The organism is Bartonella koehlerae C-29, assembly GCF_000706625.1.
Lineage (GTDB): Bacteria > Pseudomonadota > Alphaproteobacteria > Rhizobiales > Rhizobiaceae > Bartonella > Bartonella koehlerae.
Genome location: NZ_KL407334.1, coordinates 1477001 through 1592343 on the forward strand (window position 1 = coordinate 1477001; position 115343 = coordinate 1592343).

86 protein-coding genes, 3 tRNA genes and 7 pseudogenes (2 of these 96 running past the window's edge) are annotated in these 115343 nt (G+C 37.2%); 47 read left to right on the forward strand and 49 right to left on the reverse strand.

Annotation, left to right across the window (positions count from 1 at the left end):
• From carB to O9A_RS06325, 3 genes are all read left to right on the forward strand, one after another.
• A protein-coding gene (gene carB / locus O9A_RS06315; RefSeq protein WP_034459805.1) for a carbamoyl-phosphate synthase large subunit crosses the window boundary here: on the forward strand, nt 1–2941 show its 3' portion. It extends 545 nt beyond the left edge of the window; only the last 2941 of its 3486 coding nucleotides appear in the window; its start codon lies beyond the left edge, outside the window; its stop codon occupies nt 2939–2941.
• 382 nt (nt 2942–3323) lie between these two features.
• Nucleotides 3324–3533: a cold-shock protein gene (locus tag O9A_RS06320; protein WP_034459807.1), complete on the forward strand. Its 210-nt coding sequence runs from the start codon at nt 3324–3326 to the stop codon at nt 3531–3533.
• 293 nt (nt 3534–3826) lie between these two features.
• Nucleotides 3827–5029 carry a pyridoxal phosphate-dependent aminotransferase gene (locus O9A_RS06325; RefSeq protein ID WP_034459809.1) on the forward strand — a complete coding sequence of 401 codons (1203 nt, stop codon included), beginning with the start codon at nt 3827–3829 and terminating at the stop codon, nt 5027–5029.
• Nucleotides 5030–5482: 453 nt separating this feature from the next.
• Here the strand turns inward: O9A_RS06325 and O9A_RS06330 are convergent, their stop codons facing one another.
• Nucleotides 5483–6388 carry a LysR family transcriptional regulator gene (locus O9A_RS06330; protein ID WP_034460276.1) on the reverse strand — a complete coding sequence of 302 codons (906 nt, stop codon included), beginning with the start codon at nt 6386–6388 and terminating at the stop codon, nt 5483–5485.
• Nucleotides 6389–6444: 56 nt separating this feature from the next.
• Nucleotides 6445–7398 carry a thioredoxin-disulfide reductase gene (gene trxB, locus O9A_RS06335; protein ID WP_034459811.1) on the reverse strand — a complete coding sequence of 318 codons (954 nt, stop codon included), beginning with the start codon at nt 7396–7398 and terminating at the stop codon, nt 6445–6447.
• Between the two features lie 315 nt (nt 7399–7713).
• Between trxB and O9A_RS06340 the strand changes: the two genes are divergently transcribed.
• Nucleotides 7714–9108 (forward strand): TrkH family potassium uptake protein, encoded by a 1395-nt coding sequence (locus tag O9A_RS06340; protein WP_034459814.1) that lies wholly within the window; start codon nt 7714–7716, stop codon nt 9106–9108.
• Between the two features lie 1201 nt (nt 9109–10309).
• Here O9A_RS06340 and O9A_RS06345 read toward each other — a convergent pair.
• A complete protein-coding gene (locus tag O9A_RS06345; RefSeq protein ID WP_034459817.1) occupies nt 10310–11389 on the reverse strand; it encodes a glycosyltransferase family 4 protein in 1080 nt (359 codons plus the stop codon).
• 5 nt (nt 11390–11394) lie between these two features.
• Nucleotides 11395–11868, reverse strand: coding sequence for a transcription elongation factor GreA (gene greA / locus O9A_RS06350; protein WP_034459818.1), 474 nt, complete (start codon nt 11866–11868; stop codon nt 11395–11397).
• A gap of 335 nt (nt 11869–12203) precedes the next feature.
• On the opposite strand from greA, the gene O9A_RS06355 reads away from it, so the two are divergent.
• From O9A_RS06355 to O9A_RS06365, 3 genes are all read left to right on the forward strand, one after another.
• Nucleotides 12204–12524 carry an SH3 domain-containing protein gene (locus O9A_RS06355; RefSeq protein ID WP_034459820.1) on the forward strand — a complete coding sequence of 107 codons (321 nt, stop codon included), beginning with the start codon at nt 12204–12206 and terminating at the stop codon, nt 12522–12524.
• A 260-nt stretch (nt 12525–12784) separates the two neighbouring features.
• The gene (uvrB, locus tag O9A_RS06360) at nt 12785–14944 is read left to right on the forward strand and encodes an excinuclease ABC subunit UvrB (protein WP_084790505.1); all 2160 of its coding nucleotides are present in this window, start codon (nt 12785–12787) and stop codon (nt 14942–14944) included.
• Between the two features lie 863 nt (nt 14945–15807).
• Nucleotides 15808–16470 (forward strand): BA14K family protein, encoded by a 663-nt coding sequence (locus O9A_RS06365; protein WP_034459821.1) that lies wholly within the window; start codon nt 15808–15810, stop codon nt 16468–16470.
• Between the two features lie 64 nt (nt 16471–16534).
• Here the strand turns inward: O9A_RS06365 and O9A_RS06370 are convergent, their stop codons facing one another.
• On the reverse strand, nt 16535–17185 hold the full coding sequence (locus O9A_RS06370) for an MBL fold metallo-hydrolase (protein WP_034459823.1): 651 nt from the start codon (nt 17183–17185) through the stop codon (nt 16535–16537).
• Between the two features lie 149 nt (nt 17186–17334).
• On the opposite strand from O9A_RS06370, the gene O9A_RS06375 reads away from it, so the two are divergent.
• Nucleotides 17335–18039, forward strand: a complete 705-nt coding sequence (locus tag O9A_RS06375; RefSeq protein WP_034459826.1) for a response regulator — start codon at nt 17335–17337, stop codon at nt 18037–18039.
• A 7-nt stretch (nt 18040–18046) separates the two neighbouring features.
• The gene (locus O9A_RS06380) at nt 18047–19387 is read left to right on the forward strand and encodes an ATP-binding protein (RefSeq protein WP_034459828.1); all 1341 of its coding nucleotides are present in this window, start codon (nt 18047–18049) and stop codon (nt 19385–19387) included.
• Nucleotides 19388–19438: 51 nt separating this feature from the next.
• On the opposite strand, the gene O9A_RS06385 is transcribed toward O9A_RS06380, so the two are convergent.
• The gene (locus O9A_RS06385; protein WP_034459831.1) at nt 19439–19939 is read right to left on the reverse strand and encodes a type III secretion system chaperone family protein; all 501 of its coding nucleotides are present in this window, start codon (nt 19937–19939) and stop codon (nt 19439–19441) included.
• 385 nt (nt 19940–20324) lie between these two features.
• On the reverse strand, nt 20325–20582 hold the full coding sequence (locus O9A_RS06390; RefSeq protein ID WP_034459833.1) for an accessory factor UbiK family protein: 258 nt from the start codon (nt 20580–20582) through the stop codon (nt 20325–20327).
• A gap of 257 nt (nt 20583–20839) precedes the next feature.
• Here O9A_RS06390 and lgt point away from each other — a divergent pair, with 257 nt between their 5' ends.
• From lgt to O9A_RS06410, 4 genes are all read left to right on the forward strand, one after another.
• Nucleotides 20840–21706 carry a prolipoprotein diacylglyceryl transferase gene (gene lgt / locus O9A_RS06395; RefSeq protein WP_034459835.1) on the forward strand — a complete coding sequence of 289 codons (867 nt, stop codon included), beginning with the start codon at nt 20840–20842 and terminating at the stop codon, nt 21704–21706.
• Complete coding sequence (locus O9A_RS06400) at nt 21693–22772, forward strand: class I SAM-dependent methyltransferase (protein ID WP_034459837.1); 1080 nt, start codon at nt 21693–21695, stop codon at nt 22770–22772. Before lgt ends, O9A_RS06400 begins: the two co-directional genes overlap by 14 nt.
• 79 nt (nt 22773–22851) lie before the next feature.
• A complete protein-coding gene (pgeF, locus tag O9A_RS06405) occupies nt 22852–23622 on the forward strand; it encodes a peptidoglycan editing factor PgeF (RefSeq protein WP_034459839.1) in 771 nt (256 codons plus the stop codon).
• Between the two features lie 477 nt (nt 23623–24099).
• On the forward strand, nt 24100–25032 hold the full coding sequence (locus O9A_RS06410) for a ribose-phosphate pyrophosphokinase (RefSeq protein ID WP_034459841.1): 933 nt from the start codon (nt 24100–24102) through the stop codon (nt 25030–25032).
• Here O9A_RS06410 and O9A_RS08695 read toward each other — a convergent pair.
• Nucleotides 25029–26426: pseudogene (locus O9A_RS08695) on the reverse strand (ATP-binding protein). The gene O9A_RS06410 and the pseudogene O9A_RS08695 overlap by 4 nt on opposite strands.
• A gap of 373 nt (nt 26427–26799) precedes the next feature.
• Here O9A_RS08695 and O9A_RS06425 point away from each other — a divergent pair.
• Nucleotides 26800–27417, forward strand: a complete 618-nt coding sequence (locus O9A_RS06425; RefSeq protein WP_034459843.1) for a 50S ribosomal protein L25/general stress protein Ctc — start codon at nt 26800–26802, stop codon at nt 27415–27417.
• A gap of 81 nt (nt 27418–27498) precedes the next feature.
• Nucleotides 27499–28080 (forward strand): aminoacyl-tRNA hydrolase, encoded by a 582-nt coding sequence (gene pth, locus O9A_RS06430; protein WP_034459845.1) that lies wholly within the window; start codon nt 27499–27501, stop codon nt 28078–28080.
• Nucleotides 28081–29189: 1109 nt separating this feature from the next.
• Here the strand turns inward: pth and O9A_RS06435 are convergent.
• The gene (locus O9A_RS06435; protein ID WP_034460279.1) at nt 29190–29939 is read right to left on the reverse strand and encodes a L,D-transpeptidase; all 750 of its coding nucleotides are present in this window, start codon (nt 29937–29939) and stop codon (nt 29190–29192) included.
• Between the two features lie 262 nt (nt 29940–30201).
• On the opposite strand from O9A_RS06435, the gene ychF reads away from it, so the two are divergent.
• Entirely contained in the window at nt 30202–31305 is a 1104-nt protein-coding gene (ychF, locus tag O9A_RS06440; protein WP_034459847.1) for a redox-regulated ATPase YchF, read from the forward strand.
• A 696-nt stretch (nt 31306–32001) separates the two neighbouring features.
• On the opposite strand, the gene O9A_RS06445 is transcribed toward ychF, so the two are convergent.
• The 5 genes and pseudogenes from O9A_RS06445 to O9A_RS06470 all read right to left on the reverse strand — a co-directional run bounded on the left by O9A_RS06445 (nt 32002) and on the right by O9A_RS06470 (nt 35659).
• Nucleotides 32002–32442, reverse strand: coding sequence for a PRC-barrel domain-containing protein (locus tag O9A_RS06445; RefSeq protein ID WP_034459848.1), 441 nt, complete (start codon nt 32440–32442; stop codon nt 32002–32004).
• 99 nt (nt 32443–32541) lie between these two features.
• Nucleotides 32542–33418 (reverse strand): annotated as a pseudogene (locus O9A_RS06450) (cytochrome c1).
• Nucleotides 33399–34509, reverse strand: a pseudogene (locus O9A_RS06455) (cytochrome b). The pseudogenes O9A_RS06450 and O9A_RS06455 overlap by 20 nt, the downstream one beginning before the upstream one ends.
• Before the next feature lie 4 nt (nt 34510–34513).
• Nucleotides 34514–35047: pseudogene (gene petA / locus O9A_RS08700) on the reverse strand (ubiquinol-cytochrome c reductase iron-sulfur subunit).
• A gap of 405 nt (nt 35048–35452) precedes the next feature.
• Nucleotides 35453–35659 carry a hypothetical protein gene (locus tag O9A_RS06470; RefSeq protein WP_034459852.1) on the reverse strand — a complete coding sequence of 69 codons (207 nt, stop codon included), beginning with the start codon at nt 35657–35659 and terminating at the stop codon, nt 35453–35455.
• A 1187-nt stretch (nt 35660–36846) separates the two neighbouring features.
• Between O9A_RS06470 and O9A_RS06480 the strand changes: the two genes are divergently transcribed.
• Nucleotides 36847–37362 carry a tRNA (cytidine(34)-2'-O)-methyltransferase gene (locus tag O9A_RS06480; RefSeq protein WP_051665599.1) on the forward strand — a complete coding sequence of 172 codons (516 nt, stop codon included), beginning with the start codon at nt 36847–36849 and terminating at the stop codon, nt 37360–37362.
• A gap of 157 nt (nt 37363–37519) precedes the next feature.
• On the opposite strand, the gene O9A_RS06485 is transcribed toward O9A_RS06480, so the two are convergent.
• Nucleotides 37520–38773 carry a CCA tRNA nucleotidyltransferase gene (locus O9A_RS06485; protein ID WP_034459856.1) on the reverse strand — a complete coding sequence of 418 codons (1254 nt, stop codon included), beginning with the start codon at nt 38771–38773 and terminating at the stop codon, nt 37520–37522.
• Nucleotides 38774–39032: 259 nt separating this feature from the next.
• On the opposite strand from O9A_RS06485, the gene O9A_RS06490 reads away from it, so the two are divergent.
• The 5 genes from O9A_RS06490 to O9A_RS06510 all read left to right on the forward strand — a co-directional run bounded on the left by O9A_RS06490 (nt 39033) and on the right by O9A_RS06510 (nt 48507).
• Entirely contained in the window at nt 39033–40064 is a 1032-nt protein-coding gene (locus O9A_RS06490; RefSeq protein WP_034459858.1) for an AAA family ATPase, read from the forward strand.
• Nucleotides 40064–40975 (forward strand): DUF58 domain-containing protein, encoded by a 912-nt coding sequence (locus tag O9A_RS06495; RefSeq protein WP_034459861.1) that lies wholly within the window; start codon nt 40064–40066, stop codon nt 40973–40975. Before O9A_RS06490 ends, O9A_RS06495 begins: the two co-directional genes overlap by 1 nt.
• The gene (locus tag O9A_RS06500) at nt 40972–43776 is read left to right on the forward strand and encodes a DUF4159 domain-containing protein (protein WP_034459864.1); all 2805 of its coding nucleotides are present in this window, start codon (nt 40972–40974) and stop codon (nt 43774–43776) included. Before O9A_RS06495 ends, O9A_RS06500 begins: the two co-directional genes overlap by 4 nt.
• Entirely contained in the window at nt 43773–45869 is a 2097-nt protein-coding gene (locus tag O9A_RS06505) for a membrane protein (RefSeq protein ID WP_034459866.1), read from the forward strand. The genes O9A_RS06500 and O9A_RS06505 overlap by 4 nt, the downstream gene beginning before the upstream one ends.
• Nucleotides 45870–47604: 1735 nt before the next feature.
• Nucleotides 47605–48507 carry a metallophosphoesterase family protein gene (locus O9A_RS06510; protein WP_034459868.1) on the forward strand — a complete coding sequence of 301 codons (903 nt, stop codon included), beginning with the start codon at nt 47605–47607 and terminating at the stop codon, nt 48505–48507.
• A gap of 99 nt (nt 48508–48606) precedes the next feature.
• Here O9A_RS06510 and O9A_RS06515 read toward each other — a convergent pair whose 3' ends face one another.
• A complete protein-coding gene (locus tag O9A_RS06515; protein ID WP_034460284.1) occupies nt 48607–49515 on the reverse strand; it encodes a cation diffusion facilitator family transporter in 909 nt (302 codons plus the stop codon).
• Between the two features lie 778 nt (nt 49516–50293).
• Between O9A_RS06515 and O9A_RS06520 the strand changes: the two are divergent.
• Nucleotides 50294–51111: pseudogene (locus tag O9A_RS06520) on the forward strand (TrmH family RNA methyltransferase).
• A gap of 32 nt (nt 51112–51143) precedes the next feature.
• Here O9A_RS06520 and mnmA read toward each other — a convergent pair.
• Complete coding sequence (gene mnmA / locus O9A_RS06525; protein ID WP_034459870.1) at nt 51144–52373, reverse strand: tRNA 2-thiouridine(34) synthase MnmA; 1230 nt, start codon at nt 52371–52373, stop codon at nt 51144–51146.
• A 301-nt stretch (nt 52374–52674) separates the two neighbouring features.
• On the opposite strand from mnmA, the gene sciP reads away from it, so the two are divergent.
• A complete protein-coding gene (sciP, locus tag O9A_RS06535; protein WP_034460286.1) occupies nt 52675–52950 on the forward strand; it encodes a CtrA inhibitor SciP in 276 nt (91 codons plus the stop codon).
• Nucleotides 52951–53135: 185 nt separating this feature from the next.
• On the opposite strand, the gene O9A_RS06540 is transcribed toward sciP, so the two are convergent.
• A complete protein-coding gene (locus O9A_RS06540; protein ID WP_034459873.1) occupies nt 53136–53522 on the reverse strand; it encodes a hypothetical protein in 387 nt (128 codons plus the stop codon).
• Between the two features lie 570 nt (nt 53523–54092).
• Between O9A_RS06540 and ctrA the strand changes: the two genes are divergently transcribed.
• A complete protein-coding gene (ctrA, locus tag O9A_RS06545; protein ID WP_034460287.1) occupies nt 54093–54794 on the forward strand; it encodes a response regulator transcription factor CtrA in 702 nt (233 codons plus the stop codon).
• Between the two features lie 646 nt (nt 54795–55440).
• Here ctrA and chpT read toward each other — a convergent pair.
• Nucleotides 55441–56079: a histidine phosphotransferase ChpT gene (gene chpT, locus O9A_RS06550; RefSeq protein ID WP_034459874.1), complete on the reverse strand. Its 639-nt coding sequence runs from the start codon at nt 56077–56079 to the stop codon at nt 55441–55443.
• Nucleotides 56080–56297: 218 nt separating this feature from the next.
• On the opposite strand from chpT, the gene O9A_RS06555 reads away from it, so the two are divergent.
• On the forward strand, nt 56298–56888 hold the full coding sequence (locus O9A_RS06555) for a DUF1134 domain-containing protein (protein WP_034459875.1): 591 nt from the start codon (nt 56298–56300) through the stop codon (nt 56886–56888).
• A 27-nt stretch (nt 56889–56915) separates the two neighbouring features.
• Nucleotides 56916–57578 carry a hypothetical protein gene (locus O9A_RS06560; protein WP_034460289.1) on the forward strand — a complete coding sequence of 221 codons (663 nt, stop codon included), beginning with the start codon at nt 56916–56918 and terminating at the stop codon, nt 57576–57578.
• 257 nt (nt 57579–57835) lie between these two features.
• Here the strand turns inward: O9A_RS06560 and O9A_RS06565 are convergent, their stop codons facing one another.
• Together O9A_RS06565 and O9A_RS06570 are read right to left on the reverse strand one after the other, a co-directional pair.
• On the reverse strand, nt 57836–58954 hold the full coding sequence (locus O9A_RS06565; RefSeq protein ID WP_034459876.1) for a DegT/DnrJ/EryC1/StrS family aminotransferase: 1119 nt from the start codon (nt 58952–58954) through the stop codon (nt 57836–57838).
• A gap of 48 nt (nt 58955–59002) precedes the next feature.
• Entirely contained in the window at nt 59003–59959 is a 957-nt protein-coding gene (locus O9A_RS06570) for a Gfo/Idh/MocA family protein (RefSeq protein ID WP_034459878.1), read from the reverse strand.
• 168 nt (nt 59960–60127) lie between these two features.
• Between O9A_RS06570 and O9A_RS06575 the strand changes: the two genes are divergently transcribed.
• Both O9A_RS06575 and O9A_RS06580 read left to right on the forward strand, forming a co-directional pair.
• A tRNA-Met gene (locus tag O9A_RS06575) sits at nt 60128–60201 on the forward strand.
• A 1444-nt stretch (nt 60202–61645) separates the two neighbouring features.
• Nucleotides 61646–63457 (forward strand): autotransporter outer membrane beta-barrel domain-containing protein, encoded by a 1812-nt coding sequence (locus O9A_RS06580; protein ID WP_051665600.1) that lies wholly within the window; start codon nt 61646–61648, stop codon nt 63455–63457.
• A 631-nt stretch (nt 63458–64088) separates the two neighbouring features.
• On the opposite strand, the gene O9A_RS06585 is transcribed toward O9A_RS06580, so the two are convergent.
• From O9A_RS06585 to O9A_RS06625, 9 genes are all read right to left on the reverse strand, one after another.
• On the reverse strand, nt 64089–64871 hold the full coding sequence (locus O9A_RS06585) for an ABC transporter ATP-binding protein (RefSeq protein WP_034459880.1): 783 nt from the start codon (nt 64869–64871) through the stop codon (nt 64089–64091).
• Nucleotides 64868–65743: an ABC transporter ATP-binding protein gene (locus tag O9A_RS06590; RefSeq protein WP_034459882.1), complete on the reverse strand. Its 876-nt coding sequence runs from the start codon at nt 65741–65743 to the stop codon at nt 64868–64870. The genes O9A_RS06585 and O9A_RS06590 overlap by 4 nt, the downstream gene beginning before the upstream one ends.
• The gene (locus tag O9A_RS06595) at nt 65736–66668 is read right to left on the reverse strand and encodes an ABC transporter permease (protein ID WP_034459885.1); all 933 of its coding nucleotides are present in this window, start codon (nt 66666–66668) and stop codon (nt 65736–65738) included. Before O9A_RS06595 ends, O9A_RS06590 begins: the two co-directional genes overlap by 8 nt.
• Nucleotides 66669–66670: 2 nt before the next feature.
• A complete protein-coding gene (locus O9A_RS06600; RefSeq protein ID WP_034460291.1) occupies nt 66671–67744 on the reverse strand; it encodes an ABC transporter permease in 1074 nt (357 codons plus the stop codon).
• Nucleotides 67745–67836: 92 nt separating this feature from the next.
• The gene (locus O9A_RS06605) at nt 67837–69474 is read right to left on the reverse strand and encodes an ABC transporter substrate-binding protein (RefSeq protein ID WP_034459888.1); all 1638 of its coding nucleotides are present in this window, start codon (nt 69472–69474) and stop codon (nt 67837–67839) included.
• Between the two features lie 394 nt (nt 69475–69868).
• Complete coding sequence (locus tag O9A_RS06610) at nt 69869–71494, reverse strand: ABC transporter substrate-binding protein (protein WP_034459890.1); 1626 nt, start codon at nt 71492–71494, stop codon at nt 69869–69871.
• Nucleotides 71495–72850: 1356 nt separating this feature from the next.
• Complete coding sequence (locus tag O9A_RS06615) at nt 72851–73477, reverse strand: DNA-3-methyladenine glycosylase I (RefSeq protein WP_034459892.1); 627 nt, start codon at nt 73475–73477, stop codon at nt 72851–72853.
• Nucleotides 73455–74882 carry an exodeoxyribonuclease VII large subunit gene (gene xseA / locus O9A_RS06620; protein ID WP_195890930.1) on the reverse strand — a complete coding sequence of 476 codons (1428 nt, stop codon included), beginning with the start codon at nt 74880–74882 and terminating at the stop codon, nt 73455–73457. Before xseA ends, O9A_RS06615 begins: the two co-directional genes overlap by 23 nt.
• Nucleotides 74883–75115: 233 nt before the next feature.
• Complete coding sequence (locus O9A_RS06625; RefSeq protein ID WP_034459898.1) at nt 75116–76765, reverse strand: ABC transporter substrate-binding protein; 1650 nt, start codon at nt 76763–76765, stop codon at nt 75116–75118.
• Between the two features lie 1099 nt (nt 76766–77864).
• Between O9A_RS06625 and O9A_RS06630 the strand changes: the two genes are divergently transcribed.
• Nucleotides 77865–78146: a DUF6460 domain-containing protein gene (locus O9A_RS06630; RefSeq protein WP_034459901.1), complete on the forward strand. Its 282-nt coding sequence runs from the start codon at nt 77865–77867 to the stop codon at nt 78144–78146.
• Between the two features lie 22 nt (nt 78147–78168).
• Here O9A_RS06630 and O9A_RS06635 read toward each other — a convergent pair whose 3' ends face one another.
• The 3 genes from O9A_RS06635 to O9A_RS06645 all read right to left on the reverse strand — a co-directional run bounded on the left by O9A_RS06635 (nt 78169) and on the right by O9A_RS06645 (nt 80871).
• Nucleotides 78169–78978: a TIGR02186 family protein gene (locus tag O9A_RS06635; protein ID WP_034459904.1), complete on the reverse strand. Its 810-nt coding sequence runs from the start codon at nt 78976–78978 to the stop codon at nt 78169–78171.
• Between the two features lie 2 nt (nt 78979–78980).
• Nucleotides 78981–79901, reverse strand: a complete 921-nt coding sequence (locus tag O9A_RS06640; protein WP_034459906.1) for a sulfite exporter TauE/SafE family protein — start codon at nt 79899–79901, stop codon at nt 78981–78983.
• 154 nt (nt 79902–80055) lie between these two features.
• Nucleotides 80056–80871: a hypothetical protein gene (locus tag O9A_RS06645; protein ID WP_034460293.1), complete on the reverse strand. Its 816-nt coding sequence runs from the start codon at nt 80869–80871 to the stop codon at nt 80056–80058.
• Nucleotides 80872–81474: 603 nt separating this feature from the next.
• Between O9A_RS06645 and O9A_RS06650 the strand changes: the two genes are divergently transcribed.
• The 3 genes from O9A_RS06650 to O9A_RS06660 are packed head-to-tail and all read left to right on the forward strand — an operon-like array spanning nt 81475 to nt 84856.
• Nucleotides 81475–82221: an electron transfer flavoprotein subunit beta/FixA family protein gene (locus tag O9A_RS06650; RefSeq protein ID WP_034459908.1), complete on the forward strand. Its 747-nt coding sequence runs from the start codon at nt 81475–81477 to the stop codon at nt 82219–82221.
• 52 nt (nt 82222–82273) lie between these two features.
• Nucleotides 82274–83194 carry an electron transfer flavoprotein subunit alpha/FixB family protein gene (locus O9A_RS06655; RefSeq protein ID WP_034459910.1) on the forward strand — a complete coding sequence of 307 codons (921 nt, stop codon included), beginning with the start codon at nt 82274–82276 and terminating at the stop codon, nt 83192–83194.
• Nucleotides 83195–83197: 3 nt separating this feature from the next.
• On the forward strand, nt 83198–84856 hold the full coding sequence (locus O9A_RS06660; protein WP_034459913.1) for an electron transfer flavoprotein-ubiquinone oxidoreductase: 1659 nt from the start codon (nt 83198–83200) through the stop codon (nt 84854–84856).
• A 256-nt stretch (nt 84857–85112) separates the two neighbouring features.
• On the opposite strand, the pseudogene O9A_RS08440 reads toward O9A_RS06660, so the two are convergent.
• The 7 genes and pseudogenes from O9A_RS08440 to O9A_RS06695 all read right to left on the reverse strand — a co-directional run.
• Nucleotides 85113–85651, reverse strand: a pseudogene (locus O9A_RS08440) (integrase arm-type DNA-binding domain-containing protein); the annotation flags it as partial.
• A 1377-nt stretch (nt 85652–87028) separates the two neighbouring features.
• Complete coding sequence (locus O9A_RS06675) at nt 87029–87820, reverse strand: pyrroline-5-carboxylate reductase (protein ID WP_034459922.1); 792 nt, start codon at nt 87818–87820, stop codon at nt 87029–87031.
• A gap of 54 nt (nt 87821–87874) precedes the next feature.
• Nucleotides 87875–88120 (reverse strand): hypothetical protein, encoded by a 246-nt coding sequence (locus O9A_RS06680; protein ID WP_034459923.1) that lies wholly within the window; start codon nt 88118–88120, stop codon nt 87875–87877.
• Between the two features lie 102 nt (nt 88121–88222).
• Nucleotides 88223–88603: a YraN family protein gene (locus tag O9A_RS06685; RefSeq protein WP_034460296.1), complete on the reverse strand. Its 381-nt coding sequence runs from the start codon at nt 88601–88603 to the stop codon at nt 88223–88225.
• A gap of 4 nt (nt 88604–88607) precedes the next feature.
• Nucleotides 88608–89498 carry a 16S rRNA (cytidine(1402)-2'-O)-methyltransferase gene (gene rsmI, locus O9A_RS06690; protein WP_034459926.1) on the reverse strand — a complete coding sequence of 297 codons (891 nt, stop codon included), beginning with the start codon at nt 89496–89498 and terminating at the stop codon, nt 88608–88610.
• 144 nt (nt 89499–89642) lie between these two features.
• A complete protein-coding gene (locus tag O9A_RS08055; RefSeq protein ID WP_154656377.1) occupies nt 89643–89795 on the reverse strand; it encodes a hypothetical protein in 153 nt (50 codons plus the stop codon).
• Nucleotides 89796–90438: 643 nt separating this feature from the next.
• On the reverse strand, nt 90439–91533 hold the full coding sequence (locus O9A_RS06695) for an Mrp/NBP35 family ATP-binding protein (RefSeq protein WP_034459929.1): 1095 nt from the start codon (nt 91531–91533) through the stop codon (nt 90439–90441).
• Between the two features lie 606 nt (nt 91534–92139).
• On the opposite strand from O9A_RS06695, the gene rpmH reads away from it, so the two are divergent.
• The 11 genes and pseudogenes from rpmH to O9A_RS06745 all read left to right on the forward strand — a co-directional run bounded on the left by rpmH (nt 92140) and on the right by O9A_RS06745 (nt 101464).
• On the forward strand, nt 92140–92274 hold the full coding sequence (gene rpmH, locus O9A_RS06700) for a 50S ribosomal protein L34 (RefSeq protein ID WP_011181069.1): 135 nt from the start codon (nt 92140–92142) through the stop codon (nt 92272–92274).
• A gap of 120 nt (nt 92275–92394) precedes the next feature.
• Nucleotides 92395–92787, forward strand: a complete 393-nt coding sequence (rnpA, locus tag O9A_RS06705; RefSeq protein ID WP_034460298.1) for a ribonuclease P protein component — start codon at nt 92395–92397, stop codon at nt 92785–92787.
• Nucleotides 92777–94615: a membrane protein insertase YidC gene (gene yidC, locus O9A_RS06710; RefSeq protein ID WP_034459930.1), complete on the forward strand. Its 1839-nt coding sequence runs from the start codon at nt 92777–92779 to the stop codon at nt 94613–94615. The genes rnpA and yidC overlap by 11 nt, the downstream gene beginning before the upstream one ends.
• Complete coding sequence (yihA, locus tag O9A_RS06715) at nt 94612–95259, forward strand: ribosome biogenesis GTP-binding protein YihA/YsxC (RefSeq protein ID WP_034459932.1); 648 nt, start codon at nt 94612–94614, stop codon at nt 95257–95259. Before yidC ends, yihA begins: the two co-directional genes overlap by 4 nt.
• A 139-nt stretch (nt 95260–95398) precedes the next feature.
• Complete coding sequence (locus tag O9A_RS06720; protein ID WP_034459935.1) at nt 95399–96091, forward strand: glutathione S-transferase family protein; 693 nt, start codon at nt 95399–95401, stop codon at nt 96089–96091.
• 327 nt (nt 96092–96418) lie between these two features.
• Entirely contained in the window at nt 96419–97222 is an 804-nt protein-coding gene (gene dapB, locus O9A_RS06725; RefSeq protein WP_034459938.1) for a 4-hydroxy-tetrahydrodipicolinate reductase, read from the forward strand.
• Nucleotides 97223–97257: 35 nt separating this feature from the next.
• Nucleotides 97258–97878, forward strand: a complete 621-nt coding sequence (locus tag O9A_RS06730; RefSeq protein WP_034459942.1) for a 2,3-bisphosphoglycerate-dependent phosphoglycerate mutase — start codon at nt 97258–97260, stop codon at nt 97876–97878.
• A 396-nt stretch (nt 97879–98274) separates the two neighbouring features.
• Nucleotides 98275–98359 (forward strand) — tRNA-Leu (locus tag O9A_RS06735).
• Between the two features lie 1009 nt (nt 98360–99368).
• A complete protein-coding gene (locus tag O9A_RS08445) occupies nt 99369–99644 on the forward strand; it encodes a ThiF family adenylyltransferase (RefSeq protein ID WP_245262477.1) in 276 nt (91 codons plus the stop codon).
• A gap of 260 nt (nt 99645–99904) precedes the next feature.
• Complete coding sequence (locus O9A_RS08450) at nt 99905–100222, forward strand: hypothetical protein (RefSeq protein WP_245262478.1); 318 nt, start codon at nt 99905–99907, stop codon at nt 100220–100222.
• Nucleotides 100219–101464, forward strand: a pseudogene (locus O9A_RS06745) (MFS transporter). The gene O9A_RS08450 and the pseudogene O9A_RS06745 overlap by 4 nt, the downstream one beginning before the upstream one ends.
• A gap of 1338 nt (nt 101465–102802) precedes the next feature.
• Here the strand turns inward: O9A_RS06745 and O9A_RS06750 are convergent.
• A tRNA-Ser gene (locus O9A_RS06750) sits at nt 102803–102893 on the reverse strand.
• A 318-nt stretch (nt 102894–103211) separates the two neighbouring features.
• Here O9A_RS06750 and O9A_RS06755 point away from each other — a divergent pair.
• A complete protein-coding gene (locus O9A_RS06755) occupies nt 103212–104420 on the forward strand; it encodes a porin (RefSeq protein WP_034459944.1) in 1209 nt (402 codons plus the stop codon).
• 942 nt (nt 104421–105362) lie between these two features.
• On the opposite strand, the gene O9A_RS06760 is transcribed toward O9A_RS06755, so the two are convergent.
• From O9A_RS06760 to O9A_RS06775, 8 genes are all read right to left on the reverse strand, one after another.
• The gene (locus tag O9A_RS06760) at nt 105363–106322 is read right to left on the reverse strand and encodes an N-acetylmuramoyl-L-alanine amidase (protein ID WP_034459946.1); all 960 of its coding nucleotides are present in this window, start codon (nt 106320–106322) and stop codon (nt 105363–105365) included.
• A 1751-nt stretch (nt 106323–108073) separates the two neighbouring features.
• The gene (locus tag O9A_RS08455; protein WP_245262479.1) at nt 108074–108241 is read right to left on the reverse strand and encodes a hypothetical protein; all 168 of its coding nucleotides are present in this window, start codon (nt 108239–108241) and stop codon (nt 108074–108076) included.
• Between the two features lie 304 nt (nt 108242–108545).
• Nucleotides 108546–108776 (reverse strand): hypothetical protein, encoded by a 231-nt coding sequence (locus tag O9A_RS08460; protein WP_245262480.1) that lies wholly within the window; start codon nt 108774–108776, stop codon nt 108546–108548.
• 15 nt (nt 108777–108791) lie between these two features.
• Entirely contained in the window at nt 108792–108896 is a 105-nt protein-coding gene (locus O9A_RS08570) for an isocitrate/isopropylmalate family dehydrogenase (protein WP_280949008.1), read from the reverse strand.
• 8 nt (nt 108897–108904) lie between these two features.
• Nucleotides 108905–109042 carry an isocitrate/isopropylmalate family dehydrogenase gene (locus O9A_RS08575; RefSeq protein ID WP_342543791.1) on the reverse strand — a complete coding sequence of 46 codons (138 nt, stop codon included), beginning with the start codon at nt 109040–109042 and terminating at the stop codon, nt 108905–108907.
• A 12-nt stretch (nt 109043–109054) separates the two neighbouring features.
• The gene (locus tag O9A_RS08470; RefSeq protein WP_245262481.1) at nt 109055–109219 is read right to left on the reverse strand and encodes a hypothetical protein; all 165 of its coding nucleotides are present in this window, start codon (nt 109217–109219) and stop codon (nt 109055–109057) included.
• Between the two features lie 493 nt (nt 109220–109712).
• Nucleotides 109713–110444, reverse strand: a complete 732-nt coding sequence (locus tag O9A_RS06770; RefSeq protein ID WP_034459949.1) for an alpha/beta fold hydrolase — start codon at nt 110442–110444, stop codon at nt 109713–109715.
• 309 nt (nt 110445–110753) lie between these two features.
• On the reverse strand, nt 110754–111950 hold the full coding sequence (locus tag O9A_RS06775) for a multidrug effflux MFS transporter (protein WP_034459950.1): 1197 nt from the start codon (nt 111948–111950) through the stop codon (nt 110754–110756).
• 776 nt (nt 111951–112726) lie between these two features.
• On the opposite strand from O9A_RS06775, the gene O9A_RS06780 reads away from it, so the two are divergent.
• Both O9A_RS06780 and O9A_RS06790 read left to right on the forward strand, forming a co-directional pair.
• A complete protein-coding gene (locus O9A_RS06780) occupies nt 112727–112939 on the forward strand; it encodes a phage tail assembly protein (RefSeq protein ID WP_084790506.1) in 213 nt (70 codons plus the stop codon).
• A 1463-nt stretch (nt 112940–114402) separates the two neighbouring features.
• Nucleotides 114403–115343 carry the 5' portion of a YrzE family protein gene (locus tag O9A_RS06790; RefSeq protein WP_034459955.1) on the forward strand. It continues 148 nt past the right edge of the window, so the window shows 941 of its 1089 coding nt (coding positions 1–941); it begins with the start codon at nt 114403–114405; the stop codon falls past the right edge of the window.

The following is a 115343-nucleotide window of genomic DNA, read 5'->3' on the forward strand; positions in this document are numbered from 1 at the left end:
GGAGAAGCTCGAGCGTGGTTGGCGTCACACAGAAGCCGACCGGAAACAACATTATATAGCACATGCTACTGCGAAAGCTGTTCAAGCTCTTGATATTATTGGTCTTCCAGCTATTATTCGCCCTTCATTCACGCTTGGTGGCACAGGCGGTGGAATTGCTTACAACCGCTCTGAATTTTATGAAATCATAGAACGCGGTCTTGAAGCTTCACCCACAACAGAAGTTTTGATTGAAGAAAGTGTTTCGGGATGGAAAGAATATGAAATGGAAGTTGTCCGCGATAAAAACGATAACTGTATCATTGTTTGTTCCATTGAAAATATTGATCCTATGGGTATCCATACTGGTGATTCGATTACCGTAGCTCCTGCTCTCACCTTAACTGACAAAGAATATCAATGTATGCGTAACGCTTCGATAGCTGTATTGCGTGAAATTGGCGTTGAAACTGGAGGATCCAACGTACAGTTTGCCGTTAATCCCGAAAATGGTCGCTTAATTGTTATTGAAATGAACCCGCGTGTTTCCCGTTCTTCAGCGCTTGCCTCAAAAGCAACAGGTTTCCCAATTGCCAAGGTAGCGGCTAAACTAGCAGTTGGCTACACACTTGATGAATTAAAAAATGATATTACAGGTGGTACAACACCAGCGTCATTTGAACCTTCTATTGACTATATTGTTACCAAGATACCTCGTTTTGCTTTTGAAAAATTTCCCGGTTCATCACCTGTCTTAACGACTGCGATGAAATCTGTGGGAGAAGTCATGGCAATCGGAAGGACTTTTCAAGAATCGTTGCAAAAAGCACTCCGTGGACTTGAAACAGGTCTTACCGGCCTTGATGAAATTGTTATTCCTGAACATGCTGAGGGTGATGAAAAGAGTTCTATACGCTCTGCCATTGCAATACCAAGCCCTGATCGCCTGCGCTACATAGCCCAAGCAATGCGGACAGGCTTGCCTTTAAATGAAATTCATCAAATTAGTAAAATTGATCCATGGTTTTTAGCGCAATTAGCCTCCATCATTGAAATGGAACAGCGCATCCGCACCCATGGCTTGCCTCAAGACGCAGACAATCTACGCATGCTGAAAGCTATGGGGTTTTCGGATGCGCGATTAGCCACCCTTACGGGACAAGAACCAGATGATATCGCTGCTTTGCGCAAATCGCTCAATGTTAAACATGTTTTCAAACGAATTGACAGTTGTGCAGCTGAGTTTTCTTCACCTACAGCGTACATGTATTCAACGTATGAAGCCCCCTTTGCAGGTGTACAACATTCAGAAGCACAAGTTTCTGAACGTAAAAAAATTGCTATTTTAGGTGGGGGACCAAACCGCATCGGACAAGGAATTGAATTTGACTATTGTTGCTGCCACGCTGCCTTTGCATTGCGTGATGCAGGCTTTGAAGCCATTATGATTAACTGTAATCCTGAAACAGTTTCAACCGATTACGATACTTCTGATCGTCTTTATTTTGAATCTTTAACAACAGAAGATGTTATTGCTATTTTAGAAACAGAACAGCAAAAAGGTGAATTGCTTGGAGTCATCGTTCAATTTGGTGGACAAACACCACTGAAATTGGCAAAAGCACTAGAACAACATAATATCCCCATCTTAGGCACTTCACCTGACGCTATCGATTTAGCAGAAGACAGAAACCGCTTTCAAAAATTGTTGTTCAAGCTTAATTTAACACAACCCAAAAATGGCATTGCTCATTCGGTTGAACAAGCACATTTTATTGCTCATGAACTAGGTTTTCCATTGGTTGTACGCCCTTCATACGTTTTAGGAGGACGTGCTATGGAAATTATCCGTGATGAGCGTAGTTTGCAAAATTATTTGCTTGAGAGTGTACCTGAATTGGTACCAGAAAATATTAAAGCCCGTTATCCCAATGACAAAACAAGCCAACTCAATACATTGCTTGGTAAAAATCCACTTTTATTCGATACTTACCTAACAGAAGCGATTGAAGTTGATATTGACTGTCTATGTGATGGAAAAGAAACGTTGATCGTAGGCATTATGGAACATATCGAAGAAGCGGGAATCCACTCTGGTGATTCAGCATGTTCTTTGCCAGTCCATACGATTCCATCTAAAATAGTAGCTGAATTAGAGCGTCAAACCAAAGCGTTAGCACAAGCACTTCATGTTCGTGGTTTGATGAATGTCCAATATGCCATTAAAGATAACACAATCTATGTCTTAGAAATTAACCCCCGTGCTTCGCGTACTGTTCCATTTGTTGCAAAAACAATTGGCCGCCCTATTGCGAAAATGGCTACACGTATTATGATAGGAGAACCCCTCCACGATGCCCTTCAAGCTTACGGTGGATTATCCTCTCCAAAACATAAACAACATATTGCTATCAAAGAAGCTGTTTTTCCTTTTGCTCGTTTTCCAGGTGTCGATACACTTCTTGGTCCGGAAATGCGCTCAACCGGTGAAGTTATGGGAATTGATTATGAATTTGCTCTTGCTTTTGCTAAAGCCCAACTTGGAGCTGGTGTTGAACTTCCAAAAGAGGGGACTTTGTTCATTTCTGTGAAAGATGAAGACAAAAAACATATCTTAGATCCCGTAAAACGTTTAATTGCGCTTGGCTTTTCTGTGTTAGCAACAAGTGGAACACAAAAATTTCTCACTGACCATAATGTTGAAGCAAAAAAAATCAATAAAGTGCTAGAAGGGCATCCTCATATTGAAGATGCCATTCGTAATCGACAAATTCAATTGATTTTTAATACAACCAGCACTTCTAGTGCTATCTCAGACTCCAAATCATTACGCCAAGCAGCACTTATGCAAAAAGTTCCTTATTATACAACAATAGCTGGAGCTAAATCCGTAGCAGAAGCTATCGAAGCACTCACAAAAAGTAACCTTGAAGTTCGCTCATTGCAAGACTATTTCACTTAAGTTTTTTGCTATACCAGAAAGTGTAAAAATCAAAAAAACTCTAGCAGGGCATTCTCATCTTAGACCATTTGCAATTAACCAATTCAATTGATTTTTAGCACAACCAACAGTGCCATCTCACACTTCAAATCGTGACACCTTGCAGTCTCTCTTTATGATCTCTCTCAATCTGTTCTGTATGTGAAAGATACCGCTTAAGACTTGCTTTTTATTTCAAAGACCTTTATAGGAGTTTCATCGAACTTTCGGTTATGTGACTTTCTTTCCTGTGCAATCTGCACTTTTTACGAGACTTCTCCCACCTGATTTCGATTTACAACCGTATTGAGTGTTTAGAGCTTCAATACATACAATAATTTATATATATTCTAAGGAGTTTCCTATGTCTACAGGAACAGTTAAGTGGTTTAGTACAACTAAAGGTTTCGGATTCATTCAGCCTAGTGATGGCAGTGCGGATATTTTTGTACATATTTCCGCCGTTGAGCGTTCTGGTTTAAGCAATCTCAATGAAGGGCAAAAAATTTCTTATGACGTTCTTCAAGATCGTCGTTCTGGAAAATTTGCTGCTGGCAACCTCGCAGCTCTTTGATTTTTAAATTCTACAATATTTTCTTTAAAAATCTTCGTTTGTAAAAACGAAGATTTTTTTATAAAGTAAAGCTTTGTCTCTTTGCTTTATACAATTATCCAGATGCACCTACCCCTTCCCCTAAAATTGCATCATCACCAAGAACTATTCCCTTGTAAAAGCTTCAAAGTCTGTATTTAAAACAAAATTTGCTAAAAATTTTCCCATAATTTTTATTGCATACAACGTAATCTCTTATAGAATACCGTTAAAATTAAAAATCATTTGCCGCCTACCCTGTGAGGATTGAAATCATGGCTTTGATCGCCAACAAACTCTCTCGTATCAAACCTTCTGCAACAATCGCTGTTTCCCAAAAAGCGCGTAATTTAAAAGCATTAGGTCGTGATGTCATTACTTTAGGCGCTGGAGAACCAGATTTTGATACACCAGAGAATATCAAAAATGCTGCCATTGAAGCTATTCGACGTGGAGAAACAAAATATACCCCCATATCTGGCATTCCAGAATTACGCCAAGCAATTTCTGATAAATTTAAAAGAGAGAATAATCTTATTTATCAACCAGAGCAAATTATTGTTGGCACCGGCGGTAAACAAATCCTTTTTAATGCATTAATGGCAACTTTGAATAAAGGCGATGAAGTCATCATTCCATCCCCTTATTGGGTAAGTTATCCAGAAATGGTTACCCTAAACGGAGGTGTACCTGTCTTTGTAGAAACAAAAGCTGAATTTTCTTATAAACTTCAACCACAAGAGCTAGAAGCTGCCATTACTCATAAAACTAAGTGGTTTATTTTTAACTCTCCTTCAAATCCATCAGGCGCTGCTTATAAACACGAAGAATTAAAAAAACTAACAGATGTTTTAGTAGAATATCCTCATGTCTATATTCTCACCGATGATATATATGAGCATCTCACATATGAAGGTTTTACCTTTGCCACTCCAGCTCAAGTAGAGCCAAATCTTTACAACCGTACACTCACAATGAACGGTGTTTCTAAAGCTTATGCCATGACAGGTTGGCGAATTGGTTATGCGGGCGGTCCACAAGAATTAATTAAAGCCATGGATACTATTCAAGGTCAACAAACATCTGGCACAAGCTCTATTTCACAATGGGCAGCCGTAGAAGCACTCAATGGTCCACAAGATTTTATCGCTAAAAATAAAACTGTTTTCCAAGCGCGTCGTGATCTCGTCGTTTCCATGCTAAACCAGACTCCTGGCATTGAATGTCCAACGCCTGAAGGCGCCTTTTATGTTTATCCTTCCTGTGCCAAACTCATTGGAAAAAAAACACCCGAAGGTAAAGTGATCGCGCATGATGAAGACTTTGTAACAGCTCTTTTGGAAGCAGAATCTATTGCTGTAGTGCATGGATCTGCTTTTGGACTTGGTCCAGCTTTTCGTATTTCTTATGCAACATCAGAAAAGTTTCTTGAAGAAGCTTGTTCCCGTATCAAGCACTTTTGCAATAGCTTACTTTAAAATTCTGCATATCGTCTCTTGCTGTAATTTTGTTGCTAAATTTCAGTATATTTGAAATTGGTATAGGCATAAACAAATGAGTTCTGAAGAAAATCTGTGTTAATGAAACTGCATAACAACATATTATTGCTACAGACAAAATAAAAAAAATCAACTGTCCTCTTCAAACCAATAAGATACAAATAATTTTAGAGATGATATTTCTATAGAGTTAATTTCTATTTTTAAACACTCTTTCAAAAAAAAAAAGCCGGACAAATCATGTCCGGCAAGGTTGGAAAATCTCCAGAGATAAAATCAATCTGATAGATCTTCATAAGGGAACACTCAAGAAAATGCAATGGGAGGCAACATAATCAAGAGATACTATTCTATGTCATTTTATAAAAAGAAGCACAATAAAGACTTAAGCGTATCTGCTATGCATTAAACACATAGCTTAAAAGCACATTATTAAAAAGACCACTGACGGGCTTTTGAAAAAATATAATCTCGAAAAGCTTTCAGCTTTGCCAAATTCTTTAAAGCGTAAGGATAACAAAAAAAAGTATCAAAAGAAGGAATATCAACCATATCAGGAAAAAGACGGACAAGGTGTTCATCATTATCCACGATATAATCAGGAAGCACAGCAATACCAAGATCACGCATAAGCGCATTCTTGATTGAAATAATATTATTGATTCGCAATACTGAAAGGCGCAAAGACCCATCGCTTTTACCAGCCTTTTCCAACCAATTTAAACCAGACAAATAAGGAGGAACAGGTTCACCGAATGAAATAATACGGTGGTCATCTAGTTCAGGCAATTTTTCTGGTTTGCCATAATTTGCAATATAATTTTTTGAAGCATAAACATGCATATGAATTGTAAATAATTTTTTTTGTATAAGATCAGGCTGTTGAGGCTGTTGTAAACGAACAGCACAATCTGCATGACACATCATTAGGTCAAGTTCTTTATCATCAAGCAGGAGCTGAATCCGTATATCCGGATAGAGACTAAGGAATTCGGGCATGCGCTCCACAAGCCATCCTGCTCCCATTCCAAAGGTCGATGTAACACGCAAATTGCCTGCAGGGTTTTCACAGCTTTCACTTAATTGGGAGCGAGCACTTTCAAGTTTCATCAAAACATCATGTGTTGTACGATATAGAATTTCACCCTGCTCTGTTAGAATCAAACCACGTGCATGACGTTGAAACAGGGACACGCCAACTTCCTGTTCTAAAGCTGAAACCTGTCGTGAAATTGCTGATTGAGATAAATGAAGCATTTGAGCAGCATGGGTAAAAGAACCCGCTTCTGCCGCCGCATGAAAAACTCTTAACTTATCCCAATCCAGTGGTGACGACACCATTAATTGTACCTCTTACTTTTTTCACTTTTCCGACAGGTGTCTATTTTTGACGTCTATATTTGTAGACCCAAAAATCGTTCTGCCTCCAGTGCTGCCATACATCCCCTCCCCGCTGCTGTTACTGCTTGGCGAAATACGTTGTCTACGACATCTCCCGCAGCAAAAACACCAGCAATGCTTGTTTTTGTTGAATCCGGCGCTGTCCATAAGTAACCACCTGATTTTTGTTTTAATTGACCTTCAAACAAAGAGACAGCAGGATCATGTCCAATAGCAATAAATATTCCATCCGTATCCACATGAACTTTTTGACCGGTTTTAATATTTTTAAGACGTGCACCTGTCACAACAGCTCCCATTGAAGCATGAGCTGGCACACCAATAATTTCTTCTACCACATGATCCCAAAGAACACGTACATTATCGCAAGAAAACAACCTATCTTGCAGAATTTTTTCCGCCCGAAAATAATCTCGCCGATGAACTACGCTTACCCTCTTCGCCAAATGCGATAAATAAAGAGCTTCCTCAACGGCCGTATTTCCCCCTCCCACAACAATAACATCCTTATCACGATAAAAGAAACCATCACATGTAGCGCAAGCAGAAACACCCCCACCCATAAATGCCTGTTCACTCTCCAAACCAAGCCAGCGTGCCTGTGCTCCGGTTGCAATAATGAGCGCATCACAACAATATTGCATTCCTGAGTTTCCATACAAGATAAAAGGGCGCTTCGATAAATCAGCCTTTGTAATATTATCATAGACAATTTTCGTGCCCATATTTTCGGCTTGTTTTGCCATTTGTTCCATCAACCATGGCCCTTGAATTGGATCAGCAAAACCTGGATAATTTTCGACATCGGTTGTAATCATCAACTGCCCACCTTGCTGTAATCCAGTAATCAAAACCGGTTTGAGCATTCCTCTCGCCGCATAGATCGCCGCTGTATAACCAGCTGGACCAGAACCAATAATAAGCAGGCGAACATGCGACTGCACCATAAAGTCCCTTTCATTTTTTGTTACTTAACTCTTCTATAATTATAACGAAATGCAGCCTTTAAAAAAACATTTTTCAACAGCCTAAATTATGATGTATATATATGTATGTACTTTTTTCGGTTTTGGTGAAAAGGTTGGATTGCCGATTCATCGAGGGGTGTTTAATGTAGGAATTAATCTTTATCCTATAAAAGGAGAAAGGTAAATTCTCATGAGCACAAAACATAATAAAAATAGATACAAAGATAGGGAATAACCATTTTTCAATTTATTATTAATGTCTGTGCACGTTTTGCATTAATCATGGGAGGAGCAATGCTTCTGCCAATTTTTGCTGATCTTCACAATCATAACCGTAATTGGGTAACCTTTGTCTACTCTTGTTCCATAACCACCATGTTAGCAACGCTCATTCTTTTGGCAACAAGAGGTGCTACTTGTCGTTTTTCGGCACGACTTGGTTTTATGCTTACGGTTTGTCTTTGGCTAACAGGAAGTGTTGTAGGCGCCTTACCTCTTTATCTTTCCCCTCTTCCCATCTCTTTAGCAGGCGCAATCTTTGAATCCGTCTCTGGAATTACAACCACAGGCTCCACGGTAATCACAGGTCTTGACAATTTATCGCGAAGTATTCTGTTATGGCGTTCTATCATATGCTGGATTGGAGGTATTGGTTTTATCGGTTTAGCCTTATTGCTTTTGCCTTCACTGCGTGTTGGTGGAGTGCAACTTTTCCATATGGAATCATCAGATAAATCTGAAAAAATATTACCCCGCATCAACCAGATTGCTAATGGAATCATCATAGCTTATGTTGGACTAACACTTAGCTGTATGCTCTCTTATTTTGCTTCTGGTATGAGCTTATTTGATGCCATCAATCACGCAATGAGCACAGTAGCAACAGCTGGATTCTCGACCCACGACGCCTCTTTTGGCTATTTTTCTGATAAACCAGCCATTTTAATCATTTCAACAATTTTCATGTTACTCTCTGCACTACCCTTCGTGCTTTATGTTAAATTAGTGCTCCCTGGCCGCTCCAAACGCTTCATTGATCCGCAAGTAATCGTTTTTCTCTATATTGTTTTCCTTTTCAGCTTTTCTTTAGCAGCGTGGTTAAAATTTCATGATCATCGTGCTTTCCATTTGATTTTTCTTGATGTAATTTTTCACCTTACATCTGTCATTAGCACCACTGGTTATAGCGCCGAAGATTATCAACTTTGGGGATCTTTTGCGCTTGGGATTTTTTTTATTATTTCTTTTACGGGAGGATGTGCTGGTTCTACCTCTGGCGGTATGAAAATCAATCGTCTTATTATCCTTTGGCGTATTACACAAACAAATATCGCACAACTTCTTTCTCCTAATGTAGTGGTAAAAGCACACTATGATCATGCAAACATCTCAAGTGATGTCGCTAAAGCGATTTTGTTTTTTGTCTGTCTTTATATGTTCTGTCTTATTATCGGAACCGCACTTTTGCTTACAACCGGTCTTGATTTTACTTCTGCCTTTACAGGCGTCTTAACCGCCCTTTCAAATATTGGCCCAGGATTTGGTGACATTATTGGTCCTGCTGGCAATTTCTCCACAATCAATGATAATGCTTTATGGATTTTGAGTTTTCTGATGCTAGCTGGACGCCTTGAAATTATAACCATTTTCGTACTTTTTATCCCCGCTTTCTGGCGTGAACAATTTTAAACATGGAATTTGATTTTTGTAATAGTAAGAAATTTATAAAACAAATGAAAAAATAAACTATAAGTTTAAAATTCAATCGTGATTCAAATTAACAAAAAAATTCTCGAAAGCTTTCAAACAAAAAGTTCCATCCGTGTGAGATAAAATCGTATAAAAAATTCTACACACCTTTTCTTGAACATATAAATAGTTAAAATGCATTGCGATTTACCGAAAAAAATCACTCATACAGTGTTCACCCCAGTAAAATATATAATTTTGCTTTACTAATTTACCGTGTCAAATAACAAACTAAGCTAAACAACACTCGAGCATAATTGCTAAATAGCTCTTGATTAGTAAGATATAAAGTATTCATCATAAAGATAAAATCTTTATATTACAGTGCATTAAATATTAATGCGTTATCATTGATAAAATACACTGCTATTTCCAACATGAAGTCAATATCAACAGCCATAATAATCCGTCTCTCATTACAGAAAGAGCGGACTTACATTCTCAACATAAAGCATTATTGGAGTAAAAATAACGAGGCTGTGTTTGCTTGACACATTGCCTTATGCTTTTTGTTGATCGCGTTCTTTAATAGGGTCACGCCCCTCACGCAAAACAGAATACCATTGCGTTACACATTCACACGCTTGTTAAAAAAATATCTCTCAGTGCACAAAAACTCATTTTATCATGACACTAGTGAAGAGTATACTGCAAAATCCATGGTACACTACACTCTTCATGTTTATGAAAGTGAAAGCCGACACCATCATTCTCTTTGCCAATTCAAAAAGTTATAACATCCCTTGCATTTAGGCAGTTTATAAGGAGCATTTTACTCCTTTCTTGAAAAGTTTTCACTCATAAACCAACTTCGCTTACGACATACAAAGGAATGATTTTGATTGTTTCACTATAAAAGCGTTTCAAATGAAAAAATTTACAATATGCGATGCTCTCATTCAACATACAAACAATGAATTATCCTTATAAATCAATATGTTTATTTTATCACTTTAACAATTCCAAAACCATTCTAAGAATATAAACTCACCTTTGCGTTCTCAAAGCTTTAATAACAAGTTGTTTGATTCCATCAATACATACAAGATTTTATAAAACAATATTTGCATTACTTTGCTATTCACCTAAAAACTGATTTGCAAGAACTGTTCTTGTAAAGGAGGTTTATTTTCTACACTCCTCAAAAAGTTTTTTGCATACTCAAAAGTGTTTTTTCTCTAAATACTGTCTCATAAACATTCCCAATTGCAGCTGCCTCCTTTTCCAAAGGGAAATGGGTACGGACATGCGCTAAAGCTTTTTCTCCTGCTTCTATTGTTTTTTCTAAATCAGCAAGATAAGGTTCAATCGCCTCCGTTAAAGCACCTCCATCTCCTGCCTGAACAACTGTCCCTGTTCCTTCCACCACCAACTCTTTATAAACTCCTACATTACTCGCTACAACAGCTGTCTGTGATGCCATTGCCTCCAAGGGGGTCAAACCAAAACCTTCTATACGAGAAGGCGCTACATATAGCGACAGACGGCGATACCAAAGAGGTGTATTGAGAACCTCACCAAGAAAAACAATGCGATCATTCAGACCAGATTCAGCAATCTTTTTGCGTAATTTTTTTTCAAAATAATAATGTTGCTCTATCGTTCGACCAGCAATAAGCGCTGTCCACTCAGGATAGCGGGGCAATAATGCGATCATTGCATCCACAAACAAATCAGTGCCCTTTGAATAGCGCACACGTCCAAAACACCCTACCGCATATTTTCCAGAAAACCCAGATGAAGAAAAACAATCCTCAAGAGTTTTAGGCGGTGAAAAACGCTTAACATCCACCCCATGCATAATAACCTGATAAGGCACCTCTAGATAGGTTCCTGTATGTACACTGGTAGCAATAACCTTATCCATACGCCGAATCAACCATTTAGTAAAAGACTTGTGATGACGTTGAGAAGCCGATGTAAAGAGAAGTTTAAGCTTCATTCGCAAGACATCACGCAAAAAGATCCCACAAAGCATCTCAATATTGCGCCGTGCATGCCAAATACGAAATGGCTTACCAACTGGGATTTTCCAAAGCCCGAAAAGATCCTTAAAGGCAAGAGCCGGCAAATTTTTTGGTAATCCAAATCCAAAAGTCGCTATCCGTATACCTTGCTTTCGCTGTAATGGAATAAGCTGAATAACAGTAGAGGTTATACCCGATAAACGCTTTTTAAAGTGAGGAGCAATAACCTCTATCTCTTCTAAAGACACGTGCATAAAATTCAGATATATTGAACTTTAATAATTTCATAATTATGTGCTCCACCGGGAGCATTCACTTCAATTACATCCCCCTCTTGCTTGCCAATCAATGCACGTGCAATAGGTGAGGAAATAGAGATTTTACCGGTTTTTACATCAGCTTCTTGATCACCAACAATCTGATACACTTTTTTCTCTTCAGTATCCTCGTCCAAAAGCTTGATAGTGGCCCCAAATTTAATTTTATCACCTGAAAGGCGCGAAACATTAATAACTTCCGCTCGCGCAATATAATCTTCAAGCTCATTTATACGCCCTTCATTATGACTTTGTGCTTCTTTAGCAGCGTGATATTCTGCATTTTCTGAAAGATCACCATGGGCACGCGCCTCAGAAATTGCCTCAATGATCCGTGGACGTTCCTCTTGTTGGCGCCAACGCAATTCTTCTTTAAGACTTTCAAAACCAGCTGTAGTCATCGGAACTTTTTTCATAATCCGTCCCTTTCTGTTACACGGAAGGTTCAAATAAAAACACAAAAAACGGCTTCCAAAATTGCTTTTGGAATCCGAAAACCATACTTTTGATTATTATATAGTACAGAGTCCCTATTTTCCATATAAAAATAATAAAGGGATACGAAGCTTTCACTGATTATATTGAAAAAAATCTCATATTTTTAAATTTAAAACGTCCAACTTGCTGCTAATCAACAAAAGCCTAAAGAAGAAACAATTGTCTTTTTTTCTATTTTATCATAACCTAACAGAAGAAATCTTATAGAAAGAGAAAAGGAAAGGAAATCTCGAAAGAAATCCTCTAAGAAAAAATGAAAAAATTAGTAATTTCTTTTGTGTTTATCTCTTTCTTTTTCACCGCAACAGTATCCGGAGCTGCGGATGCCTTTGTCACAAGGAATCTTAATTTCAGAACAGGGCCAAGTATTCAGTGCGAAATTCATGGTTTAATTCCCGCGGGAAAGTTGGTATTTGTCCAAAACTGTAAAGCAAATTGGTGCCAGATTAGATATAATACCCAAACAGGTTGGGTATCATCTCGTTACCTCTCATTTAAAGATGGAAGTGATCTTTATGAAACATACATGATTCTTCCAATAACAAATCACAGTAAATACAGTCATTCTCCATAAGAATTGTGATGCATATCATGATATAATCCTGTTGAATATCATCATGGTACAAACAAAATGGTGAACACAAACAACTACAAATATCACCACACTCAAAACACCCCCAAAATTCTTCTCAAAGAGTAAATGAAATGTCCTATGAAATATCCAGTAAACTGGAATAAAACGACTAATAAACATTTTACCATTATCGTGATCAAGTTATAAAATTTGATATTTCTTTCAAAAACAAGAACACTTTTTTATCAAAGGATGCAGCAATGAAAAACGGTATCACAGCAACAGTGAAAGCTCTTTCTGCATTAATTTCCTCAGGCAATCCTCTTTTTAAGAATGGCGCATTATGGACACCTCACCGCCCTGTTCGTCCTGAAAAATCTGAAGGCGGCATTCCATTTCAACTCGAAACATCTTTTGAAGCTGCAGGAGATCAACCTCAAGCAATTAAAACTTTAATTGAGGGGATTGAAAAGGATGAACGTACACAAGTGCTTTTGGGTGTTACCGGATCAGGCAAAACCTATACAATGGCTAAAATCATTGAAAAAACACAGCGCCCTGCTTTGATTTTAGCACCGAATAAAACTTTAGCTGCACAACTTTACGGAGAATTTAAAAATTTTTTCCCCCACAATGCCGTCGAATATTTTGTTTCTTATTACGACTATTATCAGCCTGAAGCTTATGTTGCACGTTCTGATACTTATATTGAAAAAGAATCCTCTATTAATGAACAAATCGACCGTATGCGCCATGCTGCAACACGTGCTGTGCTTGAACGTGATGACGTCATTATTGTTGCATCCGTGTCTTGTATCTACGGGATTGGCTCGGTAGAAACCTATACCACCATGACCTTGCAAATAAAAAAAGGAGACAAACTCAATCAACGACAATTTTTGGCTGATTTAGTTTCTCAACACTATTATCGACAAGATATTAACTTCATTCGTGGTTCTTTTCGTGTCCGAGGGGATACAATCGAAATTTTTCCTGCCCATCTTGAAGACCGTGCTTGGCGTATTTCGCTCCTTGGCGATGAAGTGGAAATAATTACGGAATTTGATCCCCTCACAGGACAAAAAACAGGCGACCTTCAATCTATTAAAATTTATGCCAATTCACACTATGTAATACCGCGTCCAACATTAAATCAAGCAATGAAAGCCATCAAAATGGAATTGGTTCAACGTCTTGATGAATTGAACGCAGCAGGACGTCTTCTAGAGGCACAACGTTTAGAACAGCGTACAATGTTTGATTTGGAAATGTTGGAAACAACCGGCTCATGCGCCGGAATCGAAAATTACTCACGCTATTTAACAGGACGAAAGCCTGGTGAACCACCACCAACCTTGTTCGAATATATTCCAAACAATGCTCTCGTTTTTATCGATGAAAGCCATGTAACTATTCCTCAAATTGGTGGTATGTACAGAGGCGACTTTCGAAGAAAAGCAACCCTAGCAGAATATGGATTTCGTTTGCCTTCTTGTATGGACAATCGTCCCTTACGCTTTGAAGAATGGGATGCCATGCGCCCACAAACTATTGCTGTTTCCGCAACGCCTGGACGCTGGGAAATAGAACAATCTCACGGCATTTTTGCGGAACAAATTATTCGCCCAACAGGGCTTGTTGACCCACCAACAGAAGTGCGCCCAGCCTCCAGCCAAGTTGATGATGTTGTGAACGAAATTCGTCAAACAATTCAAAAAGGCTATCGTACCTTAATAACCGTGCTTACCAAGCGTATGGCCGAAAATTTGACAGAATATCTCCACGAACAAGGTATCCGGGTACGCTATATGCATTCTGACATTGACACATTAGAGCGTATTGAAATTCTTCGCGATCTCAGACTTGGCGCCTTTGATGTTCTCATCGGCATCAACCTGCTCAGAGAAGGTCTGGATATTCCAGAATGCGGTTTTGTTGCTATTCTAGATGCTGATAAAGAAGGCTTTTTACGCTCTGAAACCTCGCTTGTGCAAACAATTGGACGTGCTGCACGTAACGTAGATGGTCGCGTTATTCTTTATGCTGATACAATCACTGGCTCTATCGAAAGAGCCTTACAAGAAACACAAAGACGTCGACAAAAACAAATAGCTTATAATGAAGAGAATCATATCACACCGACGAGTATCAAAAAAAATATCGACGATATTCTCAATTCAGGAGGAGAAAACGACTATACTCACACTAATATTCCTGATTTTATCACGCAAAATAGTAAAGATAACAATTTAGCAAAGCATATTCAACATCTTGAGAAATCAATGCGTAAAGCGGCGGCTGATCTTCACTTTGAAGAAGCAGCGCGACTTCGTGATGAAATCAAACAACTACAAAAAATAGAACTCGCAATCGCAGATAATCCCTTAAATCATAATGAACAATTCATCCAAGAGCCATAATCAAGTCTTTTCTCCAAACCAGATCTTGATCACATGGAACCAACAATAGACACTGGTATCTTAGAAAAGCAAAAAGAAGACCTCACAAAAATACCCTTAATAAAACGACAAAAAAACAAAGCCCCCTCTAACAAATAACACCAAAAGATCTCAAACCATTAAAAATAAATCTTTTCCCCATAAAATCCTAATAATATAACCAATAAACAGCACCATTCCATAAAATGCACACCCTGAATGTCAATACTGCTCCAATTTAGTAAAAAAGAAACGTAACAAAGAAATGATGCTAGAAAACATTTCTAAGAATTGTCTTTTTGCAAGAAATTCATAAAACCACCTAAAAATGTTTATAAACTTTAAGCCAATAACAATCAAAAAAATGTGTTTTTCATAGATCAAAAATCCCCTCTATATCGTAATACAGAACATAAGCCCAATTTTTATAATCAGCTTCTTACAAAGCCGTCAAATAAAAAAGTACTCTTATGAATCATGCAAGAAAAAGTAAGACTTTATCATGATAATATAGAGAAAGAGTAATATCTCTTGATGATCACACTCATATAGTTTATATTTTACTTATTATGAAATAAGCAAATGTTAAAAACTTATCTTACATCGAATTTTATGACTATAGTGAAAATCGATGACTATTAATACGAAATATAAAATCATCTAAACACAATATACTTTTTAAAATTAATTTTTCCTGATTTTATTCTATGATTTTGTAATGTATTCTCAACTAAATGGCTCTTTATTCGTTTTATCAAAATAAAGTTTAAAACTGTTCAGACTATATTCAGTTTTGCACATATAAAATGTAAACAACATGAATTTATATAAAAGGAGTGTCGTTAATGAAAAAGATTACCAAGTTAGCAGTATTATCAGCAATATCGACTGCAACCATTTCGGTGCCATTAGGCACAACGCTTGCGGATACAAAATTGACTTATAGTGAAGAGATTACGAAAAAAATAGAGGACATGAGAAAGGAAACGAAGACCAATTTTCCTTCTCACAATTTCAGCGCCCGTTCTATTCTTGAGAAGAATCACCCTTATTATCCTTCTGGTAGTCACCGTCATGTTGACCATAAAAGGAGAGAACAGAGTCATTACCATACTGAACGCAAAACACATCGTCATGTCGAGCGCAAAATTACAACGCATCGTAATGTATATGAACGTCATGTAACTCGTAATAACTCAGGAGATGCTTTAGCTTCGGGTATTATTGGCTTTGCTGCAGGTACAATTCTTGGCAATGTTCTAAAAAAACCAGAACAACCAGAGGTTATCTATCAAACTGTACCTCAAAATCAAATAGTGTACCAAGAAGTTCCACAAAATCAGGTGATTTATGAAGTTCAGTCAACAACATATCAACCAGTCCAGCAACCACGGACAGCTGATTGGCTTCAATATTGCAAGAAAAAATACCGTTCATTTAATCCCAAAACGGGTACTTTTCGAGGTTATGACGGCTTGGAGCATTTTTGTTATGCCCCATTAAATTAACTTGCATTACGCCCTGCTAAAGAAGTCTTAAGTAGCAAGAAAAAGCGCTCCAATGTGTTTTCACTTATTCATGAAACCCTTGAAGAAAAGGATTCCACTGGCGCTCATAGCCTAAGTAACTTCCTGGTCCATGTCCACAAATGAAACGGACGTCGTCACCTAAGGGCAAAACTTTCTCTCGAAGTGATTTCATCAATTCTTCATGAGAACAGAAGGGAAAATCTGTACGTCCTATCGAACCACGAAAGAGTACATCACCTAATAAGGCGAAGCGTTCTTTTTCATTGAAATAAATGACATGACCAGGGGAATGTCCCGGTGTATGGTAAACTCTGAACACATGTCCAGCAAAATGAACGCTATCGCCATCTTCTAACCATTGGTCAGGAATACAAATGCGCGCATCAGTGATGCCGTAGCTTTTTGCGATTCCACATACAGCATCCATCACAGGCTTATCATCGCGATGGGAACCAATAATTTTAACATCAAGTGCCTCTTTAGCTTGCATTGCTGCTCCCACATGATCAAAATGACCATGTGTTATCCAAATAGCTTCAACGATCACACCATTCTTCCGGATTACGTCTTGAATCCGAAGCCAATCACCACCCGGATCAACTAGAACACCTACTTTTTGTTCATTATCAAAAAGCAGAGTACAATTTTGCTGAAAAGATGTAACCGGAACAATATGCGTTCTGAAACTAACCATAATAGCCTTTTTAAAAGTATTTTTTTCAAGCTTATAAGTAATACTTTTGTCATCCCTCCTTATAGAATAGAATAGCCTGCTCGACAGCTTTATGCAACTTATGTAAACTTGGATTTTTTAGAAAGTAATTTTTTTCAAGGTGTTGAAGAATGACCGATCACGTTCAAGTTTTGTGTGACGATGCACCCCACCTCCTAGTGATTGATGACGATACCCGTATTCGCAATCTTCTATTTCAATTTCTCATTAAAAATGGATTTCGTGTTTCAGTCTCTGCCAATGCTAACGAAGCAAGACGACAGCTCGCAAACTTAGATTTTGACCTTCTTATAGTTGATGTCATGATGCCCGACGAAAACGGCATCGACCTTACCCATTCACTCCGTCAAACAAAAGATGTTCCCATTCTCATGCTCACAGCTTTGTCAGAGATAGATAATCGTATCAATGGATTAGAAGCAGGAGCAGATGACTATCTCGCTAAACCATTTGATCCTCGTGAGCTTCTCCTTCGCATTCATGCCATTTTACGTCGTGGTTTTCCACATCACCAATCCAAAATCGAGCAGATCGTTTTTGGACCTTATATATTTTCAATTTCACGGCGCGAACTCAAAAAAGGAGGAGAAGTGATTAAATTGACAGATAAAGAACAAAAAATGATGGTTATTTTTGCTGAAAATCCAGGAGATATAATTCCGCGCCATAAATTTGCAATGGAAGATGGCAATATAGGTGAGCGTGCAATTGATGTACAGATCAACCGTCTCCGCCGTAAGATCGAAAAAAATCCATCACTCCCTATATGGCTGCAAACCGTGCGAGGAATAGGATATAAACTTTCAACTGAATAGGCGTACAATGATTAATCGCTCAAGAAAATTTGTTCGCTGGTTAACGAAGAAGATGCCTAAACGGCTGTATGTCCGCTCTTTGATCATTATTATCGCTCCTATGGTACTCTTGCAAACAGTAATCGGCTACGTCTTTATGGAACGCCATTGGCAAATGGTGACAGAGCGCCTCTCAACCGCTGTTGTCCATGATATTTCGGCCATTATTGACATCATTGAAACATATCCACAACAAGATAACTATGAATATATTAAGCGTATTGCACAACAACGCATGGGATTAAACATCTCTATTCTACCACCTGCCACTCTCCCTCCTCCAGGACCTAAGCCCTTTTTTGCAATTCTTGATTATTTTCTCAGTGAAGAAATCACCCGCCAAATTAAGCGCCCTTTCTGGATTGATACAGTGGGAGATTCTAATTTTGTCGAAATTCGTATCCACCTGGGTCATAGTATCTTGCGCGTCTTTGCACTACGCAGCCAAGCCTATGCTTCTAATACTGGTATTTTTTTAAGCTGGATGGTAGGAACAGCTCTGGTTTTATTATTAATAGCGATTTACTTCTTGCGTCACCAAATCAAACCGATTCAACAATTGGCTGAAGCAGCAGAAAGTTTTGGGCGCGGTCGTCCTTTACCAGAAAGCTTTCAACCACAAGGAGCTGATGAAGTCCGTCGTGCTGGCATTGCTTTTTTACGCATGCGTGAACGTATTGAACGCCAAATCGAACAACGCACCATGATGCTTTCAGGTGTAAGCCATGATTTAAGAACAATTCTCACACGTTTCAAACTTCAACTAGCCTTAGCAAATACTGACTTTGATACTAATCCGCTTGAGCAAGATGTAAGTGATATGCAGAATATGTTAGAAGGCTACCTTGCTTTTGCCCGTGGCGAAGGCAATGAAAATTTTACAACTTTTGATTTAAAGGCTCTTATGCAAAAATTTTCCGCCGATGCTCATCTCCAAAAACGACATTTTTCTTACACCATTGAAGGTCCTACAGAGATACAGGCACGCCCACATGCCTTTACCCGTCTAGTCAGCAATCTAGTGTCAAACGCATTTTGTTACGCCAACTCCGTCAAATTGACGGCTATATCCCAACAAGAATCTTTCATCATAACGATTGACGATGATGGGCCTGGCATTCAAAAAAACATGCGCACAGAAGTCTTTAAACCGTTCTTTAGACTTGATAAAGCTCGCAACCAAGATGCAAGTGGAACAGGACTTGGCCTTTCTATTGCCCAAGATATAGCGCGCAGCCATGGAGGCAACATTCAATTAGAGGATAGCCCATTAGGTGGCTTGCGCGCCATCGTCGATATCCCTCTATAAGAAACATTTCACAGATCATCTATAAGAAAAAAATGTTAAACAGATCAATATTTAGGCATTTCCTACAGTTTCAAACAAAGTATATTGGAGTGCCTTGCAGGCACTTTCCCCAGACCAAGCCACCATCTGAAACGCCACATAATGGCTCTCACAAACTTTAAGCGCGTGTATCAATAATGTTTCAACCTGTATATGAGATGGATGTACCCCACCAGCCAGAAGAAGACCCTGCCGATAAATAACCGAATTATTCCCTTGCCAATAATCAAAATGTCCTAGCAATAATTTTTCATTAATTGCTAATAATAGGCGATGCATTTCCGCCGTTCGAACATTTTCAATAAAAAGATCAAATGCACAAGCTAAATGAAGAGCCTCCTGCTCTTCCATCCATGAAAAAGAAAGACGATAATTTGCCCATTTCCCCTCCACACAAACACTAATTTCATCTTCAGCATCCCGTTCAAACGACCAATCATATTTACAGGCAATCTGTTCGATAAAGTCAACAGGATGCTCTTCTCTTTCTGTGGCGCAAAATGCAAGCCTCATCATTAATCCTCAATAATATTAAAATATTGTCAACAGAACACAAGCCACCTAAACTGTAACAACATTTTGCTACAATCAAAGCCTTTACACTCAACAAATACACATTAAAACATCGACAGCACTCAAAGCCCAGAATCCAATAACGCCTCCTGGGGCAACACGCTTGATAATAAAGGGAATCACCAAGCCTTTTCAGTGTATTGATACAATTTCATAGCGCTAGTCCCCTGATTAAAAAAAAATGTTTTTTTTATACGAATCACACTGAAAAAAATGGATAATCTGTTCTAACAGACTCAAGATTAAGCATTTTTCAGTTTTATACATCACATTGAAAAATTGGGGATATTTTTTCTGAGAAACTTATTGTTTTACGAAAACCATTTTATTCTTTGGGTATCTGGTTTTTTTCCAAATCATCAAGGCGTTGTTTCAAATCAACATTATCGGCAGATGCTTTTAGCACCATCTCTTTAAAGGTTTCAAATTCTTCGCGTGAAACAAGATCAAGTTTGTTGGCGATCTTTTCAACCTGCAAACGAAAAGCTGTTCCAGCTTCACGTCGTATACCTTGTGCAACATCAGCTGCATCTGTTGCTAATTTCGCCAATTCATCAAGAATACGGTTTGATCCATTACGCATAATGTTTTTCCTTAAATTTTAATTACTGACACACGCACTATAACTTATTTTCATAACATTTAGATACTGCATTTGTTCCTTGTACCTCTAATTTTTTTACAATAGAGATTCCACTTGTGTCTTTTTTACACTCCTTTTATTGTTACGGATTTTACTCCTATAAACTAGTGGAAACCTATCACTCTCCTGACTTGACCATTGTGTGTTCATCTGTCATTCCTGATCATCATATAACCTTAAATATAAAGTTCCCGCTCATGAATGACTTTTCTTGTCCAGCCATTGCTTTTCCACCTTTTCTCAATCCCGTAATTATCCATTTAGGCCCGATAGCTCTCCATTGGTATGGTCTTGGTTACGTTGTAGGCATTCTTTTTGCTTGGTGGTATGCGCAAAAATTATTAAAAAAGAGATCCCTATGGGATGCAAATCACCCTCCTATGGATAAAGAGAAAATAGGAGATTTTGTTGTCTGGTCTGCCATCAGTGTTGTTGTTGGTGGCCGCTTAGGACAAGTGCTTGTATGGAATCCTATTTATTATTTTAGCTATCCAACTACCATCATCGCGGTATGGGATGGAGGAATGTCCTTTCATGGCGGACTCATTGGCATTATCATTGCAATGATTTGGTTTGCCCGTAAAAATAACATCAACATACGAACAATGTTTGATATCATTGCTACCGGTGCTCCTATTGGTATTGGCATTGTAAGAATATGCAACTTTATTAATCAAGAACTATGGGGCAATGTTACCACACACCCTTGGGCCGTTTGCTTTCCCCTAGATCCTTACTATTTACCGCGCCATCCAAGCCAACTTTACGAAGCGTTCATGGAAGGATTTCTTCTTTTTGCTATCTTATTCATTCTTACTTTTTCTTTTAAAGCATTAAGACGTCCAGGCACTGTATCAGGAACATTTATTATAGGCTATGCAATAGCACGCAGTATTTCAGAAATTTATCGTGCTCCTCAAGAAGATCCAGAATGGTTTTCTACCATTTTTCATTCTACTGGATTCACCTATGGCATGGCTTTATCTCTTCCCATGCTTTTTTTGGGTTTTTATCTCCTTTTTCAAGCCTTCAAACACGAATCTACCCAAAATGACCACCCTTAAAGAAAAAATTAAAGAAATAATTGCGCTTAATGGACCAATCACTGTAAGCCAATATATGATGTTAGCACTTACAGATCCGCAGTTTGGCTATTATCAAACACAAACACCCTTTGGGCACACTGGTGATTTCATAACAGCCCCTGAAATAAGCCAATTATTTGGAGAGATAATTGGTATTTGGGCTCTTGCAAACTGGAAAACCCATGGTTGTCCTCAGCCTTTTATCCTTGCTGAAATAGGTCCAGGCCGCGGAACTTTAATGGATGATATTTTGCGTACCATTCAAAAGTTATCAACAACGGCATTTAATACCGCTGAAATTTTTCTGATTGAAATAAGTAAAAAGCTCACAAAAGAACAAAAAAAACGTCTCGTACCTTATCAAAAAGAGATCCATAGCATTGAAAATTTTGATCAACTCCCCTTAAAACCTCTTTTTTTAATTGCCAATGAATTTTTAGACACACTTCCCATCAACCAATATATTAAAATCAATGGAGAATGGAGAGAACGTCACATTACAGTTAATCAAAATGGAGACTTCGTATTTATTGCTGTCCCAGGTAAATTCTCCTTTCCTTGTTTGCAATTCTACAATTCCGAAATACCTGATGGAACAATTTTTGAACATGCGCCCTCCAGACATCAATTTATGGAACAAATGAGCAACCGCTTAGTACAAGTGAAAGGTTCTGCCTTGCTGATCGATTATGGTGCTTCAAATCTTGCATTTGGTGATACACTGCAAGCACTCTCAAAACACAGAGTCCGTGATATTTTTGATGCTCCTGGTGAGCATGATTTAACAACACATGTTGGTTTTTCCTTTTTAAAAAAAATAGCGCTTGAACAAGGCTGTTTTGCTGAAATTCTAGAACAAAGAGATTTTCTTGTTAAAATGGGTCTACTGGAACGTGCAAAACAGCTTGCAGCCGGCAAAAATGCTGCATTACAAAACAAAATTTATCAAGATATCGAACGATTAGTCGGTCCAGATCAAATGGGCAAATTATTTAAAGTCTTACATGTGAGTGACCAAAACATACCTATACCCCCTAAAATTTGATGATCAGAAATATTGACAAATACAAACATCTCATACACCATTCCCACTTTGAAAATAACCATCCCTCTATGGAACTCTTATGAATTCTGTTCACCCCATCCTTGCAAAAAATCTTTCTGCTTTACACACACATGGAATAAAACATGGTTTTTTTACACGTCAAGACAATGTTTCAAAAAGCCTTGATGTTAGCCAAAGTTCAAATAATCAACCTAAACATGTCGCACAAAATCACATTTTTATCGCCAATTATTTTGGTGTTAATGCACAAAATTTAGTCACTGTTAATCAAATACACTCTTGTGAAGTTGTCGTGGTTGACCAAGATTTTATTGATGAGCCTCCTAAAGCTGATGCTCTGGTTACCACAACACCAGGACTTGTAATCGGTATTCTTACAGCAGATTGTGGTCCAGTTTTATTTGCTGATCCACAATCAGGTGTCATCGCCGCCGCACATGCTGGTTGGCGAGGAAGCTTAAAAGGAATTGTAAAAAAAACAATTGCCGTTATGGAAGAACAAGGGGCAAAAAGACAATCAATAACAGCAGCTCTTGGACCTTGTATCGGACCCTGCCATTATGAAGTAACAGATGAATTTTACAACAAATTTATTGATTGCCATAACGAATTTCAAAAATATTTTTTAAAAACAGAGAAAGCCAATCATTTTCGTTTTAATCTATGGGCATTTATTATGAATCAACTTAAAGAAACAGGCGTTAATGCTTATTGTGTGGAGCTTTGTACCTACCAAGATGAACAGCGTTTTTTCTCTTATCGGCGTGCAACACACCGAAATGAACCTGATTATGGACGACAATTTTCTGCTATTGTCCTGAATAAATAAAAACAATTTTTCCTGACAAAAACACCAAAACTGTAAAACAAACTTTTTGCTCTCAATGAAACAATAAGCCGTCTTAATACGGTGCTTTTTTTAGCACAAAATGCTTTCCTAACACACAGAATATGAAGAGCTTTGCTATTATTGTGTTCAATATTGAATTGTAAGAATTAACACAACAAATCCTTTTAACATGGTTCCTCGTCACTCATTTCATACATAAAACATATTCACATTGAAGCGATTCTTTATATACAAAGGAGAGATAAAATCTTAATCAAAAGGTACTTCTTTGCCTCATAATCAAAAAACTGTGCTCTAAAAGTAATAAAAATTTTGGAAAAAAGAAAACAAAACGCATAGCGCATTTAACAATAAGAAATAAAATTGTAATGCTTTTATAATTGTTTCCTTGCAATTTGGTAACAAGAAGTTAAAAAGCACATTAACATTCTACCGTGACTACTCAGAGGCTCTACCATGAAACTTTTCTGCGGCAATTCTAATCCACGCCTTGCTGAAGAAGTTACAAATTACTTAAGTATTCCCTTAGGCAAAGCAACTGTAAAACGTTTTGCTGATCAAGAGATTTTCGTAGAATTACATGAAAATGTACGCGGACAAGATGTATTTGTTTTGCAATCCACATCCTATCCAGCAAACGATCATTTGATGGAATTACTCATCATGATTGATGCGCTTCGCCGCTCTTCGGCGCGTCGTATCACAGCTGTAATCCCCTATTTCGGGTACGCTCGCCAAGACCGTAAACCTGGACCACGAACCCCTATTTCCGCAAAACTTGTTGCCAACCTGATCACTGAAGCAGGAGCCCATCGCGTTTTAACATTGGACCTTCATGCAGGACAAATCCAAGGTTTTTTTGATATTCCAACGGATAATCTTTATGCTGTTCCGGTCATTGCTCGTGATGTCAAAATGCATTATTCCCTTGAAAATGTTATTGTTGTTTCACCTGATGTTGGTGGTGTAGTACGTGCACGCTCGCTCGCCAAACGTTTGAACAGTTTACTAGCTATTGTTGATAAACGCCGCGAACGTCCCGGTGAATCAGAAGTGATGAATATCATTGGAGATGTATGCGGAAAAGATTGTCTTTTGCTTGATGATATTGTTGATTCAGGTGGAACGCTATGCAATGCAGCAAGTACTCTACTAAAACACGGTGCCAATAGTGTCACGGCTTATATCACACACGGTGTTCTTTCTGGAAATGCTATTGAACGCATTACCAACTCAGAAATGAAAGAATTGGTTATTACAAATTCAATTATGCCGACAGAAGAAATTGAGAAAGCACATAATATCCGTGTTTTGCCAATTACTGACCTCATTGGAGAAGCCATCGCAAGAACAGCAGCAGAGCAATCTGTCTCCAGCTTATTCGGTTAAACTGGTACTTTAGGATCTCCTAGTGCTATTTCTACACCAAGATCAGGAAAAGCTATAATACGTTGACCGCTAAGATGCGTATGGATAACAATGAGTCCACTCTCTTCAAAATAGGTTAAAAGTCGGCGTGCACGACTTAAAGAGTGCGTACCATAAAGACGCGCCAAAAATGCATCTGATGGACACGGTTTTCCATCCAAAGTGGCTTAAACCACATTCAAAAAACACCTTGGACATCATCTTCCAAGCTTTCTGAAATATAAAAAATACGCTTCCAATTTTCACTAACAGCAGTTTCTTCATCAACACGAGCTTGAGCAATAGCCAATTTACGTCGAAATTGCGAAAGATTTAAAAGATCTCCTGAGAGGCCATGAATACGGCAAAGCAGCAAGAAATCTTGATAAAGTACAGCTGTAGAACGATAAAAAGCCTCAGAATCCTTAAAATTTTTCCGAATAATACATTCTGCTTAGAGATCACGATCAACAACAAAAAATTCAAGAAATAAAACATAGTCGTTCTGCCAACAATTCTTGTTTTTTATGCACAGATTCTTCCAATATTTCATGAATTGATTTTTCTTTCACCAGTTCTCGTGATTGTTTTAGAGGGAATTAAAATTTCTTCTTCAGAAGCAGTAAAAACAAGTTCTTTTACATTCACTCGCTCTGTTGGAAGTGGCATTAATTTTAAGCTAGAAGAACGTGCCAAGGTTTCAACATGACCAATGATGATCAATAAGAGTGTCTTGATAAAGCAGACCCTAAAGCAATAAAATGACCTCGCTAAAGATCTCTAAACATTTCAGCCTAGAAAGCTCCATTCCCAAAAGATCAGTAGCTCGCACCATATCAATATCTAAAAACGTTCGTTCTATTAAAAAATTTGACGCCTCAGCAGCGAAGTTTTTGGTAAACTTAACCAAAAGTTGTGTAGCAATGACACCAGTAAAACCACGTTTGCGCCCTCGGCACATAAGATTGGTCATAGCATTATACTTCATCAGAAACTTCTCCTGCCGCAGCTGGAGCAAATAATCGTGTTTCATCAACAACAAAAAGCAAGAAATACCAGTAATCACGTTCCACATCAAACAGTGTACTAAGAAAGGTACTCACAGCGATCACCTGTTGTTCAGTATCCAAACCTTCAAAATTAAACATCACTGAAACCCGATGTTAGCGAATCCCATAAGCAATATACGTTAATTCTTGTTCGCTTCGTTGCTCTTCAACAATGACATGTCCAAATTTATCTGCTAACAGTGACGAAATCACCCTCTAGATCAATCACACAATGTTGTACCCATGAAAAACTTTTTCAAGAAGATGGCGCAATAGCTGTGATGTTCCCGAACCGGAATTACCCTGCACAAGAAGACGTATTGCCAATAATTCTTCCTAGTCAATAAATGCCGGCATTGATTTACGCAAAGCATTACATTCTCCCATTTCACCCAAGACGATCTCAACCTTCATAACATCTCCACTATTTGATTTTGAATATATTGGCTTGTATTAATTTATTGTCCATCTAGACCATGCTTGTAACATTTCCTTCTCTCTTAATGGTAGAAATCATCGATTTTTCCCACAACTCTTGCATCTATGAATACTTTGAATTATAGAACAAGTTTCTGCGTAGACACCCTTGGAGGCAGCGCAGAATGGAGCAAGCGCTGCTTATCAGCGTATATCTTCATATTCATGCAAAAACTGTTGTTGGTTTTTGATGGATCTCCAATCATGTAAAAGGACTTAAATTATGAGCAAAAGCTATACTCTTAAGGCCGAAATACGCGAGCGGGTTGGTAAGGGGTCCTCCCGTGAACTTCGCCGCAACGGTCTCATTCCAGCTATCATTTATGGTGACAAACAGCCTCCTTTGGCAATCGCAGTTTCTTATAAAGACATCTTCTACAAAATTCACTCTGGTGGTTTTCGTAACACTGTTGCTACTCTTGCAATTGACAAACAGAAAATTATGGTTCTCCCCAAAGACTATCAATTGGACCCAGTTCGTGACTTTCCCTTGCATGTAGATTTCCTACGTATTTCAGCGGAATCCATAGTAGAAGTGAATATTCCTGTACACTTCCTCAATGAAGATTCAGCTCCCGGACTTAAAAAAGGAGGGGTCTTAAATATTGTTCGTCACGAAATTGAGTGTACCGCTCCAGCAAATGCTATCCCTGAAGCAATCGAAATTGATCTCTCCAACTACTCTATTGGTGATTCTATTCATATTTCAGCAGTGCAACTGCCAAAAGATGTTAATCCAGTGATCCAAGATCGAGACTTTACCATTGCAACCATTGCAGCCCCTGCTGGCATGGATATCAATGATGAAATTTCCGAACAAGAAAATAACGAAAAATCTTAATAAACTCCATCAGGCGGGAATTTTTTCCGCCTTAACTTATGAGACATTGATTAACTTCTCACATTTTTATTGAAGGTGCGCATGTGGCTCATTGCTGGTCTTGGTAATCCTGGTTTACAATACCAAAATAACCGCCATAATATCGGTTTCATGGCCATTGATGCCATTTATCAGTCTTTCTCTTTTTCTTCATGGTCGAGAAAATTTCAAGCTGAAATCTCCACTGGTTTCATAAATGGGGAAAAAACTTTTCTTCTAAAACCTCAAACCTTCATGAATCTCTCTGGCCAAACCATCGGTGAAGCCTTACGATTTTATAAATTAGACTTGAAGAATTTTATTGTTATTTACGATGAACTGGACTTACCGCCTGGGAAAGTGCGCGTAAAAATCGGTGGAGGAAACAATGGACACAATGGTATAAAGTCTATTGATTCTCACTGTGGTACTAACTACTGTCGTATACGCTTAGGAATCGGACGTCCAAATTCCAAAGAGCTTGTTTACCAGCATGTTCTAGGGAATTTTACGAAATTCGACCAAGCGTGGTTATCTCCTCTCTTAGAGGCAATTGCAAAAAATATTGCTCTGCTCATAAAGGGTGATAAGTGTCTCTTTATGAATGAAATCTCACAAGCAATGAAAAACAAAAACTTGCAATAATAGCACATTTCTCTTAGTTTTGCATCTTAATGCAAATTTGAGCGTAAAGTTAGAGTGGAGGTAAGCTTCCTTTGTAAAGAACAAAAGTATGCCCAAGGACACGGATAACACCAAATAACCAAAGATTGGCAAAGAATTTATCATTTATAGAGAATAAATTTCTCAGATACATTTGGAGACTGGAAATTGTTCCCGTCATTTTATTAAAAATGTTCATGTTATTTTAAAATGGGAGTTCAAACGTAAGAACTTTCCTTTATTCTCAGGAAAGAAGCGCGACATCGATAGACATTTACCAACCCTAATTTCAAAAAGAGATTCGAAATTGGGTTTTGGAAACGCTTTTAAGAACTATGATACTAATTTGTAAGGATCAATCCCTCTTTTATCTCGGCTCATCCCTATATTTGCAAACTATAAAGTTGTGTTGGAAACTCTAGATTGTGCTGCACCCTATCAATAAAGTCGTCACAAAAGAGAAACTGTTGGTAAGAAGAAAACCAAGATTTAACCACGAAAAATCATGCTATAGCCAATGTTTTGGACCAAAAGCTTCAAGTTTTCTTTTCATTCCATAGACTGCAATGTTCTTATCAAAGCACATCAACTTCTTGAAGGGAATAAAAATACATAAGGAACCCTCCCATCTTTTTGCGGAAATGTTATACTGTTTCCCGATGAAAAACAACTTGATCCATAGCAAGGTGCTTCTGATAAAAATAACGCTTTAAAAACACCAAGAGATAAGATGATGAAAAAACACATCTCTGTCTTTTCTTCACACTCAAACAGAACAACCCCGTATAACCATGATCAATAGCTTTACAAAAAACATTCGATTATCAAATACTTTTTTAACAAATGCAATATAACTTTAAACTCATCTCCTCGTAATTTGATCAAAAAAGCTTCCTCTGAGCTCTTGATCTATGTTTCAACCATCCTCTGTGACTTAGATAAATGAAATGCATAAAAAGCTTTTCTACAAAACAAATCAGCACTGATTTGTGCAGTTTTTGTACATGATACTCTTATTTGCGAAAGAGATTATTGAATAACAAACTCCAAATTACCCCAATGATGCTCCCCTAAGAGAATACTTCTTAGAATTAAAATAATTTACTTTCACTTGGATTGATAGTTGATTGTAGTGGATCATAAGTTTTTGATTGTTGACTTAAAATACTAGGTCTACTCTCACTATTCTGCAACACCACCACACGTGATCCAATGGAGACACGATTATAAAGATCAATGATATCTTGATTGAGCAAACGAATACATCCACTTGAAATAGCACGACCAATCGACCACGACTCGTATGAGCCATGAATACGGAAGAGCGTATCCTGTCCATTTTTATAAAGGTAAAGAGCTCTTGCACCCAATGGATTATCGGGTCCTGGTGGCATTCCTTGTCCTAAATGACCATAACGTTCTGGTTCTCGAGCCATCATCGCCGCCGTAGGAGCCCAATTTGGCCACCGTCGCTTACGCTGCACAACCCCCTCACCTTCAAATGCTAATCCTTCCTTACCCACCCCAATACCATAACGCAAAGCTCTTCCATTTTCACCAATAAGGTAAAGAAAACATTCCTGCGTATCTATAACCAATGTTCCAGGTGGATAAGATGTATAATACATTACCTGCTGACGCCAAAATTTTGGATCAATTGTTGAAAGATCAACAGCAGGTAAAAAATAAGCCTCATTCGTTACGGGTCCGTATAAGGCCCGTATTTCTTCTGGAATGTATCGAACCTGTTGAGAAGCAACAAGCGACATATCTGAGTGACGCGTAGCACATCCAAACAAAGCCAGAGGTGCTGCAATTAAAAAAGCACGACGAGATAACACTCTTTTATTTTCTCCGATTAATTCTTCATACAAACCTGCATACTATGAAAAACTTAGCACACTGTTAACGTTAATTAGGAAATTTCTTATGATTAAAATCAAGATTTTTTTAAAAAATGTGGTAAAAAAAGACAGCTTATTTTTTAGTAGAGCTTTTTTCTTCCTTACAACAACAGAAGACTATGACTCTTTTCAAAATATGCTATAGAAATATTAAAAACACTTTATCTTGACTATAAAATAAACAAAAAAGAAGGCGCTCATGGGTTTTAAATGCGGTATCGTTGGACTCCCTAATGTCGGTAAATCAACCCTCTTTAATGCATTAACAAAAACAGCCACAGCACAAGCAGCTAATTATCCTTTTTGCACAATCGAACCTAACACCGGAGAAGTTGCTATTCCAGATTTGCGAATGGAAAAAATTGCATCGATCGCTGGTTCAAAAGAAATCATTCCCACACGCATCAATTTTGTTGATATTGCCGGACTTGTACGAGGCGCGTCAAAAGGTGAAGGTTTAGGCAATAAATTTTTAGCCAATATCCGTGAAGTTGATGCTATTATTCACGTTTTACGCTGTTTTCAAAATGACGATATTACCCACGTAGAAGGACGCATTGATCCTGTTTCTGATGCTACAACTGTTGAAACAGAACTTATGCTGGCTGATCTTGAAAGTCTTGAACGACGTATCGTGCAAATCCGTAAACGTGCAACCGGAAAAGATAAAGAAGCTCTTACAATTCTTCCTGTAATGGAATCTGCATTAAACTTACTGCATAAAGGAAGCCCTGTGCGATTATTACTCAAGGAAATCTCTCCCGATGAACGCCGCATCCTTGATAGTTTAAATCTTTTAACCTCCAAACCCGTACTCTATGTTTGCAATGTAAGCGAAAATGATGCCGCTCATGGCAATAGCTTTACCAAAATGGTTGAGAAAGTGGCAACAGAGCAAAACGCTCAAAGTATTCTCATTTCTGCTTCCATCGAAGCTGAAATCACTCAACTTAATGACGCAGAAGCCATAGAATACCTTAATGCTCTAGAGCTCTTTGAACCAAGTCTCAATCGCCTCATTCGCGCTGGTTATCATTTGCTTGACCTCATTACCTATTTCACCTGTGGACCTAAAGAAACACGAGCGTGGACGATTACCCGTGGAACTAAAGCACCTCAAGCAGCTGGTGTTATCCACTCAGATTTTGAACGCGGCTTCATTCGTGCCCAAACTATCAGCTATGAGGATTATATTGCTCTAGGTGGAGAAAATGGTGCAAAAGAAGCTGGAAAAGCCCGCGATGAAGGCAAAGAATATATTGTGCAAGATGGCGATATCATCTTGTTTAAACATAATACCTAATGCACTCCATTCAAACGCCTATATACCTATCAAAAATCGTAAATATATGATGGACATCTTTCTACCAAGCTTTACAGCGTAGTAACGCTGTTTATATGGAGTAGAAAGTAATGTAGAGAAATAATATCATTTCTTATCTACAAACGAAAACAATAAACTCCAAACAGAGTTCCTTTCCATTTTTTTCTAAACCCACTGCAACATTTGAAATGAAACTCATTAAAATTGCAAGATATAAAGCAAAGAAAAAGCTTTAGACAGATGTTTCATGAAACATGCAATGAAAAAAATATCAAAAATCAGTACACAGCTTAGGAAAATAAGCAGCGATACACGCAGCCAAACGCAAATGCAATGGTATCACAATTAAAAGTACTGTTGGGATAAACAGATGACGCTATGGCGTCTCTTTATACAAAAAGCACAGATCGTAAAAAAATTGCCCTGGAAACGGTAAAAAAGCTTCCTAAAACTAGAGATAAAGACAAAAAACGCAATAAAATTAATAAGAATTCTCCTTAATACTAATATAAGATATTGATCTTACTACTTTTATTTTATTTAAATCAATCGAAACAAGAACAACCTCTTCAATAAAATTGTTCCAAGATCTTCAAAAAAATCTCTTAAAATATAACAGCGCTATCATATTCTATGATAGCGCTGTTATATTTATAAAAGGCAAGAAAGACAAAATTAGCGTGGCCAACGTCCTTCATATTTAAATGTTGGAGCTTCCTTCAACGAATCCTTTGTCGCATTCATAATAAGCTTCCACTTTCCATAATCATTTGTCATTTGCACTGTTTCTGGTGCAACAACCACATAACTTTCCCCTATACCAAGAAAACCACCAACAGCGATAACAAATCCTGTAATATTATTTTCACGCAAAATAATATCTTTTACTTCGCCAATATTTTCGTTTTCTATATTGTATACACTTGAACCAATAAGACTTGACGCAACAAAATCAGTTTCTAAAGGCGTAACATAACGCGCAAGCACATCTGACCCCATATGTACAATCCCCATTGAAGAAATCATCTCTGGTTCAGAGTATCCCACAAAAGACTGAGTGTAAGCACTAGAAGCCATCAAAACTGTCATAAGAGCAGTAAATATAATTTTTTTCATTTTAACATCTCCGTTTTTACTTTAGAAAACCTCAATGCATCGTAAGCGGATTTGTTCCCTGATCTCTTTTAAGACCAATAATCCTAACTTTTTTCTTATTCAGTCTTTCTTCTTCTTCTTAAATTCCTCCTCTAAACCTTTCCAGATCTGAACTTTTAAAATATAAACAAGCCAACCAAAAATGATTCAAAATAAAATAACACGAAAACCAATTTTCTTACGAACTTCCATTTAGGGATCAGCTGCCCACATCAAAAAAGCAAAATATCGCACGCATAATGTTCAATCGTTTCCGGAGTTCCATCCTCATACGAAATAAGACCATCACTTACAGTGAGGTGTCATAGTTAAAGCATTACCTGCAATAAAATAGGAATTATACCAATGACCATCAGCAATCTTTGTATTTTCTGGTGCCTTTTGATATCCTGTAAAAGAACTGTAATATAATCTGTTCCAGCAGTATCATATGATTCAGTATATCAGAAATAAAAGCAGGAAAAGGCAAAGATAGGACACGCGTACGCGCCATCAGTGATAGATCTGAAAGATAAGCACCACTATGAATAAATCTTGCTTCTTTTTTTATTATCAAAGGGTGAAGAGAAAGCGTCTGTTGTAACACCAATGCTTTTAAAAAATTTTCCTTCTCTATTAGAACTATCCTTCATTTCATATTGCCTAGCAAAAGTCTTAATCCGTTTCTGATCATAACCAAAAGCTTTCAAATCACGAAAAGCTACATGTTTTAGCCCATGGCAACCAAAACAAAACTGTTTGTAAACCTTTAACCCACGCTGCAATTGCATCTTATCCTAAAGCCTAAATGGCCTTGAAAAACTCCATTCCTGTTTTTTAGGAGCACACAAGAGAAAAGAAACAAACTCCTTTTCTTTATCAGAAATATTATGAGCAACACTCTGAAAAAAAAACTTATTAATGGTATAATAATCATTCTAATAAAAGTATTTACCATAGTTTGTTTTTTTCTGTTTCATATCTTCAGTTTGAAAAAGGAAGAGAACGACTCTTTTCAAAAGTGGGTATGATTGGCATAACGATCAAGAAAAATATAAAATAATAAGCCGTAGCCAATTGTGTCCATAAAAGAATATTATGACTGATTTCTCTTAATCCAAACCAAGAAAAACAACATCGATAATAAACGCCAAAAAGAAAATGTTATAAACAGGTCTGTATCTTGAAGAGCATATTTTAGAGTGGTCTAACCATGGAATAAAAATTAAAATGAAAACCGAACGCACTAATATAATAACACCCGCAAAAGTTGATGAAAGAACACCAATATCAAAGTTATAGCACGAAGCATAGCGTAAAAAGGTAAAAAATACCACTCAGGAACCTCACAAAGAAGAGCCTTGAAAGGATCGGCAATACTATAATTTTCAGCCTGCCTCATATAATCAGGCATATAAAACACAAACCAAGCAAAAAAGATCAGAAAAACAGTAATGGCAAGAATATCTTTAATAAGCGTATAAGGTGCAAAAGAAACAGTTTCCTCAGCTGATTGTATTGCAAGATCGGTTGGATTAACCTGTCCAACGTGGTGGAGTGACCAAATATGAAGCCTTACAAGAAACAACAAAAGAAATGACAAAAAATAATGGAAAACATCAAAACGGTTAAATGTCGGTTGTCCCACGCTATAACCGCCAAGAAGTGCCTCATGCAACCACGTCCCCACAAAAGGAATAGCTTTTAAAAGACCAACAACCACTGAAGCAGCTAAAACAGGCCTCTTCCCCCAAACCAAAACATAACCAAAAAATGCTATTGCCATTATGATAATATAGATAAAATGCCCGTGACCCAAACAATTTCTCGCATATTTTTATAAGAACCATAATAAAGTCCACGCGCCAAATGAATATCTCGTACATAGTGTATAGCCAACACAATTCTGGTCAAAAGCTATGATAGAAGCATAACGGTCAAAATACCGCCAAATGTATAAAAATAATTAAGATTACGGGGAAGAGGTAAACGCTTATCAAACCAACGAGTAACAGCATTTTTAGGAAAATAGGAAAAAAATCTTGTCATCACTTTATCCTATTTTCAGCAAAGTATCAGAAATAAATCGATAAGGTGAAATGACTAAGTTATAATTGGCAGGTCCTGAACGCACTCTTCCAGCTGTATCATAAACAGATCCATGACACGGACACAGCCAACTTTCCCAATCTACCAGATTGTCTAAGTATTACATAGCCTAGATGCGTACAATAATTAAAGAGAACGAGCCAATTCTCACGCCCCTTGCCTGCCGAATAAGCAAAATCCGTCGCTTCTTGTTCACCTTCAAAATTAGGATTGCGCGCTTGACGATCTTTCAGAACAGGCAATTACGATAGCGCGAGCTTCAACAATCTCTTTATACAGTGAGATTGCGAATAAAAAAAGACTGCCCCCGCCATGCCCTCTTAACAGCAGAAAAATCAACCTCAACAAAAGAATTTGCCAAAACAGCCTTATCTTGGCACAGCCAGCGCATAAAAGGCCACGCAACCGCACCAATACTAAAAGCCCCTATACTACCTGTTACCAAAAACAGGCAATCCCGCCTTATCTGCTCACTCATTAACTGTAAAAAGCTTTCCTTAAAAGCGTTTTTTACCACACTCTTCCTCACTGTACAATCTCTTATCCCTCCATTTTCTCAACCATGATAGACACTCTTAGATTGAGTGCACATGAATCTCTAAGCCAGAGAATAATTGAAGCATAATTAGGAATTTCATAAAAGAAAAAGCTTTTTATCTAATAAAGGAAATACGTTTGAAATATTCGCGTTTATTAAAAATAACCTTCAATAAAGTGGCATTATTTGTAAAGATTTTCACCATCGTCACGCGCTGTTTGCCTGTTTAAGCCAGAAAGGAAAATGACTGGAACACAGTTTCGATTCTTTACTCATTCTCTTTGTGCCTTTGAACACATAACCATTCTCAACAATAACTTATGTATTTTCTCCCCCATTAATAAGCTAAGCTGCTTGAGCATAGTCATTTTCGTTCTCTGAAGTGAGAAGAAAACGTAAAGCTTGACTCAAAATATCTATCATAATATGATTTTTCGTGGTCAAATCTTGGCTTACTTTTTGCCAACCCTTCCCCTCATGCTGATCTTCTCTATAACCTGCAGCACAACCTATAGCTTCCAACACAAGGGTGTGTTTGGGAAGAGGTAACATCGATCTTTATAGCTTCACCGTCATAACCTATAATCAATCCCTGAACAAACGCTTCCAAATCGGATGTGAAGTCCCTTTCTGGTACCAAGATTCGCAACGTTTATGGACGGATGCTATGCCACTTGCTGTGGATGCGTAGATAATACCTCATTTGCCTGAAGAAAAGAGGAATCTCTCGCCATTGAATCCCATTATTAAAATAAAATGAACACGAGACATATCCTCTATAAACGATAAATCCTTTGCCAATCCTTAGCTACTGATCTCATACTTCTTTTTTGTAATACTACTATTCTTTATAAATGAGAAGTTACCATTACTACACCCTTACTTTCATATCTTAACTTAAGTGTACAGAACTTAGAGAAGATTTCCTGCCGTTCGTACAATTTTTCTCTCCTTGAAGAGAGCTCCTTTTAATCTCAACTCCAACAAACAATGACTCAACCTTCCCTATGTTTTACATCTACAACACTCTTTGGTTTGTCGGATATTTGCATCTAGAATTGAAATTTTTCTATTCTAATTCTTAACGTATTTTGAACATTTTCAAGCCATACAAGGTAATGTCGTCAAATATATTAATTGCGCTACTCGTCGCCAAAAACTGAAATCCATTTGTTTCAAACAATATTCCAAACTTCGGTATCTATCCAATTCACTGAACACCACAGTCTCTTTATAGAGAACATGACTTGAACAGAATCGCTGCCACTTCTCAACAATATTGCAGTTTCGCATTCAATCTGCTTCAGCTTCTCGGTAATATCATAAAACTTGCGCAACAAGCGAATACTGATAAAAAAGTGATTAAAATTGATTTCATAACCAACATACTCCTGCTTGCCATCTTTATCGCTAGAAAAAATTCATTCAGTTAGACATCCGGGACATGCGACAGTACTTCATAAATAAATAAAGGTGTCCTAAAAACCCCTCTAAATAGTGCACATTCTTATAATCACGCAAATCTGCATTAGATACAAATGGCCATTGTCATTCTTCATGTCATTTTTTACGAATCACTATTTTTCTTATCTTGTGACAAATTCATGTTCGTAATTTTTTCCTGAAGGTTAGAGTGAATAATAGCTAAATGCAAAAGATAGATGCTTCTCAATCTTATTTTTAGAATAAACCACAAAGCGCCTTTACAAACACAAAGGAAAAACCATACTATAGGGTGCATGACACTTCACATTGCTCTTTTTCAACCTGACATTGCTGGTAATACAGGAACGATTTTGCGCCTGAGCGCTTGTTTTGGTTTACATGTGCACATTATTGAACCTGCAGGCTTTAACCTGTCAGATCGCAACCTTAAGCGAGCGGGCATGGATTATCTCGAATATGCCTCGCTAAAACGACACATTGACTGGCCACATTTTATGCACAGCATGAAGCATTTTAACCGCCGTCTTTTGCTTTTAAGTACAAAAGCAGAAACATGCTATACGCAGATATGCTATCAAGAAAACGACGTTTTACTTTTTGGACGTGAAACGGCAGGAGTTCCAGATTATGTTCACGAAGCTGTCGATGACACATTAAAAATTCCCATGCAACCACATGCACGCTCTCTAAATCTTGCAATGAGTGTGGCTATAACAACAGGAGAAGCGCTTCGCCAAATTAGTTATTGGAAAAAAGAAGAACTTTATAAAAAAGATATAAAAAATTCATTAAAGGACTTAATATATTGATAAAAATAGCAATGCATTGCACATTACCAATGTTTTTTAAAAGAGTAAAATCACTACATGTTTAGAAAATGTCACAACACCACTAAAATCTTATACTCTTTTGCTCTCAAAAACTCTAAAAAGCATCATTAAAAAAAACTCTTCGAAAAGATCAATGTTATAAATTAATTTTTTCTAATAAGCTATTGCGATCTATTAAGAATCCGCTTTCAATCCATAGCATTTCTAGTTCTTTGAGCTTTTGTCCTAAAAGTACACCTTTAGAAAAACCTTTCTTCATCAAATCCTTACCACTAACAGGAAAAGTTGGAATCTGCCATTTTTGAGCAAGCTGATAAAGCCTCATATAATCTTCTGCTTTTTGCGAAGCTTCATTTCCCTTTAAAGCATCAACATAGGCTGTAGCCAATGAGAGAGATAATTGATCTAAAACTGGCTGTCGACCATGAAAATAAATCAATTTTTGCAAAAAATGGTCTGAACAGTTTTGGCGAATAATTTTCAACTCTGCCCATTCCTTTAACCGCTTTGTTTCCTTATGAGATAAAGACAAGCGATGCGCTATTTCATGAAAACGTACGGGATGAGGAGGAAGAAGACTTTCTAGCCGTAACAATGGATCTACTTTCCAACCAAGAGCCTGTTCTGTTTTCACAAGTGAATGAATCGCATCAACGCCCCATTTTTCTGTTTCAGGGAAAATGAGTGTCAAAATTCCGCTTTGGCTCATCCATAAAAGAGCACGTGTAGGATTAGGCGCAGTGAGAAGTTTTTTCATTTCTCCCCAAATACGTTCAGGTGAGAGTTTTTGCAGACCATGTTTCAAACAAATGCATGCTTTCAATCCTTGTACATCAGGGCGTCCAGCCCCATACCAAGCAAAAAAGCGAAAAAACCGCAAAATACGCAGATAATCTTCACGAATACGCTTCTCTGGAATACCAATAAAACGTACTGTTTTGCTGGCAATATCGTCCAAACCTCCGACTGCATCATAAAGATTGCCAGCAGCATCACAATAAAGCGCATTCATAGTAAAATCGCGTCGTTCAGCATCTTTTTGCCAATCACGACCGAAGGCCACTTTTGCACGACGACCATCCGTTTCAATATCAGAGCGAAGAGTTGTAACCTCGTAAGAACATGACTGAAAAACCACGGTGACTGTTCCAAAAGCAATACCAGTAGGAATAGCTTTAAATCCCGCTTCTTCTACACGGGCTATAACCTGTTGTGGCAAACAGGTTGTAGCAATATCAACATCACTAATAGGCCGCTCTAACAGCTGATTACGCACTGCCCCCCCCACAACACGCGCCTCTTCACCGTCTAAAGATAAAATATAAAGAAGTTTTTGGATGTGACTATGCTGCAACCAATCAACCTGTTTGAAATCTTGTCTTATGCTCACCCTTTAACCTTTCACACAAATCGTCACCATTCTCTCAAACTGGTATCTTTATAGGACAATAGTTTTCCATGACATTCCTTTACAAGATTATACACCCCTTCTTAAATAGAGAGCTTTCTCTCTGTATTTGTGCACGAATATTAAAAAAAACAGCGTATTACACTTCTTTTCTCGTCATTTTCTGCTACAAATCATAAAATATTCATTATCATAGAGAGAAAATTACCAATTTTTCGACAAATCGCCTTAAGGAAGAAATATGAGTCAAAGCGATATATTATCCAATTCTATGAAGAAGGCTACTATCAATAAAGAAGCCCACGTAATTATTGATGATATTGATACAGCACACAAAGAATTAGATATTCTACTACAAGAAGTTAACAAAGTTATTTTTGGACAAAGTCATGTGATTGAATACGCTTTAACAAGCATTTTAGCTGGAGGACATGCCCTGCTCGTTGGTGTTCCAGGGCTTTCTAAGACGCGTCTTGTGGAGACATTAGGAATAGTATTGGGGCTTGATGAAAAACGCATTCAATTTACGCCTGACTTGATGCCATCGGATATTATTGGTTCTGAAATTATGGATTCAGATAAAAACGGTAAACGCTTTTTCCGCTATCTTCAAGGCCCTATTTTCACCCAACTTCTCATGGCAGATGAAATTAATCGTGCCTCTCCGCGTACGCAATCAGCACTTTTACAAGCTATGCAAGAATATCATGTTACCGTTGCTGGAACCCGTTACGATTTACCACAACCTTTTCACGTTCTTGCAACCCAAAACCCTCTCGAACAGGAAGGAACTTACCCACTTCCTGAAGCCCAACTGGATCGCTTTTTGATGCAAATCGATATTGATTATCCTGATCTCACCTCAGAAAAGCGTATTATTCTAGAAACAACAGGAGGGAAAAACCAAAACATAAAACCGGTTTTATCGACAAAAACGCTGCAAAAAATTCAAAAAATTGTCCGAAAAATGCCCATCTCTGAAAATGTTGTCGAAGCCATTTTAAAGCTAGTTCGTTCGGCTCGCCCTCATAAAGACAACAGCCTCGCAAACACTTATGTTGCATGGGGACCTGGTCCTCGAGCATCACAAGCCCTTTCCCTTTGTGCCCGTGCTCGCGCTCTTTATTATGGACGTTTAACTCCCTCTCTTGATGATATTGCGGCATTGGCATGCCCCGTATTACAACACCGCATGGCACTCAATTTTTCTGCACGTGCTGAAAATATAACCATCAAAGACATTATTGATAATCTTATGAAAGACGCCCTCTAATGGCCATTGGCAAAAAAGTTTCAAAAAAAACTCCACTGTTACTCGCTGCCAATTTGCATAAAAATGCTGCTAAAATGCCGTATTTTCTTTTACAACCGCACCATATCGCCAATACAGTGATAACAGGATGGCATAGACAACGTAAATGCGGTAATGGTGAAAATTTCTGGCAATTTCGTCCTTATGTTGAAGGAGAATCCATTACACGCATTGACTGGCGCCGTTCAGCACGTGATGAACATACTTACCTACGTGAATACGAATGTGAAAAGACACAAATAGTTTGGATTTGGCCTGATCAAAGCGCTTCTATGCGTTATTGTTCGCGTTTTTCGCAAATTTCTAAAGGCAATCATGCCATCATTCTTGCCCTTACATTGGCAAAACTTCTTGCTCGCAGTGGAGAACATATTGCTATCCCCACTTTAATGCCACCTACAATAGCGTCAAATGTTATAGAACGTATGGCGCTAGCTTTGGCAAATCATCACACAGAAAATCCATTTCCAGATTTTTCAACTATAACACGTTTTTCACACGTGATCATCATAAGTGACTTTCTCGATTCTCCGGAAACAATTATCCAAAATTTAACAGTTTTGTCCGCAAAACAGATCACAGCGCATTTAATTGAAGTTGCTGACCCTGCAGAAGAGCACTTCCCCTATGCAGGCCATACAGAATTTTTTGATCCGGAAACGAAAGAAAAACGCATTTTAGGAAAAGCAGAAAACTTCCGTGAGCATTATTGCAAATTGTATCAAGCACGGCGACAAGAATTGACAAATTTTTGTACACGCCAAGGTTGGACCTATCATGTGAGTAAAACTGATCGTCCCCTAACAGAGGTCATTCTACAACTTGCAAACAAAATAGGGGGCTCTCCATCCCACAGTAGGAGGTCACTTTGAGTTTTGGTGCTCCTCTCCTTTTACTAGGGCTTTTGTCATTACCGATCATTTGGTGGTTGTTGCGGATAACACCTCCATCGCCGCGTAAAGAGCTCTTTCCACCTTTACGCCTTCTGCCAAAATCAAGTAATCAGCAGAAAGCCGCACACCATACACCTTGGTGGTTATTGTTGTTACGATTAACTATAGCAGCACTCATTATTATCGCTTTGGCAAAGCCCACTTGGAATCAAAAGCCAATTGTACTCTCTGGACCTCAACCACTTGCACTTATTATCGATAATGGATGGGCATCTACGAGAGAATGGAAAAAACGTATTACTGTCGCCGAAGACCTCCTCACACAAGCAGAAAAACAGCAAAAAAATGTTTATTTTCTCGCAACAGCCGAAAGTGATATTTCCAATATTGGTCCCTTACCTGCAAAAGTCGTAAAACAACATTTAATGCATTTACAACCACAACCTTGGCCTATAAACCGTATACGTGCACTAAAAAAACTCCTTGAAACAACTAAAGAGAGACCTCTTGATATTGCTTACTTAAGCGATGGATTACAAACAAGCGAAGATGATCAAGCTATCACTCTTATTCAACAGTTAAAACCCAAAACACTGTTGTGGTATTTTGCTGATATTTCCGACCTAATCGGCATAACAGCCGTAGAAAATAACAATGGACGCCTTGCAGCACATGTCATTCGCACGACCACACAAGGAGAAAAAGAGGTCGTACTAAGCCTTTATGATTTAAACAATAAACCCCTTGGCCGTTTTACGTCAAACTTCCATGAGGGAGAAATAACAGCTCTTGTTCCTTTTAACTTACCACTTGAATTACGCAACGATATCGCATGGATAAAAATTGAAAACCATGCCCACGCTGCAGCCACTTTCTTAATTGATAGCCATAATCGAATAAATCGCGTTGCTCTCCTATCACCAAGCGTCAATGAAATGACACAACCGTTGCTTTCCCCGTTTTATTATATTACCAAGGCATTGCAAAACCATGCGCAAGTTATAACAGCAGGAGGAAAAGAGCTTTCCGTTGATATTGATCATTTACTCAAACAAAATCCATCTGTTTTCATCATGGGTGATGTTGTCAATATGTCAGAAGAAGCAGAAAAAAAACTTTCCGATTTCATCGATAAAGGGGGAACACTGATCCGCTTTGCAGGAGAAAATTTAAGTGCTACAGAACACCATGATACCCTCTTGCCAGTTCCACTGCGTCCTGGCAAACGCCTATTTGGGAGTATCATGTCTTGGGTTAAGCCGCAAAAACTTGCACCTTTTACAAAAAATAGCTTTTTCTTTGATCTTCCGTTTCCAGAAGATGTCACTGTCTCACGCCAAATTCTAGCAGAACCGAGCTCAGATCTTTTTGAAAAAACGTGGCTTAGTCTTGCTGATGGAACACCCCTTATTACAGCGGCTAGTCGTGGCAAAGGCACAGTCATTTTTATTCATATTGCACCTGACCCCACATGGTCAAATCTTCCTCTTTCTGGTTTTTTTGCACAAATGTTGCAAAAACTTGTCACGTTAAGTGCCTATGAAAATAAAAACTCAATACAAAGAAAAACGAAAACCGTACAAAACCCTTGGAAAACATTAACGGCTGATGGAAAACTACAACCTCCTCCTTCTTATGTTATTCCGCTGATCATTGATGCACAAAATCTACCTCTTGCCTCCTCTCATACTCCACCTGGATTTTATGGCTTTAAAAATAATCTTTATGCACTCAATCTCTTAAATCCTTCATCGCACTTGATGAAACAATCATCATTGCCATCCTTCTTAAGCGAGAGTCCCTTATCCTACGACACAAAAGAGAAACATCTCACTGCTCCACTTTTAGGATTAGCCGTCTTATTATTTGCCTTGGACCATTTTCTCATTTTATGGATGGGAGGCGTTTTTTTTCTTAAGAGACAGAGCAATATGTTCCTTTTTCTCCCCATGGCAATAAGTCTTATTGTCTTGTTCTCATACAGTCCAATCGTGCATGCACAAGACGCAGAAAATCATGATGAAACCATAGTACAAGCAGCTGGTGCAACACATCTTGCTTATATCATAACTAACAACCATGAAATCGATGCAACAAGTAGAAGCGGACTAGAAACACTCAGTCAATTTATTGCAGAGCGTACAATGCTTTCACCTGGCTCTGTAACAGCAATTGATCTTGAGAAAGATGAGCTCGCTTTCTATCCTCTCATTTATTGGCCAATTGATTCTCATAGTTCTTTACCAACACCAAAAAGTCTTGAAAAAATAAATAGCTTTATGAAATACGGAGGCACAATTTTATTTGACACGCGTGATCAAATACAGACCGGCCTCAATCTTGAAGGCAAAGCCACTCCAGCCACACAAAAATTACGCACCATCTTAAAGGGATTAAATATTCCAGCCATTGAGCCCGCATCCGCTGATCACGTTATTGCGCGTTCTTTTTATATTATGCCAGACTTTCCTGGTCTTTATCGTGGTTCACCTTTATGGGTTGAATCATCATCAGTAAATAAAAAAAACAACAATCCTCTCGGCTCCGGTGACAATGTAAGTTCTCTTCTTATCACCGGGAATAACCTTGCTGGTGCTTGGGCATTAGACGAAAAAGGCATGTGGAAATACCCACTTATTCCTAATGATCCAATGCAACGCCTGTGGGCATTTCGGGCAGGATTGAATATTGTTATCTATGTTCTTACCGGAAACTATAAAGCTGACCAAGTTCATGTCCCAGCACTCTTGGAGCGCTTTAACAGAGAAAGAAGGCAATGATACCATTTTTCACTTTTCAGCCTTTTTTGCCTCTCTCTTGGATTTTGCTATTAGGGGGGATATCGGCACTCCTTGTGGTTATCGGACTCATGACAAAGCGTCAAGGGTCTTTATTGCGTCTTACAGCATTGGCCTCTTTAATCGTTATTTTACTGAATCCAATGATGATAAAAGAGCAACGCGAACCACTTAAAAGCACCGTAGGCATTGTTATTGATCGCAGCAAAAGCCAAACATTTGGTACACGTACAAAAGACGGTGACGAAGCACGTGCACAATTAACCAATGAGTTGGCACACTATCCACAATTTGAACCACGCTTTATTGATGCTGGAAAACGTGCTGATAATCACTATGCTCCCTCGACAAATTTGTTTCATGCTTTAACACAAGCAATATCGGATATCCCACCATCTCGTTATGCAGGCACAATTTTTATCACCGACGGGCAAGTGCATGATATTCCTAACTTTTCAGACCTTCATCATAATGCACCTATCAATGCTCTTATAACTGGGAGATCAGAGGAATTTGATCGTCAAATCAAATTTATTTCTCTCCCCCGCTTTGCCCTTATCAATAAACCACAAAAACTCTCAATCTTAGTAGAAGATAAAGGCCAACCGCAAGAATCTCTCCCAAAGCAAGCAAATATTACTGTAAGCATTAATGGACAAGAAGTTGGCCATTATTCTGTAACCCCTGGCATTATTTTTCAAACTGAAATCTCTCTTCCGCATACTGAAAAAAATATTATTCAAGTTACAACCGATACACACAAAGGTGAGTTAAGCTTTGAAAATAACCGTACCGTAGCTACTATTGAAGGAATCAGAGAAAATTTACGTGTTCTTCTTATTTCCGGTGCACCTTACAATGGTGAACGGACATGGCGTAATCTTTTGAAAAGTGATTCGAATATTGATCTTGTTCATTTTACTATTTTGCGTCCTCCCAATAAAGCAGACAATACGCCATTAAGTCAATTGTCACTCGTAGTCTTTCCTACAAAGAAACTCTTTGTTGAAGAGATTGATAATTTTGATTTGATTATCCTAGACGGCTACCAACACTCTGCTGTTCTTCCCTTAATCTACTATGATTATATCGCCCAATATGTACAAAAGGGTGGTGCATTGTTGATGATAACAGGACCTGAATTTACTCAAAAGAATTCGCTTGCAAAAACACCTTTAATAAGCATCCTGCCCGCATTACCCAATGGTGTTATTATTCAAAAGCCTTTCCGCCCCAAATTAACCAAAGAAGGTGAACGTCATCCTGTCACAAGAGATCTTGCAACACCGGTTTATCCAGCTTCTCAATGGGGGCCGTGGCTACGACAAATTGCAATTGAAAACATAAACAAAGGCATTGCCCTCATGAAAGGAGCTGATGAACAACCACTTTTACTTCTTTCCCATGTTGAAAAAGGACGTGTAGGTATGTTGCTTTCCGACGAAAGTTGGCTTTGGGCACGAGGCTTCGAGGGTGGAGGCCCTTATGCAGCTCTTTATCGCCGAATCGCCCATTGGCTTATGAAAGAACCTGAACTCGAAGAAGAAAAATTAAGTGTCACCAACGATCATCATCGTTTAACCCTTCGTCGCCAAACGCTCAAAGATCATCCAGAACCAGCCGAAATAACCTTTCCCTCTGGGAAAAAAGAAAATATCATTCTCACCAAAGAGCAAGAAGGTGTCTTTACAGCTGCTATTAACACCGATGAAACAGGGATTTTTACCGTACAAAACGGTGGTTTAACAGTTCTTTCTTCTGTGGGAATGCTCGATAATCTCGAATTGTTTGACTTAATTTCAACAGAAGAAAAACTAGCGCCCATCATTAAACACACTGGTGGACACATCATGCGGTTACACCAAGAGAAAACAGGAAGCATTATTCTTCCTCCACTCAAATTGATTCGATCACAAGAAAGCTCCTTATCTTCCCTTTCGCATTCTATTGTTCTGAAAGAAACAACAGAGACCCGCTTAATCAAGAGCTTTTATTTTGCAATATTTTCTGGTTTCTTTGCACTGCTCGCTTGTCTTTTACTGTTAAGCAGTATGTGGTATCGTGAAAGCTATTAAAAAGTTCTAAGAATTTGTCTCATCACTTTTAAATACAATGCATCCTTTTGCAGTGTTCTCCTTGTGCATTATTTCTTTGCCCTTTCTGCTATTAAGCAGCATGTGGTATCATGAAAACGGTTTTTAAAATCCTAAAAAAGTGTACAGCTATTTTAAAATAAAATTTATCTTATAGGAAAACAGGCAAGGCGATACATAACACGCCCATTCGTTTTTCATTAAAATACGATGCTATTCTAAAAAATCTGTACGACAATAAGCCCATTCTACTTTTCCCCACCACATAGACTAAAATGGTTTCTATTACTTCATAAAGAGCATCAGTTATTTCTGCTAACTAATCAACTGAAACGAAAGCATCTTCCCAATGAAAAATCCTTCTAATGGAAACATGCCTTCAAGGACATTTTTTTTTCATGGAGTGTATGCAAGTTTCAGCCAAGAGATCAAGGCCATTAGCAGAAAAAAGAAAACATTGTAAAATAGAAGATGCATCTTCTGAAAAATCTTCATGACTTTTGATGATAAAAACATACGCAATCGTTATCCTGTTATCCACCTCTCTTTCATATTCTCAACAGGAATTACCCATATTTTCCCTTCAACCTGATCTTTACAAATATGAAGCAAAGAATTTATGCGAATATCTATAAAAATAAGCAGACGTATAACCCGATGTATTATTAATGTTATTTTGCAGAATGTCTAATAAAAAGCCAAGAGATTTCCCCTAATCCATTGCTGATTTATTGGGAATTTTATTAGTCTTCTTTACCTCATAAAGCTTGTATTTTAATGTTTTCCTATAAAATAAACATCCAAGCCTAACATAGATGCATTTTTAAGACGCATATTATTAAGATGATTCCGTACAACACAAGCCATTCCAACTTTCCTATACCAGATTAAGGCAAGAGTCTCGCATATCTCTGTTTGGGTAATCGAAAACATGAAAAAAGCCTAATTGAAAAAGAATATAAAACTGTAAAGATAAAAAACAATTCTAATCTTTTCCATCACTCTTGAATTCGACTTTACAACTTTCAACAATCTCCATGACAATATCTTTTCAGGAATGGAAATTACGCAATTGCTTACACTTTATGTTTATTGCGTTTTTAATGGGAACAACCCCTAATCATAAAAAAAGAACACCATTTATTACCATTCATGCACTTACTTTAAAGAAACTCCTCTCATCCCTCTTAAATCCATCTCATAGTGACTGTAAAGAGTATAATACAAAAGTATAAAGCTACTATACGCTCCCATCTTTACTTTGCACTTATGACGGGTTAAGCTAGCACTTTTATTCTCTTTACCAACTCCCAATATTACCGACAACCCTTGCATTAAGACGATTCCATGAAAGGCATTTTTACTCCTTTCTTAAGTAATTTTTACCACATGCCAATCTCACTTATGAGATACATACGAATATTTTTTCTGTTTCTAAATGTGAAGATTTGAAATGAGAAATTCTTATGGTCTTCAGAGAGCTCACTCAACATACAAAACGATAAGTTATCATTATAAATCAATATAGTATTACAAACAATAACGTACCATATCATGCACATTTTGCCATACAAAGACTCGTAAAATGTGAATTCCCCCAAAAGTTTTTTATCACATTTTCGACATACTATTTCTCGGTGCACAATTCTTTCTTGCCTTCCCAAATGCACCAACGTACCTTATATTCTTTTTTATTGTCTAAATCATTTTCAAAGTTATGCCAACGCTCATGTTTTGTCTTGCCCACATATCGGATGTGCATCTTTCACCTCTGCCACAACCTTCCTTCTTCGAGCTTTTTGGGAAGCGCCTTATTGGCTATCTTAATTGGCAAAGAAAACGTAAGAGCCAAATGGCCACAAATACCCTAGAAATTTTAATAGAGGCCTTAAAAAAGAAAAAACCTGACCATCTTATGATCTCCGGTGATCTTGTCAATCTTGCTCTGGATAAAGAATTTGAGCAAGCGCGCAATTGGTTACTTAACCAAGGTAAGCCTCAAAATATTTCTTTAACATTTGGCAATCATGACGCCTATGTCCGTGGAGCATTCCAAAAGGCCTCTACTCTTTTTCAACCTTGGATCACAAGTGATCTTCCCCAAAAGAATACCCTTCCTTTTCCCTACATACGTATTCGCAAAAATATCGCTATTATAGGTGCTTCTTCTGCTATTGCGACACCACCTTTTCAAGCGTCTGGTTATTTTGGAAAAATGCAAGCGCAAACTTTGTCGCAACTTTTAAACAAAGCAGCAACGCGCAATCTTTTTCGTGTCATCATGATACATCATCCCCCTTTTCATCATGCAACCTCTTGGCATAAAAAATTATGGGGCATAGAGCGTTTTCTAGAGGTTATCAAACACCACGGCTGTGAACTTGTTCTTCATGGACACACCCACCTGCCCACATTGAATATTATTAAAGGAAAAATGGGGAAAATTCCTATTGTAGGTGTTGCTTCTGCAGCACAAGCTTTTGGTGATAGAAATCCCCCAGCAGGCTTTAACTTCTTTTCCATTGAAAACTTTAATCAGCAATGGTACTGCCAATTGCAGCGCTATAGTCTTATTAATCAAAACAATGAAGTAGCGTGTACTGAAACAATTGATCTTTAACACTTTGAAAAAAAACAAGATTGTGAAAACACCAAAAAACACAAATATTGTTTGGTTCATATGTCTTTAAATAATAATTATAGGTGGGAAAAGATCTCTTTATATAAAAGGAACAACTGTTGTGCCAGGAGGCAACTTCGCTTCATTCTCAGGCTCTACATGAATAGAAATGCGTACATTGGCGAATTCTGCTTGAAGAATGCTTTCAATTCTATCGCAAATCTGATGTGCTTCCTCTACCGGCATTGCAGCCGGCACAACCAAATGAAACTCTATAAAAGTAACTCTACCAGCAACACGCGTAAGCAAATCATGCACCTCAAGTGCACCATGTGCGTTTGCAGAAATAAGTTCACGAATCCGCATGGTTTCATTCAATTCAACACCAACATCCATTAACCCCTGAACAGCACTGTTAATCACCTTCCATCCTTGCAAAAGAATATTAATAGCAACGATTATTGCTAAAATCGGATCCAAAATCCCCCATCCCCCTATAAAACCGGCAACTAAACCAATTAAAATAGCAAGTGAAGTGAAAACATCTGTTATAAAATGCATTCCATCAGCTTTAAGAGCCGGCGAGCGATGGATTTTCCCCTGCCGAATCAGAATAAAACCCCATAGATAATTTATGACACTTGAAACCAAATGAATAACAAGCCACATTCCCGGTTTTTGCAATAATTTAACGCTCGAAAGAGCAATCCATGCTTCTCTTAAAATTATAATTGCCGCAACAATGATCAGTACTCCTTCAAGAATCGCAGAAAAATATTCTGCTTTATGATGTCCGAAAGGATGATCGTAATCTGCCGGCTTCATACTTATTTTAACAGCCCACCATGCTGCCAAGGTCGCAAAGATATTGACAATTGATTCTAATGCATCAGAATAAAGCGCAACCGAACCAGTGATACAATATACCCAATATTTTAAAATAAACACAATACAAGCAATGAAAATAGAGTATAAGGTTAAGCTCTGTATATTTATTTTTACATCCATAACCATATCCTCTTCTTCACAAAATAAGGAATAATACTTTCAACTATATAGTAATATTTTTGATACGTCGCCAATATTTCTTAATATCACAAAAACTTCACAATATAATAAACAATTATTACAGATTGCCATTGTTATTTCCAAAAACTGTACTGTTACACGCTAAACATGATAACCAGAATAAAACGTATATGACTCAAAAAAAAACAAAAAATCCTCTGACAGAAAAGACAGATTATTTTACTTATCAATAGCTCAATAGCTTTTTAGCTACCTAAGAGTTTTACTGCCTTATAATTGAAAAATCATCTGTTAGCACCATAGTTATACAGTTGTTTTATCAATCTTTATGAACATCAAACCAATCAACAGAATTGAGCACAGCCCAAAAGGCTACTGACCATTCATCAGAAACCTAGTTCTTAGAGTGTCTCAAGAAACCTAGCTCTGCTAAACAACCTGAAAAAACTTACTCAGGAATGAAAAAGAAAAACGATTATCCCTAAAAAGAATCTGGGCATTGGGGACCCAGATTCTTTTCCCTTAGGAATTAAGGGCATACAGAGCTTAGGAAATAGCGGGGACCCAAAACTCTGCACCCGATATGAAAACACTACTGTGCCGCACTCGGTACTTTTACACTATACCTATGGTTGTATTTTGTCAACATAGATTCTACTATAAGTTTTAAAATAATGAAATTTTTTCGTCTCTCGCTTCAAAATAAAACAAATATTCAACCTCTGATAATTGAAAAAAAGAGCGTTAAAAGCCCCGTATGCATTTAAATATCATAACAATTTACGAAACTGATGATCTCCGTCTAAAAGACTATCGCAACATTCATGAAAAAGATTTTGTTAGGCAGCAACATAAATTTATTGCTGAAGGCAAAGTCACCTTATTAGCATTGCTGCACTCAAAAGAATTTTCTACTCTGCCCTTGCTCATGGTGAAAAAACTGCTTCCAGGAATATGCCCCTTTTAGAAGTAACACAGCCAACCCGTCCCATTTACTGCGTTCCACAAAAAATCATAGATGATATTGGAGATTTTCATGTTCATCGTGGAATACTCGGTATCGGTGAACGTAAAACGCCACCATCGCTACAAAAATTTTTACATGATCTTCCAAAGAATCTCTGATTCTGGTTTTATGTAGTATCTCTAATCATGACAATATGGGCGCTATTTTTCGTAACGCAGCCGCCTTTGCTAGTAAATGGCATTATCATTGACAAAACCTCATGCGATCCGCTTTACCGAAAATCAATCAGAGTTTCTGCTGGCGCAGTTCTGAAGGTACCCTATACGCAAGGTGCTAATATAAATGAGATTATAGCAGCTCTCAATGATGCAGATTTTCATCTTTATGCCAGATACACTCTCAAGCAAACAAAAATAACAAAAAGGATAGCACTTATTTTGGGAACAGATGGTGATGGCTTGTCAATTCATATACTAAAAAGATCAGAAACTGCACGGATTCCTACGGTTCACGGCTTCGACAATCTTAATATTGTTACAAAATCAGGTATTATATTTGCCCATTTTAGCGATTTTGATAAGCTCTTTTTAAAGAGGACAACACTTTAAATTGTAAAATAATCCTATGGTGTCTATCATTCTTATGTATAAGAAGCTTTTGTTTTAAATTCAGAAGCCAGAGCAGATTTTGTTTCCAAATTGTACAAAACACGCTTCAACATCATTTCAGTGTCAGCAGCACGTTCTGAATGGGTTACAAACCCACCCCCAAGAATACGTGCTCCATCAGAATTTCCATCATAAAAAACACAAGCTTGCCCTGGTGCCACACTATTTTCGCACTCTAAAAAGTCAACAGAAAAAACACCATCTTGATAATGTAAACGAGCAAGATGTGGAGGACGCGTTGAACGAACCTTTACAGCCATCTCAATACCATCCGGAGGAAAATTATCCAACCGTTCATCACCAAGCCAATTCACATCACGCAAAAAAAGCTTATGTGTTTCTAACATTTCACGCGGACCAACAATGACACGTGCATTTTCTACATCGAGATAAATTACATAAAGCGCTTCACCGGTTGCAACACCAATGCCACGACGCTGTCCAACAGTATAATGAACAATTCCAGAATGTTTGCCTAAAACCTGTCCATCGACATGCACAATAACCCCAGGATTGACAGATTCTGGCCGCAGCTTTGTAATAATATCAGAATATTTTCCTTGCGGAACAAAACAAATATCCTGGCTATCATGCTTATTGGCTACAACAAAGCCCATTTCTGCTGCCATTTCACGAACACGTGCTTTGGGAAGATCACCGAGTGGAAAACGCAAATAATCAATCTGTTCTTGTGTTGTAGCGAAAAGAAAATAGCTCTGATCGCGATTGCTATCAAGAGGACGAAAGAGTGCTCGATGCACACCATGAGGACGCGAACGAATATAATGACCCGTTGCCAAAGCATCTGCATCTAATTCACGCGCAGTTGCTAATAAATCAGCAAATTTAACAGTCTGATTGCAAGCTATACAAGGCACAGGAGTCTCACCATGTGCATAACTTTCTGCAAAAGGATCAATCACAGCTTCACGAAATCGCTTTTCATAATCAAGAACATAATGAGGTATGTCTAACGTCTCTGCTACACGGCGCGCATCTTCAATATCTTGTCCAGCACAGCATGCCCCCACTCGATGTGTTGTAGCACCATGATCATAAAGCTGTAACGTAATCCCAATGACATCGTAGCCTTCCTTTTTCAAAAGACCTGCAACAACCGATGAATCAACTCCCCCCGACATCGCTACAACAATGCGAGAATTCTCAGGTTGTCCTGGCAAATCAAGACTGTTCAAAAACATCTATTTATTCTCTATTTAATGTGCACCATATGCATTCGTATTTTTAGCATGCTGTTTAATTTTCATGCTATCTACTGTCGTTTTATATTGTTTTTTTACTCTTTCCACAACCAATAGCATAAGCTCTTTTAGAGCGATCGAAAACGAAAAAAGCGTAATAAGCTCTTTGCCTCTCTTCACTTTGAGCCATATTTTCATGTTTTGGATTATTTTATTAATTTTTTCTCTCAATGTGTTTAGCTTTTTTTTAAATTTCATGTTTTATAAACGAATCAAGTCTTTGACAACAGTAGACGATATAATGACAAACTTGATAAAAACACAAATGAAATATGTTATTGGGCCAGATGGAAGTCCACTCACAATCGCCGACCTACCGCCAGAAACGACAAGGCGCTGGGTGATCCGTCGCAAAGCTGAAATTGTTGCAGCTGTCAGAGGCGGATTGTTAAGTCTTGATGAGGCGTGTCAACGCTATACTTTGACTGTAGAAGAATTTCTTTCATGGCAAAGTTTGATCGATGAATATGGCTTAGCTGGATTACGGATAACCAGAATCCAACACTACAGGCATTAATTGCCATGAATTTGGATCAAAATACTATTAATAAAAAATAGCCAAACTTGAAAACAGTTTGGCTATTTTTTGCTTTCAGCAGACAAATATCTCAAAGAGTCATCCTTCAAATGACAACTTTTATTTTGGAAAAGAAACAACATACTTATGTAAAGTCTTCCATTTTTCTCCTAAACATTTCGAGGTTATGCAGTCATCGAATGAGATTGAATCACGATACTGTTCTCACCTGCTAAGCTCCCATTTTCCCGTGCTTCCAAAAGCTGTGCACGTTGCAGCTCTGTGGTGACTTCATGGAGAGCAATTTCAGCATTTGTTTTCTGAAGTTGCAAATCACGGATTGAATTTATAAGATTATCGCGCCTTTGCCGCGTCGCACGAGCCAAAGCAGAATAAGCAAAATGATGAACATCACTGTTTCCAGATTTACATTCTTCATGAACAATTTGTGCTTCCAACTCTAACACCATTCGCTCAAATTCTACAATCATCATCTCAAGCTGTGCGATTTCACGGCGTTTTCCACGCACTTGAAACATCTTCAATCGCACCATACTTTCCCGTGGCTTCATACTCACTACTCCTTGTTTGCGCCAACTCAAAATTTGTATTCGCACCCTTAACGTATAATTTTTTAGTTACACTCTTTCTGACGAAAAAAGTCCATTTTAAAAACTTGAAACTCTAATTTCTGCCCTTCCTTAAAGCATTTGCAAACACAACCTGCTTTAAAGAGCAATAACCATTTTTTTACTTTTCACCTCCATTATAAAATGAAGAGATTTAAAGCTCGGTAAATAAATACTAAAATTTAAAAAGTAATTTAAAACCGCCTTTTACTGGACTTTTTTAAAGTTAAATTTAGCAAAAAAAAACATTTCCTTTTTTATTCAGTGAACAAATATACGATTTTCTAAAATAATTTTGTTAACCTCTTTTAAAAATAAAAATATTTTGTTAACCACTATGATAGATAGTGGGAAATTCAGTGGTGATTGTTACGCGTACTACTGAAATATTCATAAACGCTTTTATTGTAAGTGTTTAATTTTATGAATTATTTTATCAGCTGTGATTTTACCAGCTGTTATAAAATAGAGATGTTTCTCTTGATTCGGGAGGAACGAAGTGAGGGATCTGAAATGCGCGTATTATTAATTGAAGATGATAAAGCAATGACTCAAAGTATTGAGTTAATGCTAAAATCAGCAAATTTTAATGTCTATATCACTGATCTAGGTGAAGAAGGTGTCGATTTAGGTAAACTTTATGATTACGATATCATTTTGCTTGATCTGAATCTCCCTGATATGTCAGGCTATGATGTCTTGCGGACCCTAAGATTGGCAAAAATAAAAACCCCTGTTCTCATTCTTTCGGGCATGAGTGCCATTGAAGACAAGGTTCGTGGTTTTGGCTTTGGTGCAGATGATTATATGACGAAGCCATTCCATAAGGATGAGCTCATTGCACGTATTCATGCGGTTGTTCGTCGCTCTAAAGGTCATGCGCAATCGGTTATTGTTACCGGCGACCTTACTGTTAACCTTGACGCCAAAACAGTTGAAGTTGCTGGGCATCCCGTCCATTTAACTGGTAAAGAGTATCAAATGCTAGAGCTTCTCTCTCTGCGCAAAGGGACCACACTAACTAAAGAAATGTTCCTCAATCATCTCTACGGTGGAATGGATGAACCAGAGCTTAAAATTATCGATGTTTTTATCTGTAAACTGCGCAAAAAATTGGAAGCAGTGTCTTCTAGCATAAACTACATTGATACAGTTTGGGGACGTGGTTATGTGTTACGTGATCCAATTGAAGAGAACGTACGTAAAACCGCTTAAGCAATGAAATGTACATTGTAAAATCTCGGAGTGTAGCGGGCCGAGATTTTTTCTCTGTTACAGTAAAAGGCTCGCACACAAAAAATCTTTTATCTTATATAGAGAGAATAATTAAGGTTTTAATGGGGGCATGTCCCTTACACAAAGTAAAAACGCCATTGTGTTGCCAATTCACGCAGTTTTTTAAAAGAGACATCTCTTAAAGTACCCAAACTTATTGCACGACAGCACTCACATGAATGGTATAATGGTAAAGACATTGTACACCATCATCTCTACGTTTAATGAAGCCATAAACCCGCACTCTCCATTCTCTTTGCAGCCTCAAAATGTTGCGACAGCCCTTACATTGAGACAGTTCATAAGAGACATTTTTAACCCTTTCTTGAAGTATTTTATCCACACGGAAACCCCACTTGTGATGTGCAAACAAATGGCTTTGATTAATTCACTATAAGAAGGCTGGAGATGAGAGAATTTTACGATATTCGGAGCTCTCATTCAAGTTGAATAACGATAAATTATTTTTATAAATCAATGCGTTTCCTTTAAAAACCCCCACCCCTGCTGTTTAGGAAAATTTTATCACCCACAAAAACAATTTAAGCTCTCCTTTCCCAGCACATTTTAAGCGCTTCTATCTTATTTAAAGTCTCTTCGCACTTTCCAAAATAACACAACTGTCAGTTTCATTGATATTTATTTCCATATCTGTCATCTGAGCGAGTAAAATTGTGTAATAAAACTGGATAACATGTGCATCGATAAATTCTTCCTGAATTTTCCCATTATATAACGCAATAAAATGAGAAGGAATACAGAGAGTTTTCCCGTAAATCTCAAGTCGGAAAGAACGTTGATTTTCATCCTGCACAATCATAACAACAATTTCTCCTCCACGAGAAACTGTTGCATTTGCAATCAATAACAAATTAAGCAAAAGTTTAACTTCATTTTTGGGTAAAAGCAAAGTAGGAATTTGCCATTTTAAAGTTGCTTTTTCTTCCTTCATATATTGTTGAGCAATCTGTTCAGCCGAACGTGTATCTATTTGTCCCCCACTCGCTCCTGCAAAACCAAAAGCCAATCGAGCAAATTGGAGACGTGCAGAAGCACTTGCAACAGACCAACGCACCAATTGCAAAGCATCCTCTTCAGCTCCTCCTTCATCATAGAGCTCCATAGCATTTTGAATAGCACCAACAGGTGAAATCAAATCATGGCAAATGCGGCTACAAAGCAAAGCAGCCAGATCAGTAGACTCCAAAGAAACAGCTAAGGTCATAATGATTGAGAACTCCTAAATTTTAAAACAAGCTTCTTTTTAAATAAAAACTCTTAACATCCAATGCATACATATAGGAAACTTGAACAATCACGCTATTTTTTTTCAGAAACAAATTCAAGAATTTAAATAACCTTACGGCCTTATTTTTTATTTGAATCGAATAAAAATGCTAATATTATCATTTTTGATTGTAACTAATAAAAAGGAAAAGTTCTATGGTTCTCTCTCTCCTAAAACGCTGGTACAAAAGCGTTGTATCTGCGATCTTCCTTTTATTCATAACAATAAACGCTGTATATGCTCAACCAATAGAACAAAAAGAGCTCCATTATTCGCTGCAAGAAATTATTGATTCCGGTCATATTTTTTTTGGAAAAACCACTAGCGGTATAGCAGTAGCAATTCAAAATATCTTTTCGCAATATGGTTATCCAAATGCCTATATTTTAGGTGAGGAAGCTTCTGGCGCCTTTTTTGCTGGATTAACCTATGGCGAAGGAAAGCTTTTTACTAAAATCTACGGTCAATATAAAGTTTTTTGGCAAGGCCCTTCTTTAGGATGGGATTTTGGCGGACAAGGTTCTCGTTTAATGATCTTAGTTTATGATCTTAATAACATAAATAATTTATGGGGACGCTATGGTGGTATTTCAGGTTCGGCCTATTTAATAGCAGGTGTTGGTTTTCATGTCCTAAAACGCCATAATGTCTTGTTAGTTCCAATACGTACAGGAATTGGTGCACGTCTTGGTATCAATATAGGATATTTAAAATTAACACCTAAACCAACATGGAATCCATTTTAAATGGACTTTCAATTAAAAAGGGGATTTATGTTTATCCAATCATTTCTTTTTTTTATTCTTGGTGTTGCCGCAACTTCTTGGTTGCTCGTAATTTTTTCCCCTCTTATTTGGCGCAAAGCGCTTCATTTTGCGCAGAAGGTTGTTTCTGCGCAAATTCCATTATCCTTGAATGAAATACAAGCAAACTACGATTTTCTCCGTGCACAACACGCTGTAGAACTAGCGCACAATGAACAAAAATACGAAGCTTTGCAAAAAAAATATGCCCAACAGAAAATACAACTAAGTCAGACAATAGAACAGCTCTATCGACTACGTTTCCCCACACAAAACACGTCTTATTCCTCGTATGAAAAAGAATCTATCGCAACAAAGAACGAAAACAGTGCTTTTACAACAAACACTTTCATAATGGAGATCAAAACCATGCGTGAAAAAATTGCATACTATCAGCAACATTTGCAAGAAATTCAAACCGATAAACTCGACGCTACTTCTAACCATAAACTCCTAGATGAACTACGCGAAGAAACAAAAGAATTAGCTGCAACATTAGCTGCTCAAATAGCTCTGCAAGAAGGGGAAGATTCACCCATCAACACATTGATCCAAAATTCTCAAAGCAAAGAGGACCTAGCGTCACGTATTCGCAAAAAAATAACCTGTAAAAAAAACACATCTCTTACATGAGTTGTTTTTTAAAAACGATTGAGTATAATTTTCTGCATCAATGAATGCTCATATTAACTGCATCTTCCATAACTACAAAAAATTTGTCCTTGTATTAAGAGAAAGAAACATAAGAAAACTTTTATCTTGATTAAAGAAAAGTGCTTTATGTAATTTGTAACTTTGTTTTTTAAGTTATCACTTTTCTAAAACACTTTCACAGATGTACTCTCAATCAAAGCCTGTTATTAAATGGGTTGAAAGGTAAAAGCATTCTCTTAAGAATGATAAAAATCTCTTATTTTCTGGATAATCATATCCTGATCACTTTTTGTCAAATAAGGATGCATCGGTAAACTGAGAACACAATCTCTCAGAGATTCAGAAACAGAAAGAGAACCGTTGACATAAGGAAAGTGTTTATAAGCTGGCTGTTGATGCAATGGAGTTCTATAATAAACCATTGTAGGAATAGAATTTTTCTGTAAATAATCCTGTAATCTATCGCGGTCTCCTACCTTAAGAGTATATTGTGCATAAGCGCAACGAGCATCTTCTACCACTTCTGGAACTGTGACAATATCTCTTAAATTATCGGAATAATATTGCGCAATCGCTACGCGCTTTTCCATTTCCTCTTCAAAGATAACGAATTTTTCTAACAAGATTGCAGCTTGAATTGTATCCAAGCGTGAATTCAAACCAATACGCACATTATTATATTGCGTTTTACCTTTCCCATGAAACAGGATAGAACGTAAAAGTGCTGCTAAATTGTCATCACTGGTCATCATAGCGCCTCCATCACCATAACACCCCAATGGTTTTGCAGGATAAAAACTTGTCGCAGCCACATCACCAAAAGCTCCGCACATAATATTGCCGCTTCTTCCCCCCATTGATTGAGCAGCATCTTCAATCACAAAAAGATTTTCCTTTGCAGCCACTTGAGCAATTTGCGCATAGTCAGCAGGAAGCCCAAACAAATCCACAGCAATAATTGCCTTTGGTTTGAGACGTCCCTCTTTTTTAATCATCTCAATTGCTTCACAAAGTTTCTCAACATCGATATTGAATGTATCAGGAAAAACATCAACAAAAACAGGTTCTGCTCCTACCAAAGCAACCACTTCAGCAGTTGCTGAAAACGTGAAGCTAGGACAAAAAACAGCATCACCTGGCCCAATATTTTTAGCCATAAGAGGCATCTTTAAGGCATCCGTTCCATTGGCACAGGCAATCACATGTTTAACGCCAAGATAATCTGCCAATTGCTCTTCAAATTCTGTCACTTTTGGCCCCAAAATGTACTGACCACTGGCAACCACATGCGCAATTGCAGCATTCACTTTATCTTCAATGCGCGCACGCTGCGCCCCAAGATCGATGAATTGCATATTAACTCCATTGATAATCACAAGAATACAAAAGGCTACTAATCTCTTTTATCTCTGATAATTGATACCAGCAGCAGTTAAAATCCGTAAAATAGCAATAGCATCATTGCCGTTTGTACGAGGCGATCGACGTGTTTCAATACAATGAAGAAAATGCTTTAATTCGCAAGTAAGCGGTAAATCTTCATAAATATTAATGTAACTCAGCTCATCAGTGCTAAAAGCCCACTCTTGATTCTCCTTCCAAACGGCAAAAGGGTGAAATGCCACTTTACGGCTCCACGGTTCCAGATCATCAAAAACGAGCATAGCCTTTGTCCCAACAACCGTTAAACGCCTTTCACGATAGGGACTAAGGCGTGAAACAAAAAGATGACTACGGACACCATTTGGAAAAGTCATATGAATATGAGCGAAATCAGAACACTGATCAATTACAGCAGCCCCCTCTCCACGAATTTCAGAGGGTTCACATCCTGTCAAAGCCAAAATCATTGAGAGATCATGAGGAGCAAGATCCCATAAAGCATCGCTTTGTGTATGAAATTTTCCAAAGCCTAATCGATGAGAATAAATATAACGCACATCTCCCAGTTCTCCCTTTTCCACCAATTCAGATATTTTTTCAAAAGCAGGATGAAAGCGCAAAATATGGCCCACCATAAGAATCCGTCCGCATTCACTAGCCGCTTGAACTTGACGTTCAGCATTAACAACATCCAAAGCAATTGGTTTTTCAACAAGGACATCTTTGCCATTTTTTACAGCACGCAAAACACTTTCTGTATGAAATTGTGGAGGCAGAGCTAATACCAACGCATCAATATCTTTACGAATAAAAAGATCATCAGGCTCCACAGCATCAACGCCATATAGGCTTGCAAAACTTGCAGTACGATCACCATCAACATCAGAAACTGCTGCTAAAGCTCTAAGACTTTGGAGTGTCCGTATATGATTTCCACCCCAATAACCGCACCCTAAAACCGCTATACGTGGCACCATTTTTATGCCTTACCCTACTCATCATATAAAAATTATACTTCTCTATACTCCATATCGATGATAAAATAGAATGACAAGAGAAAAGCTTAAAAACGATGCTTGACATCTTACTATTCTACCTCTTATATCCGCAGAAGGTAAAATAAATTGTAATCATATTTTTTATTTGGCGGAGTAGCTCAGTAGGTTAGAGCAGAGGAATCATAATCCTTGTGTCGGGGGTTCAAATCCCTCCTCCGCTACCGTTTTTCTCTCGGAATAGTTGTCAGAAGATTTTATACCTTTTTTAGCTTTTCAGGAACTCTTCTATAAAGCTTTAAAGAGCTACTAAGCCTTTTTAAAAACCTCTACAGAGCTTCTTAAAAAAATCTATCTCCTTACTGATTCTAAAATGCCCGCAACTAAACTTTTTCTAAAAAAGATACAACTATATAGTATATAAGAATTCCTATACTCTTTTAAATCATGTTAGCTTCTCTGCTTTTTCAGCATATCCCTTAACTATTTACTCTCTTATCATAATCATATGATGTTCATTTTTAATAAAACATGAAGTAAACAATTTCTTTTAAAAAGACTACTTAATAAAATATTTATATAAAAATAATCTACCTTCATTTTATATTATTATATAAAAAGATGCAGAAAATGAAAATTACAAATTAAGCAAGGAAAATACTAATATAAAAGTCCTTTCTATCGCATACAAAAGCTGTAGCAATCGTATTTTCGACACTCATCTCAATGCACATGCGAAAGTTCTTAAAGTTTTTAATGGGAATAAAAAAGAAATATCCAACGAAAGCTACGATAATCTTCTGGCAACAAAGGATAGAAAAATCATTGGCAAGCATTTAGCGCTGGGCATTATTACTCCGCAAAGAGAATCATATTTTGAAACCATTATTATGATTGAAGAACCTGACAGTTCTAATGAATTATTGGAAGATACATAGTTGGTACCCCAATTGGAACTAACACTTTGCTATAAATACGATATTTAAGGAACAGCAGTACATTAAAATGACAGAAGGCTATATCAACGTTTATGCAAACGCTGTTAGCCTATTTGGTAATAACAGTAAACTGGGAAATATCACAATAACAAATTTATGAGAGTGCATACGATAGCGTACTAACAAACACAATAAATGCTTATAAAAAAAGTAAAATTACCTTGAAAAATGTAACTGTTACAGAAGCACCAAACAGCATAAATGCAGAAGATGATTCCGAAATAACAGCCCGGGTGGCTCCTTTAGAGGAAAAATATAGGCGGGAAATGGTAGTAATACTATTTTAAAAGACAGTGTTGAAGTAACATCATTCAAGGGTGATATAATAGAAAATGGATATGAACCAGGTGATGGGCTATACACAAGCAGTTCTCAATCTAAAATAACGATGACAGGAGGAATAGTCACCGCAAATGGATCTACTTTTATCTTAGAAGATGGTTGACATATTGATCTAACAAATATTTCTGCAACAACAGGAGTTTCTGGCTTACAGTTTGCAACTTATTTAAATAATGATCCAGACAACCAAAATAATCCACCAAAATATCATAACAATGAAGTTAATTTAACTAATACAGCTTTTCGCGTTGAAAATGGCGCTGGAATTCTTATTAGAGCTTTTGTTGCAAAGAAGATCGAAAATAGTACTACTTCATTAATCGGTAAAGTGAATCTTCATAATTCAGAAATCCATGCCGATATTTTATTAAATGACGGTATTTTTGAGAACAAAATTTCTTTAAAAGATAAAAATTTGTGGGATGGAAAAGAAGCTACGGAGATATCCAAAGGTACCTTCATATTAAATGCTGATCATTCCATTTTAAAAGGTAGAGCAAACATTGCACAAGAAAGAAACGTACTCTTTGACCTGAAAAGCGATACGAAATGGATTTTGAAAATCAGTAAACAAGAAAAAGATAATGCAGGAAATTTGCTTGATATCACTCAAAGATCACATTCTGATATGTCTGTATTTAATTTCTCTATCATTTTTGATTTACCAACAGAGGATCATTATCAAATATTGCATATAGGCTCTGGAAAACCAGATACCAAGGCAGTCTATAATGCTACAGGAAATGCACAGATTTTCTTTAATACCGAATGGAGTGATGGTGCAAAAATAAACGAGCAAAAAACCGATCGCCTTCTCATTCATGGTGATGTTTCAGGAAATACAAATGTTCTTGTTAAAGGACATTTAAAAGGGAATAATGTCCAAACAAAGATTTCCGACGTTAAAACAAATATACGGGGACTTTCACTTATTCAAGTTTCTAGGAAAGCCGAAGAAGGCTCCTTCAAATTAGTAAATGGTTATACCACAATCAATGGATCACCTGATAAGTATATGCTACGTGCCTATGGACCAAACTCAAGCCATGGCAAAGCTAATATTGAACAAAATCTGTTTGATAACAAAGATGAAAACTTCTGGGATTTCCGTTTGCAACCTGAATTTCTTAATTCTAATCCTGGTCCTAACCCCAATCCTGGATCAAATGTGCATGCCGTTGTACCACAAATGGCAAGCTATTTGGTCATGCCAAATGCCCTCTTCTATACGGGATTGACCAATATGGCTAAACAAAATGCACTATTAGCCAATAGAAGAATATCTGTCTTGGGAAAAGAGCAAGAGAAAAAGAACGGCTTCTTCTTATATACCTATGGCAGTACAGGAAAATTCTCCTCTGAAAGTGCTCCTCGTCAATATGGTTATAGCGGCGCTGATCTTTACTATACTGCTCTACAAGGGGGTGTTAACTTCGCAGCACTAGAAGAGCAAAATACCACAACACATTTCGCTCTTATAGGAACCTATGGACAACTGTCCTTTACCCCAAAAGATATGCAAGACGCAGGTAAGAACACGTTGAATAAGTGGTCCCTCACAGCCTATGGCAGCATACAGTATGACAATGGTTTCTATCTTGATACACTGTTGTCCTATGGAATCCTAAAGGGAGATATCACCAATGCCGTCATTGGGAAAACTGCAAAATTGGACAATGCAAAGATATGGAGCATCTCAACCACCATTGGCAAACAACTTGCAACCGGTATGGAAGGTATAACATTCGAACCGCAAGTACAACTTGCCTATCAACATTTGATGTTTGATACTCTTGTAGATGCCGATAATCTTACCATTGATATGAACAATCCTCATCAATGGATGCTCCGTGTTGGTGGGCGTTTAACCAAAACCGTTGCCATAGCTGAAAACGGACGCTCTCTTTTTTTCTATGAAAAAGTAAATGTGATCAAAACTTTTGGCGATGATGAAGCAATACAGATTGATAAGAATTATCAACTTGATCCTATGAGCTCTTTCCTTGAAAGTGGGCTTGGAATCAGTGCTCAATTATCTCCAAACGTCTCGCTTCATGGTGATGTTAACTATCAACAAAAGCTTCAAAAAACCAGTATATCGGGAGTAAATTTCTCAGGTGAAATACGCTATCAGTTTTAAGACAAAACTGTAAAAACAAGCGTATTATAACCTATTGGTTTTAAGTAAAAAGGCAGCATAGTATGTTGCCTTTTATGTATTAAATCTATCTTTCTTCATTAAGAGAAATTCTCTCTTTCCAGTGACAAAAAACAAGCAAAAGATTCGCATAAATTGAAAGATTTTTATAAAATCCTCTTACTTTTCAAACAATCATGCGCAATATTTATGAATAAATAAATTTTAAAAGTGTAACGGCGTTAAAATAATAAAAACAAAACAGATATTATAAAAACTCAGAATTTTTTTCCAATAAAATACAGCCTCATTATCCTAACGACCTGTTGTTATTTCTTATAAGCCTGAAACTCGAAATTCCAATAAAAATATCGAATATAAATTCATAATCATAAGGAAATATAACAAACAATATCAGAAAAGAACGCATTTTATGCGCTACATCTATATCTCACAGCGTTGTGCGCATATTAGGATAAAAAGTAATTGTAGCGAAAATGTCTCTCAGCCAATTTATACTGATAAACTTTTATAAATATAAGAGACCTAGGAACAAAAACAACTAAATCCTACATTCAGAAACAAACAGAAACCTCAAACAGAAAAAATATCTCCCTCTTTTCTATAAAACCTATCACGCTTTTTCCTCTCTATGAGCAATAGGTTCAATACTGGCTTCAAAAAACATCTTTGTGTAATCATTTTGCGCATGTAAATTGCGCAAATCACCATTGCTAAGCTCTTCAATAATAATCCCTTTATGCATAATTCCAACACGTTCACAGATGTGTGCAACAACAGCAAGATCGTGAGATACCATCAAATAAGTGAGTTTTTTTTCCTCTCGTAATGATTTCAATAAGTTTAAAATTTCAGCTTGTACCGAAACATCCAATGCAGATGTTGGTTCATCAAGCAGCAAAACCTCTGGCTCGATAATCAAAGCGCGTGCAAGAGCAATACGCTGACGTTGCCCTCCAGATAATTCATGCGGATAACGATAAAGAAATGAAGAATTTAAACCAACGGAATTTAAAGCATCACGTATCCGCGCCTTTAAATTATCCATACCATGAATTTTAAGAGATTCAGAAAGAACAGTATAGACCATTTTTCTTGGATGAAGCGAAGCGTAAGGATCTTGAAAAACCATTTGAATACGGCGTAGAAAACTCTTATCTCTTTTTTTTATGATTTCTTCTCCATCAAAAATGAAACGCCCACTATAGTTTGGTATAAGCCCAACCAATGTATTTAAAATGGTTGATTTTCCACATCCAGATTCACCAATCAAACCGTAAGCTTCACCACGCTTAATGTGAAAATTAACATTTTTTACAACCGTTACTGCCTTGTGCCTATGCCCAAAGGTTATAGATAAATTAGAAACATCGAGTATATTGTCACAATTGGTCACGGGGAAACTCTTTCAATACCATTAACAATCGTAGGATCATGCAACCAATTAGGATCGCGTTCAGGAACAGCTAAAACATCAACAGGATTATCAAGCCGTGGTAAACTCGCTAGGAGAGCCTTAGTATAAGGATGACAAGCACGAGACAAATCACGCGCAGGCAATTCCTCTAATATGCGACCAGCATACATCACCAAAACACGATCACAAAAATCAGCAATCATATTCAAATCATGGCTAATAAAAATAAGTCCTGTCCCAGATTTTGTTACAAGTTCATCTAATACTGACAACACTTGACATCTCACCGTAACATCAAGTGCAGAAGTTGGCTCATCAGCGATAATTAAATCAGGTTCAGGAATGAGCATCATAGCAATCATCACCCGCTGCCCCATACCACCTGATATTTCATGAGGAAAGAGCCGCATTACATGTTCTGGATCACGAATATGAACGGATTCTAACATAGAAGTTGTCTTTTCCCGTGCCTCAACTTTTGAAACACGATGATGAATACGATACGCCTCCATGATCTGATCCCCTATGCGCACTAATGGATTAAGCGAATATTTGGGGTCCTGTAAAATCATCGAAATACGCTTACCGCGAATAGCCTGCATCCGCGATTCACTTGCACTCAATAAATCGACATCATCAAAGCACATTTTTTTAGCTTTGACGATTGCTGCTCTTGGGCTCAATTTGAGTATCGCACGCCCAGTCATTGATTTTCCAGACCCAGATTCCCCAACAATTCCGATTTTTTCTTTTCCCACAAAAAAGCTAATGCCACGTACAGCCTCTAAAACGCCGCGCGTTGTAGGAAAAGAAATACGTAAATCTTCTATCTCTAATAATTTTTTATCCATTACGTGGATCCAATATATCACGAAGTCCATCACCTAAAAGGTTAAATGCAAGGCTTGCAAACAATATTGCACAACCAGGCATCGCTGCCAACCACCAACTTGTCATCATAAATTCACGACCCGTCGAAAGCATTGCTCCCCATTCAGGACTTGGAAGTTGAGCTCCTAACCCTAAAAAACCAAGACCAGCAGCCGTTAAAATAATTCCAGACATATCCAATGTTAACCGTACCACCACTGAAGGAATACACATCGGTGCAACATGAAACAAAATAATACGCCAAGGAGATGCCCCTTGCAAACGAATTGCAGAGATATAATCGGATGAACGTATCGTTAAAGTTTCAGCACGCGCTAAACGGGCTATTGGTGGCCAGGCTGCAATTGAAATGGCAATGGATGCATTTTCAATGCCTGGTCCTAACGCTGCTGCAAAAGCAAGAGCTAAAATCAAAGCTGGAAAAGCAAGAAAAATATCAACCATGCGCATAAGAAACGTATCAACCCATCCCCCTATATAGCCGGAGAGAGTTCCAACAATCAGCCCTATCGGTCCTACAATAATTGTAGTAAGAAAAACAATATAAAGAGTAATACGCGCACCAAAAACGAGACGACTAAAAATGTCACGCCCCAATTCATCTGTTCCAAAATAATGCAACATAGACGGTGGCTGCAATCGGTGAGCAAGGTCATTACTCATAAAATCATGAGTAGCAATCCAAGGAGCAAAAACTGCACATAAGATAATAATAAAAATAATAATTAGTCCAAATACAGCCGAAAAATTATGAAAGAATTTGATCACTGAATGATAAATTTTTTGTACGTTCGCTTGAACTATTGACCGCGGAACAGCTTCATATAACCAATAACTTAAAGAAAATGACGATTGCGGTTTATGATGATTCATTAAGGTAGTCATATTCAGCGTGTCCTTGGATCAAAGATGCAATAAAGTAGATCAGAAAATAAATTAATGGCAACAAAGAGCCCCCCTACCAACAGCGTACAGCCGACGACTGCATTCATATCTCCTGCCAAAAGAGCATTGGTCAAGTAACGTCCAAAACCAGGCCAAGCAAAAACTGTCTCTGTTAATACGGCACCTTCTAATAAAAAAGCATAAGAAAGCGCAACAACAGTGATAATCTGAACAGCAGCATTGCGAAAGGCATGGAACCAAACCGTTCGCATCCAAGATAATCCCTTCACACGTGCAGTAATAATATATTCCTGATTAAGTTGTTCAATCATAAACCCACGCGTCATACGACTAATATAGGCCATAGCACCAAAAGCCAAAATTAAAGCAGGCATAATAATATGGCTAAAAACATTGCCAAAAGCCTCCCACTGTCCCTGCCTTGCAGTATCCCAAAGAAAAAAGCCTGTTCTCTGTTCAAAAGAATATTCGTAAAGAAAATCAAGACGTCCCGGTCCACCGATCCAACCAAGCTTTGCATAAAATACCAATAAAGCCATTAATCCAAGCCAAAAAGTTGGCGTCGAATAACTAAGGAGTGTAAAAACACGAACAAAATAATCGATAAATGAATCGCGATACATCGCGGCAAAGACACCAAACGGAATACCAAAACTCGTGCCAATAACAATAGCAACTGTTGCAAGCTCTAAGGTTGCAGGAAATACACGCATAATATCTGTCAAGACAGGACGCCCCGAAGTTAAAGCATCGCCAAAATCAAACAAAGCTATATTATGAAGATAATTCCAATATTGGACAATCAATGGCTTATCAAGACCCAACTTATAAAACATTGCATCATAAGCCTCCTGACTGATATTATCACCAAGAATAGCAAGAACGGGATCTAAAGGAAGAAGATGACCAATAAAAAAAGTGATAGTCACCAAACCAAGCAACGTAATAAAGACTGAGACTAACAGCTTAAATGCCTTGAAAAAAAATGCCCATACATGCAGATCTTTCTGCCGTGGTAATATTTCCTCACTTGCTTCTGGAAATGATAAAGTCATCTTGATAAGATCCCCATACACCTAGTAAAATACTAGTGTGGCATCCCCCCTTGCCACACAATCAAAAAATATAATCAAACCTTACACAATCTCTACTTATGTGACTGTGCATATTTTTCTGCATCATTGTAGTAAAGCCTAAAACTATTCCAAACCCATTTTTTTACTGCTGGGCCTATACCAACGGTATAATATGTCTGAAATAAATAAACCATAGGACCGTGCTCAAGCACATAATGCTGTAAAGCACGATATTGTGTAATACGCTTATTTTGATCTTGCTCAAATAACGCATCCATCACCATTTTGTTGATATTTTCATCATAATAACCAGCACGCCAAGCCAAATACATATTGTGCTTTTTTGTAAATGTTGGATCAGGGTTAAAAACGTGATTTAATGAAGCAGGATGCCCATCAGGATCAGCACTCCCCCACCCCATAATCGCCGTATCATAATTCCCACTACGCACGCGGCTTAATAATTGGGTTTGTGCCATTTTTTCAATTGTAAACTCAATACCAACTTTGCGTGCATTTTCTTGGATAGACTGCGCAACAGATGACATATATGTAAGACTACCAATTAAAAGATTAGCCTTAAAACCATTAGGGTAACCTGCTTCACTTATTAATTGCTTTGCCTTTTTTAAATCCAACTTAAATGGCAATCCCTCTTTTTTATCCAAAGCTCCAGGTACACCCAATGGCATATAACTTGCACGTGGAATTGCGATACCCTTTAAAACAGTTTTTCCAAGGCTCTCGTAATCAACCAAATAACGAAGTGCCAATCTCACTTTTTCGTTAACAAAAATCGCATTTTTGTTGTTCAACGATAAATAAATGGATTGCGGTCGCAAAACACGGTTAATTTTGACAGGCCCACCTTGTTTTTCAATACCCAAAATATCCTCTGAAGAGAGATCACGCGCTATATCCACATCACCTTTTTCCAAAAGCAATCTCTGGCTTGCTGATTCAGCGACATGCTGCACTAAAATCTGCTTAATTTTGGGTACATCATCTCCCCAATAATGTCGAGTAGCCTGTAAGACAACTTTTTCCCCTGGAATCCAACGCTCTAATTTATAAGGGCCAACACAAACCGAATGCGTCGCTAAATATTTATTGCCCATATCGCCATTAACACTATTTGCTTCAAGTGTTTGGCGATCAAGCAAAGCAGAAGCATAGGATTGCCCAATCACAGTCAAAACAAGTTGGATAGGATAAGGCTTATCCAATTTTAGTTGTAAAGTTTTATCGTCAAGGGCCTGAATGTTTTTTTCAACGTTGTTTTTAGTGAACCCATAGTTCATCAACGATTGGGCGTAGTTCAACCCTAACTTAACAATCCGTTGCATTGACCACGCAAGATCTTGAGCAGTCGCCGTCCTTCCATCATCAAACTTTAAATCATGACGAAGATGAAAAACAATTCTTGTTCCGCCATCAAAAACATCCCAAGACTGAGCCATAGCAGGACGAACTTTTGTAGGATCATTCCGATCATACTGCACCAAAGCACTACAAATATTTGTCAATAATTCACTTGTTACAACTTCAACCGATTGAGCTGGATCAAAACTGCTAATGGAATCAATATTCCAAGCCATCACCAATGTATCTTTAGATGATGCACTGAGTGCTATTGGTGTAGATGTATTCAAACACCCAATTGTTCCTAATAAAATACAAAAATCCTTTAACATCCCTTTCTTTCTCATTTTCTTTCCTCATTTTTTTGTCTTTTGTATTTTATTTCGTCTTAATGCACACTTAAAATATTTCTGATGTATCGATTTTATCTCTAAACAGTATAGATAGCATAACTTCTAACTCTCCTGTCTAACTTCCATTAGGAAAGATTCTCAAAAATAAACCTATAATTGAGAGTTTTATACCTGTACCACAGCCAATAAATATCTTCAAAATATCATCTTCATGCTGTTTCATATCGATCACCCCTATTATAAACTTGCATTTTAACAGTACTTGATAACAAATCTCACACAGTTCTACACGCTAAATGGCTTTAAAACCACTTTCATGCAGAAGGATATTGTTATCATTTACATCATAATTATACTTTTTTCATATTTCACAGTACTTAAAATGCGTTTACTTCTCTATTGCACTATAAAAAATACGTGGTGAACTATTCCAAACCCACTTTTTGATATTAGGTGTCATAGCGACGACACTATACTTCTGAAAAATAAAAGCATAAGGTCCTTTTTGCATAAGTTCACGCTGCAAATCCGCATAGATCTGTGCCCGTTTTTGTGAATTCTTTTGAAACAATGCATCTTCAACTTTTTGATTCATCTTTGTATCAAAATACCCATGCTGCCAACTAGGATAGGCAGTATTTTTAGCCTCAAACCGATTATCCGGGTTGTAAACAAGACGTGAAGCCATGCTATGGGGATCGGCAGAATCATTATTCCAACCGACAAAAATGGTATCAAAACTACGTGCATAAAGCTTTGAAAACAATTGCGTACCTGCTAAACGCTCAATTTTAAGGTGCACTCCCACTTTTTCCGCATTATCTTGAAAAGACTGAGCAATAGACAAAGCATAAGGGGAGTGCCCTACTAAAAAATTCACCTCAAACCCATTTGGATAACCTGCTTCTGTTAAAAGCTTTTTAGCTTTTTGAAGATCAAGTTTAAAGGGTTGCCCTTCTTTTTCATCTAAAGCACCAAGATTCCCAATGGGAATAAAGCTTGCACGTGGAATACCAACATCTTTCAGGAGAGTCTTTCCAAGACCTTCATAATCAATAAGATATCGCATTGCCAAACGCACTTTTTCACTGGCAAAAATTGGATTAGTCATATTGAATCCCCAATACATTATGGATGGTTCCAACACTTTTTCAATTTTAATATCTGTTTTTGCTTGGAGATCTGCGAGATCCTCGGGAGTCAAATCACGTGCAACATCAATATCATTTTTTTGCAACAATAAACGTTGTGTTCCTGGTTCAGCAACATGACGAATTAAAACCTGCTTCAATTTAGGAGCTTTTCCCCAATAATGAGGACTTGCACGTAACAAAATAGCTTCTCCAGGGCGCCAACTCTTTAACTGATACGGACCAACACAAGCAGCATGATTAGCTAAATATTGGTTTCCCATATCGCCATTTTTTTCATGCTTCATAATTGTTTCACGATCAAGCAAAGCAGTAGAATGACTCGCAACAATATTGTTAAGAATAAGTTCTGCAGGATAAGGCTTGTCAAATTTCATCACCACCGTCTTCTTATCCGGTGCTTGAAGAGTTTCATCAACATTTTGTTCTGTAATACCATATTCATTAAATATCGCTGCCCTAGCCATCTTCAACTTAACAATCCGTTTCATGCTCCAAACAAGATCATGGGCGCTAGCAGATCGACCATCATTAAACTTCAAACCATCACGCAAATGAAAAGTAATCATTGTATTCTGATCATCGCCTGAAACATCCCAATGCGTTGCCAAAGAAGGAACCATTTTAGCTGGATCATCTGTAGCAGCACTAACCAAGTTATCACAAACATTAAGAATAATTTCATTTGCGTAAACATCATTGATTTTAGCAGGATCAAACGTATCGACTGCATCAATATTCCAAGCCATCACAAGGGTATTGGCAGGTGTTTTTGCTTGCACTTGTTGCACAAGCATCCCCAGCGTAACAAGCCCAGAAATGAGAGAACTACTGCTCTTCAATATCCTTTTTTTCAAATTCATAAACTTTTCCTTTTAAGTATATTGTAAAGATTAATTATTTTGAAATAACACAGTAAATCTATAATACAAAGACTGAACAAACACGCCTTCACATCTCTACAGAGTCATTCAGTTTAAATTTACTAGCTTACGTTGCAATTAAACTCTAGAAATATGCAACTAGCTTCAAGCAACCAATATCACACCCGCATGACATCTCTTTTTTCCCTCTAATAATAACATTCAAACCAACTATCCAAGTTGTAAGTCAGGCGGAAAGCCATCACAAAAAATTTGTAGATTTATCATTTCCTTAAACTGTATTAAAAATAATCAATGTACAAAATTGAACAACAATTGCCCCCTTGACCACCCAGTCTCAAAGTGCACACTCACCCTTATCATATACGTTATCAAGGCTGAGCTGAATAGACAGCAAAACAAAAGAAAATACCCTTGCTAGAACTCTACCATTGTAAAAAACTATTTAATCTTTTGAAAGCTCCGCTTAAAAAGAAACCTTTCTTTTTATCTACAAAACAAAAACAAATCGACAGAGATAAAAACATAATGAAAAAGTACACAATAAAACGCTTCTTTTCATGAGTAAAAAAATTCACCATATGCCCCCAAAGATATGATTAACTATAAAGTCCTTCCCACTTTCGACGTTTATCACCGCTGCACATCCATCAAAATCATACATTCTCTCAACATCGTTTTCCACGAAAAATTTTAGAAATGAACTAAATAATGGATACAAACTTATCTGATCTTAAACTTCTCCCCAAAAACTGGAACTCACACGCAGTAAAATTACTTCCAGAGAAAAGAAACTATCAAATAATAAAGCGTAACACAAGCAGCCTAAATGCTTTAAAACCTGTTTTCCATAGCACCATTTTGTTCTGTATTATATGCAAAAGCATTTTAGAAAAAAACACCATATAAAAATAGTCATATATTCAGTAAAAATTGACTAAACATATTTCATTAAATTGCAAAAATAGAATAATACACTGAAAACTACTTTTACTTTAGCAAAAGCTACGAATAAAAGAGCTGATATTTACTTTATATAACTGCTATATAAACAACAAGAAATAAATAAGCCTCAAAACTGATGATATAAATTGCCCTTATAATAATTTCAGAAATAAAAAATTTTAGACACTATTCTTGAAAAATTATTCCCTGAATTTTCTTCACTTTATTCTGAAATAACATTGCTACCTTTGATAAAATTGGACATCATCCATTGCACCCAAAAGCGATGATCCAATGACAAAAAATATATTCAATAATCAAAAGACCATTCCCCATTTCTTTATTATCCTATTAAACAACATACCTTCTAAGAAAGTTGGCTTTACACCCTTATCGACAAAAACACCCTTCAAGATGATCATTAACAATTCCCACAGACTGCATAAAAGCATAACAAATTGTGGGACCAACAAATGTCCAGCCACGTTTTTTCAAATCTTTAGAAAGACGAAGAGAAGCAGGTGTTATAGGGTTAGCCGACAATGTTTGAAAATCTACCGTTTCATCACGCTCTGATTGCGGTGGTTGAAAAGACCAAAAATATTGAGATAGACTCCCCCACTCTGTTACAATTTCCTGTGCCCTCAATGCATTATTAAGCACCGATCGAATTTTCCCTTGATGACGAACAATATCTTTATTCTGCATCAAGATTTGCACTTTTACTTCATCATAACGAGTAATTTTTTCAAAATCAAAGTAATCGAATGCATTGCGAAAAGAAGAGATTTTTTTTAAAATTGTAAGCCAAGAAAGTCCTGCCTGAAAACCTTCAAGACAAATTTTTTCAAACAAATGGTGATCTTCAAAAACAGGTTTTCCCCATTCATTATCATGATAAGCACAATAAAGTGGATCCACACCTGCCCATAAACAACGAATGTTTCCATCCGTGCCCATGAGAAGTCCTTCAGCGAGCGGCATATTGACTGTATCAAAAGAGCATTCCTTGATCATCTTGTTTCGACTTGATCCGTTTAGATTTTGAAGATCGATTGAAAGTAGACTCCTGTGTTGTAACACTGAGCTCACCATCAAAAAAGCGTAAATTTATTTGCCCTGTTTCAGGAACCTGCACCAATCGTTTAATAGGTTTACTGTCTTGCCCCAAAGCCAAAACAAAGCCGCGCTCTAAAATACTTTGGTAAGAAGTGCTTTTTAAAAGCCTAAATGCGACCTCTACCTGAGCACGTTGTTTTTCCACAGTGTGCACAAAAGCACGATGAAGACGTGCAGTATATTCCTTTGCCTTGTGGTGTGCTTTTTCAGTATTCAGCAAACGCGGAGCAAGACGGATAGCAACCGTATGAAAATAAAGACGTTTTTTATCGCAGCTTACACAAAGAGCACGCTCTAGCCGACTTGAAATTTCATCGAAACCACGGCGTGGTAGAGCAAAAAGTTGGTCAACAGTGGGAAGCGCGCGTATAATAGCCTGCAATTTTTGTTGATGAAAATCAAAATAACGCGCAAATCCAGTGCGCAAACGTGCATCAAGCGATACCAGATACACTTCGAGATCAATCTTGACGGGCACAGCCTTCTCTGCTGCTGCTGTAGGAGTTGGAGCACGCCAATCAGCGACATAATCAATCAAAGTCCAGTCCGTTTCATGCCCAACAGCAGAAATAACCGGGAGGGAAGATTCATAAACAGCACGAACAACGACCTCATCATTAAATCCCCACAAATCTTCTAAACTTCCCCCTCCCCGTGCAACAATAAGTAGATCAGGTTTTGGAATAAGCCCTTTTAAAGGTAACGCATTAAAACCTTCAACAGCAGCAGCCACTTCACGACCACTTGTCTCCCCCTGAACCCGTACAGGCCAAACCAAGATATGCAACGGAAAACGATCTGAGATACGATGAATAATATCACGAATGACAGCGCCTGTTGGCGATGTCACAACACCTATAATTCGAGGCATATAAGGCAAAGGCTTTTTCTTTGCTTCGTCAAATAAGCCTTCCTCTGCAAACTTCTTCTTACGATTTTCTAGAAGTGTCATCAAAGCGCCAATACCTGTTGGCTCAAGAGCTTCAATGACAATTTGATATTTTGATGACCCAGGATACGTCGTAAGCTTGCCAACAGCAATCATTTCCATCCCTTCTTCAGGAGGAAATTTAAGCTTTTCCATAATTCCGCGCCAAATAACAGCTTCTAACCGCGCCTTATCATCTTTTAAAGCAAAGTAAGCATGACCCGAAGCATGAGGCCCACGGTAACCTGATATTTCCCCACGCACTCGTACATAACCAAACTTTTCTTCAACAATGCGTTTTAAAGCACCCGCTATTTCAGAAACACTAAATTCTGCTACATTCGTTGTCCCTGTTTTTTCAAAAAACAAATTCATCATTTTTAAAATTCATAGACGTTGAAACATTCAATCCTCACAGCCACACAAACACATCTTTATCGGAATGAATAGCCTCTCTAAAACAGGATGGTTCAAAATCCCATTCTATACACAATATATTAACCGATTATGGAACCTTTTAATTTATTACAGTTAACCTTCGACGTATTACAAAGTTTTTAACCCTATGCGAAACGCCGAAGATATCATAATCACGCTTTTTTGTATTTTCATCGCCTACTATGCGTGTATTTTTCAATAGCACTATAAAAAATACGTGGAGCGCTATTCCAAACCCACTTTTTGATATTAGGTGTCATAGCGATAACATTATATGTTTGATAGATAAAAGCATAGGGTCCCTTTTGCATAAATTCATGCTGCAAATCCGCATAGATTTGCGCCCGTTTTTGTAGATCCTTTTCAAATAACGCATCTTGAACCTTTTGATTCATATTTTGATCAAAATACCCATGGCACCAGCTAGGATAGCCCGTGTTTTTAGCTTCAAACCGATTATCAGGGTTGTAAATAAGGCGTGAAGCCATTGTATAAGGATCCGCAGAATCGTTATTCCATCCCATAAAAATCGTATCAAAACTACGTGCATAAAGTTTTGAAAACAACTGCGTCCCTACAAAATTTTCAATTTTAAAGCGCACTCCTATCTTTTTTGCATTATCTTGAATTGACTGAGCAATAGGCAAAGCAAAAGGATAAGGGGATTTCCCTGCAAAAATATTAGCCTCAAAACCATCTGGATAACCTGCTTCTGTTAAAAGCTGTTTGGCTTTTTGAAGATCAAGTTTAAAGGGTTGCCCTTCTTTTTCATCTAAAGCACCAAGATTGCCAATGGGAATAAAGCTTGCACGTGGAATACCAACATCTTTCAGAAGAGTCTTTCCAAGACCTTCATAATCAATAAGATACCGCATTGCCAAACGCACTTTTTCATTGGCAAAAATTGGGTTTGTCGTATTAAATCCCCACATGATCACGGAAGGTGTCAATCTTTTTTCAATCTTAATATCTGTTTTTGCTTGGAGATCTGCGATATCTTCTGGCATCAAATTACGTGCAACATCAATATCATGTTTTTGCAACAATAAACGTTGTGTTCCTGGTTCAGCAACATGACGAATTAAAATCTTCTTCAATTTGGGTGCCTCTCCCCAATAATAAGGACTTGCACGCAACAAAATTGCTTCTCCAGAACGCCAACTACTTAATTGATAAGGACCAACACAAGCAGCATGGCTCGCCAAATAGCGATTTCCCATATCACCATCTTGTTCGTGTTTCATAATTGTCTCACGATCAAGCAAGGCAGCAACACGACCCGTAACAATATGACCCAGAATGATTTCTGCAGGATAAAGCTTGTCAAATTTCATCACCACTGTTTTCTCGTCTGGTGCTTGAAGATTAGAATCAATATTTTGTTCTGTAATTCCATATTCGTTAAATATTGCCGCTGCAGACAACTTCAATTTGACAACTCGCTTTATGCCCCAAACAAGATCATAGGCATCAGCAGGCCGACCATCATTAAACTTCAAACCATCGCGCAAATGAAAAGTAATTACCGTACCTTGTCCATCGTTTGAAACATCCCAACTCTTTGCCAAAGAAGGAACTATTTTAGCTGGATCGTCTGTAGCGGAATCGATTAAATTATCACAAATATTGGCAATAACTTCATTTCCATAACGCTCGTTGATCTGCGCAGGATCAAAGGTCTCGATTGAATCGAGATTCAAAGCCATCACGAGAGTATCAGCAGGTGTTTTGGCTGAAACTTGTTGCACAAACATCCCCATTGCAATAATAGCAGAAATAAAAGATTTTCTCCCTTTTAATATCTTTCTTTTCAAGTTCATAGATTTTTCCTTTTAAAGTTTATTATATAAATTCCCCCGTAAATAAGTAGATCAAGGTTGATAACATACCTTCTAGAAATAACATATCAAAACATTAAAGAGCAATAATCTCTCGCTTCCTGAACCCATACAGGCTAAACAAAAGTATGTAACGAAAAACGATCCGAGATACGATGAATAATCCTTATAAATAACAGATTGAGGATGTTACAACGGTTATAATTCAGAACATATTAGGGAAAAAGTTCTTCTTTTCTGCATCAAACAGAACTTCTTCTTGCGATTTTTGAGAAAAGTCATCAAAGCATCACCTCAGATTAGTTCAAAAGCTTCAATAACAATTTTATATTTTGATGATCCTAGATAAATGGACTACTAACAATGGCCCTATCCCTCCTTCTTCAGAGGAAAATTTGAACTTTTCCATGCTCCTGTAACAAAGAACACTTCCCAACAGCACTTCATCATCTTTTAAGGAAAAGTGGCATAATTTGAAGCATAAACCCCGCAGTAACGTGATAGTCTCCCACGAACTTGCATATAACCAATTTTTTTAACAATACATTTTAACTCCCTCCCCCCGCTCTTTCAAAAGCACTAAATTTCGCTCTACTTACTGCGCCTGTTTTCTCAACAAACAAACTTTAATTATCTTTTTATCATCTCTTCACATAAGATTGAAATATGCAATCTTAATGTATATATGTATTTTATCAAGATGGATAAACTCTCTCTAAAATAAGATGTCTTGAAATTCCATTCTATACATAACATATTAATTCACATAAAACCTTCGACGGACTGGAAAAGTTTCACCATCATGTAAAACGTCGAAATATTCTAAACATCCTCCTGTATATTTTTGTGCAACAAAAGAATATCATACAATTTTATGAAAGGAATACTATGAAAATATTACGCAAAATGCCAACAGAACACGAACGCGTTTCAGAAACCAGCACAGATGTTACACCAGTATTACAAGGCGGTAAACTTGAAAGGAAAGTAAAGAAAACGGAAAACAAATAGCAAGCTTCCCTTCTCGCTTTCTTTATGACAATTATGCTGCTAAAATGTAATATATTCGAAAGTATATTAAATGAACAAAAGGAAAAAGTTGTCCAATTCTTTTCATTCATTTCTTGGAGGAACATTAGGGTATGTGTCTCTAAAATTACTCCTTCTTTCACTCCTTGTAGGCATTGTGTTAAAGCTCTTTGGTTGGACACCTCTTGGTCTTGTGCAAAAGATAATAGAATTTTTTAAATTTGTATGGGAAACAGGATTTACAACTTTTTACAACTTTTTCCATATGGTTGTGATGGGAGCAATCGTTGTTGTCCCTACTTTTCTTTTTCTACGTATTTTCCGCAAAAAATAAAAACTATAGAGTTTTTCTCTCACTAATCTTTTCGAAAAATAAAACGGCATAAAAAGCCTGTACTAACAGCCACAATCACCGCAACAATACCATAGAAAAAGCTATATTTATGCGCTGCATGAAAAATTGTATAAGCAATATGGGCTTTAACGATTTCAAGAGTTGTGGTTGTACTATCAATAAACTGCCCATCGCGAAAAAGATAAGCACGAACCTGATAATGTCCAACAGGCGTATTTGCCGGCAAACGAAAATGCGCTGTAAAAAGTGCACCAGAACCAAAACGAACGCCGCCTATTTCCTCATGATAAAGATTTTTAGCTTTTTGTAACCTTATAAGTTCATCACGAAAGATTTGCACTTTTTTTTGATCTTGTTCATCCGTTTGCAGCAACAAATAGGACAATCCTAACCCTAAGCGTTTATAATCTTCAACACTTGTAATATCATCAGTCTCACGTGTTGTAACCATAGAATAAAAGAGAGGAACATTTTTAAAAATCAGGGAGTCTTTATTAATCCAAACACCAGCGTTACGTTTTTTTTCCCGCATAACCATTGGTCGGGTTTTCCCCTCCAAGCTCACAACAATATCATAACGGTTCTGTCGAGAATATAAGGGATCGATATTTTCCAAAACACCAGCAATATAAAGATCACGACCATCAAAATGTGCATCAACCGTAATTTTATTCGTTGTTACGATAATTTGGATAGTTTCGTGATCAACTTGCTCAATGAATACAGCTTTTGCGTCAACATGTGACCACGTAGAAAAAGAAACTACACAAAAGCAGCTTACAATGATGCATAAAGAAAATAATCTACCCATTTTTATCTCATCAGAACATCTAGAGAGAAAAGATTATCAGGGCGTATAAATAACTGGAAAGCAAGACGCATACATACAATCAATACCAAACATGCGAGCGCCAAACGCAATTGTTCAGCCTTTAATTTTCTTCCAGCCCGTGTTCCATATTGCACACCAATACTTCCCCCAAGCATCAGTAACAAAGCCAAAACAATATCCACCGACTGATTACTCACACTTTGCAAAACTGTAGTAAAGGAAGATACAAATGTAATCTGAAAAAGTGAAGTCCCAATCACCACACTAGTTGGAACACGCAGAAGGTAAATCAATGCTGGTATCATGAAAAATCCACCACCGATTCCCATAATAGAAGACAATAATCCAACAATGAGACCAATCCCTAAAACTGGAATAACGCTGACATAGATCATTGACGTCCGAAAACGCATTTTTAATGGCAATCGATGGATCCAATTATGCCGACCAGCAAAACGAATATTGACTTTTTGAGCTTTACGCTGACGTAGCATATCGCGCCAACTCTCAATAATCATCAAACTTCCCACACTTCCAAGAAGAAGCACATAAAGAAACGAAATCATTAAATCTAATTGCCCCAATTTTTTCAGAACAGAAAAAATCTGAATCCCGACTAAAGAGCCAATCCCCCCTCCAATCGCTAAAAGAATACCAAGTTTGATATCAAGAGTACGTCTTCTAAAATGTGTAATTGCTCCTGTTACAGATGAAGCAATCATCTGATTAGCTCCTGTTCCAACAGCAATAGCAGGAGGGATATTATAGAAAATCAATAAAGGCGTAATGAGAAAACCACCACCAATACCAAAAAGACCTGAAAAAAAACCAGCAACCACTCCCATACCAATCAAGATTAGCATGTTGAGAGACATTTCAGCAATTGGTAAATAAATACTCACTTACAGAACCTTCAAGATAATTTGAGAGCTCCTCTCCAATAGGTCTCTTCTCCAATAGTTTTTGTCACGTATTTAAAAGAATAGTTTTAGATGCCACACGTGCCTTTATAAAATCACGAATGTGTAACATATTGCATATCACTGATATCTAATATCAAAAATCAAAAAAAGAAGCTCCTCTTAAAAAGCTATAAAAACATAACGCTATCGTTGCCATCAATGCAACGATTAAAAAACACCAAAAAATTTTTTTAAGAAAAGAACGTAAAAAAAAGAACATTCTCTGAGGTTTCATATGTAAGGAAAAGGAGCTCTCATCCTCAATGAAATGACCCGATGCTTGAACATCAGAGTACCTTTCTTCTATTGTGGAAGATTCCCTAAACTCCTTAGCCTCTTTTAAAAAAGGCTTTATAGTATCGTTTTGTAAAGAGCTTTTATTCTCTTGTTGCAACACATTTGCAAAATTTGTCTGACTTTCAGGTATGCTGTTTTGTTTTGAACAGTTTGGTATCTCTTGGAACAACGAGCATTCTTTCTTCCCCCCACCTGCCATATCAGCAAGCTTCTGAACAACAGAATCAAGAGGTTTTGAACGATCCACACGCTGTGTTCCCCTTGCTTTTTCTATGTTTTTCTTTTGGTTCTGCAAGCTCTGAATAAGCATTATAATCTTCTCTAAAGACTCAAAAAGCTTTTTTTCTTTTTGGCAGCGTATATAATGTTCCGCCAAAATTGCTCGACTAATGTCATCCAAATAAGATTTAAAACTTTCTTCCATGAAACTGCGCGATGTCAAATGATGAGGCGAATGCTTCATCTGCATTTGTGTGTGAACAGAGCGTAATTTCTTAGCGATTTCGGACATTGTTAATTCAGCAGGTATGTACCCCTTCTCCTTTTGCTCCACAACGAAAGAAGAAAGTTTATCATCGCTTACCTGCTTTGTAATATGGCTCTTCGTATTCACAAACATTACCCCTCATTGTCTTCAACAAATGCTAAGTAGCATTAATCTTTTGCAAAGAATCATACAAATGAGTGAAAAGTGTGCTCTATTTTAGTAAATAGAGCTTTAAAAACTTTCAAAAATAATTTGAAAAAGTGACATTTCAGTTTCCTGTTCTCAAAATTTGAATTGAAAAACCCATGCCCATTTTTACTTTTTTCACTCTTTTTACATGACATTAAAGGCTTCTTAACTCATTATAAACTGAGCACATGCAACTAAAAAAGGACATTCTCATTTTGCTGTTCGTATATCATTTAATCATTATTATACTCTCTTTCTTTCAGGCTCTTTTCGCAAAACTGTTCTACAAACTATGATAAACACATTCATTGAAAATAAATGTACATCATTTTTTTACTTTTTATTCAAGCGAAGAAGGCAATGATTACAACGCAAAAGAATGCAAAATGTAAATTGAAAACAATAAGAAAAGAGTACAAAAAAACATAGAAAGCTTATATCATGAAAAAACCAATTAATAAGTGAAATTCAGTTCTAAACGATTTGGTTTCTTGTTGTTATTGCTATAAACTTGTGATCATAAAAGCAAAGAGGATCATCATGAAAATAATTGTTGCTATCAAACGTGTTGTTGATTACAACGTCAAAATACGCGTTAAACCAGATAGAACAAGCGTTGATCTGTCTCATGTAAAAATGTCTATGAATCCTTTTGACGAGATTGCCGTAGAAGAAGCAGTCCGTCAAAGAGAGTCCGGAAAAACTTCAGAAGTTGTTCTTGTTTCGATTGGGCCAGAAACAACACAAGAAGTCCTGCGAACAGGACTTGCAATGGGTGCAGATCGCGCACTCCTTGTAACAACGCAAGAAACACTCGAACCTTTAGCAATTGCTAAAATTCTCAAGGTCATTGTCCAGGAAGAAAAACCAGATATGGTTTTTTTAGGCAAGCAAGCCATTGATGACGAGAGCAATCAAACCGGTCAAATGTTAGCCGCCCTTCTTGGTTGGGGACAAGCAACTTTTGCCTCAAGCCTAGACATAGAAAATAGGCATGCTACAGTCGTCCGCGAAGTCGATGATGGAACCCAAACCCTTTCCTTACCCCTTCCCATAGTCATGACTACTGATCTACGGTTAAACGAACCGCGTTATATTTCTCTACCCAATATTATGAAATCAAAAAAGAAACCCATCGAACAAAAAGCTCTTTCTGATCTTGGCTTAGAGACGCGAAAACGCTTAACAGTCTTAAGTGTTGAAGAACCAAAACCCCGTCAATGCGGTATCAAAGTAGCAAATGTAGCAGAGCTGGTCAGTGCGCTAAAACAAACAAATTGTATTTAATATTCGATAAACAATGAATCAAACGCAACACTGCATAAAAGGGTAAAAATGTATGGCAATTCTTTTATTGGCCGAACATAACACAGAAGAAACCGCAAAAACGCTAAACGCTGCTCGCGCAATCAGCAACGATATTGATATTTTGATTTGTGGAACAAACGTTCAAGAAATCGCCGAAAACAGTGCCAAACTCACTGGTGTGCGGCAAGTTCTTGTCGCTGAAGCTGACTATTTAACACATCAATTAGCTGAACCAGTAGCGGATACGATCATTAAACAATCGAATGATTATGATGTGTTCATAGCCGCCTCTACCAGCATCGGAAAAAATGTCATGCCGCGCGTAGCAGCTCTTCTTGATGTTATGCAAATTTCAGATATTATCGCTGTTGTTGCATCCGATACCTTCAAAAGACCAATTTACGCAGGAAATGCCATTGAAACTACACGCAGTAATGATCACAAAAAAGTTATAACAGTCCGCACGGCTTCTTTCACCCCAGCACCCTCCCAAAAGAATGCTGCTCCAATTAAAACAATAACACCAGCGCCCAATCCAAACCTTTCTTTTTTCGTAAAAGCACAAACCAACAAAAGCAATCGCCCTGATCTTACTTCAGCAAGCGTTATCATATCAGGCGGACGTGGTCTTGGTTCACAAGAGCAGTTTATGGCACTCCTTCTGCCGCTTGCAAACAAGTTAGAAGCTGCTTTGGGTGCCAGCCGCGCAGCAGTTGATGCAGGTTATGCTCCTAATGATTGGCAAATTGGACAAACAGGCAAAGTTGTTGCCCCGAAGCTTTATATCGCCGTTGGCATTTCCGGTGCAATCCAACATTTAGCTGGTATAATGGATGCACAGGTTATTGTCGCTATCAATAAAGATGCAGAAGCTCCTATCATGCAAATTGCTGACTACGCCCTTGTAGGCGATCTTCACCAAATTATTCCTGAATTGGAGAAAGCTTTATAAGTCATGAATGCACCTATGCATCAACGTGAAAGCATGGAATTTGACATAGTAATTGTAGGAGCAGGTCCTGCAGGGCTTTCTGCTGCAATTCGTCTAAAACAGATTAACCCAGAACTTTCTGTCACAATCGTTGAAAAAGGCACTGAAGTTGGTGCACATATTCTCTCTGGTGCAGTTGTTGATCCTATCGGTATTGATACACTCTTGCCAGAATGGAGAAAGGAACAGGATCATCCTTTCAAGACACCAGTTACCAGTGATCAGTTTTTTTTTCTAAAGCCCAAACATGCTACATTATTTCCCAATGTTTTTCGTCCAAAAATCTTATCAAATAACGGATGCTATATCGTTTCGCTCGGGAATGTCTGTCGCTGGCTAAACAAAAAAGCCGAAGCGCTCGGTGTTGAAATCTATCCTGGTTTTTCCATATCGGAAACCATAGAAAACGATAACGGAGCCATCATTGGAGTCCTCACGAGTGATGTAGGTCTGAACAAAGATGGAACTCCTGGAAAAAATTATACGCCTGGTATGGCTTTATTAGCAAAATATACGCTGATTGCGGAAGGAGCGTGTGGCTCCATTGCAAAACAACTGATACAAAAATTTGATCTTAGCAAAAACCGTGAACCACAAAAGTTTGGTCTCGGTCTCAAAGAACTTTGGGAAGTTGATCCAAAAAAACATAAGCTTGGTTTAGTTCAACATTTTGCCGGTTGGCCCTTAGATAATAATACTGGTGGTGGTGGTTTTCTTTATCACCAAGAAAACAATCTTATCTCTGCTGGTTTTGTTGTACATTTAGATTATAAAAATCCTTACCTTTCTCCCTTCGAAGAGTTTCAACGTTTTAAAACACATCCCAAACTCTATGAAATCTTCAAAGGAGCAAAACGCCTTTCCTATGGTGCACGTGTTATCAGCGAAGGTGGTTGGCAATCTGTTCCAAAACTTACCTTTCCTGGCGGAGCACTTATTGGCTGTTCGGCTGGTTTTGTCAATGTCCCTCGTATTAAAGGATCACACAATGCCATCTTATCTGGCATATTGGCAGCTGATAAAATTGTAGCAGCTCTTGCGCAAGGTCGCGCCCATGATGAAGTCAAAGAAATCGAAGAAGATTGGCGCAAAGGTCCTATTGGCAAGGATCTTTATAAAGCACGTAATGTTAAACCTCTCTGGGCAAAGTACGGCACAAAATACGGGATTAAGCTTGCCGGCTTTGATATGTGGTGGCAACAATTGTTTGGATTTTCCTTATTTAAGACACTCTCCCACGGAAAAGCAGATTATGCATGTATTGAGCCAGCGGAAAATTTTCAACCCATTGCTTACCCAAAGCCAGATGGTATGGTAACTTTTGATCGTCTTTCCAGTGTTGCGCTTTCCAATACCCACCATGAAGAAAACCAACCTTGCCATTTAAAAATAACCTCATTAGAAAAACAAAAAAAATCTGAATATGCAATCTATGGAGGTCCTTCCACACGCTATTGCCCTGCAGCTGTTTACGAATGGCTAGAGCATAAGGATCACAAAACTTATATGATCAACGCTTCAAACTGCATACATTGCAAAACCTGTGACATCAAAGATCCCAATCAAAATATTAATTGGACCTGTCCGCAAGGCAATGAAGGCCCCCTTTATCTCAATATGTAAATAGTGTTCCTCTCTCTCAAATGAGAACCCACTCGATATTTTCAATACACGCGCTTTTTACGTATATGATGATATACAAAGACATATCCCCCGCATCTATCATTTACTCTCTTTATGACAAAATTTACCCTCTTATCGTCCTTCTAAACTTCACGATTTGTGTCAACATATCTTATCTCATTGTATTTGTTTGTCTTGCATTCCCATAGGCTCTCCCTCAAACTTTTACAGAGCCAGAAATCTTAGCATAGTCATAGAGTTGTGCATAACTATACACACAAATACTAAGACGGTTCAGTACAGCACGAACTGCTCCAGCTTTTGTATGCCAAATAGGGGCAAGCGTATTGTATACTTCTGTTTATGTAATCTCTGAAGCAATAATACAGACTAATTTAGGGAGAATATGAAGTCTTAAGGGCAAAAATCAATCACTAGCTTTATTATCACCTTTTAATTCAGCTTTAGGACTTTCAAAAGCATCTAAAGAAACGTCTTAAATAATGGAGATTGCGCATTGCCTCACCATTTTCGTTTGTCACGTCCTTTAATGGGATCACGTCCTTCACGTAAAACAAAACGCCATTGGATTGCTAATTCACGGGCTTGTTTTCAAGAAACATCTCGCAACGCTCCCAAGCCTATTTCGCGACGGCACCCGTGAATTGTATAGCGTAAAATCCATTGAGCACTCCTATATTTACGCTTATGAAGAAGCAAACCGGCACCATCATACTCTTTGCCAGCTCCCAATGTTGCAAAAGCCCTTGTATTAAGACAATTCATAAGAGACATTTTTACTCCTTTCTTTCCTCATTTTGATCCACACGCTAACCCCGCTTGTAACGTGCAAGCGAATGGTTTTGGTTGATTCAATATAAACAGATTTGGAATGAGAGAATCTTATGATATTAGGAACTCTCATTCAACACACAAAAAGTAAATTATTATTATAAATCAATGTGTTATTAAAAAACCCTAAAATCCTTGTACCACAATAGACCTTGGCATTGTCATAAATTTTTAAATGTTTAGAGGTGAACACTTTGCCAAAAATCTTAGCATGACCATAGACTTGAACACAAATCTTAGTATTGCCGTGTATTTTCGCATTTTCATAAACCCAAGCATAACAAAATACTCAGGTGTACTCATGAACCCAACAATCGCCATCATGGAAGAGGTTACTTTCCTTTTCAATAAAGCACCCAAAGTCATCCGCCTTAACATCAGCAAAATCTTTTAAGGCTTTAATACGATAAAGGTTTGTAAAACGTTACGTATCAGCATCTTTAATTTGTTTGATTTTATTGACCATTTCATATTTTTTGGCATAGGGGAATATTTTTTTAAAATTTGGAATGAAATGTTCTTTTAGAAAGGAACGCCCCCGCAACACTCAGGATGTTTATTAAGATTCTTTTTGGAGAGGCTTACTCATATAATCTCAATGTTATCATGAGGAGAAAGTTGTTCGCTATAAATATGAGCTTCATTATCGCCACAAACCTTATCGTCAATCACAGTATTGTCAGATTATGTGAATAATAAAATCAATACATAATCATAAACATTGGCATGGACATACATAAATACTTTGAAAAACCTCACCACCTATAGCAGTATTATCATAAATCTTGGCATTTTCAGAAATATAGGTAGTTTTAAAAACACAAGCCTCATGATAAACTCAGCAATTACCGTCATGAAAGAGATTGCTTTCCTTTTCAATAAAATCACTAAGATCATCAGTCTTGACATCACTAAAATTTCTTAATGCTTGAATGCAATAAAGTGTGTGATTACCAGTTCAAAATGTTGCGTCTCCTCTTATATACAATTGGTCCATAAGAAGCATATTTTGTATCTTCAAACGTTTATCCCTAGAGCGATCCCTCTTATGAGAGTACAAGCAAACGTTTTTTTTTGATTCATAAGTAAGAGGAGTTGAAATAAGAAAAGTCTGCCATATTGAGTGTTTTCATGCAAGATATAAGCAATGAATTATCTTTATAAATCAACTTATTACTGTAAGAAAAACCTAAAGAGCAATCTGCTTACTCTGAAAATATATATAGCAGACAGTTTTATAGTTCTTGTGTTCATGGGAGGTTGAAACAAACTCAACAATATCGCTTTCCTGAGATTAGAAAGAAAATCTTGATTCAACATTTAATGTGTAAACGGAGCGTTTATTTTTCGCAAGGTGGTCTCAAGAGCTGTAGTTAAAGCACTTCCTCCCCTTTGGCGAGAAAAACAGTGTGACAAAAGTTCATTTGTTCCCCCCTTCGTTGAAAACTCTTTTTCAAGCAGTGCAAAGTCAAGAGATGTAGAACAATCCTGAGCCATAATCTTGCGCATTTCATCGGTCAAGTTTCCAAACATCATAGCAAGAAAATCAGCTGACTGCTGTTTCTTTAACCCTTGTCTTATAAACCATTGATGTGCTGTTTCTATAAAATTAAAATACACACCCATAAGTGAACCTGCCGTCATAAAAAGATTAAACTGTTCCTCCGCATCCAACACCAACGTCCCCCCCAACGCATCAAATAAACTTCGTAAAAAGGGATGATCAGGATAAATTGGCGTCAAATTTTTACATTCTGCCACAAAAGGAAGTGGAACAGCACGATAAACCTTATGGTTGATCCACTCCTCAACTTCTGCAGCTTTTGCCATGGCAAGCACGGAAACAACAAGCTGTTCTGGACGAAAACGAAGAGAACGCAAGACCTCTTCTGCAAGAAGGTTGGGAAGACAAAGAAAAACACAATCACTGACATCGAGCAATGCTTGATTATTTTCAGCAATCATAACCTTATCATAATTGTTTGAAAGACGCTTTGCTCTTTGTACATTGCGTGATGAGATGATAATGGAAGAAACATCAAAAGCACTTCTCATTAAACCATCGACCATTGAAGCAGTGATTTTACCTGTTCCCAAAAAACCAATTGTCATTTTTATTCCTCGCTTTCAGAATTTTCAAGGAAACCCAACCAATACTTTGCCATTTTAACTTACATAAGCACTAATTGAAGATGCAACACAAAGCATAGCAAGAATAATCAATGCCAAATAAACTTTAGGCTTATCAAAAAAAACCGCAAAAGCGGAAAACCAACCTACAATAGCAGCCGCTAATGCAAACAAAAAACCTGTTTTATTCATGAGTACAATATGCATTGCCATTAAACCACCAATAACCAGCGCCCCAAAAACAATCAACAAACCCGTTGCAAACTTTTCATAATCATCCATCTTTTGCTCCTCATAGTGCTCAAATTATTACGCATTTTTTCTAATTCATGTGTATAAACGAAATATTTTCCATCTAGCATGGTTAAAAGGATAGAGAAACTCTTATTTATCAGACATAAAAAATGCTGGAATATGCTGTGGCCAACGCCACGGCAAAATGGCGATCAGGTCGAAGCGCACACATAAAAGAGCACGATCTTTTTGCTGTGCCAACCAAATATCGGCTGCTGCCTCAATGCGCTTCTCATTCACTCGAGAAACAGCAGCCATTGCTTCAGCCAATGTTGAACGTGCTTTTACCTCAACAATTAAAACAAGATTTCCACGCCGCGCAATTAAATCAATTTCACCACATTTCGTTTTAAAACGAATTTTCGCAATATGAAACCCTTTGCAACGCAACCACCAAGCTGCCCATTTTTCTGCACGAATACCTCGATAGAAAGACTTCTGTCTGCGTTCTTTTTGTGTAGTCTTTTCCATTGTTTTACGCATCTTTTAAAAAATTCAACCGCTGAAAAAGTTCTTGCTTTTTAAAGCCCGTTTTCTTTGCCACCAAACTAGCTGCCTTAGCAGCAGAATGAGTACGCGCCAATACTAATAACATTTCATCAATTTCTTGATCACTCATCACTTGCAAAGAAGAAAGTGCCTGTCCAACAAGCACAACAATTTCTCCACGAATATGGGCTTGTTTCTCGTAACTTTCTAACAAATCTCCTAAATTTGAAACATCGACTGTTTCAAATTTTTTTGTTAATTCACGGCAGATTGCAGCAGGACGATCAGCCGAAAAAAGAGCAACCATATCCCGTAAAGTCTCAACAAGACGATGGGGTGCTTCATAAAACACCAAAGTCGCAGGGATAGTTTTTAATTGTTCCAATCGCTTTTGGCGTTGTGCCTTACGCGCACTCAAAAAACCGGCAAAGAAAAAACTATCAGTGGGAAACCCCGTCGCAACAAGAGCTGCTAAAAAAGCTGATGCGCCAGGAATTGGAACGATTTTGTGACCAACTTTGCGCGCTTCTTCTACCAATCGAAACCCAGGATCAGAAATAAGCGGCGTTCCCGCATCTGATACAAGCGCTATAGTTTTATTTTCCGCCAAAGCTGTTAATAACTTTGGTCCTGCTTTTTGTTCATTATATTCATGATAAAGAAAAGTTTTTTTCTCAATACCGTAGCGTTCCAACAAAACACGCGTTACCCGCGTATCCTCACACGCTAGAATATCAACTCCTGCAAGCACTTGCAAAGCACGAAGAGTGATATCTGCAAGATTCCCGATAGGCGTTGCCACAAGATAAAGTGCTGGTTCTATAATAGGTGCAGAATAAGCATGAGCACCTATTATAAAATATGCTTTTTCACGCATGCTTTTCTTTCATATCCAATTAACCTTTCTCCCTCAGCTCGTGACACAAGCTTTGCCCCTGATCAAGCTATATCCGCCAAAATTTTCCTTACCGCCCCCAAATATCAACTACTTGAAGCATGCACTCCAATAAGATAACTTTTCTCAGGATCCAGTGCCTTTCTTGGCATTATAGCCCATTTGATTATCATTATTGATTTCAGTAGAATAAATTTCTGATGTAACCAACGTCATATCAGCCCCCATAACTTTCCACAAAGCCTTTCCTCTAAGAGCCAGAGCAACGATTTTTCCCATTCCTATTTCTCACACTTATTACTCTTTATAAAGCTAAGTTTTGCAGCACATTCCTATAACTGACTTTTTAAAAACCTATTTTATTCATTGATGTAAAAATATTACCCCCAACAAAGATGAATCATTCCTTTTAGCAACATGCACAACCGCTTGCATCATCGTTGAAAAGTATAAATTGCACTCTTAAAATTCTTAAATTTTGCAAAATTCTCAAAAACCTTCGCAAAGCTCTGATTAATATCCCGTAATTTCATAAAGAAAGACACTTTAATTAATACCTGAATAAGGCATCGTTTATTTTATAAACATCTAAAACATATTGCTCTTTTCTTTAATTGGCTGCTTTAAAACCCTCTTTTGGAAAAACCTTTTACGATTTAAACAATTTTGTCTAAATCGTCTCATTATATTTTTCTTTTACATAAATACTAATCTCTCTTTTTCTCCATCTCACTATATTATCTATACAATTGATATGATTTAATCCCCTTAAGTCATCCAATTGCGTGACGGTTTTGCATTTATTTAAACCTTTATCCCTCTCACCAACAATAAAACACTCACACATTACAGTTACTAACAACACAACTCTTTATATTTTGAGTAATTGTCTCATAGCAAAGCCTATGGGGAAAAGATAAATTTAAAAAAATTTGTTTTTTATTTGCTCAACAATCGCACGATAAAGCCTGGTATGTTCCTCATCAGGCTTAGCAATAAAGATAGGAATGCCGTCATCTGAAGAAGTCCGTAAAGCTGCATCAAGCGGCACTTCTGCTAAAAAAGGAACTCCTCGACGTCCCGCTTCTGCACGCGTACCACCATAACCAAAAATATCGTAGCGTTTCCCTGTATCAGGAGCAATAAAATAACTCATATTCTCAATGAGTCCTAAAATAGGAACGTCGACTTTCATGAACATTTCTATCGCTTTACGAGCATCAACTAAAGCAAGATCCTGCGGAGTAGAAACAATCAATACTCCCGTCAACTGCACTTGTTGAGCAAGCGTCAATTGAGCATCCCCTGTACCCGGTGGCATATCAACCACCAAAACGTCAAGAGGCCCCCATAAAACATCTCTTAGCAATTGCGTTACAGCAGCCATTACCATGGGACCACGCCATACCACCGGCTTTTCTTCCTCAACCAAAAATCCCATCGACATCAATTTAAGGCCAAATTTTTCAAGAGGATGAAGCTTTTTCCCATCAATACACTGTGGTTTTTGGTTAACAAGTCCTGTCAAACGTGGCAAAGAAGGACCATAAATATCCGCATCCATTAAACCCGTTTTAAAACCAGAATCTTGTAAAGCTAAAGCGATATTTATCGCCATTGTAGATTTACCAACTCCCCCCTTTCCAGAAGCAACCGCAACCACATGTCGCACACCTTTTATCGGCATTTTCTCGGGCAATCTATTTGCTCTCCGTTTTGGTGCAGAAAAAACTGCATCTCTCCGCAGCTGAGAAAACATCTCTGGTCTTCTTTCTGCCGTAAGTGTGACAACGACAGATTCAACACCATCCAAAACAGAGACCACCTCTTCAGCAGAACGGCGCAACGATTCCCATTCTTGCACACGTCCATCAGGAACCGTAATGGAAAAGAAAACTTTACCATGAACAACCAATATTTCTGAAAGAAGCCCCAACGATACAATATCGCTTTCAAAATTCGGCCCTTTAACTCTATGTAATGCGGTGCGAATAGCATCACTTGTGATAGAAACCATGCTCTTTCCCCTCTTTACAAATGCCAGAGAAAACAGTAATAGGACGACACTTAAAACTAATCACCTAAAATTTTCCACTTTAATGAGCATTATAAAGTGTAAATATCTTATACTTTATCTCTTTAAAGTACGAAACTAATCTCAAATTTAAAAAACTCAAACCAAAAGCTGCTATAAATTCCCATTAAACATGCTTGTTGTACAAGCACTTTACAAATGTTTTTCTGTAAGATTTGACAAACTTCTTATGTTAAAATTATCCTAAAGAACACTTTCATTATAATTATAATCACCAACAGCAAATCGCGCTTCTTTCTTTACCACTTGCTCCTTGGTCGTTCATTTGCGGTACAGAAGAAATAACGATCAACCGAGTTATTACAACCACGCATTATCTTCCTTAAACTTTAAAGTGCCATGAACAAAATGAATGTCCATCATGGAGCTTTTTGTATTTTTTCAAGAGAGAGAAAAACAATCTAAGATTGACTTTTTTTATGTTTTTCCTTATGGATTAACAGTCTTATTGATAAGGATTAGTTTTTTCATCTAGCACATAACTGCTCATAGAGCTAAGAAGGGCCGCACTCCGCGGTATTTAAATAAATGAAACGTACTTACCAACCCTCTAAACTTGTCCGTAAACGCCGCCATGGTTTTCGTGCACGTATGGCAACAGCAAGTGGACGTAAAGTCATTGCAGCAAGGCGTGCTCGTGGACGTAAGCGGTTATCCGCTTAAGCATTTAAATTTTCACAATCTGTTGAACAGTTCTTACTTATTTCTTCGTTGTGAAACTCTCGTTATAAACCTTTAATGCCTGCAAAAGCAGGCATTTAGTAAAATTGCGAAATGCTTTTTATGAAGAAAAAACATCCCTGCCGCATTCGCAAGAGATCAGATTTTTTGGCTGTACGAACAGGAGAAAAACGACGTGGTCCCTTATTTTTGCTTGAAGTTAAATCGAGGGAAAAGACAGCAGAAATGAAATCTCCTCTTGCTGCTCGTGTAGGATTTACTGTTACACGTAAAAATGGCAATGCTGTCAAACGTAATCGTATTAAAAGACGCCTACGTGAAGCAGTAAGGGTTGGTTTAACAAACGATATGGAAGCAGGAACAGACTATGTCATTGTAGCACATCAGGATGTACTATATGCATCTTTTACATATTTAATCAATGAATTAAACCGGCGAATAAAACCAAAAACAAAACACCAGAAACGGCAACAGGGTAATACGAATGGAATATAACAGGAATTTCTTCATCGCCATTGGATTGTCTTTTGGAGTGCTTATCGCATGGCATTTTTTTTATGTGGCTCCCAAACAGACAGAGTTACAACAAAAACAATTAGTCACACAGCAACTGTTAAAACAACAGTCAGAAATTTCCTCTCCCACTGCAAATTTTTCTGACAGTACACCAACACATGAATCAGCACTTATCATTAATCACCCAATAAGCCCTGAAGTTCGTAATGCTGAATTGGCCAAAACAAACCGTATTGCCATAAAAACCGGTGAACTTGAAGGTTCCATTAATCTTGTTGGCGCACAGTTTGATGATCTTTTGCTTAAAAAATATCGCCTGACAGTGGATAAAAAATCGTCGGAAATTGCTTTGCTAAATCCTAAAGGTTTCACAGAAACTTATCTTGCTGAATTTGGCTTTACAAGTTCATCTTTGTCAGCAAACGCTTTGCCACAATCGAATACACAATGGCAAATAGAAGGAAAAAATACAACACTTACCCCCTCCACACCCGTCACTTTAATTTACAATAACAAACAAGGTCAAACCTTTCGTCGCACTCTTTCTATTGATGACCACTACATGTTTACCATTGAGGATTCTATCACAAATGAGAGTGATAAACCGATATATCTTTCATCCTATGCGCGTGTTGCACGTGCAGCTCCTCCAGAACACACAAATGCAACCTATTTGCTCCATGAAGGTATGATAGGGATAGCGGGCGATTCTCTTAAAACAGAAAAATATAAGACCTTAGCGGAACTTAATCCGAACCCCGATAATGGTCAAAAAAGTATGATTTTCTCCAAAGTCATAGGAGGCTGGATTGGTATTACCGATAAATATTGGGCTGTAGCGGTTATTCCTCCACAAGATAAAGAATATACAAGCCGCTTTATTTATTTTGATCGTCTGAATACGCATTATCAGTCTGACTTGATCGGTTCGCTTTTAACAGTTGCTCCAAATGAGACAAAAACTGTTATAAATCGTCTTTTCGCCGGTGCAAAACAGGTCGGAATTATTAATCACTATCAAAATGACTTGAAAATTAAGAAATTTGCTCTTTTAATCGATTGGGGTTGGTTTGATTTCATCACCAAACCCATGTTTTCCCTCATTGACATTCTTTATAAGCAAACAGGCAATTTTGGTATCGCCATTCTTCTTGTCACAGTACTCTTGAAAACGCTTCTCTTTCCGCTGGCAAATAAATCCTACAAATCTATGGCGCGTATGAAGCTCATACAACCGATGTTGCTGAAAATAAAAGAAAAATATCCAGAGGACCGAACCAAACAACAACAAGCAATAATAGAATTATATAAAACTCAAAAAATCAATCCTCTTGCAGGTTGCTGGCCAATGTTAGTTCAATTTCCAATATTCTTTGCTCTTTATAAAGTTCTGTATATCACCATTGAAATGCGGCATGCACCTTTCTTTGGTTGGATTCAAGATTTAGCAGCACCCGATCCAACTTCTCTTTTTAACCTGTTTGGTCTTTTGCCTTATACAGTTCCAGCATTTCTGATGCTTGGTGCATGGCCTTTGATCATGGGGATAACGATGTTTTTACAAATGCGTATGAATCCGGCCCCTCAAGACCAAACGCAAGCTATGATTTTTGCATGGATGCCAGTCGTCTTTACCTTTATGCTCGCATCCTTCCCTGTTGGTCTGGTCATCTATTGGGCATGGAACAATATATTGTCTATGATTCAGCAAAGTATTATGATGAAACGTCAAGGAGTTAAAATTGAGCTTTTTGATAATCTTAAAGCCCTGTGGAGAAAATCACCAAAAAAAGAAGTGCATGAATGACAAGATATTCTTCCTTTTCTGGAATTTTTTCTCGCAATTGGGTTTTTATTCGGGGTGTTCCTACAATACACTTTCTTCCACCCGAAGGACCACCGGAAATCGCATTTGCCGGACGTTCCAATGTTGGAAAATCATCTTTGATCAACGCACTCATCCGACAAAGAAGTTTAGCGCGTACTTCAAATACACCAGGACGCACTCAAGAACTTAATTACTTTGTACCTGATGGATTCAATGAGCAATCAGGAATTCTTCCTCCTGTAGCACTGGTGGATATGCCGGGTTATGGTTTTGCAGAAGCTCCTAAAAATCTGGTTGATGCATGGACAGATTTGATTTTTAGCTATTTACGGGGGCGTACAACACTAAAACGTGTTTATGTGTTGATTGATTCACGTCATGGTCTTAAAAAGAATGACGTAGAGGTTTTAAATCTCCTTGATAAAGTAGCAGTTTCTTATCAGATTGTTTTGACCAAAAGTGATAAAATAAAATCGAACGTTCTTGAACAACAAATAATAACCACAAAAACAAAGCTTCTCAAACGTCCAGCAGCTTATCCTGAAATTCTTGCAACATCTTCAGAAAAAGCATTCGGTTTGGAAGAATTGCGTACTGCCATTTTGCAAACGATCGCAGTGTAGAACACCTTCCTGCTATTAAGGGTTTATTAAACCTAATTTCTAGCTTTTACTAATAATCTTGTACTTCTAGTAAAGTATCTTTATAAAAATTCTTATTACTTGAAAGAATTCTTATCAACTTTATTTGAAAGTGTAGATTATGCTGACACTTTTTCATTCTCCACTCTCTTCTGCCTCCCGCTTTATACGCCTTATTCTTGGAGAATATAGCATAAACACTCAACTCATTGAGGAACATGAATGGGCAAGAAGACACGAATTTCTCGCACTTAATCCAGCTGGAAATGTCCCCGTTCTTCTTTCTGAACAGGAAGTTCCATTATCAGGAGCTATTGTTATCTACGAATATTTAGATGAAACACACGGAAGTTTGCGACAAGAGAAGAAATTATTTCCGGAAAATCCTTTAGACCGTGCCGAGGTGCGCCGTCTTAATGACTGGTTTTTAAATAAGTTTGAAAATGAAGCTACGCGCCATATCGTACGAGAAAGAATCTATAAACGTGAAATACCACTAGCCATTGGCGGAGGCGCACCCAATTCACAAATTTTGCGCAATGCACGTGCTAACATTCTACCACATATGAACTATCTCAATTGGCTCTGTGCATCTCGCGACTGGTTAGTTGGATTTGAACTATCTTATGCAGATCTAGCAGCGGCAGCAACTATTTCTGTCCTTGATTTTCTGGGAGAAATTGATTGGGCACAATGCCCCGCTGCCAAAGACTGGTATATGCGGATTAAATCGCGTCCTTCTTTTCGCCCTCTTTTAACAGATCGCATCCGTGGGATTGTAGCCAGTCCTCATTATGCAGATCTCGACTTCTAACCACCTCTCCCCAATATAAAGTGAAAGCTGATATTTAAAAGCAAAGATAATATGCTTCTATAACAATGAAATCTTATACAATTTGTACACACCATGCGTAATCCTTCCTTCTCCAAAATACATATAAAAAATGTATTAAACTACATTCACATTATTGACTTTCTAACGAGTTAGGAAAGTATTTCTCATCATACTCTTCCTATAAACTGGTAATTCCTTCATGCACTTAAAGAAACAAAATTTTTTTCTATAAGGAAAAGAACCGTTGGAAAGAAAGAAAGAATTTTCCTATAAGTACAAGAAGTAAAATGACATAAGGAGAAAAATATGCGCCTTACAGTTGTTGGTGCGAATGGAAGAATGGGACGCGAACTTATTACAGCTATTCAGCGTAGGAAAGATGTAGAACTTTGTGCTGTACTTGTACGGAAAGGATCACCTTTTGTAGATAAAGATGCCAGTACATTGATTGGTTCAGACTTTCTTAATATTCATATCACTGATGATCCAGAAAGCGCCTTTTCTAACACAGAAGGTATTTTAGATTTCTCTCAACCACAAGCGAGTATTCTCTATGCAAACTATGCTGCCAAAAAAAGTCTTGTCCATATTATTGGCACAACAGGTTTTAGTAAAACAGAAGAAACGAAAATTGCAGACTTTGCCAAATATACAACTATTGTCAAATCCGGAAATATGAGCCTTGGAGTCAATCTCTTGGCAAACCTTGTAAAGAAAGCCGCACAAGCATTAGATGATGATTTTGATATTGAGGTTTATGAAATGCATCATGCGAACAAAGTTGATGCTCCTTCTGGAACAGCTCTCCTTCTTGGACAATCAGCAGCCGAAGGCCGCAATGTTATGCTAAAAAACGTGAGTGTCAGCGAACGTAGTGGCTATATAGGTAAACGTGAAAAAGGCACAATTGGCTTTTCCTGTTCACGAGGTGGAACAGTTATTGGCGATCATAGTGTCACTTTTGCTGGCAAAAATGAGCGTATCGTTCTTTCACATATAGCACAAGAACGTTCTATTTTTGCCAATGGCGCATTAAAAGCAGCTTTATGGGCCAAGAATCACGAAAATGGTCTTTATTCAATGCTTGATGTTTTGGGACTGAACGAATGAATTTTAAACAGTTTATATAACATAGGAAATTCATAATGGGACGCACACTTGTACTCATCCGTCATGGACAAAGTGAATGGAATCTCAAAAATCTTTTTACCGGTTGGAAAGACCCTGATTTAACAGAAAAAGGTTGTACCGAAGCAATAGCAGCAGGAAACAAACTCAAAGAAGCTGGTTTAAAATTTGATATCGCTTATACATCTGCCTTACAGCGTGCACAAAAAACAGCCCAGCACATCTTAGAACAAATGGGACAGTCAGATTTGGAACTGATAAAAAACCCAGCACTGAATGAACGAGATTATGGCGATCTCTCTGGTTTGAATAAAGATGAAGTGCGTCAAAAATGGGGAGAACAGCAAGTGCAAATATGGCGCCGTTCCTACACTATTGCTCCCCCTAACGGAGAAAGCCTTCGCGATACTGGTGCTCGCGTTTGGCCCTATTATCTTCATCATATCCAACCACATATTCTGCGCTCTCAAACTGTTTTGATCACAGCACACGGTAACTCTCTTCGTGCTCTTATTATGGCACTTGAAGGCCTAAATAGTGAAGAGATTACCTTTCAAGAATTAGCAACTGGCATTCCTATAATTTATATATTTAACTCGGACTCAACAATTTTGTCAAAAACAATCATCACCCCTTAAATTTCTAAAAGCACAGTGCTTCAATAAGGAGTTTAATCCCATAATTTTGAGCTGAAAAATAAATTCTTTGATCTCTTTCTCACCCTAAAAAAACAAGCTTGTAATCCCTACCGGTCTGTAATCAAATTGATTTCTCTTGGGAGTCCCCTATTTTGCTGAGCACGTATGTAATTGATTTTATAAGCTTTATAAATAAGTTCCATCCTGAATATTTCGTTCAACTTTACTATTTTACATTTGATTGGTGCACAAAAAAACTAAAATCAGACATCAATGACATTGTATTTCTTAATATGGATGAATACACTTTTTGCCTTCTGTACTGAAAGACAATGTTTACGGTATCATAGATAATTTTATTGACAGAATTGCCTCACAAGCTTAGATGAATTTTAAGCCCAGATGGCGGAATTGGTAGACGCGCAGGTTTCAGGTACCTGTGCCGCAAGGCGTGGAGGTTCGAGTCCTCTTTTGGGCACCATTCTCTTTTTTATTAAGCATAATTTATTATTCTTACTATATTTTTTTAAACTATATTTTTTTAAAAATAAAGGGTGTGCATATATTAAAGTGAGGTAATAGGATTTTCCAACTTACTTCTATAATCTACTTTAAACTGCGCCTTTTTTTCTAGATATTTTTTAGCTACTCCAAATGTCCAAAGTATTGACATTGTCAAAAAAGTAAAACCTTTGAAGCTCTATTCTTACCACAGCACAATCATAAAAGCTCAACGCAAGAAATTCTTGAATATTTTTGCAAATACATACGAGTTTAACAATATTATAAAAAACAATTTAGCTTTCCATCAATTGCTGTTAATTTGTAGATTGGCATCTTAAGATATAAAAAAACTTCTATCCTCAATTTACCTTGCAAAGGCTACGCTGAACTACTCTAAATTCATCAACCATGCAAATGAAATCTCATGACAAAATTTCCTTTTGCGTCAACTCCTTATTTTTTAAAGGCAACACAATATACCTATGCTCAGTTACAAAAAAGAATTATATTAAATAGAATAACTAATAATAAATTAAATAAAGTATATTATTATCTAATTTAAAAATTAATAGAAACTCAAATACTAGAAAAATATCGAATTTATATCGTGAATATTTTTATGTAGCTTTTTATTATCACATGAGTGATGAATAAACTAAAAATTAAGGGGAGGGAATCATGGATCATCCAGAATTTCATTAACAATAAGAAAAATTCTTTTCCCTGGAATTACTTTCCAGGAAAAAATTAGTTTGATAAATAAATGGGGGGGAATAATGGAACAGCAATATATTTTAGGAAAATACACACGTGTTGTTGTCCACGAAAAGGATGCAATTTTGGATGCAGGCTCAAAGTAGTTTATTATCAATGATCGAAATACTGGGAAAACTTAGCACTTCTCGCAGCATAGTGGATCGGAAAAAAGACGATAGAGGAAACTTACAATTCGCTATCGTCAATCATGTTAAGAGAAAACTTTAACCGTGCATTTAAACTTTCTTGTTTCTAACCACTTTCTTGTTTTGGCTGAAACATCAGACAATATCTTCCATAATCGGTATTCTAGAAATCATCTCCATTATCAAAATTACGGTATGTATCCAGCCTCCATTCAGCATACCCTCTTGCAAAAGAAAGTCGTTATTTTAGGATGTGATGGGATTGGTAATCATGTATCAGCAATACTAGCGTCCTCCGATGTCGGGAAATTAATTCTTGCTGACAATGATGTGATCGAGATGACCAACCTTACCAGATAAATTCTTTTTACTGAAGAAGATATAGGGATTCCGAAAACAACTGTTCTTCAACGTGAGCTGATACGAAAAAACAGCCAAATGAAATTCATGAATTACAAATGTTAATTACTAAAAAGAAGATATCAACAAATTATCCAAAGCAGATTTATGGATCATTTCTGCCGATTCACCTGATGAGCTAGGAGCATAGATAAATGAATGGTGTGTAAAAAATAAACAAGCCTATAATAAATTCCGGTTATGTCAACGATATAGCTATTTTGGGTCCTTTTTACATACCTGGACAAACTGGTTGCTATGCATGCAGCATATCTATAGGAAATCTCCCCGAAAAAAGTAATCCTTTAATCCACGAAGCCTGTACTGCTATCAATAATAACTTCAAAGTCGCGACATTTCCTTCTGTTAACGCCCTTTCAGCTACCATGTGTGCCAATGATGCTCTTAAGTTTTTAGAGGGTTATGGCAATCTGCTTTCTACAGATTGCCGTGTAGAGATATGGAGCAGACAACTTTTCACAGAAGAACTTTCTCTAAAGAAAAATCCTCACTGTAAGATCTGTGGAACACCACAATGAACAGACCACGCACCCTTGCTCTCACCTATGGATCCTATAAATGCAGTACGGATGTTGATTGGTATCTACCATGCGATTTTTCTAATATCTATGGGAGTTAGTCTGGCACAATTGGCTGTGCTTCAAGTCGTCTTTTCCGTAACCATCCTACTACTTGACTTTCCTTGTGCTGTTCTCTCAGACAGATATCGGCGTAAATATTCCGTTATAGCTGAGGTCTTTATGACAGGCGTGTTTACCTTCGCCCCCAATATGACGATCCTTATCATTGCACAAATCCTCTATGCTGCAGGAATTTTCCTCATTACCAGTGCCATTGACGGATGAATTTACCACTCACTGTGCAATAAACAAGATTACTTTTCACATTATGCCCATCTCACTCACCAAGTAAATTCTTTCGGTAGTATTATCAGCGGCATCATAGGAATCTCAACAATATACTACTCTGGGCAATATTTTATGGGATATATCATCTCATGCCTGATGATGGGCATCATTTTTGATCTTCCTTGTTGTTCCTGAAGAAACAAAATCAGCAACTGAAAAACATAAAACGACAACAATCCTCTAAAATGCCAAAGAAACACTCTGGATCTTTCAAAATACCATTGGAGAAGCATGATTTATTTTCCTCATATGCCTTTTTAATGCCAGTATTCAGATTATCTATCATTTCTGGAAACCGATAATACTCTCAAGTAGCAAAATTGATCATCCTAACAATACACAGATGCTTATGCTCATGTGCTGCCATATAGAAGAGCTTTTTCAGCACAATATCTTTCAAATTTACTGATGTCTCAATATCATGTATTAGATAACAAATACAAGAATTCTGTAAAATATTTTTCATTCTTTTCTGCCTTGATGTGCATAACACTTTATTTTTTAGTTCATGGCAATCAAACAGCTGTAGCAATTATCGCATTTTCGTTAATCCATGGATTTATTTGCACCGTACCTATCGGAGCAAAAAGCTTGTTTTTCTCAGAACTTAACCAAAAACAAACTCAGCACATTTCTGGTGTCATTGGCGCCATATCTTTCAGTGGACGAATATTTTCAATTGCGGTATTAAGCATCATCTTTTTTTCCCCTGCAAAAATTTCACCGTCATATTATCTTTATATATTACCGACCGTGACTTTTTTCATGTGTGGCTTGGTCCTCATGAGATGGATAACGCACTCTCGCAAAGCTCTCCAAAAAGAAAGCTATACAATGCCCTCTCCCAAATGATGCCTGCATTGCCAACTTTTCCATAGCATCCTCCATAAAAAGTTGTCGCAATAAAGTGCAAGAAACTGGCAGCTCCTCACTGACCATATCGTAAACAGAGCTAACCTATGGAAAATGAAAAAGTGATGAATTAATGATAATCAAACCAACTGATGGAATTTATCTCTAGCCTAAACTCGGAATCAAAATGCCTAAACAAACATACCCAAATACAGTGAGAATTCGTTCAACGAAAATTACGATTCTGATACCCCCCATAGTAAGTTAAGCCACTTAACCACTCCACCTCATCTCGTAAAAACAAATTACTTTAAGTACAATAACACCGTATACGTACGAATAATGGATCTAGGGAGAAGAAACATAAAAATTATAGAACAAGAAAATTTGTTAACAACTACAAAACTACGCTTTCTGTATTACGAAACAGAGAAATCTCTTAAACCTAAACCACACAAACTTATGGAGAGTTCATTGGCATAGTTATTCGAACAGAATGAGAGAGAGCGTCACTACAAAACCATCCGAAGATCAAACAACCTCCATTCTCATGAAAGCGTTGGAATTTTATATGAACACATTCCATACTCAACAATCAAAAAATAGTTCATAACAGCATTTAAACAAAGCAAAAAGTCCCCTACAATAACGCAAGATCTGCTGAAAGCATGCTATAGTCTTTTTTAATGGACAAGTAATTTAGAATATAATTCATCCTTAGGACTTTAAAAGAACAACTCTCAAAACAAATACAGATTCCTCCTTTAAAGAAAAAAAAAGACGCAGAGAAATATTATTAAGGATAGAATCTTAGATTTATGAACATGTTTGAACTGTTTTTTTCTCAAGACTTGCGCTGGAGCAACATTGTTTGGACTAGTGGAAAAACGTAAAAGATCACATCCCTTCTTGAAAAACAGAAAAAGTAAATTCTACACAGATGTCTTTCTCCTCATTATTATCTGAACTAATCATAACACTTGAAATTTATCTATCGGAAATAAAATACTCCTCTGTGCTAAAAGCAGATCAAGAATGACCAAAGAAAATTTTGACAATCTGTTTTGTAAAGCGTTTTCTACAATGAAACAAAAAAATCAGCATATACATTGGAAAATAAGCACAAAATCATCCTGTCTAATGCAAGAATGATAGTTTCATAAATGAAAACGCTTTTTGGCTAGACTGAAGATAATACGATACCATTCTATACTCAAAAAGGTTGAACAAGAGAATCAATAAAACTGTAAAAAAGTATGAATACATAAAAAATAAACCAGGGAATGGAAGGAATAAAAACCCCTTCACCTTTATATCACCTATTGATTGTATTGAAAATGGCGGAGAGGAAGAGATTCGAACTCTCGAGAACCTTTTGAGCCCTACTCCCTTAGCAGGGGAGCGCCTTCGACCACTCGGCCACCTCTCCAAGGGTGGTGAATAAACGGTATCAATACAAAGTGCAAGATATTTTCGATTTTTTTCAAAAATATCTGAGTTTTTCTGTTTTATCGATCTCATCAGATAAAAAATTAACAAATGAAAATTGTGACTTTTTTACCACATTGCCTTGAATAGTAGTACGGATACCCTTCAAAAAGATAATTTCATATTTGTAGATCGAAAAAAGAACAGTATAGCTGTAACTATAGTTATCAGATGTTTGATGTCTTTAAATCTGTCTTTGATGAGTTGAGCGAATAATATTCCCTAAGAGGGTTAATTTATCTTTTACTGGAGATTCATTATGAATGTTAAGTCCATCCTTTTGAGCTCTACAGTGGTTTTTGTGGCAATTTCTGGAGCACAAGCAACTCCAACAGTTATTGCAGAACCAGAACCTGTAGAATTTGTTCGCGTTTGCGATGCATATGGTAAAGGGTATTTTTATATACCTGGCACAGAAACCTGCATACGTTTGTCAGGAAATGTCCGCGCTGATTTTATAGGTGGAGATAACATCGATGCAAACACTAATGCCGATTTAGATACTAAAAATAAAACCTATAGTGCATCCTCACGGTTAACCCTTGTTTTTCAAGCTGCTTCTGAAACAGAATTGGGAACACTTCGCTCTTATGCCCGGATCTTCTCAAGCTGGAATAATGGTCAAAACAAAGATGGTGCAAAACTTACAGCTGCATACATTGAACTTGGTGGTTTTCGTGTAGGTCTTGACGATACAATTTTCAGCAATTGGACCGGTGGCTACGGTAACGTTATAAATGACGACAGTGTAGCACCAGCAGGTAATACACGCACTAATTTTATCTCTTACACCTTTAGTGGTGATACTGGGTTCTCCGCTATTATCGGGGCTGAATTAGGCAATACTTCAATCCCTGCTCTTTCCGAAACTGAAAAATACTATTACATCGATAAAGAGGATAAAGTTGCTATCGTTCCTAACGAGAAATTTCCCAGCAAAGGGATAAAAAGCTATACTCCAAATCTGGTTTTTGGCATAAAATTTATGCAAAAATGGGGTGGATTTTCAACAGTTGCTGCATATGATGCTTACTACAAAAAATGGGCTGGTAAAGTACGTTTAGATTTTAATATTAATGATCGTCTAAATCTATGGGTAATGAGTGGTTATAAAAATAACGTTGATTACTACACAAAAGACGAAAACAATGCACTATCACGACAAAGTACAACAATCTATGCAAACTGGGGTGGCAAATGGGCCGCATGGGCTGGTGCAACTTACAAACTCACTCCACAAGCAAATTTAAACGCTCAGGTTTCTTACAGTGCTGTAAAAACCTTTGCAACTTCTGTAAATATTGCTTACACACTGGTTCCAGGCTTTGTGATTACACCTGAACTTACTTATGTTTCGTGGAACGATGACCGTACTTTTAAGGGCGTAAATAACAATATAACCTATAGCTATGCTCTCAATGGAAAAAGTGCTTTGCAAGGTATGATTCGCTTCCAACGTTCATTCTAAATTTTTTTGAAGCAAATTTCTAAAAAACTGGCAATTTATGTTGCCAGTTTTTTTTTGTTTTTAAAACCTTCTATGAAAATCATAAAAACATCTTGTGATATTCTATCGCACCATTATCCCTGATAAAAACGACTTATGCTCTACAAAAATATTTCAAGGAAATTAACTAGATGAACGTTAAGAAGCATATTTCACAAGCTTTACACAGATAACCTCAAGAATAAAATTTTGATCATCAAAAAATTTGTTCTCAAAATTGCACAAAAACCCTCAGAAACAATCAAAAACAAACCGGATATATCGTCTAAAATGACAAAGAATAAATCATAGAAATATTCTTCAATAAAAATAACAATGCTCAATAAATAATGAAGTTTTTTGCAAATTTTAACAACCTTTTCGTTCGTTAAAAATATTCAGTAAACACAGAAGGAATGTGTATTTTTAATATCGTACCCCTGTTCCTCGAGAGTGCCTGTGCCCTATTTTTTATTTCAACCATTGTTGAACTCTACCTCACCTTTTGCATCAAATATTGTCAATGTGAAACCATTTATAAAATATCTCTTTTCCAAAACTACTCTTAGCAATGTTACGAGATTTTACTTGCACAGCACTGATAACGCTTATTTTGCTTCTCCAACTATATGGAGATGAATTTTTCCACGACAACTTTTAGGCACTCTATTTTTTTGTCTTTACACAATACTTTTTTAAGTATTTTTTTAACGATGGAAGCCAACATACAGAAAAGAAAAAGGATTTTAAAATTTCGCTCTACGAACCGTCTCACTTTTTTCTTTTCCCATTATCCGGGTTCCTGTAATTTTATTCTCATAGCATAAACAGACCTCTTTCTACCACACAGAGTTCACACACAAAGACCAAAAAGAATATTCTTCAAAAAAAATAACGCTCATTTTTGTATAACATACATTTAAATCACGTCACATTGAAGGCGTTCGACGGAAAATACTTATCTACTAATGCATAGATAATCGCGGCTGTTTCAACATCTAAAATTCCATCATAATTTTCCTGACGAAAATGAAGCTGAAATGCTCGGATTAAATCCTTATATCCAATTTCGCTACATGCAGCAGAAATATCGTAACCATAACATCTCAATTTAGTCAAAACATCTGCTTTGGGTGGAAAACTTTTACAAAATTGCTCCTGATAGTGACCCTTTACTTCATCATCATACCATGCCCCTATGCCTGCTGCATAAAGTTCTTTCCATGGAAAAGCAGCACCTGGATCACTCTTTCTTCCAATAGCAATATCACTGTGCCCCACAACATCGGTTGGTGTAATATCGGGATACCGTTGAAGAATATTCAATGCAAGTTTCTTAACTGCATCAATTTGTGTTGGATTATAAGGAGGAAATATAAATGTTTCATTACTATAAGCCACTAAATTAACTGTCTCAAGCGGAAAAGCGAGGCCACTTATGTTACTGTCCTCATTTAATAAACCAACATCAGCTTGCAATGCCCCTCTACCTTCATAAACTGGATTTAAAATCCGCGCATCCTTTAAAGCCACTTCAGCACATATCTCTTCTGAAGAATCAGAATGACCAGTCGCTAAATTGACTATTTCAATTCCAAGAGATGTATCATTTAAATTACTACGCCCAGCCCATGAACTCACGCCCGCATGCCACGCACGCTCGTTTTCCTCAACCAAATTAAAAATGCGCATATCTTTAAATCCTGCCTCAATATAGGTCTGTTCTGATGGGTCAGGAACAAGATAGTGTGCACTAACCCTCTCTCCTGTAAGGGCCATAATCGATGCTTTAAAATCAAGTGAAGTATAATGCATCACAAGAAAACGAATCCGACGATTAAAGCTCTTTATAGAACGATAGCTGTTGTAATCAATCTGATACATAAAAAAACTTCCTTTCTATCTCATTTACGCTTACCATCGCACTCCACAACAGACCGCACAGGAAGACAATCTTGGTACTATTTTCGAAAATTTTTACAATATACTGCCCTTCCCATAGACAAAAATTGTAAGTTTTATGCTAAAAACCGAATAATTGATAAAACATCAAAATCTTACCAACAATCAATCACATTTCCAAAAGTTCTCTACACACCCAGTACCCTAAATTCTGAGTATAGTAAAAAGCTACACAGACTAAGCTCTTTTTCTCCAAAAATGCCAAAAAGACTAACCATCAAAAAACAAACAAAAATACTGGAAAACTACTTAATCAAATATTTGCACATATCTTGTAGACAAAACAGTCTTTCCTCCTATCAATCTGAACAAAATATATCCACACCCATCGCATACAAGGCATAATGCCTCATCACCATGCAATAGCTAAAAATATTAGAAGAGGTTTTTATAAAAAATTTATGGAGATTTATTGACAAATAAGTTAACAACGCATATTCGCAATGAATTTTTATTGCGTATTTTTAATAAAATTTGATTTTTTTCTATCCGAAGCATAAGGAATCAAAATGCTCATTTATTCTTTCATAAAGCAGTTCTCCCTCATGCCTCTTAAGGGTGGTATATACTGCGTCTCTAAATCAAAACATACCAAGCATTCTTCTCCTCCAGAACAATCTTCCTAGGTTATTAGATTTCAAATACGTACATTTTCTCAATTTTTGTATACGTATGCTTTTTAACTAAAATTGTATAAAATTTGTCGTAAGAAGAAGATAATATGGCACTCTAACCCCGAGAATATTCTGAAGAACCAAGAAATAACAATATCGAGTTTCTTTTTTCATCTGTATTTTTTGTGAGATCATTTCAATAAAAACATCTTTTCATCTGCTAAAAACAATTTTAGCTATGATAATCAGGGATCACAATAAATTCTGCAAACGTGTTAACACAGATTGAACTATTTTAAAGAGCATTTTTTTGTTGTCTCATATTATGATAATATGTTGACTTATAGAGATAATTCATAGTTTTATAACTTGCATGAGTGCCCTGAAAAAGTAAATACGCCTCTCATGAAGCATCGCAAAACAAGAACAGTCTGTAACATTGAATAAAACTGCTTTCAAACATCAAATACTTTAGAGCATCAAAACAGCACTGTCTAACACAAGTAATGATTTGAGGACTATTTCTACGTCCCAACAAAGGATCATTGACTCTCCTTCATTTGTAAACATCTTTTGTCTTTTGAAAACCGACCAAGCCGCATATTCCTGTAAGACCACACCTACAAGCGATCATGTATAAAGAAAAATAATACAATCATCACCATCGTCTTTCATTCGTACAGTCATTGTAGCATGCCAAAGACTTTCTTTCTTGTTTTCTAATATTTTCCAAAGAAGGCGACAAACTAACCTTAACCTGTGGAATAATTTTCGCACTTTTTTCTATTGGTTGAAAATATTTTAAAAGCAGTGGATCATTTGCTAGCTAGTAAACTTCTGCGTACATCGCTAATTGTTGACGAGCAGTATAATTTCTTCATCAACCAAAATGGTCTTTAAATTTTTCAATTAAATGCTGAGCTAAAAGTATTGATGACTGTCCAAGCAGTTTTATGAGAACATAGAGGATTTTCCATAAAAATGCCGTTCAAATGGCTTATTTTCCAGATGACAATCAACCCCAATGAGCAATGGTACTTCATCACTTCCAATCAAAATTCACGCACAGCGAATATGCGATACAGGAAAATATTTCTGCTTACCATGTTCTAAATACTCTTCTAAAAGTATAAAAGCTTGCATTGTCTGACTAAACAAAACAACAAGAGAATTTCCCTCACAGGAGAGATAAAAACCAAGTGCTATGTCTGTAGAATCATCAAGCACTTTTTCTGTCTTAAGAAAGATGTTTGACGAACATTACTGACATCTAGTGCTATATCCAATCACTGTAATTGACCTTTTATCGTTTGCCAAACAGCTTCATGATAAACCAAGGTTGCTGTACAGCTTGGACTATTGCATCACGTGTTTTATCATCCAACGTAGGTCAAAATCCGCCACTGATAATGATGAAATCTTCTTGCCAAAGACAAGCAATCACTGTCTTACTAATTTTCTGCAATTGATTGGTGCAAACAAAATGATACGTGACTTGGATATTTCTTTTTTCTAAGCTCTGGCTCAAATCTTACAAATTCATATTCAAATATTGTCCTGAAAGAAGTTCATCACCAACCGTAATAATCGCAGCACGACAAACAAAAACAAAATTCACAAGAGAATTGAAAACAGCTTTTGCCATCTGACGAGTAGTAGCTAAGACTCCCAAATCATAGGTAACAGTTTTTTTAGTACGAATAACTTGTTCAACACTCTCAGAGAATTGTCGTACTACCTCTTCAAAGTCTAAATGATCCAAAAGTAAAGCACTAATCTAAAGCATGGCAAAAGGATTTGCTTTATTCTGTCCAGCAATGCGTGGCGTGCTTCCATGAACAGGTTCAAAATAGGCCGTTTTACTGTCCACATTTGCACTCAATGCAAACCTCAATCTCCCATCACTCTAGAAGCAAGGCCAGAGAGAATATCGCCAAACATATTTTCAGCAACAATTACACCACAACGCTCTGGTTTTGTTACAATCCATAAAACAACCGCATCAACATTGTGAATACCTGCTTCAATTTCTGGATAATCTTAAATAATATTCTCAAAAATTTCTTGAGCGAATTGACCATTTTCCCCTATAATATTTGGTTTATCGGCAGAAGTTATACGTTTGAAATTATGTTCCCGTGCATAAGAAAAAACATATTCAAACAACCGCCCTAAACCAAAGCACGTCTGTAAATGCACCGTCATGCTACCTCGTCAAAACTATACTCTTTTAAATTAAGATGTTTTAACTATGTCGCTGCTTCAGAAGAAAACACCACAAAAATCTAATCCCGCAAGGTCTTCACTATTTTTTCTGATAACACAAAAATGAAAAGGCTTTCTCGGACCAACAATGTATCTTACAGGACGTATATTTGCAAACAAACCTAACTTTAACGAAGCTAAATAACAGGGAAACATAAGCAAGTTTTTTCTCTTTTAAATGCAGTGCAAGCTTTTTTAAAGCAGCTTCTTTTTCTTGACGAGTCACAGCACCAATTAAAACAGCGTCACTTTCAGGGATTCTTTGCCAAGTTGCTTGTGGAACAGGATCTCCTCTTTGTTTCCAATATTCCTAACCAATATCGCGCGCCATAGGTTAATTCGATTGATAACTAAAACTTTTCTAAAATCATCAGAGCAGCATCACAAACTTCCGTTCCTACCTCATCACCAGGTAATACAAAAATTTTCTTTTTCATAATCCATCAATCCATTTATTAACGATTGCATTCGTCATGGCAGGATTATCATCCCATAAACGCGTACCCGCAACAGAAATGATCTTATATTCATGATTCAAACATTGACTTTTCGTTTGATTAGCTACGGTTGCAAGTTGTGACTTTTCACCGATCAAAGCTAAAAACTTTCCAGTATATTTTATAATTTCATCTCGAGCATCCATCTCCAGCAAGAATGTAAATCCTCGTGTCATACGTTCAATTGCTATGCTTTTTTGCTCATCAGAAATCTCCCATAAAACTCTTTTTTTCATGCCTCCACGAGAATACATAAAAGTATTGAGTATTTCTAAAGCTCCTGACAAATCTTTATTTTTCAAAAAAGTCAGAATATATCTAAGTTGTCTTTGTAAAGGCTTATCCGGATAGCCTGGCGCATTCACAGCACGCACGGCTTCAACATTCGGAAGTCGCGCTGCTAATATTTGCACTAACATTCCAGCCATAGAAAATCCCACAAGCACTGAGGACTCTTTAAAATACCTTTCAAGTTCCTCTGTAATAAAAGGTAAAATTTCTACGACAGAGTTATTATAAAAAGGAAAATTACTAGGGAAAAGGGACAGTGTATCCAGGAGAGTAATTTGCAATCCTCTTTCTAAACAGAGCTTTGTAAACGAAGAACAAAAAACGCCGCGATCCCAAATTGGCATTACAGGAGAAAGAATAATAACATGAAGACTCATTTATTCACTCCCCGTTCCATTGCTTGAGAACATGAATTGTAGCAGAAACTTTCTCACTGAAGATACTATTAAAATACTAAAATGTTTGGGAAAACTTTATCGTGCATAAACTCCCTACCCAATAATAATCGCCCAAAATAACATCCCGTAAAAACCGATTATACCAAATTTATACCAAGCTGTGATAAATTTTAAGCATACTTGATGAAATTCATGTCATTAAAACTCACTCCAACCTATCCGGTACACCTTATTCATGCAAAAAAAAAACACAAAAACATTTACACATGATGCTCTCTTTATTATCACTCAGTCCATTTCCAAATGCATAAAATCATAAGCCTTGCGGATATAAATCATAAACCCTAGCAAACAGCACACAGCCAATAAAACTGCCATAGTCTTTGGATTGTGCCCAGATATCTCTCCAATAACGGCAGCACTTAACGCAGCACTCCCTAATTGTAAGGCCCCCATAACACCAGAGGCTGCGCCAGCAGCTTGCGAATGCGACGAAATAGCCAAAGCTGTCCCTAACGGCAATAAAAAACCATTACCAAAAGTAAGAATAGTGATAGCTATAAAACTCGTTACAAGTGGCCATGGACTGACATACATTTGCAAAGCAAATAATACTCCTCCTATCACAAAAATGATATACCCGCGCCATACAGTTTTTTCCATAGACTCTCGTTTAAAAAGCCATTGTGCTGTCAAATTTCCTAAAATATAGGGTAATGAAACAGCAATGTAGCTATAGCCAATATAGATTGGTGGTAAACCTAAAATTGTAAGTAAGAAAGGCGATTCCACAATATATGCAAAATAAACCGCGTAAGAAAAACAAGGAATAAGAGCATAAAAAATAAATCGTTTATTTCTGAGAACTCCAAAACATCCCTTTATAAATCCCTCAGGAGAAAAACGTTGACGCTTTTGAAGAGGTAATGTTTCCGTTAAGAAAAAACAACAGAGTAAAATAGTTAAAAATACAAAAAGACTTAAAAAAATAAAAGTAGCGTGCCAATTGAAAGCTTGTAACAGCATCTCCCCAACTAAAGGAGCAAACGCTGGCGACATTCCAATAAAGGGAAAAACAATCAAATAAAGTTTTCCTGCTGTCTTTTTATCTAATAAATCATTGATAATCGCACGACTTAAAACAATCCCCGCACAAGCTCCAAAACCTTGTAAGAAACGTAACCCAAGAAAAGCTTGAATATGAGTTGTATAAATCACACCAAGCGTCGTAAACAACCATAAAAACAAGCCAAATAAAAGTGTTTTTTTACGTCCAAAATTATCACTGAGTGGCCCATAGATTAGCTGTCCAATAGCCAATGCAAATAGAAAAACTGCCACTGCACTCTGAATCTCAGATTCAGTAACTTGATAATATCGGCACATCTCTCCAAGTGCTGGCAGAAAAATGTCCGTAGAAATCAGACCTCCTGTCGATAAACATACAATAATTATAATGAATGGTAATGTATATTTATGTTGCATGAATAAAATTACACTTTATAATTTAAAAATGAATATTATTTTATAAATATTTTTTATTTATAAAATAAACATATTCTATATTTATACAAGGAAATATATAATTCTTACTTTTACTTTTTTAAAAAAATCATATTGATATACCATATCATATGAGCTATGATTGTAAGATCTAAATCAATAAATGAATATTCCCATCGCTTTACTTTACACTCCATGGATTACTTTCAAGCGCTGCAAAAATCTAATTTCAAATCTAAATAAAGGCAATAAAAATATTAATCCCCCACTCCTTAGAATATCAACCACTCCGAAAGCACAGTATTCATCTGTAGTTATATCTTACCATAATAATTCATCAAGCTTTTTTATTGATTAAAAAAGATGTTCCTAAACCATATGCTTTCTACTTTATAACAACATCAATCCTTTATAACAACTTTTACCAAAATGCATTTATAGTACTCAAATCAAAAAACGGTATACGCAAACTCCCCTTAAAGAACTATCCAACGCAAATATGGTGTTACCAATACAACATATAATATGAAAGCTCCTGATGTAGAAAGTCTTATCAGCATAACTAATTGAGCAATAAACTTTGATCCAGTTTAGCTACAGCATAAAGAAAATTGTGCTTCTGCAAATTGCCTCACAATCCAAATACATTTCACCTATATGTCCATCGTAAAACTTTATCACCAAGATATTGATAAATATTATGCAATAGAATTTAAAGTGTTATTTTTATCTAATTTAGAACAAATAAATGGGGATTTATGAATAGAACAAAACTTTACAAACCACCAATTACTAATACTGTTAAAGTTGCAGGAAAAACATACACAGAAATCAACTTACGTTTCCTGAAATTTAAAGACTTAGAAACGATAGAGAAAAAGGATGGCATAGAGCAAATAAGAGAAATAATTGTCTCTCTTTCAGGATGGTCCTATAACGCCATTAATGAGCTTGATACTTGTGATTTTTAAAACATAAGAAACGTTTTTTAGCCTTTAATAAAAAGGCACTTGAGCGGATTAACAAATTTCAAGAGCATTTCAAAGACTTCATAAACAAAATAAATAACGTAAACGTACTCCTAAAAAAGATAATCGATGAATGTATTTTTCACCGACAGCACACCTGAAAACAAAAATAATCTCTTACAGATACATTAAAAAAAAAGCACACGATAGTCACCAATACAAAAATAGAAACTTATAGCAATGATAAATCGATCACTGTTTATAATCCCTTCAGCATAAAGAGTGAAATGGTCTTCGTCTTATTACAAAATAATCCATTGAACAAAACCCATATCGTACCCGATCAAAAATCCGAGTGCGAAACTAAAAAAATACCTTTAAAAAGAACCTTAAAACTTTTGGATATTGTTTTAAAATTTTTAAACCTTTTCTCCTGGTTTTTGGAGTTTTTATTTCAGGGATTTAAAAAGTTTTTCGAGCGTTATTTCTGAATATAGAACAATAAAAAAGAGAGTATCAACACTGGCAGCTTTCCTCCTTCTCTCTTATCTTTCATAGCTTTTGAATGAGTATATTGATTTTTATTTTAAGGTTTGGATCATAGTTAATCATAAGCATAGTCAATAAAAAATAAGATTTTAGCAAATATTCTGTCTGTAAAGAAAAATAGGATGAGAGCTAAAACATTCTACTTTTTATTTTCAAACATATAACCTTCATAAGATGTCCTTCTCAAACAGTAACAGCAATATTACTTGTGAGAAACCTATAAATATAGCTTACTTTTAGATTTTAAAAAATAAATGTCGTAAACAGTACCCCCTCTTTTCAACATTGCACTACAAAGGGTGGAAAGTTGTGCATTCGGTTTCCTCTTTCAACCTTCCCTTGTAAGTTTTGTAATCAAGAGAAGCTATTATGCATGGTTTTATGAAGTAAAGTGTTCTTTAAGCACAGTAGCTGCTCATAAAACAAAATTTTTTATGGGAAACAGTACGCTTAAAGTCATGAATTTTAGCTAAACTCATTCCCCCGTATCACTTATCATACGCGTTCTAATTTGCAAAATTCCAAATTAACAACTATCCTACTCATAATAACAGCAGATATAGTTACTAAAATATCAACGATATGTTCCTGCAATGTCTAATAATGCAAAGGGATTTTCTATTAACTTTTTACATGTTTTCCCTTAAATCGCGCCTTTGGATATGATTTGAGGTTCTGTTTTGTTATTTTTTATAAAGTATTTTTTTCTTTTAGAATGCATATTTTCGATAAAGTTTTTCTAGAGTAAAATTCGATAAACAAGGTTCCACTATTTTTCTCCCAGCAAAATAATCCCAGAATGATAATCTCTGTTTGTTTTCGGTATTTTTCGTCTATTTGGGGCATAAATTGGTCCATTTGGAACATAATCGGTAAAGAAGCATTGTATCTCCAGCATCACTCAAGGAGATAAAAACATGGAAACCCGCATTCCTGAAGACACCCCCTTTGATACTCATTTTCTAGAGAAAGCATCCCTAGAGGAACAGTATTCACTCTTTCATCCACCTATTTCATGGTCCGCAATCTTTGCCGGACTAGTCACAGCCCTTTCTACCTCGATCTGTTTATCTTTTCTCGTTGCAGCATTTGGCTTAAGCAAAATGGATTTCACTTCTTCAACCCCTTTTGCAGGCTCCTTTCTCTCTTTTGGTGTAGGATCTCTTATCGTTACACTGATCAGCCTTGCTTTGGGAGGTTTTGTTTCCGGACGTTTTGCAGAATCGTCAGGCACCCTTCATGGCTTTCTCACTTGGGCTCTCTTAACCCTTCTAATGACCCTCCAAGCCATTTACGTGGTTTCAAGTACAGCAAAAATAGGCGCTCACGCTGCAGTAGAAAATACCTCAGCAATCGGACAAACCATAAACAACTTCAAAACAAATATTTCTCCCCTTCTTTCAAAGTTCAATGGGGAAAGCTTTGAAAATTTTTTGCGTGAGACAAAAGACAATGGCGTTGATTTTGATAAAATAAGCAATGAATTACGCATATTTCTCAACAAAAGCGACATTCCTGCTCTCAATCCCGACCGCTTGAAAAAATCCTATCAGGCAGCTTTAAATGATATTGGAGAGGCAATAACAGCTTTTAAAAATGATCCATCTCACTATCGCACCACTTTGAAAGATCTTGGTGAGCGCCTTTCTGATCGTATAGAAGCCATTACAGCAAAGGTTGATCGAAGCGATATTATCAACGCTCTTATGAACAATGGGATGACACGTGCCGATGCACAAACAGCAGCCAACAAAGCGCTTCATGTCTATCAAACAGCAGAGGAAAAAACCGAAAAAGCGATAAAAGCTCTTGAAGAACAAGCTGAAACACTCTCTCAAAATCTTGATGATTCCATAAA

Coding starts and splice junctions, on each gene's coding strand:
- O9A_RS06320 (WP_034459807.1), top strand. CDS start 3,324: ATGTCTACAGGAACAGTTAAGTGGTTTAGTACAACTAAAGGTTTCGGA.
- O9A_RS06325 (WP_034459809.1), top strand. CDS start 3,827: ATGGCTTTGATCGCCAACAAACTCTCTCGTATCAAACCTTCTGCAACA.
- trxB (WP_034459811.1), bottom strand. CDS start 7,398: ATGGTGCAGTCGCATGTTCGCCTGCTTATTATTGGTTCTGGTCCAGCT.
- O9A_RS06340 (WP_034459814.1), top strand. CDS start 7,714: ATGCTTCTGCCAATTTTTGCTGATCTTCACAATCATAACCGTAATTGG.
- O9A_RS06345 (WP_034459817.1), bottom strand. CDS start 11,389: ATGCACGTGTCTTTAGAAGAGATAGAGGTTATTGCTCCTCACTTTAAA.
- greA (WP_034459818.1), bottom strand. CDS start 11,868: ATGAAAAAAGTTCCGATGACTACAGCTGGTTTTGAAAGTCTTAAAGAA.
- O9A_RS06355 (WP_034459820.1), top strand. CDS start 12,204: ATGAAAAAATTAGTAATTTCTTTTGTGTTTATCTCTTTCTTTTTCACC.
- uvrB (WP_084790505.1), top strand. CDS start 12,785: ATGAAAAACGGTATCACAGCAACAGTGAAAGCTCTTTCTGCATTAATT.
- O9A_RS06365 (WP_034459821.1), top strand. CDS start 15,808: ATGAAAAAGATTACCAAGTTAGCAGTATTATCAGCAATATCGACTGCA.
- O9A_RS06370 (WP_034459823.1), bottom strand. CDS start 17,185: ATGGTTAGTTTCAGAACGCATATTGTTCCGGTTACATCTTTTCAGCAA.
- O9A_RS06375 (WP_034459826.1), top strand. CDS start 17,335: ATGACCGATCACGTTCAAGTTTTGTGTGACGATGCACCCCACCTCCTA.
- O9A_RS06380 (WP_034459828.1), top strand. CDS start 18,047: ATGATTAATCGCTCAAGAAAATTTGTTCGCTGGTTAACGAAGAAGATG.
- O9A_RS06385 (WP_034459831.1), bottom strand. CDS start 19,939: ATGAGGCTTGCATTTTGCGCCACAGAAAGAGAAGAGCATCCTGTTGAC.
- O9A_RS06390 (WP_034459833.1), bottom strand. CDS start 20,582: ATGCGTAATGGATCAAACCGTATTCTTGATGAATTGGCGAAATTAGCA.
- lgt (WP_034459835.1), top strand. CDS start 20,840: ATGAATGACTTTTCTTGTCCAGCCATTGCTTTTCCACCTTTTCTCAAT.
- O9A_RS06400 (WP_034459837.1), top strand. CDS start 21,693: ATGACCACCCTTAAAGAAAAAATTAAAGAAATAATTGCGCTTAATGGA.
- pgeF (WP_034459839.1), top strand. CDS start 22,852: ATGAATTCTGTTCACCCCATCCTTGCAAAAAATCTTTCTGCTTTACAC.
- O9A_RS06410 (WP_034459841.1), top strand. CDS start 24,100: ATGAAACTTTTCTGCGGCAATTCTAATCCACGCCTTGCTGAAGAAGTT.
- O9A_RS06425 (WP_034459843.1), top strand. CDS start 26,800: ATGAGCAAAAGCTATACTCTTAAGGCCGAAATACGCGAGCGGGTTGGT.
- pth (WP_034459845.1), top strand. CDS start 27,499: ATGTGGCTCATTGCTGGTCTTGGTAATCCTGGTTTACAATACCAAAAT.
- ychF (WP_034459847.1), top strand. CDS start 30,202: ATGGGTTTTAAATGCGGTATCGTTGGACTCCCTAATGTCGGTAAATCA.
- O9A_RS06445 (WP_034459848.1), bottom strand. CDS start 32,442: ATGAAAAAAATTATATTTACTGCTCTTATGACAGTTTTGATGGCTTCT.
- O9A_RS06470 (WP_034459852.1), bottom strand. CDS start 35,659: ATGTTACCTCTTCCCAAACACACCCTTGTGTTGGAAGCTATAGGTTGT.
- O9A_RS06480 (WP_051665599.1), top strand. CDS start 36,847: ATGACACTTCACATTGCTCTTTTTCAACCTGACATTGCTGGTAATACA.
- O9A_RS06490 (WP_034459858.1), top strand. CDS start 39,033: ATGAGTCAAAGCGATATATTATCCAATTCTATGAAGAAGGCTACTATC.
- O9A_RS06495 (WP_034459861.1), top strand. CDS start 40,064: ATGGCCATTGGCAAAAAAGTTTCAAAAAAAACTCCACTGTTACTCGCT.
- O9A_RS06505 (WP_034459866.1), top strand. CDS start 43,773: ATGATACCATTTTTCACTTTTCAGCCTTTTTTGCCTCTCTCTTGGATT.
- O9A_RS06510 (WP_034459868.1), top strand. CDS start 47,605: ATGCCAACGCTCATGTTTTGTCTTGCCCACATATCGGATGTGCATCTT.
- O9A_RS06515 (WP_034460284.1), bottom strand. CDS start 49,515: ATGGATGTAAAAATAAATATACAGAGCTTAACCTTATACTCTATTTTC.
- mnmA (WP_034459870.1), bottom strand. CDS start 52,373: ATGTTTTTGAACAGTCTTGATTTGCCAGGACAACCTGAGAATTCTCGC.
- sciP (WP_034460286.1), top strand. CDS start 52,675: ATGACAAACTTGATAAAAACACAAATGAAATATGTTATTGGGCCAGAT.
- O9A_RS06540 (WP_034459873.1), bottom strand. CDS start 53,522: ATGAAGCCACGGGAAAGTATGGTGCGATTGAAGATGTTTCAAGTGCGT.
- ctrA (WP_034460287.1), top strand. CDS start 54,093: ATGCGCGTATTATTAATTGAAGATGATAAAGCAATGACTCAAAGTATT.
- chpT (WP_034459874.1), bottom strand. CDS start 56,079: ATGACCTTAGCTGTTTCTTTGGAGTCTACTGATCTGGCTGCTTTGCTT.
- O9A_RS06555 (WP_034459875.1), top strand. CDS start 56,298: ATGGTTCTCTCTCTCCTAAAACGCTGGTACAAAAGCGTTGTATCTGCG.
- O9A_RS06560 (WP_034460289.1), top strand. CDS start 56,916: ATGTTTATCCAATCATTTCTTTTTTTTATTCTTGGTGTTGCCGCAACT.
- O9A_RS06565 (WP_034459876.1), bottom strand. CDS start 58,954: ATGCAATTCATCGATCTTGGGGCGCAGCGTGCGCGCATTGAAGATAAA.
- O9A_RS06570 (WP_034459878.1), bottom strand. CDS start 59,959: ATGGTGCCACGTATAGCGGTTTTAGGGTGCGGTTATTGGGGTGGAAAT.
- O9A_RS06590 (WP_034459882.1), bottom strand. CDS start 65,743: ATGGATAAAAAATTATTAGAGATAGAAGATTTACGTATTTCTTTTCCT.
- O9A_RS06595 (WP_034459885.1), bottom strand. CDS start 66,668: ATGACTACCTTAATGAATCATCATAAACCGCAATCGTCATTTTCTTTA.
- O9A_RS06600 (WP_034460291.1), bottom strand. CDS start 67,744: ATGACTTTATCATTTCCAGAAGCAAGTGAGGAAATATTACCACGGCAG.
- O9A_RS06605 (WP_034459888.1), bottom strand. CDS start 69,474: ATGAGAAAGAAAGGGATGTTAAAGGATTTTTGTATTTTATTAGGAACA.
- O9A_RS06610 (WP_034459890.1), bottom strand. CDS start 71,494: ATGAATTTGAAAAAAAGGATATTGAAGAGCAGTAGTTCTCTCATTTCT.
- O9A_RS06615 (WP_034459892.1), bottom strand. CDS start 73,477: ATGATCAAGGAATGCTCTTTTGATACAGTCAATATGCCGCTCGCTGAA.
- xseA (WP_195890930.1), bottom strand. CDS start 74,882: ATGAATTTGTTTTTTGAAAAAACAGGGACAACGAATGTAGCAGAATTT.
- O9A_RS06625 (WP_034459898.1), bottom strand. CDS start 76,765: ATGAACTTGAAAAGAAAGATATTAAAAGGGAGAAAATCTTTTATTTCT.
- O9A_RS06630 (WP_034459901.1), top strand. CDS start 77,865: ATGAACAAAAGGAAAAAGTTGTCCAATTCTTTTCATTCATTTCTTGGA.
- O9A_RS06635 (WP_034459904.1), bottom strand. CDS start 78,978: ATGGGTAGATTATTTTCTTTATGCATCATTGTAAGCTGCTTTTGTGTA.
- O9A_RS06650 (WP_034459908.1), top strand. CDS start 81,475: ATGAAAATAATTGTTGCTATCAAACGTGTTGTTGATTACAACGTCAAA.
- O9A_RS06655 (WP_034459910.1), top strand. CDS start 82,274: ATGGCAATTCTTTTATTGGCCGAACATAACACAGAAGAAACCGCAAAA.
- O9A_RS06660 (WP_034459913.1), top strand. CDS start 83,198: ATGAATGCACCTATGCATCAACGTGAAAGCATGGAATTTGACATAGTA.
- O9A_RS06675 (WP_034459922.1), bottom strand. CDS start 87,820: ATGACAATTGGTTTTTTGGGAACAGGTAAAATCACTGCTTCAATGGTC.
- O9A_RS06680 (WP_034459923.1), bottom strand. CDS start 88,120: ATGGATGATTATGAAAAGTTTGCAACGGGTTTGTTGATTGTTTTTGGG.
- O9A_RS06685 (WP_034460296.1), bottom strand. CDS start 88,603: ATGGAAAAGACTACACAAAAAGAACGCAGACAGAAGTCTTTCTATCGA.
- rsmI (WP_034459926.1), bottom strand. CDS start 89,498: ATGCGTGAAAAAGCATATTTTATAATAGGTGCTCATGCTTATTCTGCA.
- O9A_RS08055 (WP_154656377.1), bottom strand. CDS start 89,795: ATGGGAAAAATCGTTGCTCTGGCTCTTAGAGGAAAGGCTTTGTGGAAA.
- O9A_RS06695 (WP_034459929.1), bottom strand. CDS start 91,533: ATGGTTTCTATCACAAGTGATGCTATTCGCACCGCATTACATAGAGTT.
- rpmH (WP_011181069.1), top strand. CDS start 92,140: ATGAAACGTACTTACCAACCCTCTAAACTTGTCCGTAAACGCCGCCAT.
- rnpA (WP_034460298.1), top strand. CDS start 92,395: ATGAAGAAAAAACATCCCTGCCGCATTCGCAAGAGATCAGATTTTTTG.
- yidC (WP_034459930.1), top strand. CDS start 92,777: ATGGAATATAACAGGAATTTCTTCATCGCCATTGGATTGTCTTTTGGA.
- yihA (WP_034459932.1), top strand. CDS start 94,612: ATGACAAGATATTCTTCCTTTTCTGGAATTTTTTCTCGCAATTGGGTT.
- O9A_RS06720 (WP_034459935.1), top strand. CDS start 95,399: ATGCTGACACTTTTTCATTCTCCACTCTCTTCTGCCTCCCGCTTTATA.
- dapB (WP_034459938.1), top strand. CDS start 96,419: ATGCGCCTTACAGTTGTTGGTGCGAATGGAAGAATGGGACGCGAACTT.
- O9A_RS06730 (WP_034459942.1), top strand. CDS start 97,258: ATGGGACGCACACTTGTACTCATCCGTCATGGACAAAGTGAATGGAAT.
- O9A_RS06755 (WP_034459944.1), top strand. CDS start 103,212: ATGAATGTTAAGTCCATCCTTTTGAGCTCTACAGTGGTTTTTGTGGCA.
- O9A_RS06760 (WP_034459946.1), bottom strand. CDS start 106,322: ATGTATCAGATTGATTACAACAGCTATCGTTCTATAAAGAGCTTTAAT.
- O9A_RS08470 (WP_245262481.1), bottom strand. CDS start 109,219: ATGACGGTGCATTTACAGACGTGCTTTGGTTTAGGGCGGTTGTTTGAA.
- O9A_RS06770 (WP_034459949.1), bottom strand. CDS start 110,444: ATGAGTCTTCATGTTATTATTCTTTCTCCTGTAATGCCAATTTGGGAT.
- O9A_RS06775 (WP_034459950.1), bottom strand. CDS start 111,950: ATGCAACATAAATATACATTACCATTCATTATAATTATTGTATGTTTA.
- O9A_RS06780 (WP_084790506.1), top strand. CDS start 112,727: ATGAATAGAACAAAACTTTACAAACCACCAATTACTAATACTGTTAAA.